The sequence below is a fragment of the Acinetobacter sp. YH12021 genome, from assembly GCF_013420145.1.
GTDB classification, from domain to species: domain Bacteria; phylum Pseudomonadota; class Gammaproteobacteria; order Pseudomonadales; family Moraxellaceae; genus Acinetobacter; species Acinetobacter towneri.
This window is the reverse complement of record NZ_VOYT01000001.1, coordinates 1-115,343: the sequence shown is the minus strand read 5'-3', so window position 1 is coordinate 115,343 and position 115,343 is coordinate 1. Positions and strand designations below refer to the sequence as shown.

Genomic DNA, 115,343 nt, shown 5'->3' with positions numbered 1-115,343 from the left:
GGTGTTCTGATTGATGTAGATGAGCGATCGGTCAGCATTTTATTCCCTAAAAGTGATGAAACCCGTGTCTATGCACGCAATAACGCACCTTTATCGCGTATCATTTTTAATGTAAATGATGAAGTTCAAGACCAAGAAGGCAATGTGTGGACGGTTGAATCGGTCGAAGACCGTCATGGCGTATTGCGTTATAACGTAGTGCGTCGTTTGCAAGATGGCAGTGAAGAAAAGAAATCACTGAATGAAACCCGTATTGGTGCAAGTATCCAACTTTCAAAACCCTTAGACCGCTTGCTTGCTAGCCAAATTGACTATAAAGAATGGTACGACTTGCGTATTGAAGCCTTGTTGATGCAAGCCAATATGCAAAGTAGCCCACTGCGCGGCTTGGTGGGTTCGCGTGTAGGTTTGATTCCACATCAACTTTATATTGCACATGAAGTCGGTAAGCGTTTTGCGCCACGTGTCTTATTGGCAGATGAAGTTGGTTTAGGTAAAACCATTGAAGCAGGTTTGATCATCCATCAGCAACTCAAAACAGGACGTGCGGAACGTATCCTGATTTTGGTACCTGATTCGCTGCAATATCAGTGGATGATTGAAATGCGTCGCCGTTTCAATCTGCAATTCTCTTTGTTTGATTTAACCCGTACGGCATCTATTAAAGAACACGATCCTGACCTGAATCCATTCTTGACCGAACAATGCATCATTGCTTCAGTCGATTTAATGATTGACCACGATGACTTACGCGAACAAGCCCTAGAAGCAGGTTTTGATTTGCTGGTGGTCGATGAAGCGCATCACTTAATGTGGAGCGAAGAAGAAGGTGGTAATGACCGTTATGATCTGGTCGAAGAATTAGCCGAACAAACCGCAGGGGTGTTATTGCTTACAGCAACGCCTGAGCAACTGGGTGTAGAAAGCCATTTTGCGCGTTTACGTTTACTCGATCCGCAGCGTTTTAGTTCACTAGACCGTTTCTTGGATGAAGAAGCGCAATATCAACATACGGCAAAAATTGCCGAAGTCTTAATGTCAGATGCCGCATTGGAAGAAAGCCATTTGGTTGCACTGGAAGGCTTGTTGGGACATCGCATTGAAGATAACCCAGAGCAGCGTTTCCGTGCCATCCACGAATTATTAGACCGTCATGGTACAGGGCGTATTTTGTTCCGTAATACCCGTGAAGCAATTCAAGGTTTCCCAGGTCGTGATTGTCAGCCTGCGCCGTTACCTGCGCCAGAAAACTGGTCTAAAGATGGTAAATTACGTGAACAAATGTGGCCAGAAGAAGCACAGCTCGATGGCAGTTGGATGGAAACTGACCCGCGTGTAATGTGGTTAATGGAGCGTTTGCGTAGCGACTTAAAACATAAAAAAGTGCTTTTAATTGCGCGTAGCGGCCCTGTGGTAGAAGCCCTTGAAAATGCGCTGCGCCTACATGCAGGTATTCGTACTGCAATGTTCCATGAAGGCATGAGCTTGTTAGAACGTGACCAAGCGGCAGCATATTTCGCAGAAGATTCTTATGGTGCACAAATTTTATTGTGTTCCGAAATTGGTTCAGAAGGGCGTAACTTCCAGTTTGCATCAGACCTGATTTTGTTTGACTTACCTGCCAATCCCGACGTGTTAGAACAACGTATCGGTCGTTTAGACCGTATTGGTCAAGAAAACCGTATTCAAATTCATGTGCCGTATTTGGTGGGGACTGCGCAAGAGCGTATGTTCCGTTGGTATAACGAAGCACTCAATATTTTCAGCAATATTTCACCCACTGCACAAACCTTGCAGGAAAACTTTATTGTCGATTTAAAACACTGCTTACTTGCAGATTTAGGACAACAGTTTGAAGATTTACTGGAAGCAGTCAGTGTGCAGCGTGAAGCTTTGGAAGCAGAACTTCAAGCGGGTCGAGATCGTTTGTTGGAATACAACTCTTGCCGTCCTGTGGTGGCGCAGGAAATTGTACAAGCTTTAGAAGATTACGACGACAATACCACGTTGCCTATGTTTATGAAGCGCTTTATGGCATCGACCAATATTGACTTCGATGAACAAAGCAATGGCACGGTGATTATTAAACCAACTGATCAAATGCAAGTGCAAGGTTTGACCTTAGACGAAGAAGGCATGACCGCGACGTTCTATCGGGATCAGGCGCAAATTCGTGAAGATGCACAGTATTTGACCCTAGAGCATCCATTCACAGAAAGCGTGATGGAAATGATCAATACACAAGGTTTTGGTAGCACCAACGTTGCGGTATTAAAATCTGCCGCTTTGCCACAAGGTTCTGTGTTGCTCGAAGTCTGGTTCAAAGTGGATGTCATTGCACCTAAAGCCCTGAATTTGCCATCAAGCTTGCCACAGCAACTCATTCGTGTCTTATTGAGCGAAAAAGGGCAGGATTTATCGCAAAAAATTGCCCCTGAAATTTTAAAACCTTATTTACATCATTTAGATGGCAACAGTTGTCGTCAAGTGGTGAAAGCACGCCGTGACGCGATTGAAGCGCGTTATACACAGGCTTTGGAGTTGGCTAAAGCTGCATTGCCTGAATTTAAGCAACAAGCTAAAGATGTATATAGCAAAAAATGGCAATATGAAATTGACCGTTTAAGCTATTTGAAGCAATTTAACCCAAGTATTCGTGAAGATGAAATTACACGTTTACAGAAATTGCAAAAAGAAGGTGTTGCATTATTAGATGGTTTGTCGGTCACGCCTGAAGCAATTCAGGTGATGGTGGTGGTAAAGCCATAAAGAGTGCATTCAATACAGGTGTCTAGACGGTGTATTTGTATTGAGTCGGTTTTAATCAATCACTTTTTTAAATATTTGGCATCTTCTAAATTGCACGTTTTAAGTTGGGCATTGCGCCTCATTTTTACGGAGCAGTTTAGCGGGTGCTTTTTTAATATCGCAATAAAAATTTTGTGCGAGATTTTTCACATCACAGACTTAAACAAAGTAGCAACCAGTGCTTATGTGTCATTAAAATGACTCATAATTCATCTTTTTCAGCATTCCGGTCATTTGCAAAACCCAGTGGTATGCGTAGTTTAAAGGCTGTTGATCTTTTATCTATGATTGATGTGCCAAGTGTTGAATCTGTAAGCGCGTACGCATAGATCAAGTCACAGACCCGATATTCTTCTTTTAAGCGTATTTTAAATGACTAAAGCTGCAATTCATTTTACCCATGCCAATGGTATTCCTTCTGCCAGTTATCAAAAGTTTTTTCAATGTTTTGAAGCAGATTATCATTTAAAGGCAATTCCACTGATTGGTATGCAAGCAGAATTTCCTGTGACCTATAAGTGGACCTATTTGATTCATCAAGTGATTCAGGACATTGAGCAGCAGTTTCCAAAGCAATGAAACGTACCGGGTTTGTCGGAGACTTTTTTATTTAAGTTAGGCCACCTGACCTAACGGGTTAATCTTATCATAGTACATTGCTTCAAACTCAAAAGGCGATACATAACCCAGTGCACTGTGTACACGCTTTTTATTGAACCAATCTACCCAGTTTAGTGTCGCAAGTTGTACATCTGCTAAACCTTGCCAATCTGCTTTTAAATATTCAATCACCTCTGTTTTGTATAAGCCATTCACCGTTTCAGCCAAAGCATTATCGTATGAATCACCAGTCGTACCGACTGATGCTCGTAAATTTGCAGCTTCTAAACGATTGGTATAGCGAATAGAAAGATATTGAACACCTCTATCGGAATGATGAATCACATTCTTTGGCATGCCTCGATCGTGCAATGCTTGCTCAAGTGCATCGAGCACCATATCTGTATTCATCCGTGTAGATACTTTCCATCCAACAATTGCTCGTGAGAACACATCAATAATAAAGGCGGTATAGACCCAGCCTGAATGAGTTTGAATATACGTAAAGTCACTCACCCACAGTTGGTCAGGGTGATCAGCATTAAAATTACGTTTCACTAAATCATCTGCTCTTTTTTGATCATCTCGGCTACGGGTGGTTTGTTTATTCTTACCACGCCAAACACCTTGTATAGCTAGCTTCTGCATCAATCGAGCAACTGTACAACGTGCGATAACATAACCTTCACGTTTCAATTGTTGCCAGACCTTACGCACACCATATCGACCTGAACTTTCTTTCCAAATTCGTTTAATTTGTTCAGCATGATGCTCATCATGTAGATCTCGTTTCGCTCGATGTTCTGGATTGTCAGCGAGATCTAAAGTTCGGTAATAGGTCGAAGCTGCAATCGGTAAAATTCTACAAATCGCTTCAACACCATATCGATCTTTATTGTTCTGGATAAAATCCACCATTATGTGTGGGCGGTCGAGCTCCGCCTGGGCGAAAAAAGCGGCTGCTTTACGTAGAATTTCATTGGCACGTTTTAATTCTTTAATTTCACGTTCCATTTGCTTCATTTTTTCTTGGTCAGATATCTGTTGTACTTTGGCAGGATTTAGTTGATCCATATGCTTTAAATACCAAACACGCAATGTTTCAGGAGTACAACCCTTGCGCAGCATGCTGCTCAGGTGCAATAGCTGTGATTGCAGCCCAAGTAGAAGGATAATCTTTTTCAGATTCAATCAATAATTGAACCGCTCTTTCTCTGATTTCAGGGGTATATTTTGGTTTTGTCATTGGAACATTCTCTCAAGAAAGTTGGTCTCCGACAAACCGGGTACGGTTCACAACAAGTGATTGGTTTAGGGCATTCTTTTGGTTCATTATTAACCCTGATGTGTGCCTATCAGCGTCCAGATTTATTTTCTCAATTGATTATTATGGATCCACCTTTTGTGATTGGATCGAAGTCGGCATTATTTGAAATTTTACAAAAATTTAAACTGAAATATGTAGATCAACTCACACCTGCCGCCGTGACCATGAAGCGTCGAGATCATTGGGCTAGCCATGCAGAAGCCTATCAAGCTTTGCGGCATAACCGTTTATTTAAAAAATTTGATGCACAATGTTTTGAAGATTATTTTGCCAGCGGCATACAAGTCGATGCACAAAGAGGTGGTGTGACTTTAACAATTCCAAAACGGGTAGAAGCTGAAATTTTTAGAACCGTACCTGCATGGTGGTGGCGCACACCACGCAAAGCCCCAGATGTACCTGTGCATTTAATTACAGCAAGGCATAGCCCATTTTATTTGCAAGGTTTACCGCAAGGCATGCAAAAAACTTATGGAATTGAGTTTAGTGTGGTCGAGGGAGGACACATGTTTCCTTTGGAAAATCCTGAAACCACGGCAACACATGTGCAGCAATTAATTCAAAAACAACACGCTTAACAGCGAAGTCTAGCAATTAAATGCTCAAACGGGCGTGACCTGATTCAGGAAAATCGCCCGATTTATCCTGTGTTATGTTAACGAATTTTGGCATCATCCAAATGTCGTGCACCTTCTAAAATCATGCGAATCATGGTCATGGTTTGTTCAGCGGTTTCTTTACGTTCAGTCGCAGGCATATCAATGACTTTAGCGCCCATATTAAACACCAACTGGGTAATGGCTTTTGCGACAATATCGGGATGCGCTAACTTGCTGTTATTTAAACGTTCTAAACGAATTAAATCATCCTGCAATTCTTGCTGGAAATAATTCAATTGGCGCTCAACAGCTAGCTTATAAGAGGTTGAACCCGTATAACCTTCACGTAATAGCAGACTTAAATTGCCTTCATCGGTATCTAATTGTTCAATAAATACTTCAACTGAGCTGCGAATAATACTGTTTTGTTTAGATGCTTTTAAACGTGCTTCATGCAGAATTTGACGCAACACCACACCTGCACGATCAATCAGTTCAATCGCGAGTTCATCAATATCTTTAAAATGACGATAAAAACTGTTTGGTGCGATGCCTGCTTCACGTGCAACTTCACGTAAACTTAAAGATGCGATACTTTTTTGTGGGCCAATTAAATTTAATGCTGCCTGAAATAATTCTTGTTTGGTAATGGTAGCTTTACGCCCAACCGTACGCACGACAAGAGGCTCATGAACCGTTTCAGATTCTGGAAAAGTCACATCATGGTTTGTTTTCATGGCAGGCTGAGTCATATTTTCAATAATTTATAAGCTTAGAGGCATTATAGCGGTTGCGCCAGTACTTGTGAAATGATTAGAAACAATACAGGTGTATATACAAATATATATACATGTGTATAATAATTAAAATTTCATCGGGTGGTGCTGAATCATGCAGCTAACTGAAAAAAGAAAATCTCCCTTAACCAGTATTGCAACTGCAGTACTAGATCCTTATGCAGCAAATTTCTGGTTGCAAAAAATTAATCCATTATGGTCGGTGAATCAGTCACTCGGCAAAATTGTGAAAAAAGATATTGCCGCACAAGGTGTGGTGAGTTTCACTTTGCAATTCAATAAAAAACTCCAAGTTGGTGCAGCAGGGCAGCATCATCCTGTTTATGTGACAATTCAGGGCGTACGCTATGAGCGAACCTATAGTTTGACTCAGCTTGATGCACAACACGTTTTGTTGACAGTGAAAAAAGTTGATCAGGGCAAAGTCAGCACATGGCTGGTTGAGCAAGCCAAAGTTGGCGATACTTTAGAGTTTGGTGCGCCTTATGGTGATATGCAATTGCCTGCACAAGCCCAGCCTTTAATTCTATTGGCAGCAGGTAGCGGTATCACACCGATGTATAGTCTGGTACAAGACATGGCAAAATCTGGTCGTCTTAGTAGCACTACAGTGACTTTAATGTATTGGGTAAAAACCTTTGCAGATGCAGCATTTAAAGCGCAATTTGAAGCTTGGGCACAGCAATATCCAAACTTTAAATTTCAAGTGCTTTATACCCAAGAGCCGAGTTTGGCGCACAGCCGTTTAAATGCAGAACATTTACAAGACTTAGTACAAATTGAGCAAAGTGCAGTGTTTGCATGTGGCCCATCGGGTTTTACCACGCAAGTTGAACAATTATTTGCACAGGCTGCCTTGCTGAAAACAGAAGCTTTTAGCATGACGCCTGTATTAAGTGACGATGTTGGTTTGGTACAAGTTACACTGACCCAATCGAAAAAGATTGTCACTATTCCAAAAGGCAAGTCCATTTTAGAAAGTCTGGAACAGCAAAATATTAAACCTAAATACGGCTGTCGTATGGGAATTTGCCATAAATGCGTATGCAACAAGGCTGAAGGTTCAACTAAAAACTTGGTCGATGGTGTTCAAAATAGCGAACCGAATAACCAATTGAAAATCTGCGTCAATTCAGCACAAACCGATTTAATTATTGATTTATAAGCGAGTTCCGATTATGAATATGCCAGTAAAAATAGAATATTTCCGCAATCCTAAAAACCGTGAACTCACTCAATTTGAATTAGATGAGCTTGCACGTGAATTAGACGCCATTAAACAAGAAGTTTTGGATGATATTGGCGAAAAAGATGCTAAATACATCCACCGTGTTTATTCAACCATTCGTTATAGCTCAATGGCAGGTCGTGCCTTATTGTTCGCAGGATGGTTCCCGCCAGCATGGGTTTTGGGTACAGGCTTGTTAGGCTTTGCCAAAATTATGGAAAACATGGAATTAGGTCATAATGTCATGCATGGTCAGTATGACTGGATGAATGATCCTAAATTCAATGGTGCAAGTTATGAATGGGATACGGTAGGTACTTCAGACAACTGGCGTCAAACCCATAACTTTAAACACCATACTTATACCAATATTAAAGGTATGGATGATGATATTGGCTATGGTTTGGTGCGTTTGTTCCCAGAACAGCGCTGGAGATCAGGCTATTTATTGCAACCTTTATACAGTATTCCTTTCTGCTTACTGTTCCAATGGGGTGTTGCCATTCAGAATTTAGAAATTGGTAAAATTTTGAATGGCCGTAAAAGCAAAGCCCAAGCCAAAAAAGAATGGCAACCTATGCAGAAGAAAATTGGAAAACAATTGTTTAAAGATTATGTGTTCTTTCCATTGATTGCAGGCCCTTCGGCTTTACCAGTGTTTACAGGGAACTTGGTTGCGAATGGTCTTCGTAATATTTGGACATTCAGCATTATTTTCTGCGGTCACTTTACGAAGGATGTAGAAGTATTTCCAAAGTCTGTGATGCAAAACGAAAGCCGTGGTCACTGGTATATGCGTCAAATTCGTGGTTCATCGAATCTTACAGGTTCTGAAGCATTCCACATTTTGACAGGACATTTAAGCCATCAAATTGAACACCATTTATATCCAGATATTCCTGCACGTCGCTATCGTAAAATGGCGCCAAAAGTACAAGCTGTGTGTGAAAAGTATGGCTTGAACTACAACAATGCGAGCTTAGTTAAACAGTACGGCAGTGTGCTTAAACGTATTGTGAAATATGCTTTTCCATTTAAGAAATAAGTGACTTACAAATGAGTTGTTTAGTACGAATAGATTAAGTGATTGATCTTGGTTTAAAACTATACTTCTATTTTGAATTAGAGGTGATGCTGTAAAGTGTCACCTTTTTTATTGCTTTAGGTGTTGTAGTCGTTATTTTTATGCTGAATCATCAGCTATTTTATTAAGAGAAAACTCTATTTTTATTTTCTATTCTGGGTATAAAAAGTAATCACCATAGGCGGCATCCGCTACATGTAACTTAAAAAACCCACAATTCAAATTGTGGTTTTATTATATCATTCATCAAAATCAAGCCAGTTTTTTATAAGTTACAATTTCTGGCAATGAATGATCACTACCCACCATATAAGAATAAGTCGCTAAACTCAGCATGGCATCATCTTCATCACTATTACCATACGCATAAATAACTGCATAATTTTCTAAATCATATTGTTCTAAAATCCGTATTTTCTTTTGTTCCCGACTACAATCAGGTGTTGAATATTGCCCTGTGAATTGTAGATTTTTAATTTCTGTTTCAGTACAAAGCAAATCGACATTTAACTGCTGACAAATATATTGCAAATAAATATCCACACTGGCAGAAACAATCACCACATCATCACCATTGAATTGATGCTGTTTTAATTGTTGTAACAGTTGTGGGTTAAGGTCATGCATTAAATCTGCTGCATAGCGTTGTGCAAGTGCTAATATTTCAGTTGTACTTGCATCTTTAAACATGGCACTAAACAATTTAGGGCGCATGGCATGCGCAGGATAGACTTTTAAATAATAGGCCTGAATCCACGGTAAGGTTTTTAAACCTTGTTTGATAATGTGTCGTTTAGACAAGGCATAGAAAATGAACCCTGTAAAACTGTCTTTGCTACACAGAGTCCCATCAAAATCAAATAAGGCTAGATTTTTATATTTTTGGCTTTTTGCATGCATGTTTTATAACGTCCATTGACTCGTGTTGCGAACCAATTGGTGTTGTAATCTCGACTGAGTTTAGGCCCTGAAATCACCACTTGTGGCATCATGGCATAAAATGGCTCTTTGCCCGTTTGAGCTTTATACAGTTTAGTTACAGCCAGATAGGTCGCGGTATCTTCAAATTTCTTTTCTTTTTCTTTTTTTAAGTCTGCACGAATTTGTCGTGGTGTAACCAAAATATTATGTTTGGCAAAAACAGCAATTAATTCGCGTTCTGATTCACTCTTTGCATTACGCACACCACCATCTTTAGCATAAAGAAGTAAATCACCATCTAAATCGAGTTCAGCTTCGGTTAAATCATTCAGCATACTTTGGAATGCTGCATTACGGCTCGAATACATGCCAGAGTTATAATCAGCAAAGCGGTATAGCGGTTGATCGTAATCGGCAGGGTACATCATTAAACGATGAATCCCGTAATATAATCCGCCATATTGAGTGTATAGATCGCTGCGTAACTCTGCGATGTTGCCGCTTTGACGTTTATGCTCTTTGGCATAGCTAATATGCACTTGCATCGAGCCTAAAGTGGTAATTGGATTAAGTTTTTCGCCAATATTTTGTCCAAACAGTTTGGCAGCACCTGTTAGTGCAGATACGTGATAATGTTTGGCCATATAGTCAAAAATTTCACGATACAATTCATCTAATTCACGTTCGGTTTTCACACGACGCATTTGGCTTAAATAGTTATCTTCAGGGCTAGGATGGTTTTTCAGCACATCCTGAAAATAGCCTGCAACCGTACCGCCGATCGCTTCGCCCAGTTTATCTTTAAATTTCTCATCCAAACGGTCTTGCACTTCTTTAACTGCTTTTTCACCCAGACCATAGACTTGAGGGTCGGCTACAAAGTTGGATTCCTGATCAACCACAGCAATAATGGTGCACATATTTTCTTTAGTTTGTGGAATGCCCAATTGCTCTGAAATATCGTAAATATCTTTTGCCCAAGCACTACGCTCGCTGACCCGATTTGGAATGAGTTTGCGGATTTGTTCTGCTTCAAGGGTAGGCTCATTGTCCTTAGACCACCATGCGCTATCTCCACAGGCAGCCAAGCTTAATGATAAAGCAAGCACGCTGAAGGGTTTCATCAAAGAAGTGAATACAGTGTCTTTCATAGATAGGGAAAACTCGTTCCAAATGGATGAGCCCAAAGGGCAGATGCAGTATACTATGCCAATCGTTAAAGTTAAGAATATATATGTATATTGGTCCCTATCAACTGTCAAATAATTTGATCGTTGCCCCGATGGCAGGCGTCACAGATAGACCCTTTCGCTCACTGTGCAAGTACTTTGGTGCAGGGCATGCGGTCAGTGAAATGATGACCTCTGACAAAACTTTGCGCATGAGTAAAAAGAGTTTGTATCGTGCCAACTTTGATGGGGAACTTGCACCAATTTCTGCACAAATTGCAGGTTCAGACCCGCATGATTTGGCCGAAGCCGCACGTTATCAAGTCGCCAATGGTGCACAAATTGTTGATATCAATATGGGATGTCCTGCCAAAAAAGTCTGCAATAAGTTGGCGGGTTCGGCTTTATTGCAAGATGAAGATTTGGTGGCACGCATTTTAGATACTGTGGTTGCCGCGGTGAATGTGCCTGTGACACTGAAAACTCGCTTAGGTTTTTTGAATGGGCAGGAAAATATTTTACGGGTTGCCAAACGCGCAGAACAAGCAGGCATTGCTGCATTGGCATTGCATGGGCGTACCCGTGAAGATATGTATTTAAACCGTGCACGCTATTCACTGATTAAAGAAGTGAAAAGCATGCTCAATATTCCTGTGATTGCCAATGGTGATATTGATAGTCCTGAAAAAGCCAAATATGTCTTGGACTATACAGGCGCAGATGCGATTATGATTGGACGTGCTGCGCAAGGACGTCCGTGGATTTTTCGGGAAATCGCACATTATTTAGCAACAGGTGAGCTGTTAGCAGCACCGAGCATTGCAGAAGTTCAAAAAGTATTACTTGGACATTTAGCTGAGCTGTATGAGTTCTATGGTGAATATTCAGGTTGTCGCATTTCACGTAAACATATTGCTTGGTACACCAAAGGTTTACGTTCAAGTAATGAATTTCGTCAAAGTATGTATCAAGTAGAAAGTACGGCAGAGCAATATAAAGTAGTGGAAGATTACTTTAATCAGCTACTTGCGCATGGTGAAATCATGAGTGATGTGCAGGTTGAAACCGTGAACTTGTTAGACACAAAGTAATCGCATGCAAATATATGCTTTAGCTTTTTTGGAACTAAATAAAAACTCAACTGTGATACACAGTTGAGTTTTCTGTACGTAAACTTAGCGTGCGTGAATCATTTCCAAAACCAACTGATTAATTAAATCTGCGGCTTCTAATTCACGTATCTGACTCACATTACTACCAGCCCAAAACGGAGCATAACCTTGCTCGCCTTGTATAACGGCTGCTGCATGCAACTGTTTTGCAAGATCATAGCTATACGGATAGGTGGGTACTGTTAAACGATCTGGCGTATCTACTTGTGTATGCCAATGATTAATTAAACCACGGGCAGGGCGTCCAGAAATGCTGTCGGTCATTTGAGTAATGTTTTGTTGAAATAAAGCTTGTCGATAAGCTGGATTGGCATTGGAACTTTTACATTGCACAAAAGCTGTACCCAGCTGTACCGCAGAAGCGCCCAATTTCAGCATTAACTGTGCTTGCTGACCATTCATAATGCCACCTGCGGCAACCACTGGCAGGGTACAATGTTCACGAATCAGTTGTACTAAATCGCTGGTTTTAATTGCACTATCAAAAGTTTGGTTAAAGATACCCCGATGTCCACCTGCCTCAATGCCTTGGGCGATAATGACATCAATTCCCGCTGCTTCAATGGCTTGAGCTTCGGCTAAGTTGGTTGCTGAAACCATAGTAATGATTCCTGCATCTTTTAAAGCCTGAATTTGATGCGCATGCGGAATCCCGAAGTGAAAACTGACGGCTTGTGGTTTAGTTTCTAGTACAAGATCTAAATATCCATCATGGTCTTTAAAACTTGGATAAATACAATTTAGTTGACTCGGTGCAGTTGCGCCATAGCGTTCAAAGATTGGCTGAAAATGTGCAATCCACGCTTGTGCAGCGACTTCATCTAGTGGACTTGATTCATGGCAAAAGAAATTGACCTGAAATGGAAAATCAGTCAGTTCTTGAGTGCGTAAAATTTGCTCACGTGCAGCATCTACCGTGTTTGCACCTAAACCGAGTGAGCCAAAACCACCTTGATTAGAAACCTCGGCTGCAAGTTCGGGAGTAGAAACGCCAGCCATTGGAGCAAGAAAAATAGGATGCTTTATATTCAGTTGTTCTAATAAGGTCATATTATTTACTCCATGTTTTTATCTACTTTGCCCAACTCTAGGTAGATTGGCAAATCATATCCGTCATTTCTTTATGAAATATTAAGATGAGCGATATCATTAAATTTGCAGATGCTTTCAGGCATAATAAGCCTGATGTATGAATTGATGAGTAAATTAATGAAGCCTTTCGTTTATGGTGGTTTGCTTGTGGTGTGTGGATTAAGTGCGTGTAGCAATCCACAGCAAACTCAAGTAAAAATTGATCCAAAGCAATATCAGGTTCAGGATGCGACTGCATTACAACAGCGTATAGATGCTTTAAATGTCAAATTGGCGCAAGACTTCAAACAATTTAAACAAGTCGAAAATATCGCATTTGCGCATCAATTCCCTTTAGATGTAAATAACTTACAAACTTTGAATCAGCATTTGGTCGCCAGTACTGCTTTAAAGCCGACTAAAATTGCTTATTGCGATATGATGAATGGTTATTTTGCTGAGTTATATCGCTTAGGACATAACAATCTAGATTTTCTTAAAGATGTAAAATTACCGCGTGCAGAGCAGGAAAATTTGGCTGAAAATTTTGCCAATGCAGAATCTTATTATGATTTTATTTTGAATCGTTACACCAGTTACCGCCAAGTACAACAGACCATGGGCTATGGTTGTAATTTAAAAGCGGCGTTATAGTTGCGGCAGGATTTAGGTTTACTAGGGTCTGTTGATATTTCATAAATGGCTTGCGCTGTAGGCTAAAACTGAGCAGATTAGGCATGAAACGCAGGGAATAACGGGTTTATTTTCAAGTTTTATAACGCAATCTGTGAAAGTTTTAGCCACATGAGCAAAAACAAAGCACTGCTTTGTTTGCTGCGCAAGGGAACAAGCATATTTTTTGCTGCTATTACGTTATGTGCCAGTCATTTAGAATGAGTAAATTTCCTGTCCCATGCCTTATATCAACTAAAAAACCTTGCGAGATATATCTCTCATGTCGCAAACATAGACGAATTGTCAACAGACCCTAATTAAATCGTGCTGAATAAAAAACTCCTGAGAACTTGCTCAGGAGTTTTTGTTTTATACAATCAAATTATTGTTGTGCTTTTTCTTTCACATTTGCAGCACCTTGTTCAACCGCACCTGCAGTCGCAGCAGTTGCATCTTTAGCAGCTTGTACAGTCGCATCAGCTGCGTTTTCTGTTGCTGTTGCAACATTGTGTGCAGCATTTTCAGTTGCTTGCGCTGCGTTATCTACCGCAGTTGCTGTAGCAGTAGCAGCTTCATGTGTTGCATCTTTGGCATCATGTGCAGCTTGAGCCGCAGCGTTTTCTAAGTGTTCACCCGTAGTTGCCCCTGTTTCTGGTGCTTTTTCTTTTGCACAACCTACAAGTGCTACAGTGGCAGCAAGACCTAAAGCAATAAGAAGTTTATTCATTATCATGTTTCCTTTTTTTACATCCACTTAAGATGGGATAATGCGAATATAACCAAAAAACAATCAATTTGAAGCTTAAAATTGTTCAAATAATGTAATGGGTTTAGATATTTTTTTGTTGTGTAGATTAGAACGATAAATTAGAGAAAAATATGCCGATGCGATTCATTTTTTCTGATAAGGTGAAATCTTAAGAATGGTTACAGTTTTTATTGTACAGTAATGCCATTCTGTAAGATTGGGATTGTAAAATGCTTAAAAAAGGGATTTATCAACATTATAAAGGGCAATTGTATCAAGTGCTGCATGTGGCTACACACAGTGAAACCCAAGAGAAATTGGTGGTTTATCAATGCTTATATGGCGATTATTCTATTTGGGCCAGACCGCTTGATATGTTCACGGAGAGTATTACTTTGGATGATGACCGTGAACAGGAACGCTTTAAATTGATTCAAGAAGTGTATTAATATTTGAAGTTATTTACCTATTTAAAACGATCCAATCTATTTTTAGATTGGATCGTTATGTGGATGCTCAAAGTTTAATAAAATCAATTATTGAATGGAAATACGGTTAAAGCTTAAATCGTATGCTAAATATTTACTCACAAAAGCTGCTTTATCACTGCGTCTTAATAAGTTGTCATAAATAAATTGTGGTACAGGATGGAATAAATCCCCAGAGCCATTTTCGTAAAATATTTTTAAATAACGTGAAGATGCACTGTATGTCCAGGATGTCACGGCAAGTGTTTTACCCATAAGCAACTCCTTTATTTTTTATATTATTTTTCACAGAATAAATCTGCTTATTTTGAACATAAGTGAAGTGCTTGCTAAAAAGTATTACAGAATTGTAACTTTTGAATATAAGTTTTTTGCGCAACCTAAACGTGCCAAAAACGACAAAACTATTATGAAGCGAAATAAAACACCACATTTAGGATGTGGTGTTTATGCTTTGCACATGAATAGTCATTCATTTAAATAAAATGATTGAAAGACTAGATTTTATAGATGACGACATTGATCTTCTTTGTCACCAGAAACACGGTTTGTGCCGCCAGTCGGTTTTACGCGGTTATCTTCACATTCTAAATTGCCATTCACGCGGTTATTTTTTACAACGATTGAGCCTGAATTATCTTTAAGTTGAATATTGCCATTTACACGGTTTGACGTGAGTTGGATGTTACGCCCATCTTCGAGTTGGATATTGCCATCAATGCGGTTGGCATGTGCATTAACCTGACTAAAGTTTCCTTTAGATTCTAAATTGCCATCAATCGTACTATTTTTAATTGCCGTATGTGAGTTGGAATGCAACATTAGGTTGCCCTTAATAGTCACATGATCAAGAACACATTGTTTATGCACTTTGACATTATCATCAATAGTTCGATTTTTAATGCTGCCATTACAGTTGAAATCAGCTAAAGCTGGCACTGAAAATGCTATTAATGTTGAAAGTAAAAATAATTTTTTCATAGAACAGCCCTCAAAAATAAATCTCACAACTGTTACCGGTACAGATTCGATTGTAGTGTTGTAATGTTTTTACATTTTCTATTCTAGAGATGAAATATGAATAAATAAGGTAGAAAAGGGTGATGTTCTGATTAAAAAAAACCACGCAAAATATGCGTGGTTTTTTTGAGTGGTTTAATCTAAAACTTAGATTTTACCTACTAGGTCGATAGATGGGGCTAAAGTTGCATCACCTTCTTTCCATTTAGCTGGGCATACTTCACCTGGGTGAGCGTGAACGTATTGAGCTGCTTTAACTTTACGAAGAAGTTCTTGAGCATCACGGCCGATACCACCAGCATTAATTTCGATGATTTGGATTTTACCTTCTGGATCAATAACGAAAGTACCACGGTCAGCAAGACCATCAGCTTCAATTAATACTTCAAAGTTTTTAGAAAGCGTCCAAGTTGGGTCGCCAACCATTACATATTGGATTTTTTTGATTTCTTCTGAAGAATCGTGCCAAGCTTTGTGCGTGAAGTGAGTGTCAGTAGAAACTGCATAGATTTCAACGCCTAATTTTTGGAATTCTGCGTAGTTGTCTGCAAGGTCACCAAGCTCAGTTGGGCAAACGAAAGTGAAGTCAGCAGGGTAGAAGAATACTACAGACCATTTGCCTTTAAGATCAGCTTCAGTTACTTCAATGAATTGACCGTTGTGGTATGCATTTGCTTTAAATGGTTTAACTTCAGTATTAATTAAGCTCATCATTGTCTCCATGATTAAGGTTTGTATTTCGTTGGCAATAGAGTATCTAATTTTGTTTTATTGCTGAAATGGTATTTTTACATTACTAGCATCGGAAAAACAAATGAGTATGTAAAAAGCGTACACTTTCATCACAGCATTATTGAGTCTTTATTAGGCCTCAAAATGATGATGATTGCATGACAACCTATTTTTCAGGTTCAAATACAACCCATTTCAAGCAATTGGTGAACATACATCTATATGGGGATGCTATTTTGAAATTCAAGGGGGGATTTAAAACTTTTTAAATACGCATTCTAAATCACTGTTCTTTCGCTTAAAGGCATTACAGCGTAAAATACGCGTTTGTGTTTTGGTTAGGAAGCGTATTCTGTGCAGAGTCATTTAAATGTAGACCACCTCGTTTTGGCGCGTGATCGTCATCGTTTAAATCGACTACGAAAAGGCAAAGATGCCAATCCAAAGCAATATCAGGAATTATTTGAAAAATCTAATTTAAAAGTGTTGGAGCGTGCACAGCGCATTCCCAACATTAAGTTGAATCAAGATTTACCTGTGACTCAATCTGCCGAACAGTTGATTACTGCAATTCAGCAACATCAGGTCATTATTGTGGCGGGTGAAACAGGTTCAGGGAAAACTACACAGTTACCACAAATTGCAATGTTGGCAGGTCGTGGTTTAACGGGGTTAATTGGTCATACTCAGCCACGACGTCTTGCTGCGCGTAGTGTATCGCAGCGTATTGCCGAAGAAGTTGGCGAAAAGTTAGGTGAGTCCATCAGCTTTAAAGTTCGTTTTAATGAACAGGGTTCGCAAGATTCAATTGTCCGTTTAATGACCGATGGTATTTTGTTAGCAGAGCTTGCCAATGATCGTTATTTAAATAAATACGACACCATTATTATAGATGAAGCGCATGAGCGTTCTTTAAATATTGACTTCATTATGGGCTATTTAAAGCAACTTTTGCCACGTCGCCCTGATTTAAAAGTCATCATCACTTCTGCAACTTTAGATGTGCAGCGTTTTAGTAACTATTTTAACGGCGCACCTATTTTTGAGGTCGAAGGTCGAAGCTATCCTGTCGAAGTACGTTATCGTCCAATTTCTGAATTAAGCATTGGTGGTAGTGATGATGATGAGTTTGATGACTTTGAAGAAAACTTGCCACGCGCAGTGGTGCAAGCGGTAGAAGAATGCTTTGCCGATGCACAGGAAAAAGGTCATCCTGAACATGCCGATATTCTAATTTTTGCCAGTACTGAACAGGAAATTCGGGAGCTGCAAGAAACCTTGCATAAGCATGGACCGCGTCATACTGAAATTTTACCGTTGTATGCGCGTTTGGCTTTGGCGGAACAACAAAAAATCTTTAATCCTTCAGGTGGTGGTCGTCGCATTATTATTGCCACCAACGTCGCTGAAACCGCACTCACTGTACCCAATATCCGCTATGTGATTGATAGCGGTTTTGCACGTATTTCACGTTATAACTATCGCTCACGGGTGCAGCGTTTACCGATTGAAGCAGTATCTCAGGCAGCAGCGAATCAGCGTAAAGGACGTTGTGGTCGTATTGCACCAGGCGTTTGTATTCGCCTGTATTCAGAAGAAGATTTTTTAAGTCGCCCAGAGTTTACTGAACCTGAAATTAAACGCACCAACTTGGCATCGGTCATTTTACAAATGCAAAGTTTGGGCTTGGGTACGCTCGAAGATTTTGATTTTATTGAGCCGCCAGATCATCGTTTAGTCAATGATGGTCGTAAGCTGTTGATTGAACTGGGTGCGATGATTGAGAAGGGTAAAGCCCCTCTTTTAGACGGAATGAGTAGCTCTGCGACGCAAAAGGGAGACAATCATCCGAATAATTCCACTAAATCCACCGCTAATAAAGGCGAGCTTCAAGGCAGCAGCTTAACCAAAATTGGTCAGCAAATGGCAAAAATGCCGATTGATCCAAGACTGGCACGTATGATTTTAGGCGGTGCGCATTTTGGGGTGTTAAATGAAGTCCTGATTATTGTAGCGGCATTGGCGGTACAAGACCCGCGTGAACGTCCTGCAGACAAACAAATGCAAGCCGATCAAAAACATGCACTGTTCCGTGAAGCAGATTCTGACTTTTTATTCTATTTAAAACTGTGGGAAACTTTGCACGAAAACCGTGATGGCATGAGTGAAAACAAACGTCGTACTTTTGCCCGTCAGCATTTTTTAAGTTGGTTGCGTTTACGTGAATGGAAGAAAACTCATGAACAATTGGTGGATTTGGCGCGTGGCTTAAAACTGTCGTTTAATGAGAAAAAAGCCAGTTATGAAAATCTGCATCGGGCGTTATTAACAGGGTTGCTTTCTTTTATTGCCAATAAAACCGATGAGCGCAATGTATTTATGGCGGTACGCCAACAAAAAGCACGAATTTTCCCTGCATCGACTTTGCATAAAATCAATACACCGTGGGTCATGGCATTTGAGATGGTGGAAACTTCGCAAGTGTATCTACGTACTTTGGCAAAAATTGAACCCGAATGGATTTTATTGGCCGCACGTGATTTGCTGAAGCATCACTATTTTGAACCACATTGGTCTAAAAAAGCAGGCGTGGTGAATGCCTATGATCAGATTTCGCTGTTTGGTCTAATTATCGAGCCGAAACGTCCTGTCAATTACGAAAAGGTCGATCAGGAAGCCGCCCATGAAATATTCTTACGTGATGCTTTAACCACAGGCAACTTGGGCATTACCCCACCATTTTTAAAACACAACCTGCTTAAACTGGAAGAAGTGGAACGGGTTGAAGATAAATTACGTCGTCGTGATTTAGTGGTTGATGAAGAAACTATTTATCAATTTTATGCCGCCAAAGTACCTGCAGAAGTTGCAAGCCGTCGTTCCTTTGAAGATTGGCGTGCCACAGTAGAGCCGCAAAATCCACGTTATTTATTTGTGGAAGATGATGCACTTTGGCTGAATGATCGTCCGACCACGCAGCAATTTCCTGACTATTTGCGTAATGGTGAGCTGCGCTTGGCGGCCAGTTACCGTTTTGACCCCAGCCATGATGAAGATGGCGCAACCGTTAAAATTCCGGTGCAAGCGTTGGCACAGGTCGATGAAAATATCTGGTCGTGGGGTGTTCTGGGTTGGCGTGAAAATTTAATTGAAGCCTTGCTCAAGACTTTGCCTAAAGATAAGCGTCGTCATTTGGTGCCTATTCCAGACACAGCTCGAAAGTTGCTACAACGTGTTGATGCGGTAAATTTACGCGAGCACATTTTTAGCTTTTTGGCATTCCAGTTACGCGCAGAGCACATCACCGAAAAAGACTTTAGCTTTGAGCGAGTAGATGCGTATTTATTGCCGTTCATTAAAGTGTTAGATGAAAAAGGGCGGGTGATTGAGCAAGGGCGTGATTTATCTGAATTAAAAGCGCGTTGCCGTACCGAAACTCACAGTCCAGTAAAACAGTTACACGGCGAATTCCAAACCTTCCCTGAACGATTTGTATTTGAAGCCTCGCAAAAAGTCACGGGCGTAGTGGTTAAGCAATATCAGGCGTTGGTACCAAGTAAAGCTTTTGCAGAACTTTCACAAAAAGATGAATCGGGTGTGGTGATTCAAACCTTTAATGATCAGCGCGAGGCGATTCATCAGCATCGTGAAGGGGTGATTCGTTTGCTGCATGTGCAATTAGGCGATTTATCACGGCAATTGAAAAAGCAAATTGCCAAACCATTGGCCTTGGCGTACTCACCTTTGGGTGATAAAGCACAACTTGAGCAAATGTTGATCTATGCGACCTTGCAAAGCATTATTTGTGACGTGCCAGTCAACTTGGAAGAGTTTCAAAACTTGCAGCTTGAGGTAAAAAAGACTTTTCTCAGTCATGGTCAAACCACGCTGCGTATCTTTAATGAAATTTATATTGCTTGGCAAGACATCCGCCGTCAGCTCCTTATGCTAGATGAAGCCGTGTTTGCCAAAAATATGGATGATATAGAAGATCAGCTGGACTTAATGCATCTGGCAGACTTTGTGTATAGCAAGCCTGTAGAGGTGTGGAGCGAATATCCGCGTTATTTGAAAGCGTTGTTATTACGTTTAGACCGCTTACCCAACAACTTGCAAAGAGACAATGCTGCTATCGCCCAAATTGACCCTTGGATGGACAAATTGTTTAAACACAAACAAGATGCCCTACTCAAGGAATTGTACTTTATGGTGGAAGAATTACGCATTTCGCTGTTCTCTCAACCCATGAAAACCAAAATGCCAATTTCTGCAACTCGGCTGCAAAAAGTATGGGAAAAGCTCGGAATCAGTTAAGATATAAGTAATTTCTAGAAGGAGTTTTACATGGGCATTCGCATTACAGGTACTGGTCTTTATCACCCAGAAGATGTTATTACCAATGAAGAGTTGGTCGAAAGTTTAAATGCTTATGTGGAACAGTATAATCAGCTCAATGCTGACAAAATTGCAGCAGGTGAGCTTGAAGAACGTCGTGGCTCAAGTGCTGACTTTATCGAAAAAGCCTCTGGGGTAAAACGTCGTTACGTGTCAGAAAAAACAGGTATTCTGGACATTAACCGTTTACGTCCAAATTTACGTGAACGTGGCGATGATGAAATTTCGTTACAAGCGGAATGGGGCGTAATTGCTGCAAAACAAGCCATGCAAAATGCAGGTGTGTCTGCAGAAGATATTGATGTGGTGATATTGTCTTGCTCAAACTTGCAACGTGCTTATCCTGCAGTGGCGATTGAAATTCAAACTGCGCTTGGTATTCAAGGTTATGCCTATGACATGAACGTGGCGTGTTCTGCTGCGACTTTCGGCATTAAGCAAGCGCATGATGCGATTAAAGCAGGTGCGCGCCGCGTACTGTTGGTGAATGTCGAAATTACCTCAGGTCATAACGATTTCCGTTCACGTGACTGCCATTTTATTTTTGGTGATGTAGCAACTGCTTCAATTTTGGAAGACACTGAAGCCAAAGCAGGTTTTGAAATTTTGGACATGAACTTGTTCACTCAGTTTTCGAATAATATCCGCAATAACTTCGGTTTTTTAAACCTGAGTGAAAATGCAGATATTGACGACAAACGCTTCCATCAAGATGGTCGTAAAGTCTTTAAAGAGGTTTGCCCGTTAGTCGCTAAAATGATCACTGCGCAACTGGAAAAGAATCAAATTGCGCCAACCGAGGTGAAGCGTTTCTGGTTGCACCAAGCGAATGCCAGTATGAACGAACTGATTTTGAAATTGGTGGTCGGCAAGGAAGCAGCACAACCTGGTTTGGTGCCTATTATTTTAGATGAGTTCGCCAATACCTCATCGGCAGGGGTAATTATTGCCTTACATCGTACTGCACATGAAGTCGAAAACGGTGAATATGGTGTCTTGTGTTCATTTGGCGCAGGCTATTCAGTTGGCGCGATTTTGGTACAAAAACGTGATGCTGCATAAGCTTTGCCAAACCGTATAAGATCAGCAAACGCCTAAGTACAGGTATTAAAAAGTTCCTTCTCCTTCGGGAGAAGGCTTGGATCATCCGCGATATTCTCTTCACACAGACACATACAGAATAAAAACATCGAAAAACTTTATGAAAAATAATGCTTAGGTTAAGATGGAGCATCTTTTAATAGACCTATTTTGAAAACCTATGCAACCATTTGTTCTATATAACTCAGAGCAACGAAAAAAAGTTGAATTTGTTCCGCGTAAAGAAGGACATATCGACATGTATGTCTGTGGCATGACGGTTTATGATTACTGTCATATCGGGCATGCGCGGGTTATGGTTGCATTTGACTACATCATTCGCTTTTTGCGCAGTCAAGGTTGGAATGTGAAATATGTCCGCAACATTACCGACATTGACGACAAAATTATTAAACGTGCCAATGAAAATGGCGAGAGCATTCAAGCTTTAACAGATCGTTTTATTCAAGCCATGAATGAAGATGCGGCAAACTTAGGCTGTGTTGAACCTGATGCTGCACCACGTGCCACTGAATATATTGATCAAATGCAAAATATGATTGGTAATTTGGTCAATAAAGGCACAGCTTATCCTGCAAGTAATGGCGATGTTTATTTTCAGGTTGAAAAATTTGACAAATATGGCCGTCTTTCAGGTCGCAAGCTAGAAGACATGCAGGCGGGCGCGTCTGAGCGTGTTGATGTTGAAGTCGACAAAAAGCATCCATTTGACTTTGTTTTGTGGAAACATGCCAAAGAAAATGAACCATCTTGGGCTTCGCCGTGGGGCAATGGACGTCCGGGTTGGCACATTGAATGTTCTGCGATGTCGACTTGCTGCTTAGGTAATCATTTTGATATTCATGGTGGTGGTTCAGACTTAATGTTCCCACACCATGAAAATGAAATTGCCCAGTCTGAAGCATCAACAGGTGAGCAGTATGTAAATTACTGGATGCACGTTGGCTTTATTAATGTCGATGGCGAAAAAATGTCGAAGTCATTGGGTAACTTCTTCACCATTCGTGATGTGATGGAAAAATTCCATCCTGAAGTGATCCGCTACTTTATTGTGTCATCGCATTATCGTAGCCCTGTAAACTTCTCCGATGTAGCACTCAAAGAAGCCAAAACCGCATTATCACGTTTCTATCACTCATTTAAAGCTTATCAACAAGCGTACGGTACGCAAACAGTTGAGCAGTTAGATGAGACTTTGGTGGAGCGCTTTAATGCTGCAATGCGTGACGACTTCAATACAGCCGAAGCAATTGCAGTGCTGTTTGAAGTGAATAAAGAGCTGAACCGTGCGGTAAAAGAGCAGCAGGCAGATCAGGCGGCGGTGTACTATTCGACTTTGCGTCATTTGACCAATATTTTAGGTTTGGTGCAGCATGATGTTGACGAATTCCTGAAGTCTGATATTGGTCAGGACGCTTTAGGTTTATCTGAACAAGCCATTGCAGACTTCATTCAGCAACGTCAGGATGCCAAAAAAGCCAAAGATTTCGCCCGTGCTGATGAAATTCGTCAGTCTTTGCTCGATCAAGGTGTGGTCTTGGAAGATACCCGTCAAGGTACAGTATGGCGTCGTGCTGATTAATTGAGCACTTAGGAGCATAGAGAGTTGACAGTTGTATGAAATTCTCTATAATTCACTTCCATATTGCGGGAATAGCTCAGTTGGTAGAGCACAACCTTGCCAAGGTTGGGGTCGCGAGTTCGAGTCTCGTTTCCCGCTCCAAAATTTTAAAAAACGCTTATCGAAAGATAAGCGTTTTTTTATGGCTGTTTGTTACAGCTTGCTTGCAGTCAGCTTTATAGATGGGTTTGATCCATAATTTTTAGAGCATTTTCGTTGAAATATGCTTCTGAGCTAGTTCTATCTTTAGCTTTATCTGCAACTTTGAATCAATAAAATAAATAGCCTAAGCTCAAATATGATTGTTTTTCATTTGAAACTCGAGTCAAAAAGCGAGTTAATTAAAACAGCATACAAAAATGCGTTAAAACAAAAAACACACGCAGAATCAAAGTGTAGAATTGCATAGATATGCTAAAATTGCGAAAATTAAATGTGCTTCAATAAATCACTTTTATTGAGGTGTAGAAAATACTCAATTTAAGTTGAACGTTGAATGCCAAACATGTCAAATACCATTGATTTCCAATCTGTAGCCTTAGACACTTTAAGAATAGAAGAACAAGCATTACAAGTCTTGGCGACGCAAATTGATCAGCGTTTTAGCCGTGCCTGCGAAATCATGTTGCATTGCAAAGGGCGTGTTGTGGTCACAGGTATGGGAAAATCAGGTCATATTGGTCGTAAAATGGCTGCGACGTTTGCCTCTACAGGCACGCCGTCTTTCTTTATGCACCCGGGTGAAGCAGGGCATGGTGATTTGGGAATGTTGGTACGGGGTGATGTTTTAATTGCCATTTCCAACTCCGGCAAAAGTGATGAAATTATGATGTTGATGCCACTCATCAAACATCTGGAAGTTCCTCTAATCACAATTAGCGGTGATGATCGCGGGCCGATGCCACAAAATGCTGATGTCGCTTTAACATTAGGCAATATTCAGGAAGCTTGTCCACTTGGTTTAGCACCAACCTCAAGTACGACTGCAACCTTGGCATTAGGTGATGCATTGGCTGTAGCGTTACTTGATGCACGTGGTTTTACTGCCGATGATTTTGCTCGTTCACATCCTGCAGGCGCTTTGGGTAAGCGCCTGTTATTGCATGTGAAACATTTGATGCATACCGGTACAGAATTACCTAAAGTTGCACCAGATACACCAATGAACAAAGTGTTATACGAAATTTCAAACAAACGTCTAGGTTTAACCACAATTGTCGATGAAAATGACGTCTTGTTAGGCATTTTCACCGATGGTGATTTACGACGTTTAATTGATAAACAACAGGGCTTTGATGTGAATTTACAAGTTGGGCAAGTGATGACTCAACATCCTGCAACGATTTCACAAGAAGCACGTGCAGTTGAAGCTTTAGAACAATTACGTGACCGTAAAATCAATCAGTTTGTGGTGGTGGATGATGCCAATAAAGTCATTGGTGTGATCAGTATGCATGACTTGATTCAAGCAGGGGTAAACTAAACAATGGCATCTTATATTTTATTAGAGCAAGCGCGTCATATTGAAGCTTTGGTTTTAGATGTCGATGGAATTCTAAGTGATGGTTTTGTCACCTTAACCAACAGCGGTGATGAAATTAAATCATTCGATATTCGTGATGGTTTAGGTATGAAACTGGTGCAACAAGCAGGTGTTAAAGTCATTATCATCACGGGTCGTAAAAGTAATATTGTCGAAAAACGCATGTCCGATTTAGGTGTAGATTTGGTCTACCAAGGACGTGAAGATAAAGGCACTGCATTGCAGGAAGCCTGTGCCAAGTTAGGTTTATCACCTGCAGATTGTCTCTATATGGGCGATGACTGGCCTGATCTTTCAGCGTTTTCGATTGCAGGGATGAAAGTCACAGTGCCAAATGGACATATTGAAGTGCGTCGTCGTGCCGATTTAGTCACACAGGCCATGGGTGGGCGCGGTGCGGTACGTGAAATCTGCGATATGATTTTAACCGCCAAAGGTGTGTACCAAAGCTTACTTGAAAAATATCTCAGCATCCCTCATTAATTAAGTCATACATTCAAAGGTTTGAGTTACAGCCCCACTTATGGATACTAAAGTTTTATACGTTACTGCGATTGCAATTGCAGCTGTAAGTGGTGGTTATTACTATTACAGCGGTAAAGGCAAAAAACTGGAAACTGACGCTGCTCGCTCTATGACTTATAGTGCAGAGCAAATTCATCTGACCCAAACAGATGAGCAGGGCAATTTATATGTGCGTGCGCAAATTGACCGTTTAGAGCAAGACATGCAGCAAAAAACCTCTAAGCTGGAAAATTTGAATGCCTCTATGTATAAAGCGGGCGCGGTGGATGCCACTTTTTTTGCTAAACAGGCACAAGGTTTTAATGACAATGAAAAGGTTGTGTTGTCAGATCAAGTGCTAGCAACCAAGTTACTCACTCAAGGCAAACTGACGCTTGAAACAGTCGAGTTGAATGTGTTTCCTAAAACACGTGAAATCAGTACCGAAAAACAAGTGACTGTACAATCTCCACAGGCTGATTTTATCAGTCAGGGCTTAAAAGCCAATTTAAATGACGGGCAATACGAATTTTTTAATATTCGAGGAAAGTATGAACCATAAATCTAAGCTTACAGCTCCTAAAGCGTTGATAAAACAAGCAGCACTTGTGGGCTTGGCGGTGCTTTCATCGGCAGGTGCATGGGCAATTCCGTCAGACCGCAGTCAGCCTATTACTTTATTGGCAGACCGTGCGACCTTTAGTGAACGTACTGGCGTCACCACTTATACAGGCAATGTGGTGATTGAACAGGGCACCATGAAACTGCAGGCAGATTCGATTGTTGCTAATCTGAACAGCAAAAAAGAAATTAGTGTCATTACGGCAACGGGCAGACCTGCGCAATTCCAGCAAAAGACTGATCCAGCCAAAGGGCTTGCCAAAGGTCAGGCGCAAAAGATTGTTTACAATGCTGAAACAGGCATTATCACCTTAACGGGTGGCGCACTTTTAGAGCAAGATGGAGCCAGTATTCGTGGTAATACCTTGCGTTATAGTATGAACAAAGGCGATGTTGAAGCGATTGGTACACCGAACAAAACTGGTTCTGAAGCGGGTCGTGTAAAAATTGTGATTCCACCATCAAGTTCAAAATCATTCCCGGGAGCGCGTGATTAATGGATCAAACGAGCGCAGCACAGGACAGCGTCCAGCACGGTCAGCAGACTTTGTGTATTAAGCATTTAGCCAAAAACTATAATAAGCGCTGGGTGGTTAAAGACGTTTCATTTGAAATGAAAAGTGGTGAAATTGTCGGGTTACTTGGGCCGAACGGTGCGGGTAAAACCACCAGTTTCTACATGGTTGTGGGTTTGGTGCGTATGGATAAAGGCGAAATCCATTTAGATCAACTGGATTTATCTGACCTTGCCATGCATGAACGTGCGCGTAAGGGGATTGGTTATTTACCGCAAGAAGCCTCTATTTTCAGAAAGCTGACCATCGCTGAAAATATTATGGCTATTTTAGAAACCCGCAAAGATTTAAATAAACAGCAACGTCAGCAGCGTTTATCAGAATTGCTGGCAGATTTTAAAATCACGCATATTAAAGATTCATTAGGGATGAGTGTGTCGGGTGGCGAACGCCGTCGTGCAGAAATTGCCCGTGCTTTGGCAGCAGACCCTAAATTTATGTTGTTAGATGAGCCTTTTGCAGGGGTCGATCCTATTTCTGTCGGTGATATTAAAGATATCATTCGTACCTTAAAAGATCGTGACATTGGCGTATTAATTACCGACCATAACGTCCGTGATACTTTAGCCATTTGTGAACGTGCTTATATTGTTAGCGAAGGTTCAGTCATTGCAGAGGGTACACCGCAAGAAATTCTGGAAAATGAAATTGTGCGTGAAGTTTATTTGGGTGAAGACTTTTTTGTTTAAAGCTTGAATGTTCTAACCGTTATTGGTTTTCGTATGCTTACTGCATAAGTTGTAGAACAGAAAGTCGTGTAAACATTATTTAACCTTCTATACCTTTGAGGATAGAAGGTTTTTTCATGGTGGTTATCAGTCCAAATAAGCTATAACTCTAAATACGTTAGAGCGCTAAACACGTTATAATTATCAAGTTTTTATTTAACTGGTTGATTGATCTGGAGTGTTATGCCATTTACCATTGCTGCGCCCATCACTTTTGAAGAAGAAATTAAAAAAAGTCGATTTCAGGCAATTGCTGTGCCTGTAGATAATGAGCAAGCGGTAAAAACTTTTTTGGAACAGCAGCGTGATTCATCTACCACACATCAATGTTGGGCATGGAAAATCGGGCATCAATTACGTTTTAATGATGATGGCGAACCTTCAGGTACGGCAGGACGTCCTATTTTAGCCACGATTGAAGGCAATGAGTTGACTAATGTTTTGGTGTTGGTGAATCGTTGGTACGGCGGCATTAAATTGGGCACAGGCGGCTTGGTACGTGCCTATGGGGGATGTGCAGGGCAATGTTTGGCTCTAGCAGAAAAAATAGAACTGATTGAAAAAAAGACCGTGCAATTTTCCTGTCATTTTAATGAGTGGGCAATTTTACAATACGAGCTAAATAGTCAGCAGATTGAGTACAGCGAAGACTACACCGCCGAAGGCGTGTTGGTAAAGGCATTCATGCAAGTCGATCAAATAGACCCTTTAAAACTAAAATTACAAGATATTAGCCGTGGGCGTGAACAACTCAAAATCCTTGAGGATGATCAAGATGACTGAAGCAAATTCACCTGATCCATTATCGAAGTACCGTGAGCAGCATAAACACCGTTTAAACTACATGCCGTGGTTATATTGGTCATTAAAACCTAAACATCGTGTATGGGCAGAAGCTTGGCAGCAGGAATATCAAGCTTATTTAATGGCAATGGAAACGGTGGAGATTGGCAAAAACTGTTTTATTTCCCCTTTGGCACATATTTTTGCAGAGCCGGGGCGTAAAATCAGTATTGGCGATAATACCTTTATTGCAGCCGATTGTACTTTGCATGGCCCTTTAGAAATTGGCAATGAAGTCGCGATTAATCACCACTGTATTTTAGATGGTGGCAGAGTTGGAATTAAGCTTCATGATCAGGTGCGTATCGCAGCATATTGTCATTTATATGCATTTGATCATGGCATGGCTTTGGATCAGCCCATTTATCAGCAAGCGGTGCGTTCACAGGGCATTGAAGTTGGTAAGGATGTTTGGTTAGGTGCGCATGTTGGTGTTAAAGATGGGGTGAAGATTGCGGCACATGCAGTCGTTGGTATGAATAGCATGGTCACCAAAGATGTTCAGGAGCGGGAAATTGTGGTAGGAAACCCTGCCAAATTGATTCGTTATCGTGAGTAAATACGATGCAGCAAGGCTAAATCTTTAAACTTCATTACATTTTTTCATGTCCCTGCAACACGAGTTGTGTTAAGTTAAAAATAACAACTAAAAAATAGCCTGCAAAAGGTAGTAAGAGAGGCAATAATGAAACGTGTAATTGCTTGTATTGATTCTTCGCCTTGTATTAATGCGCTTGCTGAAGCTGCTGCGTGGATTGCAACACAAACTCAACGTGAATTGGTGTTATTACAAGTTTTGGATTATTACCCCGCCAGTTATCATTTGGGGGAAATTAGTGGCGTGATTGGTTTTGAAAGTAATGCCATGTTACTCAAAGAATTAGCCGAATTAGAACAAAAACAAAGTGAATTAGCACTCGATTATAGCAACAATTTATTGCAGCACATTTCCAGTATGATTCAGGAAAAGTTCGGCATTGTACCTACCCACATTCAAGAAAAAGGCGACTTTTTAGAACAAAGTTTTAGTGTGCTGAACGAAGAAGATATTGTGGTGATTGGACGCGTGGGCGAAAAATCTGCTGAACGCAATAAGGCTTTAGGGAGTAATGTCGAAAACTTTATTCGTGGTGCAAATTGTACCGTGATGACTGTGGGAGAGCATTTTAAAGCACCAACCCGCTTTATTTTTGCTTATGAATATTCCCCAACTTGCATCAAAATGATGAAGCGAATTGCACAAAGTGATTTGCTTAAATTATTGCAATGTCATTTGCTCTATGTCGGTGATCACCCAGAAGTTTTAAATGAACCTGCAGATTTTTTAACTTCAGCGGGTTTAGATGTGGTGGTGGAATATCGTTATGGCGATGTGGCTGAAAATATCTTAGATTATCAACGTGAACATGGTATTCAGTTGATTGTACTGGGGGCATTTAGTCACAGTAAAATTCACCAATTTTTCTTGGGAAGCATTACCACCAATATTTTCCGTAACTCAACTGTTCCTTTGTTGGTGGCAAAGTAAAAATCGTAAATGATTCAAAAAAGATCATTTCAAAAGATTGTTTAGTTGAACTGATGTAAATGCTTGCTGACTGTCCATGGTTATCCGCATAATTTGTGGATAACTGTATGGACAGTATATGTAACATTATAATATATAATGTAAAATTGCTTTAGGTTGTTTTTTAACCTTATGTGGACTTTACTTTACAATCGCTAAAGCAAAGCCATCATGTCCTTTGCTGCCTACAGTTTGTAATGCTGTGCACGATAAAATTCGCGAATGATTTTGCATGGCTTTGAACATGTCACGAATCCCTTCAATGCTTGGTTTGTGATTGTCAGGATTTAAAATTTCCCCTGCACGAATTACATTGTCTAAAAAGATAATTGTACCTGAGCGTGAAAGTTTAAGACTCAGTTCCAAATATTCAGGATAGCTTTGTTTGTCGGCATCAATAAAAATAAAATCAAAAGCTTCAGTATCTTCTGGCAGAGCTTTTAGAATTTCTGCAGCACGACCAACTTTTAATTCAACCTTTTGTTTTAATTGAGCGCGGTCAATATTTTCCTGTCCCAAAGCTGCATGGGTATCACGTCCTTCAATCGTGAGTATATAACCATCTTCAGGCAGCGCACGTGCTAGCCACATTGTGCTATAAGCTGCGAATGTGCCCAATTCCAACACACGTTTGCATTGATTCATTTGAATGAGCATTTGTAGCAACATGCCCTGATTTGCCGCAACTGCAAGGTGATCTGGAAAACCTTTGGCATCGGTATTTTCTAAAGTTTGCGTCAAAATTGGGTCTTCGGGAATTAAATGTGATTCGATATAGTGATCGATATCCGTCCACATTTGTTGCATAGCGTGCTCACCTTTGTTGCGATGTGTGCATTGTAAACTTTTCTGCTCAGAGTGCAATTTATTCGCGGAATGGAGCAGGTGATAATCTATTTCGCAATAAAAAAAGAGGTCAATTTGACCTCTTTAGGATTTAATTCTAAACAACACTGAATTAGAAATTACACATAGATGAATGGCGGCTTAAATCTGGCCCCCAAGTTCGATAACCTTGTGTATCAATATGAATTTGTCCTGAAGCGTATAAGCCTAAGCCCATGTTTAAACTTTGACCATATTGCTGCCAGAACTGACACAGTCTGTATTTGGTACTTTCAATATAGGCATAGTCTTCGGCATTCGGGAATTGTGGCCCAATTCTAAAATCAATGGCTGAGTTAAATAAGTGACGCGATGAGTTCGCACCACCTGCACATTGATTCAGTGGTAAATCTCGATAGACAGAAGTGACTTCAAAATCAGTTAAGACTTTAGAGGCGACCAAATATTTAAATACACGCAAGGTAGGCACCTGATTTTGCCACAATTCACGACTTGGAATCATAAATTGCGAACGTCCACAGCGTTGCCAGTCACGTGCGGTACGCATTAATTCAAAACTTGGAATAATATTGCCAACACCGTTGTGTTCCAAGAAGCGTTCATATTCACGAACTTGGCGTAAATTGTCACTCACTGCCACCCATGCATTATACGAATAAGGCACAATTTTAGGTGCTACCTGACGCTCATAGGTGATTTTTTCTTGAGGAATGAAAATTCGTTTTCCATCGGGCGTGGTGATCGTTGTTGTTCTGTTTGGGGTTGAACTACAGGCAACCAAGATAACGGGAACAATGCTGAACGAAAACAGCGCCTTGAAAAATTTCTTCATTAGGCAAATCAGATATTTATTTAAAGTGTCCGTATTCTAATCGAAAATGCTGGTTAAAATTTGAAAATATTGCAATCAAATGTGTGTTTTAGGTATAAAAAAAGATCAGCACAGGACTGATCTTTTTCACAACAAGACGAACTTACTTTTCTAAGTATTGTAATTTGTCTGGTTTTCCATTCCATTCTTCACGATCAGCAGGTTGATCGCCAATTTGTGTAATGTTTGGCCAAGTCTGTGAAAGTTCAGCATTTAGCTCGATAAACACTTCCTGACCTTCTGGTAATTCATCTTCAGAGAAAATAGCGTTGGCAGGACACTCTGGTTCACATAATGCACAGTCGATACATTCGTCTGGATTAATGACAAGGAAGTTCGGACCCTCGTAGAAGCAGTCTACAGGACAAACTTCAACGCAGTCTTGATATTTACATTTAATACAGTTTTCAGTGACAACAAATGTCATGGCGACAGCTACCTAAAAATATGGTTCTAATTCAGAATAGTCTATTTTAGGCAAAAATCACTACAACTAACAATCGCTTTTACTGATATTTGATATAGACAGTGCTGCTAAATTTGATAAAAGGGGGATAAAATCATCAAAAAAACTTATAAATGACAAAGACTCTCAATTGAGAGTCTTTGTTTAGCTCAAATATTTTAGAAATAACAGCGGCTAAGCGTTCAATTGTTCCTTTAAAGCATACAATTGTTCCAGCGCTTGTCGTGGCGTTAAATTATCGACATCTATACTGCGTAATAAATCTAAAGCAGGTGATGGTTTTTCTACCTCTATTACACGTTCAATCACTTCTGGTTCAGCTGTGTTTGTTGCTGGTGCAAATAGGTCATCTTGAACGGCTAAATTGACATTTTTGTGCTGCTGTTTTTCTAAAATTCTTAAACGGTTTTGCGCTTCTTTAATCACATTGGCTGGAATGCCTGCCAATTTTGCCACTTGCAAACCGTGACTTTGGCTTGCAGGACCTTGTTGAACTTTGTGCAAGAGAATCAGGTTGCCATTCATTTCTTTGGCGGTTACGTGGTAGTTATCCACCCCAGATTCTTTGCTTAATTCGGTCAATTCAAAATAATGCGTTGCAAATAAACATAAACATTTGATGCGCTTGCTTAAATCTAAAACACATGCCCATGCCAAAGATAAACCATCGTAAGTACTGGTGCCCCGACCAACTTCATCCATCAGCACCAAAGATTGCGAGGTGGCATGATGTAAAATTTGTGATGTTTCAGTCATTTCTACCATAAAGGTCGATTTACCTGTCGATAAATCATCGGCAGAACCAATACGGGTAAACACGCGATCAATAGGACCTAATACGGCTGTTTGGGCAGGCACATAACTACCACAATAGCCAAGTAGGGCAATGAGTGCGGTTTGACGCATATACGTTGATTTACCGCCCATATTCGGGCCAGTAATAATTGCCAAACGATGATTGTAGTCGAGTAAAGTATCATTCGGTGTAAAGGCGGTTTTACTCAAGGCCTCAACAACAGGATGACGTCCTGCAGTAATTTTAATTCCAATTTCAGGGCTATATTCAGGGCGTGCCCAATTGCGTAAACGTGCTTGATGGGCAAAGTTTGCCAATAGATCAATTTGTGCAATCGCGCTGCTCATCATTTGTAATTGAGCAATGTCTTGGCGTAATTCATCCAATAGCATTTCAAATAGCATCTTTTCACGGGCTAAAGCACGGGACTCGCTAGACAGGACTTTATCTTCAAAACTTTTTAGCTCTGGGGTGATGTAGCGTTCTGCATTTTTTAAAGTTTGACGACGGATATAGTGTTCAGGTGCTTGCTCGGCTTGGGCGCGAGTGAGTTCAATGTAGTAACCACTGACACGGTTGTAGCCAATTTTTAACGTTGGGATACCGCTTTCTTGGCGCTCTTTGACTTCTAAATCAATCAGGAATTGCCCCGCATGATCACGGATTTTGCGTAGTTCATCGAGTTCACTGTCAAAACCCTCTGCAATGACATTGCCATCACGCAATAGTACAGGTGGGTTTTCTACAATTGCCTGCATCAGCCGTTGATGCAGTCCATGAAAATCGCCCAGTTCTTCATTCAGGTTTTGAATGAGTGCGGATTGTTGTGCAGAAACAATGGGCTGTAAGGCATGACGCAAATAGGGAATTTGCGCACAGGCCTGACGTAGTTGTACCAAATCACGTGGGCGTGCGCTACCGAGTGCGACACGACTCAGCACACGTTCAATATCACTAATTTCTTTCAGTACCAAACGCACAGGCGACTCATGGTAACCTTGTATTAAGGCTTGAATTGCATCCAGTCTTGCATCTAACAATGCCGTGTCACGCAAAGGTTGCATCAAGGTACGACTCAGTAAACGGCTACCCATGGCAGTTTGGCAATCGTTAATCAGTTGGAATAAAGAAGTGCCGTGTTCAAATAATGGTTCAACCAATTCCAAATTACGTCGGGTCACAGGATCAAGCGCAATAAAATCGCTGCTTTGTTCTAATTGAATACTGCGAATATGTGGTAAAGCCGTTTTTTGGGTTTCTTTGGCGTAGTGTATTAACGCTGCTGCTGCTGCTTTGGCTAAGGGCAAATGATCAATACCAAAACCTGAAAGTGACGATACAGCAAATTGATCACAAAGCGTTTTTTGTGCATTGTTCAGGTTGAAATCGACATTTGGGCGTTTGGTCACAGGGCAGTCAAGCTGCTTTTTAACCTGTTCAATAATATTCGGATCGACAATATCTTCATCGACCACAATTTCGCTTGGCATTAAACGAGAAAGTTCAATCGCGAGTTGTTCAGGCAAATAATCCATTTGCTGAACTTTAAAAATCCCTGCACTTAAATCCAGCAATGCGATACCAATTTGGTTTTGCTGTAAGCATAAAGAGACCAAGTTGGAAGATTGATGACTGTTGAGCAAGGCATCATCGGTGAGCGTGCCTGGGGTGATAATCCGTACTACTCCACGCTCTACAGGACCTTTGCCTGTCACTTCGCCAATTTGCTCACAAATTACCACGGTTTCGCCTTTTTTGACCAAGCGAGCGAGATAACCTTCAGCAGCATGATATGGCACGCCCGCCATTGGAATAGGTTTGCCACTAGTTTTACCACGGTGGGTGAGGGTAATGCCTAAAAGTTTGGCAGCTTTGTGTGCATCATCAAAAAATAATTCGTAGAAATCGCCCATGCGATAGAACATTAAAGAATGTGGATGTTCCATCTTCACCCGTAAGTATTGCTGCATCATTGGAGTGTGTGAAGATAGATCAGCCATGATTTCTGTCATGTTCATGCAGTTGAAGTCCTTTAATTTGAAGCGTAATTTAAGTGTAAGTATGTGACTAGCTTATTTTACGCCATCTTAGTCAAATTAGTGAACCTGCATGTCATTGTTGCTCGCTCTCTAACGAGTCGAACATCGAGCGGTTTAAGCTTTTAAATGGATAATATTCAATTGATCGGGTGTGTTAGTGAGCACACAGCCATAAAAAATATCGCCCATAAAATCTAAACCCACAGTTTCAAAAATGATATCGCATAGCTCAAAGAGCTTAGCTGTTGAAAATGTATGATTTGCGAAGTTAAAAGTGAAAATTATTGTGTCATTTGGCTGAATTTTACTGAGTTTTTCGTGTAATTCATCGTTATAAAAAGCATCGAAATTTGATTGTTTTCTATGGATTCATTTAGAAAGTAGTGCATGTTGTAACATTATGCTTTGCATGGTCTTATTTCTAGCTAAAAGCCGTACTTTGGAAAAACTTCATCACAATCAAAGTAAAAAAAGCCATCATCTTTTCAGATCATGGCAAGCTATTATTCAAACTCAAGCTATGTAGAATTTAAAAATTCAAACTATATGACACGCCCAAAATATTTTGGCTCATGCTTAAATTGGCTTCGCCACCACCAAAATCAGCGGGGATAGAGTTGTTACCTTGCACTGTTTCTTTGAGTGCGTGTGTATAAGCCACACTTACATTTTGTTGATCATCGAGTTGCCAAGTTGCACCAACACTTAAATGCTCTTGTACCACACCTGGTGCCAAAATATTTAGGAAGGTTTGATCATTTTTAACAGGCTGATCGTTATAGCTATAACCCGCACGTAAAGTCAGTTTTTCTGAGGCTTGATAAGTCGCTGAAATTTTATAGACATTGATGTCATCCCATCCAAAACCAGGACCTTGTGTTGTGCCAAATTTATTGTTTGCGAATAATTGATCCAGTTTATTGCCAACAGAATCTACATCTGAATAATTAATGCGTAAGTAATCTGTCGCGACTGATAAAGCAGGGGTAAGTTGATAATTTAAACCTACACCATAGCTTTCAGGTACGTCAAAATCACCTTGTTTGGCAAATAAACCTTCATATTTCTTAAAGCGGCTGGCATTAATTTTAGATGAATAGCTTGCACCAAGGGTCAGTTTATCATTTGGTTTTGCCGACCAGCCAATACGTGCACCTACGCCGTATGAATCGTCATTGCCACGATCGCTAATTGCCGCACCGTTTGACGAAGCACCACCAAAGACATCACCAGCAAAACCTTGTGCACTAAAACGTTGATATAAAATATTTGCAGCCAAGGCTATAGATTGATTTTCTGCATATTTCCAAGATAAAGCAGGTGAAATAAAGGCTTGGGTTAATGAAATACCTGCGCTTCCTGTATTATCATAAACTGCATAAGGATTATTTTTATAATTGGTATTCATGCCACCATTGCCATAAACCGCAATACCCGCAGTGACTTGTTCGTTCACTGGGTGAACATAACCTACATCTGGAATTACAAAGTATTTACGGCTATTGCCATCATACTGACCATTTGCTCCATAACCATTTCCTGTAATTTCAGACTCACGATCTGGAGAGAAAATAGTTAAACCTGCATCAACACGCTTACCTAACCAGCTCAAACCCGCTGGGTTGCTTGCAATAGTCAAACTGTCCTGAAAATTAGCAATGGCTGTGCCTGCATTTCCTTGAGATTTTACACTATATGCATGCATGAAATATCCTGTTGTTGCAAAAGCAGATGTTGAAAACAAAGGTGCGATAACAGCAATTGAGATAAAAGAAGATAGATATTTCATGAGAATATAGATCGAGTAAAAACAATATATGCGTCAGTATATTGAAAAGTTGTATTCTTGTATTTGAATATAAATTCATATCTTTATTCTATTTTTGAATATAGAGCTATGAAACAGCAAGGGTATTCATTCTATATGTATATCAAAATGATGCTTCAACTCTTTTGACCAAAGAAGCTCCCTTGGGAGCTTCTTTATTGTTTTTCATTGCTTTAATTCATCATCATAAAGTGCTTTATGCCAAGTTTTCTAACACAAATTGTGGCGATTTAATAAATAATCGAATCAATGCTTGAGCAGAACTCGACGGTTGACGGACACCACGTTCCCAACTTTCTAAAGTTCGGGCAGAGATACACAATTTTGCCGCAAGTTCAGTTTGTGAAATATTCATTTTTTGCCGAACTTTAATGATCTGTTGTGCTAAATCCAAACAAGCCGTTTGCTCTACAGTATGATTCACATGATTATGACTGTGTTGAAGCAGATGCATAGTTATCTCCTCCTTAGGGTCGAATAAACAAGTCAATGAGTTATTAAAATAAGTATTGTCCTACAGCTGCATAAATTTGATACTGCAAAATTTACACTTTAGAGTGAAGCAAAGATGGCAACACTGTAAGAAATGATAAGAAAATTCAAGAGTCAAAGTGGGGCGGGGCACGACCTTGTGGCAGAACAAAAAGCGGCTCAGTTTGAAATAGTGTTGGTGTAAACGATGTTTTAAAAGACAAAACCCGAATTTGCGTTCGGACTAAAATTGGTCTGATTTTGTTTTCAAATAATGGTAGTGCAAAACTATAAACTAGACAGTATTCACATTCATGATCTGTATGCGCCGCATCTTCAGATGATGCATGTTCGTGTGAACTTTCAAGTCCGAATGCAACATGAGTCGCAGTTTCATGGTGTGTAGATGAATACGAAGAATGGGGTGCGGTGCGTTCTAAAAATAATGCTTGGGCAATAGTTTCACAGACAGAGGAAAAATGTTGTTTCTCTGGTAATAAAGGCTGTAGGAACACAGCGACTTGTAACAAGATTGCAAATAATCCTAGCAATCTGCCCCACATCATAAACACTGTATCAATCTTTTATTCAATTTATTCATGTAATACTATAACAAAAATGACAATGATAAATATTGAAGTATTACACGAAGTTTTAATTAATATTTAACCTAATATTGAGCATTATTTGAGCATTCAACAGACCCTAGTATCATCTTGTAAAAGAAACTGTCGGAAAACCTGCTTCCAGCCAAGCTTGCATACCACCTTGCATTGAATAGACTTTCTCGAAACCCATTCTTTGTAAGGCTTGAGTGGCAAGTGCAGAACGCGCACCAGTACCACAAAGTAAGTAAATATCTCGTTCAGCCAGATTGGTAAGAGCACGTTCAACATCGCAATAGTGGTTTACTACAGGGTGTTGTGCAATTTTCATTTCTAACATGCCGCGTGGAAAATTCACTGCACGGTCTATTGCACAAGCCTGATGTTCTTCAGGTTCTCGTACATCAATCAAAATAATATCGGGATGTTGCAAATATTTTTCATGCAATTCTTGCACGCTAATTTCTGTAATTTCACTTTTGGCTTCAGTGATTAGTTGATCTGGTGTTTTCATTCATCCACACTCATTTATTATGAGTTTATATAATATAATATTATATATTTAATAAGATTTTATTATTGTTAGGAAATGTGTCTGATCGAATATCGTTGTGATTTTCTATAAAAACATTTTAAATCAGGTGTTTAAATCCTAATAAAATTTAAGTCATCAATTGATCAAAAAGTCATATCTTATTCAACTATAAGGTATATACTAGATCTAACACTTTTGTTCGATTGTTCAGGGGACGTCAAATGCCTGCAAGATTTTTTGGAATTTTTCTGGGTTTAATTGCAGCGGTATTAATCATTGGTGGATTATTCATCAATATGATCAGTGGTGAAGCTACCGTCGTGGAATACTGGATTTTATTGTTGCTTCCATGTTTTGGTATTCCAATTTTGTCTGCAGTGTGCCTAAAAGAAATAGACTAAGCACAAAAGTATAAGTTTTCTTTACATTAAAATTGATAGATGATTCATCGCATTTAATTTTAATGATCCAAAAGCCCATGCGATCATGGGTTTTTGTGTTTACAGCAAAACAGTTGGTTTTGAGTTTTATTTGAATATTTGCAAAGCAGCGTTGCAGAATTGGGCTGTTCAGCAGCCTAGTCATAGTTAAATGCTATTAAAATCTAAAGACAATATTTAAGTTTAATAACATGTAAGCATTCCATTATCAGGTATTGCCAATCAATGTTCATTTTGGCGTAGGTCATCTGCAAAAAATTCAAGAGATTTTACGATCTTATACCTATAGGCGTATTTTAACTATTGCCACTGCAGGGCAAAAAGCCGCAGGCGAGCGTTTATTGGCACTAATCCAAGACATGGCTGTAGCGGTCTATCCTCATGCGGTGATGCATGTGCCAAAAGAAGTTGCCGATCAAGCCATTCAAGATGTGCAGCGTTTAAAGGTCGATTGCTGTTTGGCACTCGGCGGTGCTCTGCGATTGGTTTAGCCAAAGCAATTGCTTTAGAAACCCATTTACCGATTATTGCAATTCCGACCACTTATGCAGGTAGTGAAATGACTGCGGTGTATGGCATCACCGAAAACCAGCTGAAAACCACAGGCAAAGCAGCTCAAGTTTTGCCTAAAGTTGTGATTTATGATCCTGAATTGACACTCAACTTACCCACTGAAATTTCGGTATGTTCGGGTATGAATGCGATGGCACATGCAGTTGCGGCATTATATGCACAGGATAAAAATCCCATTGTAAGTTTAATGGCGCTAGAGGCGATTACTCAACTGGCACAGGCTTTACCTGAAATTGTGCAAGCGCCTCATAATATGCAGGCACGTGAACATGCTTTATATGGCGCATGGTTGGCAGGTGTGTGTTTGGGTTCGGTGGGTATGGCAATTCATCATAAAATTTGCCATAGCTTGGGCGGACGCTATCAGTTACCACATGCGCAAACCCACGCCATTGTGTTGGCGTATTCAGTGCATTACAACCGACATGCAGATATTGCTGCAATGAATCAACTGGCAGCGGCTTTAAATGTGTCAGATCGGGAACAGTTAGGCTTGGCGATTTATCAGCTTAACCAAAAATTGAATATTCCAATGGCACTTAAAGATTTAGGATTACCCGAAACAGCACCTGCCCAAGTGGCACGTATTATCTGTGATAGTCCATATTATAATCCACGTGAATATGACTATGCCGAATTAGAGGCTTTATTGACCAAAGCCTATTGGGGACAAGCACCGCTATAATGCTGCTAAAAAATAGCATGATAGATAAAAAACCGAAGCCACTTAGACTTCGGTTTTTTATTTGCCGTGACGGATTACGGTTTATACAAGCCTAAATCTTGCAAATGTAATCTAAGAATACGTCGCAGTTCCAATACAGCTTCTGGCGTTTCCTGAATGGAATGTCCGCCTTTAATAATTTTTTCTGAAACAGCGCCATCTAAGTGGGCACTGTTGTAATGCACCACATCGTCATTCATTAACAGATGCTCAGTGCTGTCGGTATTATTGCCAATAATACTGTGATATTTAAATCCTTTGACAGGCAAAATATCTTCAGTTAATTCCGTAAATTTGGAATTTTTACTTAAATCACTCGGTCCATTTTGAATGACGCCATGCCCAATTTCTTTGGTTAGATTTTTTAAATCGACTTCATGTTGCTGCAAGGTATCCGCAAACGCGCTTAAAAATGCAGTCGGTAAGCGAATGACTTTACGTGCTGCAAGGGTGAACCAGCGGTCTGCAAACTCTGTACCTTTATGCGGTGCAGCCAAGAATATTGCACGGTTAAAATTGGTGATGGGTTTAAGGCGCAAACGTGCTTGCAACAAAGGATCAGATTTAAAGCGTTCCAGACGTCGGTTTTTAAGCATTTGCATGGCAGGTTGAGTTAAATCAGTATCGCTGACCAACAAACGTGCCAAAATACCACCCATGCTGTGTCCAATTACTACAGCATCTTTTTTGGCTGCAGCAGAAGGACTGACCTGTTTAAAGCCTTGTTGAAGCAAGGCATAAATTTGGAAACGGCTTTCTAAAATTGGCATATTGGTCGAGTAAAACACTTGCCAGACTTGAAAGTTTTCCCGCAATACAGGATCGCCCATAATATCGTTGGTTAAGCGAATCCACGCTTCGGGGCTACTGGCCAAACCATGAATGAGGACAATGACTTTTTTATTCGGATTATACGGCTCAAGTAAGTACAAATGCGGCATACTGAGTCGTTCTTCACGATCAATTAAGGATAAATAAGCCGATTTACCTAAATTATTTTGCGCTAACCACAAGCCATAAGGTGCAGAAAAGTTAGCTGCAAGCGGGTAGTTCTTTTGTGCAATTTGGGCAGATTCATATTTATACGGATCATAAGCCTTGAGCTTAAAATGCGGCCGATTCAAAATATCTTCAATGGAATTGGCGCTATGTGGTTCTGCAGTGATTGTCGCGGCTAAATAGCGAGCTTGGTGAATATTTGGATTTTTTCCTGCAGGATAATCATATTTTAGCGGATCAATAATATATTTGATTTTGCTCAGATCATCGTTTGGATTTTCAGGCAATACCACCAGAAATTCAGACCCAAAACCATCACGGCGCGTGACCGAGCGCAAACCCGAAAAGTTCAGGTTATAGGTTGACATCAACTGCTGAATTTTTTGTTGTTTCAGCTGCGGGTAGTACTCAAAATCAATGTCATAAATGCTGTTGCCAACACGAATTTGTTGTTGCAATTCATCGTGTTTATAGCGCAGCGCATAGCTGCTGACCAATTTGGCAATCGCCTGATTATAAAAATCCCGAATTTGGACTTGTCTGTTATCAAAAAGACGGTCTTGCGGCGCACGTTTGGTTTTAAACATGTAGGCGTAACTATAACGAATACTTTGATCGAGCATGTGCAATTGCTGATCTAAACATTGTTCATAATTGGCCTGATGAATTTTTTGTTGTTCTTCCGATCTTTTACTGTTCAGAATACTGATTTTACAGGACGATGAATTTTCCAGTTCAATCGCTTTCGCTAAATATAATTCACTGGCGGTTGAGAGCAGTTGTTCATCCTGAATTTGTGGGATTTGCTTGAGTGCACTCACACATTCTTCAGGTTTTTCGGCACAAATATTGGCTTCACGTCCTGTCATCGACAAGACATTTAAACTGGCTTCACTCAGTTTTTTGCGCGATAAAATACTATCACGTTCATTGGCAATACTAACTTTTAACGCCTGATTTTTAACACTGACCACCTGACAACCAGACAGCAGTGTTGTACTGAGCAATGCAGCAATCACAATTTTATTCATGGAAAGTCTGGCTTAATTTTTAAGATTTTTTTCCATCATACGTTTTTTTAAAGCTTTTTCAATTGCGTAGAAAGCAAAATAGACCGTCGAAACGGTCTATTTTTAGGTATTTTTGTATCGATTTTTTATTAAGTGCGTGGTGCGATCACTTGCCACACATTCCAGCGACCTTGCTTTTCAATTTCAGCAATCAAACGGTCAGCCACTTCGGCTTCTTGCGGGTATTTGATTTTATAGTTTTTCAAAGTTTGTACTGCATTTTTCTTTTGTTCCATGGCAATATAATTGTTTGCCGCAGACAAATAAGCTTCCTGCACACCTGCTTTCATGGCTTTGTCTAAATAAGGAATGGCTTCACGATGACCGCCACCTTCAGACAGACCGAAACCAAACCAAAAATTCGCTTCGGCATCTTCCTGATTAATTTTTAAGATACGCTGCGCATAGTTAAGTGAGCGTGTGGTGTAAACAGAGCCTAAGTCTAGATTACGTGCCATAACACTGGCTTTAAATGCACGCATCAAAATATCAAAAGAGGCATTTTCATTGGCTGCCAAAGTGTCTAATTGTTGAGTCAATTCTTTGAGCTTTGCCTCGAAACCACGACGTTCCTGACGTTCGCTAAAACGTGGTGGATAGTGACGTGCTTTGCCTTCGACCAATTGTAAGAAGTCATCAATTTCGGTGATGTCAATTTCGTTTTCACCTGCCAAAACTGCAAACTTCAAGCTACGGGCATTGTTATTGACCGTAGGTACAATCAATTTGTTTTGATCTAAGGTAATGCTTTTGCTTGGATCATTTGGGTTAGTAACCACCATTTTAGTCACAGGCTGTGCTGCTGCTTTTTGTAGGTTAATTTCAAATGGTGGTGGGGCATCATAATTAAATGGATTTAAGGCATAGAATGGTGCACTTAATTCAGGTTCGGTAAATACGATAGGTGGTTTTACTTCTTGTTTTGGTGGTGCAACACAGGCGCTAACGAGCGTTGCGGCTAGAATACTGAGTGCCAAAGGCTTAAGAGTCATGGTGTTCTTCCGTTCAATTTATTTTAAAAGTGAGAGGTGATTGTGTCGGATTAAAATATTGCATGTCGGTCAGTCTAAGAAATCTGTTCCGAACATGCAATACAATTGAGGGGGCTTAGTTACACAGTGATACGAAGTTTTTTTAAGTATGTAGGATTGATCAAATAAACAGCCCTATTTACTTTGTGCTTCACACTCACGTCTAACATCTTCAATTATTTTTAATTCTTCTGCACTATAAGGTTGTTCATTTTGCTGTGGGTTTTTAAAGCTTGGGTCAAGTAAAGAGAGACGCTGACATAATAAATTCATACGTTTTTCATTTTGTTCCAAGCGATCTAGTAATACTCGCATGCCGTCCAATACTGGGTCAGATTGGTCCTGCGTTGCTGCATAAGGTTGGAAACCAATACTGGCAGCATAATCACGACGACGTGCTTCCTGATCATCGGCAGGTTTATTTTTCATAATAAAGCGCGCAGGGTTACCCACAGCAGTTGCGCCTTCAGGTACTTCTTTGGTCACAACCGCATTAGAGCCAACTTTGGCATTTTTATGTACGGTGAATGGGCCTAGAATTTTCGCGCCTGCACCGACTACTACGCCATCTTCCAAAGTTGGATGACGTTTGCCTTTATTCCACGTTGTGCCGCCTAAAGTCACGCCATGATATAAGGTGACATCATCACCAATTTCAGCAGTTTCACCAATCACCACGCCCATGCCATGGTCAATAAAAAAGCGACGACCAATTTTTGCACCGGGATGAATTTCAATTCCTGTAGCAAAACGGCTAAATGACGAGAGTAGACGTGCCGACTCCTTGCAGTCTTTGTTCCATAATTCATGCGCCACACGATGCATAATTAAAGCGTGAATTCCTGGATAAGTGGTTAAGACTTCAAGTGTATTTCGAGCAGCAGGATCGCGCGCGAAGACAGCTTGAATGTCTTCTTTGAGCTGTTTAAGCATTAGTTTGATCCTCGTCCTGTGTTGATGTAGATTTTTTCCATGAACCGTTATTCATTGCTTGTACGCGGCTAAAAATACCGCGAAGTAAATGGTATTCCATACGATCTAATTGTATACGTCCGAAAAGCCGACGCAAGCGCAAAGGCAATAATCGTGGATTTTTTGGATCCATAAATTCAATTTCTGCCAGCATTTTTTCTAAATGTGGATAGAACTGTTGCATTTGTTCATGGTTGACCAAAGGTTCATCCCATTGCATCGCTTCAGAATCTGTCACTTGCATCGTCGCTGCAGGATCGGCAATTTTTCCGACAATATCGATGGCAGCCATACGCATTTCATAGCAAATCACTTGAATGGCTTGAGCAACATTGAGCACACCATATTCTTCATTGACAGGAATCGTCACGTGATAATTCGCCAAAGCCAGCTCTTCATTGGTTAAACCACGATCTTCACGTCCAAAAATAATGGCAACATTTTGCCCATGCTGTGCCACAGCATTTAACGACTTTTCTGCCGCAGGGCGTGCATCTAAGAGTGGCCAAGGAATAGTACGACTACGTGCACTGCTGCCAAAGACCAAATGGCAGTCGGCAATTGCATCTTCGAGCTGTTCAACCACTTCAATCTGTTCAATTAAATCGGTTGCACCTGCCGCCAAAGCATCAATATCTGGATGCGGATAGGTTTTTGGATCAACCAAAACCAATTTACATAGCCCCATGGTTTTCATGGCGCGTAAGGCGCTACCGATGTTGGCAGGCAGGGTGGTATTCACCATGACAATACGCACGTGGGAGAGGTGTGCGGCAACAGCTGCATTGTCGGTTTGACTCATAACAAATCCAGATGGGTTAAATTTTTAATTAAGAATATTGATCAACTTCGGTATGGTATAAATCCATAGCATCATCCATGCTCATATCAGCAGGTGGTGGAGCAATCGATGCAGGTTTCGCCACATCGACAGCTTTCGCGGCTTTGGATTTCACTTGATATTCGATATGCAGGCTTTCTTTACCAAAATAGTCACGCAATTTGACCAAGGCTTCATCTAAGGGTGCGATTTTCCACTGAATGCCCAAATGTAATTCTGCAGTGGCATAAGCATAGTCAAGGTGCAATAAAACAGGAATATGCGTGCATAAATCCACATTACAATAAGGCAGCAACATATTTTGTAAGTCTTGACTCAAGGTCTTGCTTAAATGTTCTGCATGCAAGTGAATTTGAATACTATTGGCGCGTTTTTGACGAATTTCATTCAAGCTAAACGCTTTGGTTAAGCGTCCCATTGGGCGGTCAAAACCTTCACGTTCGTAAATTTCGCCTTCAATCACCACCACTTTTTCAGTTTGTACAATATCTTTAAAGCGTTGGAAGCGCTCATGGTTGGCAGATACTTCAATACGTGCCGTACCATCATCTAAAGTGACCACCATCCGATTTGGGAAGTTGGCGACATCCACCACCAAGCCTGCAAAGACGGTGGTCACGCCACGACGGGTTGGCGTCAGTTCATTAATTTTACTTGGAATAAAGGCTTTTAATTCATTGCGATAGACATCAATCGGGTGACCAGTGAGGTAAAGTCCAAGTGTGTCTTTTTCACCTTTAAGTCGGACTTCATCTGACCATGGTTTTACAGGTTTGGCAGGCTTACGTTGTACTTCTTCAACTTCACCAAATAAATCCATGATGCCTGTTTCACGGTTGGAACGTGCTTGTTCCGCCGCTTGTACCGCTTCTGGCAATTGTGCCATTAAACTTGAGCGTTCGATGCCTAAACAGTCTAATGCACCCGCACGAATTAAGGCTTCAAGGGTTCGTTTGTTAATTTTTTTCAAATCAATACGATGACAGAAGTCAAATAAATCGCGGTATGGACCTTCTTTTTGGCGAGAATCAATCACCGATTGCATGGCTTGTTCGCCCACGCCTTTAATTGCGCCAAGTCCGTAGACAATGGTGCGTTCATCGCTGGCGTGGAAATGATACAAAGACATATTTACCGAAGGTGGTAAAACTTCCAGACCATTGTGGCGACAGTCATCAATCAGGAACACCACGTTATCGGTGTTTTGCATTTCCGACGACATTACCGCAGCCAAGAATTCGGCAGGGTAATGTGCTTTCAGCCATGCCGTCTGATAGGCAACGAGGGCATAAGCAGCCGCGTGGGATTTGTTAAAACCGTAGCCTGCGAACTTTTCCATATAGTCGAAAATATGGTTGGCTGTGGCGGCATCAATGTCTTTTTTCGCAGCACCTTCAATAAAGATTTGGCGCTGTTTCACCATTTCTTCAGGTTTTTTCTTACCCATAGCACGACGTAGTAAGTCCGCACCACCGAGGGTATAGCCTGCACAATACTGTGCCGCCTGCATTACCTGTTCCTGATAAACCATAATGCCGTAGGTTGGTTCAAGCACACCTTCTAGCAAAGGATGCAGATACTCAAACTCGCCACCGTGCATACGGTGAATAAAGTCTGGAATGAGATCCATCGGGCCAGGACGATACAAGGACACGAAGGCAATAATTTCCTCAAATTTGCTTGGGCGTGCTTCTTTCAGCATCTTTTTCATGCCCACGGATTCAAACTGGAATACCGCTGTGGTGTTGGCATTGGCAAAGACTAAATAGGCGTCTTTATCGTCCAATGGAATATGGGCAATATCTAGCGGTGTATCGGCTTGGATGCGTTTATTGATATTTTGTACTGCATCTTCAATAACCGTCAGGTTACGTAAACCCAAGAAGTCAAATTTGACCAAACCTGCCGATTCAACATCGTCTTTATCGTATTGTGCAACACGGGCGGTTCCATCAGCATCGCACATAACCGCAGAAAAGTCGGTGATTTTGGTGGGTGCAATGACCACACCACCTGCGTGTTTGCCTGTGTTGCGGGTAATGCCTTCAAGTTTTAAAGCCATTTCCCAAATTTCTGAAGCATCGTCATAGTCTGGGTTAGATGGATTGGTCACCACATCTTTCAGCTGTGGTTCGGCTTCAATTGATTCTTCCAAACTAAGCCCTAAAGGTTTAGTTGGAATCAGTTTAGAAATACGGTCTGCCAAACCATAAGACTTGCCCAAAACCCGTGCGACATCTCGAATCGCACCTTTGGCGGCCATAGTACCGAAAGTGGCAATTTGTGATACCGCATCACGTCCATAGGTGCGTGCCACATAATCAATGACTTTATCGCGTCCTGCAATACAGAAATCGACGTCAAAGTCGGGCATGGATACACGTTCTGGGTTTAAGAAACGTTCAAAGAGTAGTTCATAACGCAATGGGTCTAAGTCGGTAATTTTTAAGCTATAAGCGACCAATGAGCCTGCGCCTGAACCACGACCCGGCCCAACAGGTACGCCATTATTTTTAGACCATTGAATAAAGTCCATGACGATGAGGAAGTAACCTGGGAAGCCCATCGAGTTAATAATATTAATTTCGTATTCAATTCGTTCATCATAAGGTTTGCGAATTTCTGCCCAGTCTTCATCGCGCTGTGTGACAGGATAGAGCACATTTAGACGTTCTTCTAAACCTTGTTTGGATAGGTGCGCGAAGTAGGTATCAATGGTGTGTCCGTCTGGAATTGGATAATCTGGAAGGAAATATTTACCCAATTGCAGCGTGACGTTACAGCGTTTGGCAATATGATAGCTGTTTTCAATAGCACTTGGAATGTCGGAAAATAATTCCGTCATTTCTGCAGTAGTTTTAAAATATTGCTCAGGACTATACGTTTTAGGACGACGGTTATCCCCTAAAACATAACCATCGGCAATACAAACTCGCGCTTCGTGCGCTTCATAATCTTCACGGCGGACAAAGTGCACATCATTATGTGCCACCACACCAATATTATATTTTTTAGCTAATTTAACTGCTTCGGCAATAAAAGCATCTTCATCGGGACGATCTGTACGGGTCAGTGCCAAATAAACCCGATTACCAAATTTTTCGATCCATTCTTCCAGCAACGGTTCGGCTTTTTGTGGATTGGACGTGATCAGCATTTTGCCGACATCACTTTGAATGCCGAGTAACAGAATCAGATCATCGGCTTGTTCTAAAATCCATGCTTTATTGACGCAAGGGATATTGAGTTGCTGACCTTCAATATAGCCACGCGACACCAGTTCGGTCAGATTGCGCCAGCCGTGATTGTTCATCGACAATAGCGTCACACGATGATCGGCATCATTTAAACGCAGCACTGAACCTAAAATCGGTTTGATGCCTTGCCCCAAACATTTGCCATAAAACTTTACGGCAGCGTGCAGGTTAGAGAGATCGGTCAATGCCAAAGCAGGCATTTCTTCATTGACTGCAGCTTTAATCAAGTCAGGTACGCGTACAATCGACTCGGTAATCGAAAATTCTGTATGTATACCTAAATGAACAAAGCGCATGAATCAGTCCCTTAAAAAATCACGGGTTAGTTTAGCATGCTCTGCTCAAGACAAAACATGCTTCAAAGTTTTTCCTACGGTTTTCGATGATCTTGACCGTATATCAAAATTTCAGTTTTTTGGATGTTGATATGGCGTGAATCACGTATGCATGGAGAAGGAGTGTGGTTTTAACCCCTTACACACTCATACGAGTAGCAAGGAGTTAAATGGTGAATCTATTTCTGATGTGTAGATGAAAGATTTATCTGAGTTTAGATAACCAATCGCCTAAACTTTGCACCAATTGCACTAAAATTAATAAGACCACCACGGTTAGCATCACGACACTACTATCAAAGCGTTGATAACCATAAGAAATAGCAAGGTCACCAATGCCGCCTGCACCGACTGCGCCTGCCATAGCAGTTGCGCCAATTAAGCTAATGGTGGCTGTGGTTAGGTTCAAAATGAGTGAGCTACGTGCTTCAGGTAAAATAAATTTGAAGATAATCTGTAAGGGTGTAGCACCCATTGCCTGTGCAGATTCGACAATCCCTTCATTGACTTCAAGCAGTGAAGTTTCTACCAAACGACCAATATACGGGCCGACATAAATGGTCAGTGGAACAATGGCTGCCCAAGTTCCGATGGATGTACCCACTAACAATTTAGTCAGCGGAATCACCGCAATCAATAAAATAATAAAGGGTAGGGAGCGCAGTGCGTTTACAATCGGGTTAAGCCCGTGATAAATCACACGGTTTGGCAAAATACCTGTCGGACGAGTCACTACAAGGGTAATGCCCTGAATAAAGCCCCAGATACAACCAAACAACATGGCAAAGAACACCATGTGAAAGGTTTCTTGTAAGGCTGTAACAAACTGGTCAATAGATAAAGAGCTTTTCCAGAAAGGCGCAGTTACTGAGGTCAGCCACTGTACAATTAAATCTCTCATGCTTGTACTCCTGACTGTTCAACTTCAACACCATTGGCTTGCAGAAATTCAAGTGCTTGTTGAATGACGCTTGCATCACCGAGCAATTGTATAAACATTTGCCCAATCACAGCGCCATCAATTTCGGTCATATTGGCAAATAAAATATTCAGGCTGATATCAAACTGTTTAATGACGGCTTGAATTACGGTTTCCTGAGCTGATTTACCTAAAAACTTCAGACAATAAATGCTGTGCTGATTTTGATTTTCCAGATTATTCAAAATATTGATAGGCAATTGCTGCTGCAACACGGTTTGAATAAAGCTTTTGGTGGTCGGATGTTGCGGTTGACTAAATATTTCTAGGGTTGAACCTGTTTCAATGACTTTGCCTTGTTCCATCACCGCCACATAATCACAAACCGATTCAATCACATCCATTTCATGTGTGACCATTACAATGGTAATGCCTTGTTCGCGGTTAATTTTTTTCAGTAATTCCAGCACAGATTTGGTGGTTTGTGGATCAAGTGCTGAAGTTGCTTCATCGCAGAGTAAAATTTTAGGATGATTGGCTAGCGCACGCGCAATACCGACACGTTGTTTTTGTCCGCCTGAAAGTTCATCAGGGTAGGCGTCTTTTTTATGTTTTAAATCAATAAACTCAAGTAATTCATTTAAACGCTTTTCGCGTTCGGCTTTGTTCCAGCCTAACAGTTTCATCGGCATTTCAATATTGGCAGCCACAGTTTTGGTCTGCAATAAATTGAAGTGCTGAAAAATCATTCCAATATGGGCACGTTCTTGACGTAATTCGCGGGCATTGAGTGCAGTAAAATCTTTTTGATGAATGATGACTTGCCCAGCATTTGGACGCTCCAACAAATTGATCAAGCGGATTAACGTACTTTTACCTGCACCACTATAGCCAATAATGCCAAAAATACTGCCTGTTGGAATTTGTAGGTTAATTTGATCCAACGCACGCAGTGTTTGACCTTTGAGCTGATAGTGCTTTGAAATGTTTTTAAATTCAATCATATCGTCAAGAAATGTCCATAAATGAAAAAACAGGCAAAGTTCGCTTTGCCTGTTTTGTTTAACGCATTATATTACTATTTTGCTGCTTCAGTGAAATAGCTGACAGGTTTATTTACCACAACTTTTGTTCCGCCAAAGTGCTGATCAATATATTGCTTCACCGCTTCGGTATGATACAACGCAGCTACTTTTTGCAAGATTGGGTCATTTTGACGATCTGCAGCAGTCGCGAGAATGTTGACATTCATTTTTGTGCTCTGGTCAATTGGCTCGTAATAAATTGAATCTTTAAGTACGTTCAAACCACCTTCCATTGCAAGAGTGTTGCCCAAAACAATTGCATCGACTTCATCTTTTACACGTACAGCCGTTGCCATTTGAATCGGTTTGATTTGAATTTGCTTGGCATTTTCTACGATGTCTGCAGGCGTACCTTGAACATTGTCAAAACCATCTTTCAGTTTAACCAAACCAGCCGATTGAAGTAATAACAGTGCACGTGATTCATTGGCACCATCATTTGGAATAGCAATGGTTGCACCTGTTTTGAACTCATCCAACTTTTTCACTTTGCTTGAGTAAATACCCATTGGCTCTAAGTAAGTTGTCGCTACTGGTGCAATTTGATCTTTATTGTTGGCATTAAATGCCACCATATAGGCATAAGATTGGAATGCGTTAAGATCAATTTCTTTATTTGCTACCGCCGTGTTCATTGACACGTAATCGGTGAAGTTTTTCACTTCAAGTTGAATACCTGCTGCTTTGGTTTCAGGTAAGTCGGCAATAAAACGCCAAATATCTGCATCTGAACCAGTCGATGCCATAGTGACAGTGTGTAGAGCAGAAGAATCTTTTTGTGCCGCGTCAGTCGCAGGCGCTTCTTGTTTGCCACAGCCAGCCAAGCCAACTGAAAGACCAAGTACAAGACCAAGGAGCTTTTTCATGAATATATCCCGAGCAAGTTTAAGCCGTGCCTAAAGTTGCCAATGATTGAGAAGAATCAAATCAGCACGATGGATGGAATCGCATGATGATGATTTTGTATGTTTCTCAAATATGTTGTAGGTATTGTTTGAGTACTGAAAAAGTCAGCCCACAGCTCAATCAATAATTTTGAGATGGATGGGCAATTCACTTTTTCAAAAGATGCACCATCATAACAATAAAAAATAATTCTATATAGTGCTGTGTATGTTATGCATATCACTGTTTTTACAACAGAAAGCGAATAAGTCAAAATAAGTTCTTATAAATAAATATATTCTGTAAAGATTAAGGATTTGAACAAGTGTTTAAATATTTAGGTGCTTTAAAATTTATTCTGAAATATAAATATGAAAAATAGCAATCATGTGTTATTTAGGCTCATTCATCTATTGATGTCATAAAAAAGCTCGTACAGTGACGAGCTTTTTTATGGACTTAAATTTTTAGGCTAAACTAAAAATTTTAAGCATTTTCACGAGCAATGGCACGATAGCCAATATCTTTACGATATTGCACACCATCAAAGGTAACTTTTTCGCACAGTTCAAGGGCTTTAGCTTGCGCTTCGCCAATGGTATTACCGAGCGCAGTTACACACAGTACACGACCACCATTGGTCACAATCTCACCATCGGCATTGCTTGCTGTACCTGCGTGGAATACTTTCGCATCTGCCATTTGTGTTTCTAAACCAGAAATCACATCACCTTTGCCTGAAGTTTCAGGGTAACCCGCAGTCGCCAATACAATCCCGACAGTTTTGCGTTCATCCCAGTTTGCTTCGGCAGGTAAGTTGCCAGCAATACCTGCTTCAACCAAATCTACCAAAGATGACTTTAAGCGCATCATAATTGGTTGTGTTTCTGGGTCACCAAAACGGCAGTTAAACTCGATCACTTTTGGTTGACCTTTGTCGTCAATCATTAAGCCTGCGTATAAGAAACCTGTATAAACATGACCGTCTTTTTTCATACCTTCAACAGTAGGACGCATCACTTCATTCATGGTTTTTTCAAATACGTCTGCAGTCACGACAGGGGCAGGAGAGTATGCACCCATACCACCAGTATTTGGACCTTGGTCGCCTTCAAAAATACGCTTGTGGTCTTGTGAAGTTGCCATAGGAAGGATGTTGTCGCCATCAATCATACAAATGAAAGAAGCTTCTTCACCTGCAAGGAATTCTTCAATGACTACACGTGAACCTGCATCACCAAATTTGTTGCCTGCTAGCATGTCATCAATTGCATCAAATGCTTCTTGATTGGTCATCGCCACGATCACGCCTTTACCTGCAGCAAGACCGTCCGCCTTGATCACGATTGGAGCACCATTTTTTTCAACAAATGCTTTTGCCGCATCAACTTCGGTGAATACGTCATAGAATGCAGTTGGAATGTTGTGACGTTTTAAAAAGTGCTTGGCAAAGGCTTTAGAACCTTCAAGCTGTGCAGCAAACTGGGTTGGGCCCCAAATTTTTAAACCCGCTTCACGGCAGGCATCTACTACACCATTGACCAGTGGTGCTTCAGGGCCAACAATGATTAAATCAACAGCATTATTTTTGGCAAAGTCGATGATTGCAGGGTTATTTTGAATATCTAACGCTACATTCTCGCATTTGTTTTCTGTTGCCGTACCTGCATTACCCGGTGCAACGAAGACTTTAGCGACTTTGTCATCTTGTGCGATTTTCCATGCCAAAGCATGTTCACGACCGCCGCTACCTAAAACTAAAATATTCATCTAAAAATCCCTCAAAGAATAAAATCCCCCTAGCGAAGCTATGCTTTTCACCCTTGAAAAGGAAGGAGATTGTGCATAAAAACACAGTTCCCTTACGTGAAAAGTCCCCCTTTTATAAAAAAGGGGGATTTCGGAGGATTATTAAATACGACTTCTAATTAATGAGTTTAATTAGTGACGGAAATGACGCATGCCAGTGAAGACCATTGCAATACCAGCTTCATCTGCTGCTGCAATCGTTTCTTCATCACGCATAGAACCACCCGGTTGAATAATGCATTTGATACCAGCTTTAGCTGCGTTATCAATACCATCACGGAATGGGAAGAATGCGTCAGATGCCATTACTGCACCTTCAACCACTAAACCTGCATGTTCTGCTTTAATGGCAGCAATACGAGCAGAGTTTACACGGCTCATTTGACCTGCGCCAACACCAATGGTCTGACGGTTTTTCGCATAAACAATTGCGTTCGATTTTACGTATTTCGCAACTTTCCAAGCAAAGATCATATCGTCAATTTCTTGTTCAGTTGGTGCACGTTTGGTCACAACTTTTAAGTCATCTTTCGTGATCATGCCCAAGTCTTGGTCTTGAACCAATAAACCGCCGTTGACACGTTTGTAATCCATTTGTGGAGCGCGTGCATCAATCGCAGGAAGCTCACCACATACCAATACACGTACGTTTTTCTTCGCGCCAGTCACTTCAAGTACGCCATCTGCAATGCTAGGCGCAATGATTACTTCAACGAATTGACGGTCTACAATCGCTTGTGCAGTGGCAACGTCTAACTCACGGTTAAACGCAATGATGCCACCAAATGCAGATTCAGGGTCAGTTGCATAAGCAAGGTCATAAGCCGCTTGAATACCGTCTAAAGATACAGCAACACCACATGGGTTCGCGTGTTTTACGATCACACAAGCAGGTTTTGCAAATGATTTCACACATTCAAGTGCGGCATCAGTATCTGCAATGTTGTTATAAGATAATTCTTTACCTTGAAGCTGTTTCGCTGTAGAAACAGAAGCTTCAGTTGCAGCAGGGTCTACATAGAACGCTGCAGATTGATGCGGGTTTTCGCCGTAACGTAAATCTTGCGCTTTGTTCAATTGTGTATTGAATGTACGTGCAAATTGGTCAGCAGTACCTTCTTCTTTACCTACACGTGCACCTAAGTAAGAGGCGATCATGCCGTCATATTGTGCAGTGTGTTCAAATGCTTTCACTGCCAAATCAAAACGAGTTTCGTAAGACAATGCACCGTTGCTTTTCATTTCTGCAATAACAGTCGCATAGTCAGAAGCATTTACTACAATACCTACAGAAGCATGGTTTTTCGCTGCAGCGCGAACCATAGTAGGGCCACCAATGTCGATGTTCTCAATCGCATCTGCAAGTGAACAATTTGGTTTTGCAACAGTCGCAGCAAATGGATAAAGGTTAACAACAACCAAGTCGATGGCATCAATATTGTGTTCTGCCATGACTGCTTCGTCTAGACCACGACGAGCCAAGATACCGCCATGAATTTTTGGGTGTAACGTTTTTACACGACCATCCATCATTTCAGGGAAACCAGTATGCTCTGATACTTCTACGACAGCAATATTGTTGTCTTTAAGCAACTTATAAGTACCGCCAGTAGATAAAATTTCTACCCCAAGAGCAGCAAGGTCTTGTGCAAATTCAACAATACCTGTTTTGTCAGAAACAGAGATTAAAGCGCGTTTAATAGTCATGATCTTCGTCACAGTTTTCAATTACAGATTAAAACAAACTAGCAAAATGCAGGTAAAAAAAATGCCTGCGGAGGTCGCAAGCATTTTATCACTTATTCACTCATTAAACCGTGAGCTTTTAACTTTTTACGTAAAGTACCACGGTTTAGTCCAAGAATTTCAGCAGCGCGTGTTTGGTTACCGCGAGTGTATTCAAGAACAACAGATAAAAGAGGTTTCTCCATTTCTGCTAACACCATGTCATACACTTGTGAAGGTTGTTCACCTTGTAGTTGTGCAAAATAATGGCGAACTGCGCGATCTACGTGAATACGTAAAGCAACATCAGATTGTGCAGTAAAAATAGGAGATTTGCTATTCATGCGAATTAATCCGAAAATCAGATATCACTGGGATAAAGTGATATATCAATGTGGTCTATAAATTAAATGAACTCCGTTTTAGATCCTAAAACGGGAAGTTCTAAAACTGGAACATTTAGCTTGCCACAACTCTAGGCATTGGTCGAAATTTAAGCGTAACAATACATTAATAATTGTTACAGACCAAAATCAAAACAAAAAATCTACTCTGTACGCGATATATAAAAATAAAGCGCATTAGACAGATCTATATTTGTTGTGAATCTTGCGAGGAGTTTGCAGCACAAAGCTTTCGTGGCGCGTATGATACCATTGTATGAGAAAAAGTGAGCAAGAAAACTGCAATTTTTTTAATTTTTTTCGCTATTTTTTCACTATTTTTTTGTGAATTAAGGCTTGATAATTTCTAAAGTATAGGCATCGAAGTCGTTTCGTGATATTGGAACTAAAATGTCAAACTTAAATGGACTGTTTTTAGGAATACGTTGAATGCTCGAAAGACTTTCGACCAAATACTCCTGTGGAGAATAAATATAAGTCGATAAAGTTCTCTGGTTTTCTTTTAGGGTGACTTTAATATTGGGCAATGCCAAGCTTTTATCGTGATAATTAATCAGCTCGCCTGTAAATAGCGTATTCAGACGGTCAATACGTTTTACACGAACACGATTGATAGAAATTAAACTATAGCGCTCTTCTAGACTCTGACATTTGAATACCTGACATACCTGAGTGAATACAGAGTTCAGCGCAGGACTACTGTTCAGGAATTTTGGGTTAAACCATAAAATCTGAAAGATCAGCAAACCAATCAGTAAGGTATTGATAATGCCCCACAGTAAATAGTAGCCATTACTGTGCTTTTTTTCCTGTTCAATGTCTTGAATAGACAAATTCATGGCAGGAATAGTGCCAATTGGTTCAGTACTGAAATAATTGAGGTTATTCAGATAGGTTTTCAGATCAATATTGGAATGTTCAACTTTACGCTGAAAAATATCTAAAATATGTTGCGGTTGCGCAAGTTCAGCAGTTGCCTGCATAAAACTGCGGTTTTGAATGTGATGTAATTGTGATGTGACTGAGTTTTTATTTTGAGGAAAGGCAAATACCAAATGCGAAAGAGCATTAAAGGTATTGTCGCATTTAGGACAACAAACCATCCCTTGCGCAACGGTCAGCTGCGCAACGGATACTTTATAAACAGTTTGGCATTCAGGGCACTTGGTTTGCTTGTCACTCATAACTCAAAAATTACAGTTAGTGGGGATGGCGTTTCCCAGAAATTCGACACCAGTTTTCTTCACGTTTTTCGACTTGTACTATATCAAAAAATTCAGAATAAACACTAGAAACTTCAGCAACTTGCTCTTCAATTACACCTGCAAGTGCGAACTCGCCCTCAGATTTAATTAAAGTTGCAAACTCTGGCGCAAGCATCATCAATGGGCCTGCCAAAATATTGGCAACTAAAATGTCTGCTTTTTCATTACCGATGGTTTCATTGAACTCTTCTGGAAGTCCCACATATAAGTTTTTAAGTACACCGTTGAGTTCTGCATTTTGTTTGGTCGCTAAAACTGCTTGCGGGTCAATATCAGTCGCATAGACTTTTTTTGCACCGAGCAACAAAGCCGCTACTCCTAAAATACCTGAACCACAACCGTAGTCGATCACGACTTTATCTTTTACATTGGTTTTACCTAACCATTGCAGGCACAGGAACGTACTGGCATGGTTACCTGTACCAAAAGCCAAACCTGGGTCAAGTTTAATATTGACTGCATCTGCCTCAGGTGGTTCTAACCATTCAGGTACAATCCAGAATTTCTCTGCAATCTGGATTGGCTCGTAGTAATCCATCCATGAGCGTTCCCAAACCTGATCTTCCAAAAATTCACTGCGTAAAGGGGCATCTGGCATTTGCGCACGAATAAAGGTTTCTAAGGCTGCAACATCAATTTCTTCACCTTCGTCTTGTGCATAAATACCTGTCACAATGACTTTGTTCCAAAGTGGTGTTTCACCTGGCAGTGGCTCAAGTAAGTCCTGATTTTCCGCATCATCTAAGGTTACGCTGACTGCACCCAATGAACTGAGCAGGGTTTCAGTAAAATCGACTTGCGCTTGATCAACAGTAATATGTATTTGTAACCACTTCACGGAGATAACCTAAAATTTAATGCGAAAGCGCTATTGTAACTGAACTGCTGCAGACGCTGTTATTTTTTATTCGGATTGCGAAAGGGAAAACTCTATACGATTGGAAGTTTCAAATTCGCTTTATGCTTATAGTCGAATAATGTGACAAAAATATAACTCTAAAAAATATAAGTTAAGAATTTGTTTGAACCATCATCGCTCAATCATCCCCAAAACAGTCAAATTGCTGGATTGGGGATGATTGAGAGACTTGTTTTAGGATGCAGATTGCTCCGATGCAGGAGTCGGCACAAATTTATTTAGTAATGTGCCTAAAATTGCGGCAAAAATATACATGAAAATAGAATAAACCGCAGCAGGCATGGCAATGGTTGAGCTTGCCATAACGGTTAGGGCGATGGTCATTGCAAGGGTACTGTTGTGAATGCCAATTTCAAAGGCGCAGGCACGGGCTTGTTGGCTGTTCACACCAAAGAAACGCGGGACAAAATAACCAATCAATAAACTGCAGGCACAGAACAGGGCAGTGGCAAGTCCTACATCTGCCAAATAAAGCATGATGTTATTTCGCTCTTTGGCAATCGCGCCAATAATAATCACTATCAGAAAAACCACAGCAAAAATACGCACAGGTTTGTTTAAACGGTCTGCCGTTTGCGGGCTAAAATGGCGTACCAACATCCCTAAAGTCACAGGGATAATAATAATTAAAAATACCTGCAATACTTTGGCAAATTGTAAGCCAACTTGTTGCCCATCCTGCATAAAATGTTGAATGGCAAAGTTGACAATCAGGGGCAAGGTAAATGCTGCAATCACGGAATTCACGGCAGTGAGGGTGATGTTTAGGGCAATATCACCTTTATATAAGTAGCTAAATAAGTTGGCTGTTGGCCCACCTGGAGATGCTGCTAGTAGCATGAGTCCGACTGCAAGCAGTGGTGGTAAATTCAGCAGTTTACAAATAAAGAATGCAATTGCTGTCAGGACGACCAATTGACAAAATAAAGCAATAAACACTGCTTTGGGGTGTTTGCTCACCCGTTTAAAGTCGTTAGGAGTGAGTTCTAAGCCAAGTCCAGCCATGACCACGGCCAAAGCCAGCGGCAAAAATATTGTGATTAATCCTGAATCCATAAACACTCCTTTGTTTTTACATCTACAATAATTTATTTGATATTTAACTGTTTGTTTAATATGTAGTTAATTTTGCTCACGTTTTAAATTGTATTTTTATTGTGGTTTAAACTCTGCTCCTGTTTGTGTTGATGGGCAAGTTTGGCCGATTGTCTAGCTAACATACTCCCTAAAATAAAGCTGAACATATACATAAAAATGGTGTAAATCGCAGAAGGAATGGCAATTTCAGTGCTTTGCAAAACCGATAGCGCAACGGTTAAAGAAACAGCAGTGTTATGAATGCCAATTTCAAAACAACAAGAGCGTGCTTGTTGATCAGGCACACCCGCCAAATACGGCACAAGATAACCAATAAGTAAACTTAAAAAGCAAAAAAGCGCTGTGGCGATACCAATCGCACTGAAATAGTCAAAGACATTGGCGCGTTCGCGGAAAAGCGCATAAACGAATAAAGCGAAAATGAAATAAATGGACATCAAACGCATAGGTTTGCCCAACTGTAATGCAATTTGTGGCATCACATTACGCACCGCCATTCCTACACATACAGGCACAATAATCAGTAAAAAAACCTGTGCCATTTTTTCAATAGGCATGCCAATTTGTTGTTGATCGGTCATAAAATACAGAAAAGACAAATTAACAATAAAAGGCAGCGTAAAGGTCGCCATCACAGAGTTCATTGCGGTTAGGGTAATATTTAGGGCAACGTCACCTTTATAGACATAGCTAAATAAGTTCGCAGTAGGCCCCCCTGGTGAGGCAGCAAGCAGCATTAAGCCAATTGCCAATAGCGGTGGCAATTCTAAAAATAAACAAATTGAAAATGCTAAAACAGGCAAAATGACCAATTGTGAAAAAAGCGTTAAAAAAATGACTTTAGGAAATTGATTGACCCGAATAAAGTCTTTAGGCGTGAGTTGTAAGCCTAAGCCCATCATCATCACAGCCAAGGTCAGTGGTAGAAAAAAGGTAAAAAAGCCTGAATCCATAGCACATCCTTTATTTTTTTCTTATGGGTATAATTTTCCCTCTCTTTGCAGTGTAATTGTTTTTTGAGCTTGTGCAATAAACAAAGCAGTCACTTCTTATAAATGACTGCTTTGGTGTTATTTTCATGCTTTCAGTTTGAATGAATACAAGCCGATCTGTTCATGAAAATATAGATTAACTGATTGATCACATGGCAGCAGGGCGTGGTGGCGTAAAGCCTAAGGCACATTTGCCTTTTAACTCAGCACCATTGACTGTAATGACGGTGCTTTGCGCATCTGCCATACAAGAACGGTATAATTCAGGCTCATTGCCTTGTAATTGCACTGCTTTAGATGAACTAAAGAATTGTGGTTCACAGGTACCATTCCAGATAATCCCACGATAAGCAAAGCTTACAGGTGCGCCCTGAGTTTTACCTTTACAGACTTGCTGGAATTTTTGCGCGTTATAGACGGTTTCTACTTTATCATTTGCCTGCACTGCAAATGGACTGAAAAATAAGCCACAAAGCATAGAGGACAGCAAAATTTTCTTATTCATGATGTTTCCCTTTGTTTCTCATATCTGTGCTATTAGGATAAAAAATAGACAAATTAAAACAACGGTGATCTGGTTAATTTTTAGGTCTAAATGTTTTTATGTACAGTAAAAATGCAAATTTGGATTACAAAATATTAATTTTGTAGCGCGGTTAAGCCAATAAAATCGACTGAATCTGTCAACTTATGCCACAAGTTTTGCTATATTATATTCCGTCTTTATTTTTTATCTCTCATTGACCATTATGCACTATCCTAAAGTTTACGATGTCATTGTTATTGGTGGCGGTCACGCAGGCACCGAAGCGGCGCTTGCAGCAGCACGTATGGGTCGTCAAACCTTACTCTTAACTCATAACATTGAGACTTTAGGGCAGATGAGCTGTAACCCTGCAATTGGCGGGATTGGTAAGTCGCATTTGGTACGTGAGATTGATGCCTTAGGCGGCGCAATGGCATTGGCTGCCGATAAAAGCGGGATTCAATTCCGTATTTTAAACTCGCGTAAAGGTGCTGCTGTTCGTGCAACACGTGCGCAGGCAGACCGAGTTCGCTTTAAAGCTGCGATTCGCGCCACTTTAGAAAACCAAGCCAATTTAGATATTTTCCAACAAGCAGCCGATGACCTGATTGTAGAAGGCGATACTGTAAAAGGTGTAGTCACTCAAATGGGGATTCGTTTTGATGCGAAAACCGTGGTATTGACCACAGGTACATTCTTGGGTGGTGTGATTCACATCGGTTTAGAAAAATCGAGCGGTGGTCGTGCAGGCGATCCTCCATCAATTGCTTTGGCGGCACGTTTACGTGAATTAAATTTGCCTGTTGGGCGTTTAAAAACAGGTACGCCACCACGTATTGATGCACGCTCAGTCGATTTTTCGGTCATGATTCCGCAGCCAGGTGATTTCCCATCACCAACCATGTCATTCATGGGTGATGTGTCGATGCACCCTGAACAAGTGAACTGCTATATCACCCATACCAATGAACGTACTCACGAAATTATTCGTGGTGGTTTAGATCGTTCACCGATGTATACAGGTGTGATTGAAGGTGTTGGCCCACGTTACTGCCCATCGATTGAAGATAAAATTCACCGTTTTTCTGATAAAGACTCGCATCAGGTATTTTTGGAGCCTGAAGGTTTAGATACACATGAATTGTATCCAAACGGGATTTCAACCTCTTTACCGTTTGATGTGCAGTTCGAGTTAGTTCGTTCAATTCGTGGTATGGAAAATGCGCATATTTTGCGTCCAGGTTATGCGATTGAATATGATTACTTCAATCCACAAGCCTTGAAATTCACTTTGGAAACCAAAGCCATTAATAACTTGTATTTTGCAGGTCAAATTAATGGTACGACTGGCTATGAAGAAGCGGGTGCGCAAGGTGTGTTAGCTGGTTTGAATGCGGCACGTCGCGCTTGGGATCAGGAACAATGGACACCAAAACGTGACGAAGCTTATATTGGTGTATTGGTTGATGATTTGATCACGCTAGGTACCAAAGAACCGTACCGCATGTTTACCTCACGTGCGGAATACCGTTTGATGTTGCGTGAAGATAATGCCGATCAGCGTTTGACGCCAATTGGTCGTGAGCTTGGTTTGGTGGATGACACTCGTTGGGCAGCTTACTGTGAAAAAATGGAAGCAGTAGAACGTGAAACAGGGCGTTTACAACATTTGTGGGCTGCACCAAACAACCCAATGGGTAAAAAATTTGTTGAAATGACAGGTGCAGATTTATCCAAAGAATGTTCTGCGATTGATCTGTTAAAACGTCCAAATATCAGTTTTGCGCAAATCGCAGAATTAACGGGTTCAGACGTTTCTGCACAAGTGGGCGATCAAATTGAAATTGCAGTGAAATATGCAGGTTATATCAACCGTCAGCATGAAGATGTCGCACAATTAAAACGCTTGGAAGAAACCAAAATCCCTGCCGATTTTGATTATGATGCAGTGTCAGGTTTATCGCGTGAAATCACGCTAAAATTGAAGCATGTTTTGCCTGAAACTTTGGCACAAGCCAGTCGTATTCCAGGTGTGACACCTGCCGCAGTTCAATTGGTGATGATCACCATTCGTAAAAATGCACAGTCACGTAAATCTGCTTAAGGTTTGATGGATTGATGAAGAAGCCCACAATTTAAATTGCGGGCTTTTTTATGCGCCAAAGTAAATCAGATGCTAAGCAAAGAAGAAGTTGCGTATAAGAATAAATCTGATTTCGACTGCATATCTTATGATTTCACAGCTAGATCAGGAGCATTTAAAGTGACACTTATCAACATAGATAGGAGCAAAATATGACTTTAAAAAGCATTCGTTATAGTACAGCTGAACTGGCATGCCCACGCTGAACGATGCCGAGTCAATTTTAATTTTAACTTCAATCAGCAATCACAATAATTTGATTTAAAAGAGAACGATAATGCTATCGCCCCAATATATTTGGGGCTTTTTTATTCCTGAGTTTGATGCACCGCATTGGCAACTTCTACAGGTTCAATCTGAATTAGCTTTTTACCAAAACTACGCAACCACCAAACCAATTGTGAGGTAAACGGCACAGTGGCAGTCACCAACACATTACCATTTTCCAGTGTTTCCATAGTTTGATCTTTGCTTAATTGGCTTTCATCGAAGTATATGGCATCAGCTTTTTGCATGGTAAGTTTGAGCTGAATATTTTCAGTAGCTTTACTGAAATCGACTCTAAAACCTAATTCGCCAGATTCAATATAGGCATCAATATCAAAATTAACAGGATGCAAGGCGCGTGAATCTAAAACTTTGGCTGCTTTAAAACGATGCAGGGCAAAGGTTTGAATGTCGGTTTTGTCAAATCGAGTACAGATTAAATAAATCACCGCACCTTTTTGCACCAAAGCCAAAGGATTCAGCACATAAGTTTTTTCTTCGCCTGAATTGCTGCGTGATTGATAAATACATTCTAGTTGTTTGTCTTGGAGCAAGCCTTCATATATCGCCTGTTGTGCATTGCGGTCTACGACTGGTGGAATTAAAGGTTGTGTTGCAGGCACAATTCGCACACGATTAATCCATTGGCGGACATTGTTTTGGGTCGATAGACTGCGTCGTGCCAAATCAAACCATGGGTTCATTTCTTCAATCAAACTTGGCGGCAGCAGATGTTTTAAATGTTCCTCGACCATCATAAACGTTACCGCTTGAGAGCTGGTCATGTGCGGTAAACTTTGAATCGGTGCATCTGAACGCCAGCGCCAACCTTGTGGTACGGTACCATTACTTTCAATTGGAAAGCGCTGAGAAATTTGATTTAAGTCACGTTGAATCGTACGCAAACTAATGTCGATACCTTCACGTTGCAGGACATCGTGTAATTCACGTGTGCCCATCCATTTACCTGTAGAAAGGCGCGATAAAATTTGCCATTGGCGATATAAACTATTCGATGTTTCTTTTTCTTGTATAGACATATTCAATATTTACTAGGTCAATTCATACGGATGAAAACTTGTTCTTCCACACAATAAGAAAACTCGGAATGATTAGCAAGTTTTTTACTGAAAAAGGGCAAAATATAACCGCAGATTTTGCAGTAAATATCACAAAATTTGGACGGGCAAAGTTAATCAAATAATAGAAGTGAATCAGAAACTATGACCTCAAGCCATACTTGGATCAATTAGAAAAGCAAGATTGAATAGTTGTGTTTAAGTGAAAACCTGTCATTGTTTTGTATGGTAGATACAGGTTTATGTAAATCAAAGCGGTCTGAGTGGATGAGTGCTGTAGGTTAATTGGGCAAGGCGATTGAGGTGCTTTATCGCGATGAATTATCAACAGACCTTAGAGTTAGGAGGATGAAACAACCGTGAATTTATCTAGCAGCGATGCGCGAGAAATTTTTTGGTTAGCCCGATATTTAACCCGTATTCAATATGTATGTCAGCAATTTCCATTTAAACAAAATGATGCTGCTTTGACTTATGCACATGCCTTTTGTTTGCCTGCATTTGATGCAGCTTCTTTAAATGAATTGATTTTAAACGAAGAACAGCCTGCTTCATTTGCGATGCAGTTTGAGCAAACACGGACAAAAATTCAAAACTTGGCACAGGTGTTTTCTAAAGCTACTTATGTTGAATTACAGCAATGTATTCAAAATGCGTGCGATAACGCGAGTTATATTTGTGATGTGGTACAAGACTGCGAAGCACTATTAGATGCAGAACCACAGCAGATATATTTATTTTTCCAATTGGGGCAAAAAATTGAACAATTAGACCGACAAATTCGGTTAAAACAATCGACTGAAAAGACTTTGTCGCAATTGGAAATGATTGTGCAATGCCTAAAAGATTTAGGTTGGACGTCGTTTGTAGACGCATGGCAACAGCTGAAACAGCAACCCGATACCATGCATTTTTATCACTTTAGTGATCATATTCAGCACTTACTTTCGGTGGATTAAGCAGAACTTGTCATGTCAAATTAATCGACAACAATATTATTTTAAGCTCTGTGTAGTTAAAAAATAGTGGAAGCCGAAGCTCCCATTATGTCTTAACTTATTACTGGCTTTGAACAGCTATCAAATTCAATAGCTTTGACTCGTGCAGTACTTTCGGCTCGGTTACTTAGTCGCGTTCAACCGCAAGTGCAACACCCATACCACCGCCGACGCAAAGCGTTGCGATGCCTTTTTTTGCATCACGGCGTTGCATTTCGTGTAGTAACGTCACAAGGATACGGCAACCAGAAGCACCAATCGGGTGACCGAGGGCAATTGCACCGCCATTCACGTTTACTTTATCTAAGTCTAAGCCTAGTTCTTTGGCAACGCCTAAAGCCTGAGCGGCAAAGGCTTCGTTAGCTTCAATCAAATCAACTTGATCTAAGCTCCAGCCTGCTTTATTCAGGGTTTTCTTTACCGCTTCAACAGGGCCAAGACCCATAATTTCAGGCTCAATACCCGACATTGCATAGGCTTTAATACGTGCTAAAGGTTGTAGACCTAAGGCTGCAGCTTTGTCTGCACTCATCATCAACACTGCTGCTGCACCATCGTTAATACCAGAAGCATTGCCTGCGGTTACGCTGCCATCTTTTTTGAACGCAGGGCGTAATTTATTCAGGCTTTCAAGGGTAGTATTGGCTTTGATGTATTCATCTTCAGCAAATACAATTGGGTCGCCTTTACGCTGTGGAATGCTTACAGCCGCAATTTCATCTTTAAATTTACCAGCCGCTTGTGCTGCAGCCGCGCGTTGTTGTGAAGTCAGTGCCAATTGGTCTTGTTCTTCACGGTTTAAACCAAGTTTTTCTACAATATTTTCTGCAGTAATACCCATGTGATATTGGTTATAGGCATCGGTTAAACCATCAGCCACCATGCTGTCGATCAACTGGGCATTCCCCATTTTTTGACAGTTTCGCAATTGCATATAGTGTGCGCTTTGTGACATTGATTCTTGACCACCAGCAACCACAATTTCTGCTTCATCACACTGAATCGCTTGTGCAGCCAAATGTACGGCACGTAAACCTGAACCACACACCACGTTAAGCGTTGATGCAGGTACTTGCACAGGAATACCTGCAGCAATTGCGGCTTGGCGTGCAGGGTTTTGTCCTACACCTGTAGTGAGTACGTTGCCCATAATCACCTGATCGACTTGTTCAGGCTGTACTTTGGCACTGTCTAATACCGCACGAATTGCTGTTTGCCCCAATTGTGGTGCAGATAAAGAAGCGAGACTACCTAAAAAGCTACCAATTGCAGTACGTTTTGCAGCAACAATGACAACATCTTTCATTTTATATCCTTAAATTTTATGTTTACGTTTCTGTGGATGCACATGATATATAGCATGTGCATTGCTGTTGTTATATGACTGATTAAAATAAATTTACCAAAACATAGCGACCTGGTGCTGCTTCTATCATTGGATATTGCGCATTACCTAAGGCGCGGGCAGGGAATTGTTGGCCTGCATACGGTGTAACCCAAGCCTGCCAGCGTAGCCACCAAGACTCAGGATGATACTCTGCACCATCTAGCCATTGCTTGGTATTTTCAAACTTGGCAGAGTTGGTATAGCAGCCGTATTTATTACGACTTGGCGGATTCACAATGCCTGCCACGTGTCCAGATTCACCAAGTACCAGTGTAGATTCACCGCCTAAGTAATCTGCACCACGGAAGCTTGTATCCCAAAGCGCGATATGATCTTCCTGCGTTGCAATAAAGAAGCTTGGTGTTTTGACACGAGAAAGGTTGAGTCCAACACCGTTTACTTTCACTGCGTTTGGTGAAATCAATTCATTATTCAAATACAAATTACGCAATAAGAAATTATGAATTTTGGCAGGAATATTGGTGCCGTCGCTGTTCCAATACAAAATATCGAAATCTGAAGGCTCTTTGCCTTTTAAATAGTTCTCGATGTAGTAGTTCCAGTACAGGGTATTTTCACGTAACAAACTGAACGTAACTGCCAATTGGCGACCATCAAAATAACCGAATTGATTATTTAAGGTTTCTAAACCATTAATCACAGGTTCATTAATAAATACGCCTAAGCTGCCTGGGTTTTCAAAGTCGATAATGGTTGCCATATACGTGGCAGATTTCACATGACTTTTCAGGCGTTTTGCCACGTAATAAGCCTGCGTTGCAGCAAGTAAAGTACCACCAATACAATAGCCGATACAGTTGGCTTCTTTTTCTCCTGTAATTTCTTCAATAACACGCAAAGCTTCAACCGCACCTGCGGTGATCAGATCAGCGAAAGTGAGTTCTTTTTGTTCAGCATTTGGGTTACGCCAAGACATTAAAAAGACCGTATGACCTTGCTGACGTAACCAGTTCACCAATGAGTTTTGTTCGCGTAAATCCAGCACATAATATTTATTAATAAATGGCGGCACGATTAGAATCGGGGTTTGATATACATTTTCTGTCGTTGCTTCATATTGCAACAACTGGAAAATTTCATTTTCAAAGACCACTGCGCCTGGTGTATAGGCTAAATCTTTACCCAAGCTAAAAGAGTCACTATTGACTATGCGAATAGATAAATATTTTCCGCTATTGACCACATCATCATGGAAAATTTGCATACCACGGACAAGGTTTTCGCCTTGTTCGGTAATGGTTTGCTGAATCACTTCAGGGTTAGTCCAAAGAAAATTGCTTGGTGATAAAGCATTAATCATTTGACGGGTAAAAAAGTGAATGCGGTAACGCACTTTGTCTGGAATGCCTTCTACGACATCCACCATATTTTGTACCAGTTGGCTAAACAGCAAATAAGACTGCGATAACAGGTCAAAATTGGGTTGTTCTTGCCATAATGGGCTGTTAAAACGACGATCACCACTTTCAGGTTGAATGAATGGTTCGATGTCTTTTGCCACACTGCGCATCATCACATTTTGGTAGATTTGCATTTGACCTTGCCACCAGCTCCATTGCATTTCCATCAAGCGTGCTGGATTTTTAGACAAAGCTTCAAAGAACATCGACATATCTTCTTTGTTGAGCTGTGTTAAGGCGTCATTAATAGGGCTTTGCCCATAATAAAATTCTTGTAGTTTTTTCCAGATATCATCGTGGCTAGAGAAAAATTGTAATATATTTTCTTTGAATTGAAATGAGTTCTGTTTCATTTCATCGCTCCATAGCACATGGCTTTTAGCAATCAAATTGAGTGCAAGGCTGAAACTAAAACGGGGAAATTTTCACACTTCCCCGTAACATTCGTCCTGATAACGCATGGTTTTCAGAGCAGTGCTTATTTATTATTTGGCATTGAATCGCTGACTAACTTTTCAAATTCTGCTTTGACTTCTGAAGTCAGTGTTGCTAATTTTTTGCCATCTTCAATCATTTGCTGACTGAGTTTGTTCATAGTTTCTAATTGCTTGGTGGTGCAGTTCACCATGCTTTGCATGTCTTTCACTTCGCTATTGGCAAACATTTGTGCTAAACCAATGTTGGCATAGTTGCGTGCTGCTTCTAATTGTAGGTTGGTTAAGTTAGCAAAATTTTTTGCAACTATACTGTTGAATTTGGTGTACGGTTCAAACACGTTTTTGTATTGAGCATTCATGTTTGAAAATAAGTCGCCGTATAGCATGGGTGTCACTCCAGTAAATAAACTTGTAGATTAAAATGAGGTGTTACACGCTTAGTGCATGTATAAGCCGCCGTTGATTGATAAGGTTTCGCCTGTTACGTATGCAGCATGATCACTCACTAAATACATAACTGCTGCCGCAATTTCGGTAGGGGCGGCAAGACGTTGCAGAGGAATTTGTGCTTCAATGCTTTTAATTACTTCTTCGCGCATGGCTGTGACCATCGGGGTTGCGGTATAACCTGGTGCAACGACGTTCACGCAGATATTTGAACGTGCGCCTTCTTGCGCCAAAGCTTTGCTAAAGCCGATGATGCCTGCCTTAGTTGCAGAGTAGTTGGCTTGACCAAATTGACCTTTTAAACCGTTCACCGAACTAATGTTCACAATGCGACCAGACTTTTGTTCTAACATTTTGTTAAATACAGGCTGAGTCACGGTAAAAAGTGTTTTTAAGTTGGTTTCAATCACTTCAGACCACTGCGTATAGCTCATTTTTTTGAAAGTTGCATCGCGGGTAATACCAGCATTGTTGACCAACACATCTACACGACCTTCAGCATCAATTGCTTCTTGAATGGCTGCTGTAGCCGCTTCATGCTCATTTAAGTTGGTTAAAACAAAGCGCACATCACTTTCTGTAAAGCCTTCGTCTTTAAGCCATTGCTTTTCGCGATCTTCTTCTCTTGGTATAACCGTTGCAATAATTTTATAGCCTGCTGTAACCAGTTGACGGCAAATCTCACTGCCAATACCACCTAATGCACCCGTCACTAAAGCTACTTTTTGTTCAGACATATTCTTTTCCTAAGCAGAATAAGATTATAAAAATTAAGGAGTTTTTCCTCTTTATTCTTGTTTAGAAATTAAGCGTTTTATATTTCAAAGAGGCTGCAGTTTGATGATGCTTTGAAGTCAAAAGTAAACAAATATTGGTAATAGATTATTTTCTTATCATGTGGATGCTTTTATAAATGGCTTAAATAGTCGTGAAGTCATTGATTCATCGTAGCGCGCAGCACAAACTTCTGAGAACTGGTGAAATGTGATTAATCCATGAATTTGAAGCGATGTGGCAGTTTAAAGACAGTGCGCGAGCATATTGTTTTTTCTTGAGATTTTGAGTGTGATTTTCAGCTAAATATTTGGATGACTGTAAAGCGCTAAATGCAAATGTGGGTGACCACAAATTTTTATCAATATGAATGGAAATAAAGTGAATTTAAGAAAATAAAAAGCGAAAAGAAAAATATAAGAAAGAAAAAGAGAATGGCTTAGACGATTGCATGCAGCAAAACTGCTACATGCAACAGATCGAAAAAAGAAAGTTAAATGCTGGTTGCCTTGCGCTGTGGGCGAGGGCTTAAACGACACAACAACTCATAGCCAATCGTACCATTGGCTGTGGCAACATCATCCACCAAACGGTGTTTGCCCCATAGTTCAACTTGTGTGCCTAATTCAACGTCTAAACCTGTGACATCAATGGCAATCATATCCATAGACACACGACCAAGCACAGGCGTTAATTTTGCACCAATCGCAACAAAATTTGGCTGAACAAATGTACGTGGATAACCATCGCCATAGCCAATTGAAACAATCGCAATTTGCATGGCTTGTTCTGCAGTAAAGGTTGAACCGTAGCCGACGTGTTCGCCTGCATCAATTTCATTTAGTGCGATCACTTCTGCGCTTAAAGTCATCACAGGCTTTAAGTCGAGTGTATGCACATTATGTGCGGCAAAAGGCGTTGCACCGTAAAGCATAATGCCTGGGCGTACATAATCAAAATGCAATTCGGGATAACGATAGATTGCAGCAGAGTTGCAGCAAGAAGCAAGAATAGGGCTGCAATTGTCTTTGACATGCAAAAATTGTGCGACTTGTTGATCATTCAAAGCATGGTCGCCATCGGCATTGGCAAAATGCATGGTCAACACACAGGTAAAACCTTCAGCTTTGAGCATGTGAATCACATCAATAATTTCAGGAATTTTAAAACCTAAACGATTCATGCCGCTGTTGAGTTTGACCCAGACTTTTAAGCCTTGTGTGATGTAATCAGCTTTATGTTGTAGCAGCCAGTCGAGCTGTGCTTGATGATGCACCACACATTCTAATTTGTGTGCTAACACACTTTGCATTTCATCGGCAGAAAAAACACCTTCAATCAGGGTGATGGGCTGCGTATATCCCAATTCACGAATTTCTAAGGCTTCTTCAACGCAAGCGACACCAAAGGCATCGCTGTCTTTTAAGGCTGCTAAGCAGTCTTTTACACCATGTCCGTAAGCATTGGCCTTGACCATGCTAACAATTTTCGCTGTTGGGGCAAGTTGTTTGACACGGTTTAAATTATATTGCAGTGCCTGACTGTCAATATAAACTGTTGCTTGGCGCACCCTCGTTACTCCTTGGGAATGACAATTGGTAATTTGTGTTAGATACACTGTGGAGTGATAAATAAATACTAAAAATAGTTCTATTTAAAAATATTCACTATTGTAGACCTATCAACCTCAAATAGACATGAACATTTAAGTTTTTGATCATAAATTAACTTAAGATCGAAAAATCTATTAGGTTATTGATTGCAAATAATTTGTAAAAGTTTCAGGCTTTATTTTTCATATAAAACTATACGTTCTAAAAGCTATTATGGCGTTAGATGCTCTCACTTAGGAAAATTCTGAACTGTACGAGTTATGGCAAGACTCAGAAGATTGTGGAGAGTGGGTTCGTAATTTAAATGAACTCAAAGAGAGATTAAACAATGCATTTTAAACTTGGATATGTTGAATAAATGATGAAAATATTTTGTTATCTGGGATGGAGTACTTTATTTTTTTGTCAATCAGTTATGGCTTGTATGCCACATTCACCCAATGACGTTTTTATTGCCCGTTACCAAGGTTCACTGGCAGTACAGGAGAGTTCAGACTTCATTTTTGAACTCAGTTCAGGTCAATTTATTTTTCGCTCAATACTAGATGAGGTTAAATATAAAAAGCCTACTCAATGGTACAGTGGATTTTCAGGTAAAAGTACAGCTAAAAACCAATTAATTATTGGTTTAGCTTATGCACCAGATGGTGCTAAACCCCAGCAATATCAAGTAGTTTCATTTGCAACATTAAACTGTAAGAATGACCAGCTTGTTTTATCTAAACCGATTGTCCCATTTTTAGCTTGGAATAAGCAGACCTCAAATTGTTCTACAGTCGATAGATCAGAGGTTGGGATTTTAGATGGTTTTATAGACTATGATCAGACACATTATTTGGCGCAACTGCAACAAAAGTATCCGACATGCAAGCAATTAAATAAAGCATTTCCATCACTTGAAATGGAAGAAAATAGTCAAGATTATAATTTACTCTCAAGTTGGAAACTATGGTGGGCAAAGTTAATAAGTCAGATTAAAACATGGTTTTAATAAAAAAGAGCAATGCAAGCATTACTCTTCATCATCATACTGAGCATAATACTCAGGAGATAAGTTACTAAAACGCGTATATTGCCCTTCAAAAGCAAGACGTACCGTACCAATTGGGCCGTTACGCTGTTTACCAATAATAATTTCGGCAGTACCTGCTTCTTTAGATTCTTTATTGTAAACTTCGTCGCGGTAAATAAACATGATTAAATCCGCATCCTGCTCAATTGCACCAGATTCACGCAAGTCAGACATCACAGGGCGTTTATTAGGTCGGTTCTCTAATGAGCGGTTGAGCTGTGACAAAGCAATCACAGGGCAGTTCATCTCTTTGGCCAAGGCTTTTAAGCTACGTGAAATTTCTGAGATTTCGCCGACACGGTTATCGCCCATGCCTGGAACTTTCATTAACTGCAAGTAATCGACCATGATGCAGCCAATTTTACCGCCATGTTGTTTGGCAATGCGTCGTGCACGTGCACGTACTTCCGTAGGTGGTAGGGCAGATGAGTCATCAATATACAAATGCTTTTCTTGCAGTTGTAAAATCGTGCCTGTGACTTTTGACCATTCATCGCCACTGAGTTTACCTGAACGTAAGTTCCCTTGATGCACTTTGCCGTATGCAGAAATCAAACGCATTGCAATTGAGTCTGCAGGCATTTCCATAGAGTAGACAAGGGCAGGTAAGTCATTGTTAAACAAAACACTTTCAACCAAATTCATGGCAAAGGTGGTTTTACCCATAGATGGACGCGCAGCGACAATAATCAAATCACCCGCTTGCATGCCCGAAGTTTTATTATCTAACTCCACAAAGCCTGTGGTTAAACCTGTAATATTGCCTTCCATTTTAGAAAGTTCATCAAGTTTATCGAATACATCGGCAACCACACTCGAAATGGCTTTTGGGCCTTGCGCTTTGGCATTGTTATTGTGTTGTTCGGCAATTTGGAAAATATTAGTTTCAGCCAAATCTAAAATCTCACTTACACTACGCCCTTTGGTGTCATAGGCATTTTGTAAAATTTCAGAACTGACTTTAATCATGTTTCTGAGGGTTGAGAATTCTTTAATTTTCGTGGCATAGGTTTCTAGGTTATAAAAACTAGAAGGTGAGTCTGCCATGAGCTGCATTAAATATTCTTCACCGCCCGCAGCTTCGAGTAAATTTTGTTTAATCAGCCAGTCATTCACCAAAACAGCATCATAAGGTGAGTTTTCTTTAGATAAAGAATCAATAGCGCGGAAAATATATTTGTGGCGTGTCGCGTAAAAATCAGATTCTTGTAATACATCACCCACTTGTTCAAAAGATTCGGCTACAGTCATCAACGCAGCCAAAACAGCTTGTTCGATGGCTAAGTTATGCGGTGGGGTACGAAACTCTTTAAGCGGGCTGTTCTCATTTGGTTTTAGATCAGACTTTGCAGTATGTTGCTTTGCGCTAGCAGTCGCCTGTGACATATAAATCCCTGATTTTTAAAACAGTAAATGCTGAATAATGCACGGGGGATAGAACTTGAAACTCATATTCTTTCCACTTCCCGATGATACGCCCTCTAGAAAAAAAAGCGAGTAGATTTTGGTGAAGGATAAGTCAAAGCGTATAGATCGATTTAGGAAAATTGTACTAACTGTATATTCTAAAGACAAAAAAAGAGCATGCGATTAGGCATGCTCTTTTCTTTTGCAGAAAATTACTCAGATACGATAGTAACGAGAACTTCAGCAACAACATCATGGTGCAATTGGATTGCGATGTTGAATTCACCAGTGTGACGAAGCGCACCGTTTGGTAAACGAACTTCTGCACGGTCAACTTCAAGACCAGCATTCGTTAACGCGTCAGCGATGTCACGAGTACCGATAGAACCGAAAAGTTTACCTTCATCACCAGCTTTAGCAGTGATTACGATGTTAACTTCGTTCAATTGGTCAGCACGTGCTTGAGCAGCAGCTAAAATTTCAGCTTCTTGCTTCTCAAGTTCAGCACGACGAGCTTCAAATGCTGCAGTGTTTGCTTCAGTTGCAGCAACTGCTTTACCTTGAGGGATCAAGTAGTTACGGCCGTAACCAGCTTTAACTGAAACTTTATCGCCTAATTTACCAAGGTTCTTAATGCGTTGTAATAAGATAATATCCACAGCTCAACCTCACTTATGATTGTCAGTGTAAGGGATCAACGCTAAGTAGCGAGCTTGTTTAATAGCAAGCGCTAATTGACGTTGGTAACGAGCTTTAGTACCTGTAATACGGCTAGGAACAATCTTGCCATTTTCAGTGATGTACTGTTTTAGTGTATCGATATCTTTGTAGTCGATGTACGTAACGTTCTCAGCTGTAAAGCGGCAGAACTTGCGACGACGGTAAAAACGTGCCATTGATGTTCTCCTTAAGCTTCAGCAGAGTCTTGGTTAGCGTGTTGTGCTTCTTCACGTTGAGCTTTACGCGCACGTTTTTCTTCAGCACTCTTAGCCAATAATGACTCTTCAGTGATAGCGTTTTCACGACGGATGATCAAGCTACGAAGGATCGCGTCGTTATAACGGAACAATTCTTCTAACTCGTCAAGCGTAGTTTGACCACATTCAACGTTCATAAGAATGTAGTGCGCTTTGTGAATTTTGTTAATTGGGTAAGCCAATTGACGACGGCCCCAATCTTCTAAACGGTGAATTTGACCTTCAGCTTCTTTGATGTGAGTTAGGTAACGTTCTACCATACCCACAACTTGATCGCTTTGGTCTGGGTGTACCAAAAGTACGATTTCGTAGTGACGCATTGTCAGCTCCTTACGGTTTATGCAGCCCCTGACTAAATTGAGCCAGAAGCAAGGAGTCACAACCGAAGTTGTGTCGCAAAATTGCGAAGCGTGAATTTTAGAGCTTTTACCAAGTAAATTCAAGGCTTGGTCTAAGAAAAGATCGGCTTGGGTAAAAAGGGAATGTAATATTTTGCATCTATGATTGGAATTTAAATTTTATGCTTTGTATTTGTATGTCACTAACTTTTAGAGTGTTTAATGCAAAAATTATTAAGGACGAATAATTCAAAGACAGATAAATTGTTATTATTTAAATATTGAAGTGTGGAGAGGGTAGGCACTCCATTAAAAGATAGAGCTAAACTCTATCTTTTAAAAAAGTATGATTTGCGTGCTTGGTGCGGTTGCTGTAAAGCTAAAACATAAACTCACAACAGTAATTAAAATAACCGAAAATAGGAAAAAGCGTTTTGCCCATAATTGATCATTTTCTGCTTTGAAGCCAATGACGCCAATATAGAACCAATAAATACAAAGTGCATTCAAAATAACCAGATATAGCCAGTTTGCATAACCAAATACAAACAGTCCATTCATGGCAACGGTAAATAACACCACATAAATTAGTGATTCAATTTTCGTTCGTAAAATTGAACGAGCTACTGGCAAAATTGGAATCCCCGCATTTTTGTAATCATCAAAACGGTAAATTGCAATCGCCCAAGAGTGGGGCATTTGCCAAAGTGCATAACCTAAAAAGATAAGTAGTGCAGCTAAGTCAAATTGATTTGCAACAGCGGTATAACCAATGACAGGTGGGCTTGCGCCTGAAATACTGCCAATAATGGTTTGATGAATTGTTGTGCGTTTGGTCCATAGACTGTAAAAGCCGACATAAACCACGAAACCAATCAGTGCAAAAAGAAAAGCGTATGCGTTAACTCCAAACCATAAAATGCTAAAACCAATTATGCCCAATACCACTGAATAAATCAGCGCAATAGGAACAGAAACAGTTTTTTTCACTAAAGCACGGTTTTGTGTGCGTTGCATTTTTTGGTCGATGTCTTGGTCAATAATATTGTTGACCACACATCCTGAGGCGACAACAAGCGTTGTACCAAGCAGAGTAAGCAGTAGGAGAAGGAAATCTACAGAACCTTGGGCAGCTACAAAGTAGCCACCCAAAGTGGTAATAAAATTACCAAAGAGAATTCCTGGCTTTGTCAGGAATAAATACTTTTTCAGCATGACAACCAGTTTAGATCATCATGTTGTAGTGTAGGTAGTTCATGATCCATACAGAACCAACCAAAAGGATGGCAATGGTCAGAATGGTATACACGAATGCAATCACGTTCCAACGTTGCTCTGAAGAAGAATTCATATGCAAGAAATAAATTAATTGAATAAGAATCTGAGCAACTGCTGTAATCGAAATAACAGTAATCAAAATACCACGGCCAAAACCACCTGCCATAACCATACCAAAAGGAATAATGGTAAGGATAACAGAAAGGATAAAGCCAATCGTATATTGCTTAGTGTTACCGTGTGATGCACCAGCAGAGTTGTGATCGTGACTCATTAGAGAACTCCCATCAAGTAAACTACGCTGAATACACAGATCCAAACGATGTCAAGGAAGTGCCAGAACAAGCTTAGGCAAGCTAAACGACGCATGTTCGGAATAGTCAAACCATATTTCTTGATTTGAACCATTAACACGATCATCCAAACTAAACCTGAAGTTACGTGAATACCGTGCGTACCAACCAAAGTAAAGAACGCAGATAAGAACGCACTCGCACTTGGACCATGTCCAGCGTGAACTAAATGGTTGAACTCATAAAGTTCCATACCAATAAAGATCGCACCGAAAACCCAAGTCACGCCTAACCAAGTTAGAACTTTAGCAACATCTTTCTTGTAAGCAGCTAAAACGGCAAAACCGAAAGTTACAGAAGAAATCAACAGGGCAAAAGTTTCTGTTAAAACGAAGCCTAATGACTCGCCAAACAAATCTTTAGCTGTTGGAGTGCCTACTGGAACGTGGCTACTTAATACAGCGAACGCGATGAAAAGTGTACCAAAAATTACAAGGTCACTCATCAAGTAGGTCCAGAAACCAAAGACGGTGATGTCTGTATCATCGTGGTGATGATCATCATGTCCGTGGTTGTCGTGATGAAGTACTTCAGCCATGTCTTAGTCCTTCTTCAAGTGTTTTTCAAGGAGCGCATAGCGTTCGTTTTCAATACGCTCAACTTCAGCAGCAGGAACATAGTAGTCCACTTTCTTCGTGAAAGAGCTCACGATGAAGCTGATGATTGCAGCGATAAAAGTAACGAATACTAACCACCAAATATGCCAGATTAACGCGAAGCCCATAGTTGTAATAAACATTGCAATTATGAAGCCAGCTGCACGGTTAGTTGGCATATGGACATCTTCATACTTAGTTGGACGAGCGTATGCTACACCATTTTCTTTGTCAGTCCAGAAAGTATCAATACCATTGATCTTTGGAAGGTGAGCAAAGTTATAGAACGGTGCTGGAGAAGAAGTAGCCCACTCAAGCGTACGGCCATCCCATGGATCTCCAGTAAGGTCTAAGCGTTGGTTGCGTTGTAGGAAGCCAACCACAATCTGCATAACGAAGCAGAATAGACCAATAGCAATTAACACAGAACCGAAGAACGCAATTGCCAAGTATGGATCCCATTCTGGGTTGTCATATGTATTCAAACGACGAGTCATACCCATGAAACCAAGGATATAAAGTGGCATGAATGCAAAGTAGAAACCGAAGAACCAGAACCAGAATGCTGCTTTACCCCAAGTTTCATTGAGTCTCCAACCAAACATTTTTGGCCAGTAGTAAATGATACCTGCGAACATCCCGAATACAACACCACCAATAATTACGTTATGGAAGTGAGCAATCAAGAATAAAGAGTTGTGTACAAGGAAGTCCGCTGGTGGAACTGCCATTAATACACCTGTTAAACCACCGATACCAAAAGTCACAAGGAAGCCAAGTGTCCATAGCATTGGGGTAGTGTAGGTAATACGACCCTTGTACATAGTGAATAACCAAGAGAAGATTTTCACACCAGTAGGAATCGCAATAATCATGGTCATGATACCGAAGAACGCGTTAACGTTGGCACCTGCACCCATGGTAAAGAAGTGGTGAACCCATACAACAAGTGATAACACACCAATTGCAACGGTTGCGTACACCATTGATTTGTAACCGAACAAAGTTTTGCGCGCAAAAGTCGCAGTTACTTCAGAGAAAATACCAAATGCTGGTAATATTAAGATATATACTTCTGGGTGACCCCATGTCCAAATCAAGTTTACATACAACATTGGGCTACCACCCATGTCGTTGGTAAAGAAGTGGAAACCGAAGTAACGGTCAAGCGTTAACATCGCAATTGTCGCAGTTAAAACTGGGAAAGTTGCAATGATAAGTACCGCAGTAACTAATGATGTCCAAGTGAAAACAGGCATGTCCATAAGTTTCATGCCAGGCGCACGCATTTTGATGATGGTAACGAAGAAGTTAACACCAGTAAGAAGCGTACCTAGACCAGAAACCTGAAGTGCCCAAATATAGTAGTCAACACCAACACCTGGAGAATATTCGATACCAGATAGAGGAGGATAAGCCATCCAACCTGTAGCAGCGAATTCACCTAATGCAAGTGAAACCATCATTAAACCTGCAGCACCAGCGAATAACCAGAAGCTTAAAGAGTTTAATAACGGGAAGGCTACGTCACGAGCACCAATCTGTAATGGTACAGAGATGTTCATTAAGCCAACAACAAGACCCATTGCCACGAAGAAGATCATGATCACACCGTGTGCGGTGAAAATCTGGTCATAGTGTTCTGGGTGTAAATAACCTTCACCACCACCTTTTGCAAGGAACTGCTGAAGACGCATCATGATCGCATCTGCGAAGCCACGAAGTAACATGACTACAGATACAAAGATATACATGATACCAATTTTTTTATGGTCTACAGATGTGAACCATTCGTTCCACAAGTAGCCCCATTTTTTGAAGTAGGTAATACCAGCAACAACTGCAAGGCCACCTAAGATCATCGCTGCAACAGTAACCAATACGATTGGATCGTAAGGAATTGCATCTGGACCTAACTTACCTAATAAGCTCATGTCTTATTCCCCTTGAGAAGCAGTCGCATGTTCAACTGCTACATGAGTTTCAGAAGCAGGCGCTTCACCAGCCACTACAGGAGCTGAATGGTCAGCACCATGGTAGTTACTCATATAGTTATTGATCACTGATTCAAACAAGCCTTGCTCAACAGAAGAGTAATAAGTCACAGGATGTGGCTGAGTCTTATATGGACCTTCTTTTAAAGCCGTTGCAGCAAGTTTTTTCTCTAATTCAGTTTTGGCGTTACGAACCATTGCATCAATTTGTTTCTGTGAACGGTTACCGTCACGTAAAGAAGCAAATTCAGCTTGATCTAAAACTGTTTTTTGAACAGCTTGAGGATTGATAGTCGTACCTTGACCTGCTTTAACAGCTGTTACCCATTGCTCAAAATCAGCTTGAGTTACAGAGTGAGCTTTAAAGCGCATTTGCGAGAAACCATAACCTGAGTAGTTAGATGAGAAACCACGGAATTCGCCCGTGTTGTCTGCTAAAACGTTCAAGTGAGTTTGCATACCCGCCATTGCATAAATCTGACCAGATAATGCAGGGATAAAGAACGAGTTCATTGTGAAGTTAGATGTTAAACGTAAGCTTACAGGCGTTTGCTCTGGGAAGCGTAATTCGTTAACAGTAGCAATGTTCTGTTCTGGGTAGATGAAGATCCATTTAAATTGTTCAGCAATAACTTGAACAGTTAAAGGAGCTTTTTCGGATTCTAGCGGACGGTAAGGGTCGTACTTGTGGGAACCCCACCAAGTTAACCAAGCTAAAATACAAATAATAATAACAGGTATACCCCATACTACAATTTCAATTGCAGTAGAGTGTGACCATGTTGGTTGATAGTCTGCGTCTTTATTCGATGCGCGATATTTCCAACCGAACCACAATGCCATAATTGCAGATGGAATAACCACCAATAGCATTAGGTAAATCGCAGTCATCATCAGGTTACTTTGACCTGCTGCAACTGGACCTTTTGAGTTCAGAAGTACTAAATCACCGCCACACCCAGTTAAGAGTGCAGCCATCGTAGATAAAGACAATACAGCTAAAATCGTTTGTCTCATTTTACAACCTCGGTGAAGAGTCCCATTCCCTAATTTAATATGGGATAGCGATTAAAGTGTCGCATGATTAAAAAGACATCAAAAAAGATGAAAAAGTCTTCTTAATCATCGGACACCGCTACGTTGTAGGGCATTATGCCTGATATCGACAAACTAAGCTACACATAAAGCGGCTTTAAGTGGAGGGAATAAAAACCAATTTTTATACTCGGAATTATTTGTGTTAATTTTAATTTATTTATATTTATCAATATTATAAGAAAAAAGGGATGATCAATCATCCCTGAATAAATAAAATCAAATTATTGCTTTACGACTTTGGTTTTGGCGAGTTTATCGTGCAAAGCCTGTCGTTTTGCACCAAATGCAAAGCCATAATCTAAAATTGTGATGAAGGGCATAAACATCATATTCAAAATAATGAAAATGATAGAGCGAATAGTAAACACACGCATTAGGCTGACTTTTTCTTCGGTTTCAGCATCGACAATCTTAATTTTAGTCAGACGTTTGCCAATACTTTGTCCAGTTTTAGCCAGCAGCAAGGCTTGTATGCCCAGCATAATCAATAAATAAATTGCCACCGCTTGCCAAGCTTGCATTGGAATGAGCTGAAAGAGTTCAGTTTGCAATTGCATGGCTTGATCAGACGTTGTCGCTGCCTGCATTTTTTGTTGTAAACCAGACAATTGTTCAAACTGGTCCGCATTTAAGAAAAAAGAGGGAAGTGCTGCTGCAGGCAACCATAACAACATGTCTATAATTTTGGCTAAAGCACGTTGGTTAATGCTCGCCAATTCATTTTTTGTTGCCTGTGTTCTGGAGTTTGACGATGCTGAGCTTGGTCGTGATGTGTTTGTAGCCGTGTAATCTGTATTTTGAAAAGGTGAATGTTCAGGGGCAGGTGGTGTGCTGACGTAGCCTTGTGGTTCATATACAAGTTTACCTTGGGTGAGTTCACCTAAAGCTTTCCATTCGCTCATGCCTTGGTGCCAAGCCAAATCTGTCAGCAACACTTGTTGGCTGGCGAGCATTTGGTTGAGCTGCTCTAAGGTGTATGGCCCAGCTTGTTGATTATTTCGTGCCAAGTAAATTTGCATAAATATAAAATCTCAAAAAATGAATTTGAAAAAAAACCCACGCAGGTGCATGGGTTTTCTTTTAACACGTTTTACTATGCTTGTTGAGCTTTTTCTTCAGAAAGGAAGAACCAAGTGTCTAAAACTGAGTCTGGGTTTAAAGATACAGATTCAATACCTTGTTCCATTAACCAACGTGCAAGGTCAGGGTGATCTGAAGGGCCTTGACCACAGATACCGACATATTTACCTGCTTTACGGCATGCGTGAATTGCCATAGAAAGTAATGCTTTCACTGCAGGGTCACGTTCATCGAACAGGTGAGAAACAATGCCTGAGTCACGGTCTAAACCAAGTGTTAACTGAGTTAAGTCATTTGAGCCGATAGAGAAACCATCGAAATGCTCAAGGAATTGTTCAGCCAACAATGCGTTGGTTGGTAATTCACACATCATGATCACTTTCAGACCATTTTCACCACGTTTTAAACCATTCAGCGCAAGCAATTCGATCACACGTTTTGCTTCAGCAACGGTACGTACAAATGGAATCATAATTTGTACGTTGGTTAAGCCCATTTCGTCACGTACTTTTTTCAAGGCACGACATTCAAGCTCGAAGCAGTCACGGAAATTGTCAGACACATAACGACTTGCACCACGGAAGCCCAACATTGGGTTTTCTTCTTCTGGCTCATATAACTTACCACCAATTAAGTTTGCGTATTCGTTTGATTTGAAGTCAGACATACGCACAATCACTGGTTTGTCAGCGAATGCAGCAGCAAGGGTAGAAATACCTTCAACCAATTTTTCTACATAGAATTCGATTGGCGATGAATAGCCCGCAGTACGCGCCATAACTGCTGCACGTGTTTCACGTGGTAAGCTGTCAATATTAAGCAATGCTTTAGGATGCACACCAATCATACGGTTGATGATGAATTCTAAACGTGCAAGACCAATCCCTTCGTTTGGAATTTGAGCAAAGTCAAATGCGCGGTCTGGGTTACCAACGTTCATCATGATTTTGAACGGAAGTTTAGGCATAGATTCGATTGAGTTCTTTTGAACTTCAAAATCTAAAGCACCTTCATAAATGAAACCTGTGTCGCCTTCGGCGCAAGAAACTGTAACTTCCTGACCATCAGTCAAAACTTCAGTTGCATTACCACAACCTACAATTGCAGGTACGCCTAATTCACGGGCAATAATTGCAGCGTGACAAGTACGACCACCGCGGTTAGTGACAATTGCAGCAGCACGTTTCATCACTGGTTCCCAGTCTGGATCAGTCATGTCTGAAACAAGAACGTCACCTTCCTGAACTTTGTCCATTTCTTTAATAGACGTTACAACGCGGACTCTACCAGAACCGATACGCTGACCAATTGAACGACCTTCACAAATGACCGTACCTTTTTGTTTCAATAGGTAGCGTTCCATAGTACCGACGTTTTCACGGCTTTTTACAGTTTCAGGACGTGCTTGAACGATGTAGATTTGACCGTCATCACCATCTTTTGCCCATTCAATATCCATAGGCGCTTGATAATGTTCTTCAATAATTAACGCTTGTTTCGCTAATTCTTGTAGTTCGTGATCATTTAAAGAGAACTGTTGGCGATCTTGTTTTTCAACATCGACCACAACTACAGATTTACCAGCCGCGCCTTCTTCACCATAAATCATTTTTTGGTGTTTAGAGCCAAGGTTACGACGTAAAACTGAGTGTTTGCCTGCTTTTAATAAAGGCTTAGAAATATAGAATTCATCTGGGTTAACTGCACCCTGAACCACCATTTCACCCAAACCATAAGAAGCAGTAATGAATACAGCATCACGGAAACCAGATTCTGTATCTAGGGTAAACATTACACCAGCAGCGCCAGTTTCTGAACGTACCATACGTTGTACGCCTGCAGACAAAGCAACGACATCGTGGTCAAAGTTTTGGTGTACACGGTAAGAAATCGCGCGGTCGTTGTACAAAGATGCAAAAACTTCTTTAATGGCAATTAATACGTTGTCAATGCCACGGATGTTTAGGAATGTTTCTTGCTGACCTGCGAAAGATGCGTCTGGTAGATCTTCTGCAGTTGCAGATGAACGAACGGCAACCGCGATGTTTGGGTTGCCGTTAGAGAGTGCTTCAAAAGCAACTCGGATTTCTTGTTCTAGTGATGCAGTAAGCGGAGTGTCGACAATCCATTGACGAATTTTTGCACCAGTTTCAGCAAGCGCATTCACGTCATCTACATTGAGTGTTTTTAGCTCTGCTTGAATTTTAGCGTTTAGGCCACTTTGCTCGAGAAATTCACGATAAGCAGCAGCTGTTGTTGCAAAGCCACCTGGTACCGATACACCAGCATTAGATAAGTGGCTGATCATTTCGCCCAAAGATGAGTTTTTCCCACCCACGAGCTCAACATCGTGTTTCCCTAATTTTTCCAGACCAATTACGCGCGCTTCCAAAGTTGTTACTCCACTTTTGCAGTATTAATCACTATCTTGTCATGAAATTATAATAAATCTACTTAGCAATTTGGTTTTACTAAGCGACAGTCATGTAAGATCGGTTTACTATAAAGATTATATAGCACTAAGACAAATGTTTAAGGAGAATTTTAATGTCAGATGGTAAACAAATTAAGCGGAGTGTTTTTTTTATTTCCGATGGAACTGCAATTACGGCTGAAACCCTTGGACATTCACTCTTAGCGCAATTTCCAAATGTGGACTTTGATATTCATATTCATCCTTATATTACGTCTGAAGAAGCGGCTATGAATGTGGTGGCAGAGATTAATGCCCGAGCACAAATTGATGGTCAATTACCTTTGGTGTTTGATACCTTGGTTGACCAATATGTGCGTGACATTATCAACACTGCCAAAGCAATTAATTTAGATGTATTTGAAGGCTTAATTAGTAAGCTTTCTGAAGAGTTAGGAACACCACCAACCACTTTGGTCGGGCAGACGCATGCCGTAACAGATTCTGAATCTTACAAGGCACGTATTGATGCGGTGCATTTTGCCTTAGATAACGATGATGGCGCACGTACACGCCATTACGACAAGGCCGATCTGATTCTGATTGGGGTGTCGCGTTCGGGTAAAACGCCAACTTCCATCTACCTTTCTTTACAGTTCGGGATTCGTGTGGCGAACTATCCATTGACTGAAGAAGACCTCGATGACAACCGTTTGCCAGCCGTATTAAAGCCGCATAAACATAAGTTATTTGGCTTGATGATTGATGCTGAACGCCTTGTGGCAATTCGTACTGAACGTAAAGCTAATAGCCGTTATGCAAGTTTTAATCAATGCCAAATGGAATTGCGTGCGATTGAAGGTATTTATATTTCAGAAGGGATTAAATATTTAAATGTTTCAGAAATGTCGATTGAAGAAATTTCAACACGTGTTTTACAAATGACAGGTTTAAAACGTCGTATTGGTTAATGAAACTATATGTATTAAAAGAGCCAAAATTTTATTTTGGCTCTTTTTTATTGGATTTAAATAGAATAAAAATCAAGCTACTATTTATTTAAATGATAATGCTTTTAGTGTGACTTAAAATGTAGTGATAATGGTATCAATTGGATGTTCTTGTCCATCAATACTATGCACGCTATGTGCACAGACTTTGACAATTGGCCAAGTAATCAAATGGCAATTTTCGCGTTGTAAAGCTGAATAATAATGATCAGATTTAAAATAGCGTTGATGTGTATCTGCAATGTTTGGTGTGAGTTGACGTTTAAGCCACGTGTCTTTGACTTGAGCATCTATAAAGCGTAAAGCCAAAATATTTTTGACGCGGTTATTAAACAAACGTCGATTTTTAAACACCAAAGGATGGCTAATTAGGCGATGGATGCCACGTTCTGTACTTGGCAGGACAAAATGCGGTGCAATTTGAAAGACTTGAACAGATGTTGCTTGCTGACAAATTCTATCGAGTTGTGCCACGCTGTCCTGATTTGCACCAATAACTGCAACGCGTAAACCTGTGAAGTCATGCTGTTTGATTTCAGTTGCAGGAATGCATTCGCCTTGGAATTCTTGAAAATCTGCCAAGCAGTTTTGAAAAGCGTGTCTATGTACGTCGTGTTTAGGACTGACCATGCTGAATCTCTTGATATATTCATTTTATAAATTAGAACATTTACTCTATTTTGTTGGGGCAGTACTGTTTGGTAAAGTCTTTTGTGCAGGCGAGCCAGTCATTCCTAAAGATTGAAAATTAATTCAACTGAGATTACTGAGATTTAAGCGAAAGAGAACAAGAAAACGGATTTAAGTTATTTATTTTAAATGTTTTTAATTGATGAAACCTTGTAGCTCAATAGAACTACAAGGTCGGAGCTAATTAAGTATCTAACTTCATTTGCATGAGCAAATCAAAGTTATGTAAGCGTTTTTCTGTGTCATAGATGTCACAGGTAAAAATAAACTCATCGACATCATACTTCGCCAATAAGTTTTCCAATCCTGCTTTGACAGTCGCCTTTGAGCCAATTTGCGCCATGGCATAAAAACTATCAACTGACATTTTTTCTGCAGGTGACCATAAGCCATCCATACTTTCGACTGGAGCTTTGAGTTTTAGGCTTTGTCCACGCATTAAACCTAAAACACGCTGATAGGCACTAGTCGCCAAAAATTCTGCTTCTTGGTCGGTATCTGCAACCACTGTTGGCACACCCATAGACACATAAGGCCGCTCTAAATATTCTGAAGGCTCAAAATTGTCACGATATAACTGAATGGCTTGAGCAAGCATACGCGGGGCGAAGTGTGAGGCAAATGAGTAGGGTAGTCCTAATTTTGCAGCAAGTTGTGCGCTAAATAAACTTGAACCAAGCAACCATACAGGAACGTGTGTCCCTTGTCCTGGCGTAGCAACAATACGTTGTTGTGGTTCAGCATCTTTAAAGTAATGCAAAATTTCTAAAACATCTTGCGGAAATTGATCTTCAGTTTCCTGTCGCCCACGACGCAGCGCACGCATGGTCACTTGATCTGTGCCTGGTGCGCGACCTAAACCGAGTTCAATACGGTTAGGATATAAAGTCGCTAAAGTTCCAAACTGTTCAGCGACCACTAACGGTGCGTGGTTGGGGAGCATAATACCGCCAGAACCGAGTTTAATTTTTTGCGTATTTGCTAATAAATAACCCAAAAGAACTGCGGTTGCTGAGCTGGCAATGCCATCCATATTATGATGTTCCGCCAACCACAAACGGTCATAGCCGAGTTGTTCTGCGTGTCGTGCTAATTCAAGTGCATGATGCAGTGAAAACTGTACTGATTGATCATCACGTACAGGTGCGAGTTCAAGAATGGCAAATTTTGTGTCTTGCAGGGAACGCATCATTTATTCCAGCTTGATTAAAGAGAGTTTTATCATACGATGCTGCACTGATTTTGTATATCGAAAATTTTCGATATATGGGCGAGTCATGAGATATTGCCATTTAACAACGCGCGACATTCATCCAAAAAGCACGCTTTATAAAAAAACATTTATCCAAGCAAGTAGTCAGCAAACAAAAAGCACCCGAAGGTGCTGATTGTTAGAAGTATCGTGAGAAATTAACGACGTTTACCATTTTTATAGTGACCTAAATGTAAGCCATTGTCTTTGCGGTAACGGTCATTATAACGGTAGTCATTGTAGCGATAGCCACGGCTATCATAGCGGCGGTCATAACGATCATCACGACGGTCTTCACTAACTTTTTGACCTAATACTGCACCACCTGCAGAGCCGAGTCCTGCACCGACATAGCCACCATTGTTGCCTGCCATATTGCGACCAACGCTATATCCACCTGCACCGCCCAAGGCAGCACCAATCATGGCACCGTTACGGTCACGTTTATTGGCAGAAGCTGCAGCACCGCCCGCACCACCAATGGCTGAACCAATCATCGCGCCTGTTTGTCCACCCATTTGTTGACCAATTGCTGCTCCGACAGCACCACCCAAGGCAGAACTTACGGCAACACGTGTATCGTTTGCATGTGCAGTACTCATAAGCAAGGCAGAACTTGCGATAACGCTACCCAATAAAATACGATTAAGTTTCATGCGGATGCTCCAAATATTGATTAATATGTTTTGTAATGAAGATATAGAAACAGATGGCAAAGATCGTGAAGGGCAATGAGGTAAATCTGCAAAGTTTGGTAAAGACTTTGTAATTGCACTGCTAAATTTCTTCATATTGATTATGGTCGTTTTTTTGAACTGATATATGAAGAAAAATTAATCCTATAAAAAAGCATCAAACCTGTGTTGATGCTTTTTTGCTGCTCTATGCCTATCGTTCAAGATTAACGACGGTTGCGTTTTTTCTTCCATTTACGTTCTTGATAGCGGTCATATTCTTTATCTTTCGAGATTTTATTGCCGAGTGCTGCACCACCTGCTGCACCTAAAGCTGAACCAATATAACCCCCATTGGTACCGCCCATATTTTTACCTACGGTATAACCCGCACCACCACCCAAAGCACCACCAATTGCAGATTCAGTACGATGACGCTTATCACTCGCCACGGCTGCACCACCAGCACCGCCTAAGGCAGCGCCTAGTGTTGCACCCGTAGTACCACCCATATTTTTACCAATAGCTGTACCTGCAACACTGCCTAAAGCACTGGCTGCGGCAACGCGCGTAGTATTGTCTGCATAAACGTTGGCACTGAGCATTGAAGCTGTGGCTAAAGCTGCTGTCATTAACATTGCATTAAGTTTCATGTTGAACTCCATGTCCATTTACAGGACTTATTTATGATCAATTTTGATGGGCTCAATTTAACAAAGCGCCGCTTTTAAAATGTGGAGAGTGCAGACGAGATTGGTGTTCTTTGGTGTGGGCTTTGTATGAGTTTGATTAAAATTGCTAAAAAAATGTCCAAATGCGGATGCTAATTGCGGTACTTGGTGAGTTGTACATTCACCGCAATGCACAGCATTATCAAGCAAAAATACTGCTAGAACATCTGCAGATAGGCATTTCAAACATCGTACAGACTTAATAATGATGTTATTTGGGTGGTAGAATCGGTAAACTATGCGCAATTTTTTATTTCGCTGTGCTGCGTGTTGCATGTAACAGCCTTTGCATTGAGATTTTTTAAACAATGAAAGAATCGTTACGTTTACGATTAGATCAGCTTTCTGACCGCCATGAAGAATTGACTGCTTTGTTGGCAGATGTTGAAGTGATTTCAGATAACAAGCGTTTTCGTCAATTATCACGTGAACACAGTGATTTAGACGAAATTACGGCAGTGTGGTCACAATACACACAAGCCGAAGCCGATATTGAAACAGCCGAAGCAATGTTGTCTGATCCTGACTTTAAGGAAATGGCGCAAGAAGAAATTAAAGACAATAAAGCGCTGATTCAGCAACTTGAAGCTGACTTAAATATTTTAATGATTCCAAAAGACCCGAATGATGCCAACTCGGCTTATTTGGAGATTCGCGCAGGGACAGGTGGCGATGAAGCCGCGATTTTCTCGGGTGACTTATTCCGCATGTATAGCAAATATGCCGAAAGTCAGGGCTGGAGAATCGAAATTTTATCTGAAAATGAAGGTGAACACGGCGGATATAAAGAAGTCATTTGCTTGGTGAATGGCGAAGGCGTGTATGGCCGTTTGAAGTTTGAAAGTGGTGCGCATCGTGTGCAACGTGTTCCTGCGACTGAATCGCAAGGTCGTGTGCATACATCAGCGTGTACTGTGGCAATTTTACCTGAAGTAGATGTAGACACCACGGTAGATATTAACCCTGCCGATTTGCGTATCGATACCTATCGTGCTTCGGGTGCGGGTGGTCAGCACGTTAACAAAACCGACTCTGCAGTGCGTATAACCCACATTCCGACGGGTACTGTGGTGGAATGTCAGGAAGAGCGTTCACAGCATAAAAACAAAGCGAAAGCGATGGCGTTGTTGGCATCACGTTTGGAAAATGCCAAACGTGCTGCAGCAGATGCAGCAACTTCAGAAATGCGTCGTGATTTGGTGGGTTCGGGTGACCGTTCTGAGCGTATTCGTACCTATAACTATCCGCAAGGACGTATGACAGATCATCGTATTAACCTGACTTTATATAAGTTGGATGCGGTGATGGAAGGTGATTTAACTGAACTACTAGATAGTCTGCATCGTGAATATCAGGCAGATCAGTTGGCGATGCTTGCTCAGCAAAACGGTGGTTAATGAATATTGCACAAGCCTTGGCGCTACGTGGTGAAGTCGATAGCTATGAGCGTCAAGAAAATATTTGGTTGTTAGAGCATTTTTTAGGACTCAGTGCGCTTGAATTAAAATATCGTGCTGATCAGGAATTGAGTGCCGCGCAAGAGCAGATGTATGTGCAGGCTTTGGCACGTATAGCAGCAGGCGAGCCTTTGGCGTATATCACAGGTTCACAGCCATTTTGGACACTGGATTTAAAAGTCACGCACGATACTTTGGTGCCACGTCCTGATACCGAGGTTTTGGTCGAAACTGTGTTGGCTTTGTCATTACAACGTGATGCTGTAATTGTCGATTTAGGCACAGGTACAGGGGCGATTGCTTTGGCTTTAGCATCTGAACGTCCAGATTGGCAGGTAACCGCAACCGATATTTACCTGCCAACACTTGCAGTTGCTCAAGAAAATGCAAGCAAGCATGCTTTAAATCAGGTGCAATTTGCCTGTGGTGCATGGTTTGAGGCATTGGGTTCAGCAGCCGAGCCACGTTTTGATTTAATTGTATCTAATCCGCCGTATATAGATGCTAATGATGCACACATGTCTGCTTTGGCAGCAGAGCCTGAACGTGCATTGGTGGCAGCAGATCAGGGTTTGGCAGATATTCTGCAGATTATTTCGCAGGGTAAGCACTGGCTGAAAGCAAATGGATGGATTGCACTAGAGCATGGCTATGACCAAGCTTTAGCAGTGCAAGCGATTTTTGCAGAACACGGTTTTTCTGACATTCGTACAGTCAAAGATTATGCAGGCAATGATCGGGTGACTTTAGCACAATGGCTTGCTGGCTGATGTGTTATATCAGTTAAAAATCTTGTGAGATCTATTTATCAGCTTGCAAACATAGACGAATGATTAGCAAAGTTTAAGTGCAAGACCAATTTATGAGCCTCAACTCAACTGATGTCAGCTTAGGTTGCCTTTCACTGCCAAAATTGCAGGTGGCAGTTCTTCGCCAAGTGAACTCAGCATTTCCCGTTCAATTAATCGCACCATGGAGTTGAGCGGTAAATCATTGTCTTGCAGGCCAAAAGGTTCTTCAAGTTGTTCGCTGAGAGCATCTAAACCTAAGAATAAATAGGCAATTAAACCCACCAAAATTGGTGTCCAGATTCCTAAACTTGCTTCTAAACTAAAAGGCAGAATAAAGCAGAAGCAATACACAGTGCGGTGCAACAAGACTGAATAAGAAAAAGGCAAGGGTGTGCTGAGAATTCGATCGCAACCTGCTTGCACATTACCCAATTCAACAATATGTTGATTCAAGCCTTGATAAATAATATCGGAAATTTCACCTGTTTTCAGTGCGCTGACTAACTCTTTTTGAATGCTTTCTAAAATAAACTGTGCGGCATTAATATGCGGAAATAATGCTTCATAATCTGCAGATGTGAGGTTGACTTTGTTTTGATAAAAATCGATAGGTTGGTTTTGATTGCGTAAACGGTTACGCAATAAATTACTAAACAACATGACCCGATACATCAAGACCCGACGCTGTTGATCTGGCAGTACGTATGAGTCACGTGAAATATGCCGTGATGTTGCAATTAACGTCCCCCACAATTTTCGACCTTCCCACCAACGTTCATAACTGGCGTTATTTCTAAAACTGAGGAAAATAGACAAAATAATACCGAAAATGGTAAAGCCAATGGCTGGTACGCTCGGCACTTGAAAAAAGTGGTGAGAAGACAAATACACTAAGACCGTAGAAAGGAAGACCACAATTGCAAGTGCAGGTAAGACCGTGGGTAAAATTGTCCCATACCATGCAAACAGTAGGGTAAAACTGTTGTTTTTATTGCGAATAATCATCTTGATGCATCCTTGAAGCTGTCCTTAGTGTTTCATAGACAAACAACGCTTGGCAAGATGATAGCTAGCTTTTGATTCAAAAAGCAGCAAGCGGCTTAAAGTCAATTTTTCTTATTTATTATTGCAACAGCCAATAAAAAAGTGATGCCATGAAGACATCACTTTTTAAATACTTTCAGCAAATGAATACCCGAAGTTTTAGTTTAGATCGGGTAATCTTGCAAACAGTCAGGAATTTCAACTTGTGCCAAACTGTCTGTTTCTAAAGCCAAACATAGCGCAACAATTTTAGCGGTATCGCACAGGTGTTCATCTTTGAGAGCCAAACCCGCTTGCAAAGATTGTAAATCTTCTTGGCAAATATCTAGGGCTTGCGCTGCTTCAAGTGCATCTTCACGTTTGAAAAACGCAGACATGACATTACGTAACTGCTCTTCTGAGGTATTTAGAATACTTTGATTGAGTAATTCATCTAATTGTTCAGAAGCTTGGTTGAGGGAGTGAGAGAAATTTTGAACTAGATTGTGTTCAAGTACATCCATCATCTTAAGCATGGGGAAACCTCCAAAGATGCTCGTACATTTAATATTACAGGGGGAGTATGACAGCCGAATTGCATAAAATTTATGCTTTAAATTGATTGAAAAGTAAACTAAATTTAATACTTTGACAATGCTGTGCCGATGAACGTCCAGTTCACTGCTAAACCTTGAAATCACAGCTTTGAGTTTTCTTTTATAATTAAGTTGTTTGTAAAATATACAAGATAGTGGCTGAGTAGTAGGTGATAAGTCACGCAATTATGAGCGTTCAGTTATGTGTTTTCAGTATATTGTCGATATGCCCCAGGATTGACCCCTGTCCATTTTTTAAAGGCACGATGAAAAGCACTAGGATCATGGAAATTTAATTGATCGCTAATCTCTTGAAGTGATTGTTGGGTTTTGCTCAACAATTCGATTGCCGTATCTCGACGGATTTCATTTTTTAATTGCTGATAGCTAGTGCCTTCCTGCTTTAAACGCCGTTGGAACGTCGCTTCAGACATATTGAAATGTTGGGTTAATTCGTTCAGCTCTAACCATTCACTCGGCGGCAATCGCATTAATTGTTTACGAATTTTATGACTCAGCGCATGTGGGTTTTTATAACGCACTAAAAGATTAAAAGGCGTTTGTTTTAAAAAGCGTTTCCAGCTTTTTTTATCCTGCTTGATTTTTAAATCAAGATGTTTTGCCTCAAAATAAATCTTATGCGTTGTACACGCATATTCAATTTGGTCACAGAAACGGACACGATAATCAGCATCATCCTGCGGAGCAGCACATTTGAGTTGCATGTTTAAGATAGCAATACGTTGTCCTGTCAGCCAGCACATCAAGCCATGAATCAGCATTAAATATGTGGCATAACTAAACATCGGTTTCACTTGATATTTATCGTGAATGGTTAAGATTGCATATTCACCATCTACGTTTAATTCACCTGAAAAATCATCCAGTATTAAATTAAAGAAATTTAAAATGTCCTGTAATGCGGCCTTTAAATGCTCTGCTTGGTACACCCATTTAGACAAGAGTTGATAACTGCCACGACGCATAGCATGGCTGTCCATGCCAAAAAATTCATCATTCATGGTATCTGCCAGTGCAATCCACAATTGACCATATTGCAGAATTGACACCCTCGCTTTGTTGGAATGTAAAAGCTCTGCAGGAATACCCGCCGTCTGCAAAATCGCATGAGTATCCATACCGCGTTGCTGTGCAGTATGCAAAGCTTCATGGACTAAAGCAATTGAAATTGTACCTTTGCTGTAAGTGAGCTGAGTTGCATTCATGGGATGGCGTGGTATTCCATTTACAAGTTGAGTGTTCAAATACATCATAGTCGATGCAGGGTTTGGAAATTGTACTCTAGCTTGAGTGTGATTAATCTGTTTCTTAAGTTGTATCAACCTGAAAATTTATAAGGAAAATAAAATGAAAATTCAAGGAAAAGTCTGTGTGGTCACGGGTGGTGCATCGGGTTTAGGTGCTGCGACTGCACAACATTTAGTTGCGCAAGGTGCAAAAGTTATTTTGGTTGATATGAATCAAGAACTTGGGCAGCAGCTTCAACAGCAATTGGGCGAAAATGCAGAGTTCGTAGCTGTAGACGTGACCGATGAAAACCAAGTACAGCAGCTTTTTAACCATATTGAGCAAAAATACGGACAGTTAAATGGTTTGGTGAATTGTGCAGGCATTGCACCGTCTGCCAAAGTCTTGGGACGTGATGGTTTGCATGATTTGGCGATGTTCCAAAAAGTGCTGAATATTAATGTCACGGGCAGTTTTAATATGATCCGTTTTGCGGCACAACTGATGGCGAAATATGACTTAGCCGCCGATGAAGAAGAGCGTGGTGTGATTGTGAATACTGCTTCGGTTGCAGCATTTGATGGGCAGATTGGACAAAGTGCGTATTCTGCATCGAAAGGTGCAATTGTGGGGATGACGCTGCCTTTGGCACGTGAATTGGCACGTGAAGCCATTCGGGTGATGACGATTGCCCCCGGTATTATGGAAACCCCGATGCTGAAAGCATTTCCACAGCATGTGCAAGATGCTTTAGGGCAAATGGTGCCATTTCCACCACGTTTGGCAAAGCCTGAAGAATTTGCGCAATTGGTGGGTCATATTTTTGAAAATGGTTATTTAAACGGTGAAGTGATTCGTTTGGATGGCGCAATTCGTATGCAACCGAAATAAGTTATGACGATGCTATCTCCATAAAATAGCCTAAGCAAAAATTCAAGTATTGAAAAACTGGATACTAAAAAACCGTTGCAATACAGCACAAGGATGTTGCGCGCATTCCTGACAAAAACAACATCTACCATATACACAGAGGGTCACCATGATTTTAAGCCATGAACAAAAAATGATTCAGGATATGCTGCGCAGTTATGCACAGGAAAAGCTTAAACCAACTGCAGCAGCACGTGATAAAACTGCTGAATTCCCTGCAAAGGAGTTAAAGGAACTAGGTGAGCTAGGTGCTTTGGGCATGACCGTTGCAGAAGAATGGGGCGGTGCAGGTTTAGATTATGTATCTCTCGTTTTAGCCTTAGAAGAAATTGCTGCGGGTGATGGTGCAATTTCAACGATTGTGAGTGTGCAAAACTCATTGCCATGCGGAATTACACAACGCTACGGCACAGAGGCGCAAAAACAAAAATATTTAACTAAACTGGCAACAGGCGAATGGTTAGGCTGCTTTTGTTTAACTGAACCACAAGTCGGCTCTGATGCCAGCGCGATTGAATGTAAAGCTGAAAAAGATGGCGAGGATTGGGTTTTAAATGGTACCAAGCAGTTTATCACCACAGGCAAATATGCAGATGTTGCTTTAGTTTTTGCTGTAACGGACAAAACTGCGGGTAAAAAAGGCATTTCCTGCTTTTTAGTCCCGACGAACACACCAGGTTATATCGTGGCACGTTTAGAAGACAAAATGGGACAGCACTGTTCCGATACCGCCACCATCGTGTTGGAAAACTGCCGTATTCCTGCACAAAACCTATTGGGGCAAGAAGGTGAAGGCTACAAAATTGCACTCTCTAATTTAGAGTCGGGGCGTATTGGTATTGCCGCGCAATCGGTGGGTATGGCACGAGCAGCTTTAGATGCAGCCGTGGACTATGCCAATGAGCGTAAAGCTTTTGGAGTTGAAATTGTGCAACATCAGGCAGTCGCGTTTCGCTTGGCAGATATGGCAACACAGATTGAAGCTGCACGACAGCTTATTCTACATGCCGCAAGCCTCAAAGATGCAGGCTTACCGTGTTTAAAAGAAGCATCTATGGCCAAGCTTTTTGCTTCAACCATGGCAGAGCGTGTGTGTTCAGATGCGATTCAAATACATGGGGGCTATGGCTATGTATCTGATTTCCCTGTTGAACGTATTTACCGCGATGTGCGCGTTAGCCAAATTTATGAAGGTGCATCCGATATTCAGCGTTTGGTGATTGCACGTGAAGTGACTAAGCGTTAAAGCTGAGTATCTAAAACTTTAGTCGGTGTCCAAAGCTTGCAAGGTTATTGCAGGATGTGGAAATTGAGAAAATGTTCAAATCATGTTTAGCTAACTTGATTGAAAAATACGCGAAGATCATGTCGTGATTGCGTTGCATGATCGACTTCAACACAGCAAACCTAATTTAAATTTTAAAGAGCGATTCAATCCTAACTTGTAAAAACGGTTAAAACAATAACGCATATTGCTGCAAATGAATTGCAGTGTCATCAGTTTAAGACGGAGCTTAAAAGAATGAAAACTTTGCAAGAGGCATATCAACAGTTTGATATTGAGCAACTGATTCAAACCCAATTGGCAGGAACGCCAACGGCACTTAATGCCTATGAAGAATGTTGCGGACGCTATACGGGTACTCAACAAACTGCCTTAATTTGGGAAGGCAAACACGGTCAAACTGCATCGTGGACATTTGATCAACTGGCAGAAGCATCTGGAAAATTGGCAAATTATTTTACTCAACTGGGCTTAAAAGCAGGTGATTGTATTGCAGGATTATTGCCGCGTACGCCTGAATTGTTAATTACGGTTTTTGCCACATGGCGCATTGGGGCAGTGTATCAGCCTTTATTTACAGCTTTTGAATCTAAAGCGATTGAGCACCGTATTCAAACTGCAAAGACGCAGCTCATTGTGACCAATACTGAGCAGCGTCCAAAACTAAATGCCTTGTCTAATGTGAAAATTTTAACTGTGGACGCAGCAAATCAAGCTCAAAACCATGATACAGATTTTTGGCAAGTTCTAAGCACTCAAGACACTTACTTTGAAACCGTGTATCGCAGTTTTGAAGATGATTTTCTGATGATGTTTACATCAGGCACTACGGGTTTAGCTAAATCTGTACCTGTGCCTTTAAAAGCCATTGTGGCATTTAAAGGTTATATGCAGCATGCAGTCGATTTAAGAGCAGAAGATTCATTTTGGAATTTAGCCGACCCTGGTTGGGCTTATGGCTTGTATTACGGTATTACAGGGCCACTGAGTTTGGGGCATAGCATTATTATGGATGAACGTCCATTTAGTGTTGATCATGCACTGGAAATTATCCGTAAATATCAGGTGAGTAATTTAACAGGTTCACCAACCGCATTTAGAATGTTCTTTGGTTTTAAAGAAAAGTTTGATGGTGATATTCAACGACATCTGCGTGTGGTTAGCAGTGCAGGCGAGCCGCTCACACCAGAAGTGATTCATTGGTTTAAGCATGATTTACAAGTCAATATTTATGATCAATATGGACAAACCGAATTGGGGATGGTGATTGCCAATCATCATGCACTGGAACATCAGAAAAAAGTAGGTTCTGCGGGTTATGCTATTCCCGGACATCGTTTCGCGGTTTTAAATGCACAGCATCAGGAAGTCGCTCACGGCGAAATTGGCACACTTGCACTGGATGAATCACAATCGCCTTTAATGTGGTTCAAAGGTTACGATGGGGATGACCGTAAATCATTTGTGGGACAGTATTATTTAACGGGTGATACGGTACGTTTAAATGAATTTGGTGGGATTGATTTTATTGGTCGTGCAGACGATGTCATTACAACTTCGGGTTATCGTGTCGGGCCTTTTGATGTAGAAAGTACTTTGCTTGAATGTGAGGAAGTGCTTGAATCCGCAGTAATTGGTAAGCCAGACCCAGAGCGTACAGAAGTGGTAAAAGCCTTTGTGGTGTTAAAAAATCAATATCAACCAAGCACTGCATTGCAGGAAAAGCTGCAACAGTATGTGCGTTCACGCTTATCGAAACATGCCTATCCTAAAGAAATTGAATTTGTCAGCAGTTTGCCTAAAACATCCAGTGGAAAAATTCAGCGTAATTTATTGAAGCAACAAGAAATTGCAAAACAAAATGCTTTTAAAAAAGTGAGCTAAATTCAGCCAATAGGCCCTGTTAATTATTGCGCCATAAGAAAAACGCCATTCATACAGATTGGCGTTTTTTTAAATCTGTATTCTTTATTTAAACCACCCGATTATGCAAGCACGAACTCAATCGATAGAAAATGTGTGCATCATATTGGTGATGTGATATTTTCAACTTTATGCTGACACAATGAACAAGGCTGCATGTACTTCGATTACGATAAAAGCATGTAGGCAGCGCAATACATATTGGGGGAGAACATCATGGTAACAGCTCATTTAAATTTCACGCAGCCGTCAAAGCGGATATTTACGAAGTCGATATGGATGGGCGCAGCTTTACTGTTGTGTGCCTCTGGCAGTTATGCACAAAACTGGAACCCAGCGCCAACTGCTGAAAGTACAGCCTATTCCAGCTATCCAGCAGCAAAAACGCCACAAAAAAATTATGCAGTCTTTGCCGAATACGCCAATTTTGAAGCAGATTTTGACAGTGGCGATGCAGTAGAACTAGATGGTTTTGCTTTGGGTGTTTCCACCACGCCACATCGCTCAGGTTTTTATGGCAGATTGGAATTCTTAAAAAACAATGAATACGATTTGGATTATTATGAATTCAATATGGGCGGGAATTTAAACCTGATCAGCTATCATGGTTTTTATTTCAATACATACGCAGGTCTAGGTTATAGCGGCGCAAGTTCAAAGCTGCTTGCCAATGATGTCAATTTTGTCACTTTACCTGTGGGCGTAGAAGTCGGTTTGAACTTTGTTCCTGATTTCTCGATTTACGCCACTGCCGGTTATAAATGGTTATATGACAGCACCTCGAATACCACCTGTAAAGATGGGACAACCTCAGACAAAGTCGGGAATACGGCATGTTACTGGAATGGTGGAATTGCCTATTATAATGAATATATAGGCGATGCCGATGGCGTTACTTATAACGTAGGCATGCGGATGCACTTTTAAGCAAGTCGTTGCACATCTCCATCTGTTCAAATACGCAACAATTCAACCGCCGTCATGGCGGTTTGCTTTGAATACCCGTTATACTTGGCGTTTTGGTTTTGCAGAATAGGGCATTTTCTTGGAAAGCATATTCGATACTCAGTTGGAATTGAGCGATGCAGAAATGCATCTATATAGCCGACAAATTTTATTGGATGGCTGGGATATTGAAGCCCAAGAAAAATTAAAACTGGCCAACGTACTTGTTGTGGGGTGTGGCGGGATTGGCTGTTTAAGCGCAGAATTACTTGCACGTGCAGGCGTGGGAAAAATCACTCTGATTGATGCTGATGTGATTGAAACCAGTAATTTGCAACGACAAATCGCCTATACCCCCGCAGATTTAGGCTTTTATAAGGCCGAAATTCTCGCAAAAAGATTAATGCAAATTAATCCTTATATCGAGATTGTTTGTTTAACCACGCTGTTAGATGCGCAAAATGCAGGCACTTTAGTTGCCCAACAAGACCTAGTTTTAGATGGTTGTGATAATTTCAGTACCCGATATTTGGTCAATCAATATTGCCGACAATTGAATGTACCTTTACTCAGTGCCTCTGCCATTGGTTTTCAAGGGCAAATGTTCATGGTCGAAGGTGATTCTGCTTGCTATGAATGTCTGTTCCCGAAAGAACAACATGCCAATGAAAGTTTGCGCTGCGCTGACAGTGGCGTATTGGCAACCACTCCCAACGTCATGGCCAGTTTACAAGCGCATCATGCCTTATTGTACTTGGGTTTAGGCAACACCGCGCTGAAACAAAAGCTATTACTTTGGGATGGTTTAAGCATGAAACAACGCTTATTGTCGTTTGATCAAGACCACAACTGTCCAGTTTGTCAGGCAAGATAGCCTTTTTACTTGGCAATTTTTTGTTAAACTCTCACTACTTTAATATGACTCAGACATGATGAAAAATAATATCTGGTTAGATGGTTTACGTTCAGTTGCTCGCATGGGTGAAACTGCCGTAGTGGCAGCCAAAGCAGGCATTAAATATGCCACTGAAAAGCCAAGTAATGCCAAACTCATGCGCGAAACATTTGAATCTTTAGGTTCAACCTACATTAAACTTGGGCAGTTTATTGCCAGTACACCGTCATTGTTCCCACGTGAATATGTCGAAGAATTTCAAGGTTGTTTAGACCAAACTCCAACTTTACCGTTTAGCTATGTACAGCAAGTATTGGCATCTGAATTTGCAGGGCGCAATTTAGATGAAATATTTGCCTCAATAGATGAAAAGCCTTTAGCTTCAGCATCTATCGCACAAGTACATGCTGCAAAATTGGTGAGTGGCGAAGATGTAGTGATTAAAGTGCAAAAACCGGGTGTAGAAACTATTCTCTATACCGATTTAAACGTCTTGCACTGGGCGACCAAATTACTCGAAAAAGCTGTACCTAAAGTCAAATTTGCGTCATTGGCCGATATTGTCGAAGAAATCAAAACCCGTATGGTGCGTGAAGTCGACTTTATTGAAGAAGCACGTAACCTAGATGATTTTATTAATTATCTGAATTTGACCCAAAATACAAAAGCCACTGCACCTAAGGTCTATCATCAATATTCCACCCGTCGCGTATTGACCATGCAGCGTTTGTATGGCGTACCTTTGACCGATTTTGACGTGGTGAAACAAGTATCTAACGACCCATCGCAAGTATTGATTACTGCCATGAATACATGGTTCGGTAGTTTGATGATGTGTAACAGTTTCCATGCCGATTTACACGCAGGCAACCTGATGTTGCTTGAAGATGGGCGTGTCGGCTTTATTGATTTTGGTATTGTCGGACAGCTAAATCCTGAAGTGTGGACTGCTTGTATGGCCTTTATGGATGCCTTGCAAAATACCAACTACACGCTTATGGCGGAAAATATGCTCAAAATGGGCATGACTGACACGCAAATTGATACTCAGGTTTTGGCAGCAGATTTAGAGCGTTTATTTAGTGGCGTATTGCTGGCTGATCCTCAAGAATTGCTGACTTCTAACCCTGCAGATTTAAATGACATCATGCTTGATATGGTTGCTGTGGGTGAGCGTCATGGGATTCGTTTCCCACGTGACTTTGCTTTACTGTTCAAGCAAATGTTGTACTTTGACCGTTTCATGCGCGTTTTAGCACCTTATACCGATATTTATGCCGATCAACGACTGCAGATGGTACAAAGTATTGATCCGAATTTGTTGTTAAAGCATTAATTATCCATATTGGGCGAATCAAGCCTTCTGGTTGCATATTTTAAAGCCACCGATCTTTTGTTTTATGAGTTCAGTGTGGCTTTAAAATACGGCAAATATCCCTTTCAATAGACAGAGATAGAAGGATTTAAAATGAAATATAGAGTGTGGTCATGGATGCAATTATCATTGAAGGCTTAAAGGTAGAAACAGTCGTCGGCTGTTTTGCATGGGAGCGTCAGATTCAACAACCGCTTATGTTGGATTTGATTATTGCCACCAATTTAAGCCAAGCTGCAGCTTCAGATGAGTTGCAAGACACGCTCAATTATGCAGAAATTTGCAGCATTTCAGCGCAAGTGATTCAGCAGGCTGCGCCCAAATTGATTGAGCATGCCGCACAATTGGTATTGGATGCACTTTTTACGACTTTTGCCGCCATTGAATCCATTACCATCACCATTCGCAAACCTGCCATTATTCCAGAAGCCAATTCTGTAGGAATTCGTCTTGAACGCCACCGAAACGATTTTTGCCCTCGCTCTGGCGAGTAACTGCGAAGCACCGCGTCCGTTTAAAAATGCCTATCAGCAAATTGCTGCATTGGGTGAAGTGCATTTTTCGCACATTTATCTGATTCCATGCCGTGATGGAATTGGTGCAGACTATTGGAATTCTGCTTGTTTGCTAAAAAGCCGTTTAAGCTTTGAGCATCTAAACGTCATCCTTAAGGAATTGGAAGTTGCAGCAGGGCGTGTGCGCCCATCGCATGATATTCCGCTGGATATTGATATTATTGCGTGGGGTGAAAATTTAGCTCAAATGCAATTCAATCCGAAAAAACTGCCACTGGCTTTAGATGTTAAAATTCCAATGTGGGATATTTGGCAAGATGAGGCTTTTGTGCATTCTGCGCATGACTATCCCATTGTGAGTTGTGAAGAGTAAATCAGCCAGTAAAATTGGCAGATCAGTGATGCATTTTTAAATTTTGGCTGTGATACGTGATCTGATTTCGGCTTACATCATTGTGTCATATCTTGCTGATATGTTTGTATGAAAAACCATCAAAAATAATATTTTTCTGTATTTATACGGCTTTGCACTTAAAAACTATCCACAAAATCTGCGGATAAATCTTGGGATAACTCAAGATCGGCTCTTTCTCTGTTATTTTTTGATCGTTTTAATCGAGATGTTTTCTATTCCAATGACATAAAAAAACGCCCACAATTGTGAGCGTTTAAGTGTTATCAATTCATTAAATATAATAACTGGTCTTGGTCATGAGCTTGGAAATCGCAGTCATGGTCAAACGTACAGGTACAGGCAAATCTACACCACCTGCTTTGAGCGCCGTATCGCGATGATGCAATTCATCTTCATTCATTTGGACTAGAATTTTACGTGAACGATCATCTTGTTCAGGCAATTGGCTAATATGATGTTCTAAATGCAAGCTGACTTGACGTTCAGTTTCTGCCACAAAACCCAAACTGTATTTATCGCCCGCAATACCTGCAATTGCACCCATCCCAAAAGACAAGCCATACCATACAGGATTAAGCAAACTGGTGTGACTGTCTAACTCTTTTAAGCGGTCTTCGCACCACGCCAAATGGTCTTGTTCTTCAATTGCAGCCTGTTCCATTTCACGACGTACATTGGGCAATTTCGCAGTTAAAGCCTGACCGTGATATAAGGCTTGTGCACAGACTTCACCACTATGGTTTACTCGCATTAAGCCTGCAACATGACGTGCTTCACTCACAGCCAATTTGGTTTCAACCGTATTGCCCGGGTTTTCACGTTGAGCCGAAGTTGTGCCAGGTACTAAACTACGTAAGGCTTGGTCAAATGAATGAATAAACTTGTCGATGCCTGTGTAATGACGCATGAAATTAATCCTCCAAAGAGTCCTGTGCAGTATCTAACATTGGCTTGAGCTTTAACAAGAGCCAAAAGGTGAAAACAGCACTTAAAACAGCCGTAATACTAAATAAAATTTTTAAATCAATTTTTAAAATGCTTAAAATTAAAATCGAAAAAATGGCAGATGACACCATAAATACCGCATTTAAAATATTGTTGGCTGCGACCACACGTGCGCGGTGCGAGCGAGGGGAATAGGCTTGCATCATGGCATATAAGGGTACAATGTAAAAACCGCCACTAATGCCGAGTAAAGTGACTGCGCACATGACATGATAATAACTCCAGTCTTGCTGAAAGACTTCGGCTAAGCCCAATAGCGCACCTGTTTTTTCTGGTACAAAAGCCAATGCGCCTGCCAAATAAAAAGCAAAGACGGTTAAACCGACTGCGCCAATAGGCACCATTTTAATATTAACGTCTGTACCGCCTATTTTACGGCAGAGCAAAGAACCCACACCGATACCGACAGAAAAGAGCGTCAGTAATAAACTCACCACGTTTTCAGAAGCATGCAAGTTTTGTTGAGTGAGTTGTGGAATTTGGGTTAAATACGTTGTCCCATAAAACCAATACCAAGAGTTTCCAAGTAAGATCAAAAAAATCATCGGCAGGCTTTTGGCATATTTTAAAGTCTGGAAACTGGTGCGGAAAAAATTCCAGTCAATTTGAATGTCGGGTGCCGTGACGCGCTGCGTCAGCACAAAACGACTTGAGGCATAACCAATTAGTGCAATAATCACCACAGTTAAGCTAATCCAGACTAAATTGCCTGCAGATACCGAAATCACTGCACCGCCTAAAATCATCCCCAATAAAATTGCAATGGATGTACCTGACTGGAAAATTGCATTGCCCGACATCAGTTCATGCGGTTTGAGTACTTCAGGCAAAATGGCATATTTGATTGGGCCAAAAAAGGTCGATTGTGCGCCCATTAAAAATAAGGCAATCAGCAATAGCCACAAATTTCCTAAAATAAAACCAACGGTACCAATCAGCATGATGACAATTTCAAGCAGTTTGATGGCACGCACCAATTGGGCACGTTCATACTTGTCTGCTAATTGTCCTGCGGTGGCAGAAAAAATAAAATACGGCAAAATAAACAACAAGGCTGCTAAATTATTCAAGGTGCTGACATTTGCAGATTGCTGGCTAATCAGACCATAGGTAAAGACTAAAAGCAGCGCTTGTTTATACACATTATCATTGAGTGCGCCAAAAAATTGAGTGAGAAACGTCGGCAAAAAGCGACGACTCCTCAACAAATGTTCATTTTTTTCCATGCGTGATTAACTTCGTTTAGTTTTATTAAGAAATGTGACCGCTTGATATAATAGTACAGAAAATCATGTATGATGTTTCAAGTCTTTTCACTGATGAAAAAATCAAATAAATTGGTGTTTGTACGCGGGTTCATTGGGGTTTTTCCATAAAAATTAAATCAGTTTAGAGTTTTTTATGCTTGTAAATACAAACTTTAAAAAATCAGTACTGTGTTCCAGTATGCATGCAATTTTATGCTGGAATATGCCGAAAAAGCTGGGACTAAGTCTGTTTTTAGGTTTAGTTGCATCTTCAAGTTTTGCAGAAAGTCTTACTGTACCCAATTCAAACGCTCAGCTTGCTGAAAATCCTGTACCGCTACAGACTCCAACTGCAGAAGAAGCACAAAATTTAGCTGCAGAAATTAAACAACTGGCAGCAGCACAAGGTAAAGACAGTGCCCAAGATCTACAAAAAATAGAAGAAGCTTTAGAGCAAGCGCAAACACCTGAATTTAATAGTCTAGAAATGCTGCAACAGCAACAACAGGCAGGGGCATCTTTTGCTGAATTTCAGCCTATCGAATTTGAAGACTTAGAAGATTTACCCATTGCACCTGTAGATCAGGGGCTTGCCAATGAAATTTTTCAGGTGGCAGAACAAGCCAAACAAGAAGCGATGCTAGACCGCAATGGTCAAGTGCCAGAAACGTTGGTTAAAGACGCAACACAGCAGGAGCTACTGCAAATTGATCAAGCGCCTGTAAATGTCGATCGGCTCATAACCAATATTCAGGCAGACAGTAATTTTGTAGTGGAAGCCAATCCTAACGATACCTTAATGGCTGAATTGGGCTGGATGACGCAGGTGGAAAATGCCGATAAACCCAGTTTTTTCAGACGTTTACTGTATAAAGTCCGTCCACCGCGTGAGCTAAATACAGCCAAAGTGCCGCGTATTAGTGCAGATGTGGTCATTACTGCAAATGGTGTCAATGGTACACAAAACTCAATTGGAGAGGTATCGCCCGATGCTTATCGTACAGCGGTAGATCAGTTAAGTGCCAATATTAAGGCCAAACTGTCCAGTTTTACCCAGGAGTCTTTTGCAGATTTTCCATCGGCATTGCCGCAACTGCGTACGTTGTCAAATCAGGCTGCGCAGGCGGTGGGTTTTTATAATGCCGAGTTTAAGTTTGAAAAACTCAGTGATAGCCGCGTGCGTGTGCAGGTTGTGCCAAATCCACCTGTGGCGATTAAACAGCAAAATATTGAATTTACAGGTGAAGGACAATACGAGGCACAATTTCAGGTTATTGGTGTCTTGCCTGATCAAGAAGTAGATGATGTGTTTAATCATGGTTTGTATGAGCAAACCAAAAAACGAATTACCGATGCCGCTTCAGATAACGGTTATTTTGACAGTTACTGGCGTTTGCATGACGTTAAAGTCGCTCAACCTCAAAATACAGCCGATATCAATTTACGTTATGAAACAGGCGAGCGTTATAAACTCGGAAATGTTGAATTTCGTATGAGCGATCCAAATCAAGAATTCCCTTTGGATATGGATATTCTGCAAAGTATGGTCACTTGGCAGGACAATGCTGACTATACTTTTTGGCGTGTAAATGGTTTGGCCAATAACCTCACCAACTCGCGTTATTTCAACTACACCTTAGTTGATACGATCCGTCCTGATCCTGTCGAGTATCCTTTGGAATTGCCACCTGATATTCAGGCTTTGGTCGATCAACAAAAAATCTCAGTTTACGATGCCACAGTCGTCGATCAAAAACGGGTGGCGTCATCTCAGGAAGTGACGCAATCTGTGGTGAACGAAGCTGAATTTGCTGGCACAGAAGAAGGTGCGAGCAACGATAAGCTGCGCATGCTACAAGCACAGCAAGAAGACAAACAATCAGAAGAAGAACGCTTAAAACAGCAAGCACGCATAGACAAAAAAATTCCTGTGATTGTGACTTTAAATGCAGACCGCTTAAATAGTGCCGAAGTCGGTGCAGGTTACGGAACTGACACAGGCGTGCGTTTGCGTGGGCAATATCGCCGTGCCATTGTCAATAAACGTGGTCACTCTTTCGATGCCAACTTAGAGCTTTCGCAAATTCGTCAAGCCATTGATGGACGTTATAATATTCCTTATAACCATCCCTTGAATGATTATGTCGCGTTGGTTGGCGGTTATGAGCGTGAAGAACGTGACGATGTTGCACAAGGTGGCGGCTTGATGATTGAATCTGCGGTTGCAGGTGTAGACCGTGTGATTAAAAACCCAATGGGCAGTTGGCAACATACTTTTGGCTTGCGTTATCGACTGGATCGCTTAACTGAAGATGGCACTGTATTTTTGGAAAAAGTGCCTGATGCGTTTATTGCCAATGGTGATGTCGAGCAACAATCGTTATTGCTTGGCTATGAAGTTTCACGTACCGACAGTAACCGTCGTGTTAACCCAAGCAAAGGTTTCCGCCAAATTTATAAAATAGAACTGGGGAGTGAATCACTGCTCAGCGATGCAGATTTAGCCATTCTAAATGCAGGTTGGCGTTTTATTTATTCATTGGGTGAAAATGACGATCATCAGTTTGTCGGACGCAGTGACTTAGGTTATATCTACACCGAAGATTTTAATAAAGTGCCTTATAATTTGCGTTATTTTACTGGTGGTGACCAGTCTTTACGTGGCTTTGACTACAAGTCTTTAACACCACAAATTGAAGGCTTTAAAATTGGAGGTCAGGCTTTGGCGGTTGGTTCATTAGAATATAACTATCAATTTAAAGAGGGGTGGCGCGCAGCAGTATTTAGTGATTTTGGTAATGCTTACGATAAAGACTTTAGCAACGACACCGAATATAGCGTAGGTTTGGGGGTACGTTGGGCATCACCAATTGGCCCAATTCGGATTGATGTGGCTTCTGGTATTTCAGATGATAACCATCCAATCCGTTTACATTTCTTTATTGGCTCTCAACTATAAATTTAAGACTTAGAGAACATTATGGCTGAAGTTGAACAGCAACCAGAAACTCCAGTAACGCCACCTAAAAAGCGTCGAATACTCAGGAGTGTTTTACTGTCACTGCTGTTGATGCTGGTTTTATTGGTGTCCGCTTTGGTGGTGATGTTCTCAACAGACCGTGGCTCAAAGTTCTTATTAGACAGCGTATTGCAGCGCCAAGAAATAATTCATTATGAATATGAAGGCGGTAATTTATGGCGTGGGATTATTCTGCGCAATATCATCGTCAGTTTAAAGCCTGTTGATGTCAAAGTTGACCGTGCCGATGTCATTCTTGGTTGGCGTGCGATTTTAGATAAAGAAATCCATCTCAACAGTGCCGATGTGCGTAATCTGCGGATTTATCCGAAAGGCCCACCAAGTGATGATCCATTCAAATTCAATGAAATTCGCTTACCTTTTGTTTTGCGTTTAGATACTGCCGATGTCGATCATTTATTGATTCAAACCGCCTCTGGTACGCAGGTGGATTTTTACGATATTCATTTAAATAATGCCTTGTGGTCGGGTACAGAACTGAAATTTGAAGATTCCAATATGGATATGGGATATTTGAATGTACGCAATGCCACAGGCGATATGAAATTTGAAGGTAAATATCCGCTTAATGTGGTGGGTGATTTAAATATTCCCTCTTTACATGACAGCTTAAATATTCACGATATTAAAGTAGTAGGCAAAGGCACACTCGACACGATTCAGGCGGGTGTTGCAACAAATACGCCTGATTTGCTCACGGGATGGGTAGTGTTGCATCCAATGCGTAAGCAAGTGCCAATGTTTGGTGAGTTACAATTTAAAGACTACCGTTGGCCTATTTTGACCGAGCAGGAGCTTTTTACCCAAGCAGGTGCAGCCAAATTTAAAGGTGATATCAAGCGTTTAGATATTGATGTCAATACAGATTTGAGCGGTAAACACATTCCTAAAGGTCAATATACAGGTCTGATGTATACCGATTTAGTTCATCAACTGAATATCAGTAATTTAAATGCACAACTTATGCAAGGTGCTGCCAATGTAGCGGGCATTGTCAGTTGGGATAAAAAAGTCAATTGGGATTTAACAGGACGTCTGGATAAAATTAATCCTAAAGATCCACTAATTCCTCAAGTGGTCAAAGACTTTTTACCGCCAAGTTTAGATGCCAATTTAGCATCTAAAGGTCATTTGGAAAAAGGCACACACTTAACTGCACAAGTCGATTTTGACCAATATGAAACTTGGAATTTAAAACTCGATCAAAAACCTGCGCAGGGCAAAGCGGCAAATCCGATGTTGCTTGATGTGCGCTGGAACAACATAGACCGTGCTGTGCCGTATGTGGGTTGGTTGAAAAGTGAATCGGGTGATGTGCAATTGGCCTTGGTAGAAGGTCAGCAAGATATTTTTGTGGCGAGTAAAGTCAGCACACATGAAAAAACCATGTTACCTGCGGGCATGTACCAAGCCAAATTGAATTTAAAGAATAATCGTTTAAATATTCCTAATTTTAAATTTGATACTGCAGATAGTCATTTGGCAGGCAGCGCCGTCATTGATTTACCAACTGATAAACGTCAGTTGAAATGGAATGCGGTATTGGCTGCGAAAAACTTTAATCCGCAAAGTATCAGCACCGCAGCACCTGTTAATGTGTTAAATGGGCAGTTTAAAGCCAATGGTTTTGCATTGCCGAATCAGCAAATTATTCATTTGAAAGATATTAATTTGACAGGGCGTTTGGTCAATCAAAATGAAAACGTACATTTAACTGGGCAAAGCACCATCGCTTTATTGTTCCATGATGTGAAAGCTGGTGGTGGCTTTAAAAGTTTTGCCGTGAATTATGATGGTGGGTTAAATGCCAGTGCCATTCAAGGCAGTGAAGGACATTTAAAACTAAAATTATCGGGTACGCCGGAACTAATTAAAATTAGCGACTTACGCCATAATGGTGTTGCAGGGCAAATTGTGGCGGATGGTTTGCTGCATTTGAATCAGGGGGTGAGCTGGAATTTAAACGCTTCTTTAATTCGCTTTAAGCCGCACTATTTTGTGTCCAGTGTACGTGGTGAATTATCGGGCAATATTCGCACTCAAGGTATTTGGTCAGACACTCAAAAACGGATCAACATTGAACGTCTGAATTTGGCAGGCATGCTCAATAATAAACCTGTACGTGGTACGGGGAATTTAGCCATGTTGATTGATGCTAATCAAAAAGGCTTTTTACCACAACAGTTTGAAGCCAATAATCTATTTTTGTCTTATGCCAAAAATCAGTTACAAGCAACGGGGAATGCACAAAATCTGCGTATTAAAGTCAATGCGCCTGCTTTATACGAAATCTATTCAGGTTTACGTGGACGTGCGTATGGCTATATCAATGTGCAGTCGCAGCCACGCTTACAAGCCACTGCCAATTTCGCTGTTGATCAGTTCAGTGTAAATAATATTTTCAGCGTGCGTAAATTGCGCCTACAAGGTGAATTGCCAACTTCTGAAAATACGCCAACGCTGATGACGGCATCCATGGAAAATTTACGCAGTGGTAACCGTGGCATTGAGCAAGGGCAGATTTCTTTAGCAGGTACACGTCAGGCGCATATTTTAAAACTGGAAGCTGAAAATAAGTTGAGTAAGTTTTATGTGCAATTGGCGGGTGGTTTAAATGCACAAAATGATTGGATGGGACAAATTCAGAAAGGAGATTTTGACTCCTTAAGAACCCACTTGGCACAGCGCCAAAACGCAGCCGTGATTTATCAACATAGAACCAGTGAGTTGTATGTTGGTGCGCATTGTTGGATGAGTCAGCAAAGCCAATTGTGTTTTGATCAACCTATTCGTGTGAGTAAAACCAAAGCCAATGCATCATTTGTGACTCAAAACTTAGACTTAAATGACTTTTCTGCATTTATGCCTGAAGGTTTGGCGATTACAGGCAAGGTTAATGGGTATGCCAAAGCGGCGTGGGCAAAAGGACAGAAGCCAAAAATTGATGCACATTTGGTCACGCGTGATGGCGTCATTGGACTTGCTGCGGACGATCCACAAGATATAGGCTCAACCTTGCGCTATGAACAAGTGGCTGTGGTCGCAAAAAGCATTGCCGAAGGCTTGAAATTACGCATAGATGTGAAAACACCTGAAATTGGTACAGGTTATGCCAATGTGCTGATTGATCCTTACACTAAAAACATGCCAATGCGCGGTGAAATTGCCTTTGATCAGGTACAACTTAAAGTTTTTAAACCGTTTATTGCCGATGTGCGCTCAATGGCAGGCATTTTGTCCTTTGCTGGCAAGGTCAATGGGACTTTAACTTCACCATTGCTGACGGGTGAAATGCGCCTGAAAGATGGTGCGATCAGCATGATTTCTTTACCTGTAAATCTGACCAATGTGCAGGTCTACTCCTCTATCCGCCAAGATCAGGCCAGTATTAATGGCGCATTTAACAGCGGTGGTGGTGTAGGGCGTTTAACAGGCAGTGTAGATTGGAAAAATGATCCGCGTATTCAGTTAAATTTAAACGGTAAAGATTTATTGATTCGTCAAGCACCGCTGATTACTGCAATGATTACGCCAGATGTATCCTTAGATGTTTTACCTTTCCAGAAAAAACTGAGTTTAAAAGGACGTGTAGATGTACCACGGGCTTTAATTTCTATGCCTGAAGTATCGGCACCTGTGGTTAACGTTTCTTCGGATGTGCGTGTGGTGCATGAAGGACAAGATCAACTGGCATTGTTACGTTCAGCTCGTCCGTGGGATATTCGTGCCGATCTTGAACTGAATTTGGGTGATCGAGTTATTTTCCAAGGTTTTAATAGCCGTATTCCACTGATTGGACGTTTGTATTTATCTCAACGTGGTTTAGAAACTGCGATGCGTGCCAATGGTGCGATTGGGGTCAGCCAGCGTGTGAAAATTGAAGCCTATGGACAAAGTCTGGATTTGAACCGTGCCATTGCGCGTTTTAATGGCCCAATTTCTAACCCAACTTTAGATATGGATGCCAATAAAAATGTACAGGGCAGCATGGTCGGCTTTAGAGTTACAGGCACAGCCAGCAGTCCGAACATTCAGGTCTATAACGATGCAGGCTTATCTGAACAAGAAGCATTAAATGCTTTGATCACAGGTCGTATCAATGAAGGTACCAGTGGTTTGAGTCAGACCGAAAGCTTTAAGTCAGACGTCAACAATACTATTGCAGCGGCAGGTATTAGTATGGGATTGGGTGGTACACGTGCCTTGACCAATCAAATTGGACGTACATTCGGTTTAAGTGGTTTGGCACTTGATGCCCAAGGTACAGGCGATGATACCCAAGTCAGTTTGACGGGTTATATCACCCCAGACTTGTTTATTCGTTATGGCGTGGGGGTTTTCACACCTGTCAATAAGTTGACTTTGCGTTATCAAATGAATAAACGACTGTATTTGGAAGCTAGTCAAGCTTTAGAACGCGCCGTGGATATTTTCTATAACTGGCGCTTCTAACGGCAACTTCACTTAAAAATGCGTTCTATCAGAGCGCATTTTTTAAGCTTGTGCATGGATAGTTTCGTATTTATGTCAACTTTTGATTATCATAAGCACAACAGGAGAGCTTCAATGAAAAAGATTTTGGTGGTGACTGCAGTGCTTGCATTAATGGGTTGTGCAGAAAAGAAACCCTTAACCCCTGAAGAACAATGGCAAGGCTATTGCCGAAGTGTTGGCAATGCTGCGCGTACCATCATGCTAGATCGTCAAAATGCGATTGAAAAAGAACGTGCCATTGAGCATGCCAATAAAATTGAAGATGACATTACCCGTAATTTTATCTCAGAGATTATTGAGCAAGTCTATGCATTGCCACTTGAAGAAATTAATGGTGATGTTGATGCGGCACGTGAAAAAGTCCGTACGCAATTTACTGAAAAATGTATCGCGACACCGCATGATAAAATGCCTGATTACAAGCCGTTCTAAAAGAACGGTTTTTTTATGAATTAAAATTGAAATATGTTTTGTACCTCTATATCTTTTATCAAAAATAGCCTAAGTAAATAAAACGTCTAAAACTAAAATAAATAACAAATAAATTGTGACAAGTTCTAAATCTTAAAACTGGCAAAGCTTATCTTTTTCATGAATAATTAAAAAGATAACAAAAACAGTAGGAGCGCATAATGGAAGTGGTTGCTTACCTGCATAATGCAGATTTGCTCTTAGAAGATGAACAAGGTGTCGCAGTGATTGGCGGCAGTCATTATGTTTTAAGTTTAGGTGATCGGGTGTATTTACGTCAGCAAATTGATGCACCTGCAAAGATATATCAAGTTCAAATTTCGTTTACCAGTGCAGAACATTGCATGCTGCATGAAGATGAAATTCAACTCAAGTTTGAAGGTAGTCGTGAACAATTACAGCACTATCTTCAAGCTACGACAGTACACTAAGGTGGAATATCATTCATTCATTAGAACAGGCAACATGAGCGTTGCCTTTTTTACGAGTTAAACTTTAGGCGAAAAGTTAGTGTACATACAGACAAAGTTAAAATTAAGTCGTGTTTTGCCTGTAAATTGAACAATATGCGCATCATTTAGTTATAAAATAATGGGCATCACAAAGAAACACTCTAGTTGCATTAACTTTTAACCTGAAGTTTAGTAAAATTTTGCAGTCCATATTGTTTGTGATGCTTTAAAAGCAGGAATTCACAAATAATTTTTTAAAAAAGAGGAATAACACCGTGCTAGAAGCTTACCGCCAACACGTTGAAGAACGTGCCGCACTCGGAGTCCCACCGAAGCCACTTGATGATGTGCAAACAGCTGCATTAGTTGAATTATTAAAAAATCCACCAGCAGGCGAAGAAGCTTATTTGGTTGATTTGATTGAAAACCGTGTACCTGCAGGTGTTGACCAAGCGGCATACGTTAAAGCTGCTTTCTTAGCTGCTGTAGCAAAAGGTGAAGCAACCTCTCCACTCGTTTCTAAAGAGCGCGCAGTTTACTTACTAGGTACAATGCTTGGTGGTTATAACGTAGCACCTTTAGTAGAGCTTTTAGACAATGCTGAATTGGCTGGCTTAGCAGCTGAAGCATTGAAAAACACTTTGCTTGTATTTGATGCGTTCCATGACGTAGCAGACAAAGCAAAAGCAGGTAACGAAAACGCGAAAGCAGTTTTACAATCTTGGGCTGATGCTGAATGGTTCACTAGCCGTAAAGATGTACCTGAAGAAATCAAACTTACAGTGTTTAAAGTTACTGGCGAAACCAACACTGACGACTTGTCACCTGCACAAGACGCATGGAGTCGTCCAGACATTCCATTGCACGCAAATGCAATGTTGAAAAACGTACGTGATGGCATCAACCCAGAAGTTCCTGGTGAAGTTGGTCCATTAAACCAAATCAAAGACCTTATCGCGAAAGGCAACCAAGTTGCTTACGTGGGTGACGTTGTTGGTACAGGTTCTTCTCGTAAGTCTGCAACTAACTCTGTACTTTGGTTCTTCGGTGATGAAATCGCGCACATTCCAAACAAAAAAGATGGCGGCTACTGCTTAGGTGGTAAAATTGCGCCAATCTTCTTTAACACAATGGAAGATGCGGGTGCTTTACCAGTAGAAATCGACGTTTCTAATATGAACATGGGTGATGAAATCACTCTTAAAATCGACCATGCTGCTGCTAAAGTAACAGCGTTCAAAGACGGCGCACAAATCGCTGAATCTGAACTTAAAACTCCAGTGCTTCTAGACGAAGTACGTGCAGGCGGTCGTATTAACTTGATCGTTGGTCGTGGTTTGACAGCTAAAGCGCGTGAAGCTTTAGGTCTTGCACCATCTACTTTGTTCCGTACTCCAGTACAACCTGAAAACACAGGCAAAGGCTTCACTCAAGCTCAAAAAATGGTAGGTCGCGCTTGTGGTCTTCCAGAAGGTCAAGGTGTTCGTCCAGGTACTTACTGCGAACCTAAGATGACTACTGTTGGTTCTCAAGATACAACAGGTCCAATGACACGTGACGAATTAAAAGATTTAGCTTGCTTAGGTTTCTCTGCAGACTTAGTAATGCAATCTTTCTGTCACACAGCTGCGTATCCAAAACCAGTTGACGTTCAAATGCAACACACGCTTCCTGACTTCATCATGAACCGTGGTGGTGTTTCTTTACGTCCAGGTGACGGTATTATCCACTCTTGGTTAAACCGTATGCTTCTTCCAGATACAGTAGGTACTGGTGGTGACTCGCATACTCGTTTCCCAATTGGTATTTCTTTCCCAGCGGGTTCTGGTCTTGTAGCGTTCGCTGCAGCAACTGGTGTTATGCCACTTGACATGCCTGAGTCTGTACTTGTGAAGTTCAAAGGTAAAATGCAGCCTGGTATCACTTTACGTGACCTTGTACATGCGATTCCTTACTACGCAATTAAAGAAGGTGACTTAACAGTAGAGAAGAAAGGTAAGAAAAACATCTTCTCTGGTCGTATCTTAGAAATCGACTTAACAGAAATGGAAACTGACTTAACAGTTGAACAAGCATTTGAATTGTCTGATGCTTCTGCTGAGCGTTCAGCTGCAGGTTGTTCTATCACACTTTCTGAAGAGAAAGTTGCTGAATACCTTCGTTCAAACATCACCATGCTTAAGTGGATGATTTCTGAAGGTTATGGCGATGCGCGTACTATGGCTCGTCGTGTTGAGAACATGGAAAAATGGTTAGCGAACCCATCACTTCTTAAAGCTGATGCTGACGCTGAATACACGAAAGTGTATGAAATTGACCTTGCAGACATCAAAGAACCTATCCTTTGCTGCCCGAACGATCCAGATGATGCAAAACTTCTTTCTGACGTTCAAGGCGACAAAATTGATGAAGTATTCATCGGTTCTTGTATGACAAACATCGGTCACTTCCGTGCTGCTGGTAAGTTATTAGACAAAGTTCCTGGTGGTTCTTTATCTACTCGTCTATGGTTAGCGCCTCCAACTCGTATGGACGAGCGTCAACTTATGGAAGAAGGCTTCTATAACACTTACGGTAAAGCTGGTGCACGTACAGAAATGCCAGGTTGTTCATTATGTATGGGTAACCAAGCACGTGTAGCACCGAACACAACTGTAGTATCTACTTCTACACGTAACTTCCCGAACCGTTTAGGTCAAGGTGCAAACGTTTACTTAGCTTCTGCTGAGCTTGCATCTGTTGCAGCGGTACTTGGTAAGTTACCAACACCAGAAGAATACCAACAGTACGCTTCTCAAATCGACAGCATGTCTGCTGACATCTACAAGTACTTGAACTTTGACCAGATGGAAAGCTACACAGACGCTGCTGCGAATGTAGACACCAAGAAAATTGCTGCTGCTCAGTTGACCTAAGTTAGGAAAAGCAAACGCAAGAGCAAATCTATGATTTGTTCGAGTGTTGAGCGATAAGCAAGATCAAATAAGGGCTGATTATTCAGCCCTTATTTTTATGCGTAAAATTTCAATCTAATAATGAATGACATTTAAAACAGCATAGATTGTGATATTTCAGCTTGCCTAACTGATTTAAAAATAGGGGCGCAAGCTATGAAATAAATTAGAATTTAACTTATTAAAACAATATAAATTTGCCTATCAATACCGTTTGTCATAAAATAATGTAAACTGCGTCACAAAATATGGTGGATTAATGCTGGTATTCAATTTTAATTATAATTTTTGGTAAAAACTTTATTGAAATGAACTACTTAGTTTTAATTTTAATGAAATTGGATATTTTTTAATAACTTACTATAACCCGAATTACGGATAAGAAAAGCCCTTGAAAAAAAGGTAGTTAGAGCCATTTAGAAAGTTACGACACAACCCAAAGGCTCTAACTACCATGTACGATTTTACAGAAATTTTTTGTATTGTTGAT

99 protein-coding genes, 1 tRNA gene, 2 pseudogenes and 1 other annotated feature (1 of these 103 running past the window's edge) are annotated in these 115,343 nt (G+C 40.8%); of the genes and pseudogenes, 43 read left to right on the top strand and 59 right to left on the bottom strand.

What is annotated here, in order from left to right:
* Both rapA and FTT91_RS00495 read left to right on the top strand, forming a co-directional pair.
* Window positions 1-2,769 carry the 3' portion of an RNA polymerase-associated protein RapA gene (rapA, locus tag FTT91_RS00500; RefSeq protein ID WP_131260833.1) on the top strand. It extends 69 nt beyond the left edge of the window, so 2,769 of the gene's 2,838 nt are visible here — the last part of the coding sequence; its start codon lies off the left edge, out of view; the stop codon is at window positions 2,767-2,769.
* 411 nt (window positions 2,770-3,180) lie between these two features.
* A pseudogene (locus FTT91_RS00495) lies at window positions 3,181-3,384 on the top strand (alpha/beta hydrolase); the annotation flags it as partial.
* 39 nt (window positions 3,385-3,423) lie between these two features.
* Here FTT91_RS00495 and FTT91_RS00490 read toward each other — a convergent pair.
* Window positions 3,424-4,654 (bottom strand): annotated as a pseudogene (locus FTT91_RS00490) (IS3 family transposase).
* Window positions 4,252-4,366 (bottom strand) — a sequence feature (AL1L pseudoknot). Its footprint overlaps the pseudogene before it by 115 nt.
* Between FTT91_RS00490 and FTT91_RS00485 the strand changes: the two are divergent.
* Window positions 4,654-5,313, top strand: coding sequence for an alpha/beta fold hydrolase (locus FTT91_RS00485; RefSeq protein WP_257229553.1), 660 nt, complete (start codon window positions 4,654-4,656; stop codon window positions 5,311-5,313). The pseudogene FTT91_RS00490 and the gene FTT91_RS00485 overlap by 1 nt on opposite strands.
* A 77-nt stretch (window positions 5,314-5,390) precedes the next feature.
* On the opposite strand, the gene fabR is transcribed toward FTT91_RS00485, so the two are convergent.
* Window positions 5,391-6,071 carry an HTH-type transcriptional repressor FabR gene (gene fabR / locus FTT91_RS00480; protein WP_026438369.1) on the bottom strand — a complete coding sequence of 227 codons (681 nt, stop codon included), beginning with the start codon at window positions 6,069-6,071 and terminating at the stop codon, window positions 5,391-5,393.
* Between the two features lie 154 nt (window positions 6,072-6,225).
* Here fabR and FTT91_RS00475 point away from each other — a divergent pair, with 154 nt between their 5' ends.
* Together FTT91_RS00475 and FTT91_RS00470 are read left to right on the top strand one after the other, a co-directional pair.
* Window positions 6,226-7,296 carry a ferredoxin reductase gene (locus FTT91_RS00475; RefSeq protein WP_180168760.1) on the top strand — a complete coding sequence of 357 codons (1,071 nt, stop codon included), beginning with the start codon at window positions 6,226-6,228 and terminating at the stop codon, window positions 7,294-7,296.
* Between the two features lie 13 nt (window positions 7,297-7,309).
* Window positions 7,310-8,404 carry an acyl-CoA desaturase gene (locus FTT91_RS00470; protein ID WP_180168759.1) on the top strand — a complete coding sequence of 365 codons (1,095 nt, stop codon included), beginning with the start codon at window positions 7,310-7,312 and terminating at the stop codon, window positions 8,402-8,404.
* A gap of 291 nt (window positions 8,405-8,695) precedes the next feature.
* On the opposite strand, the gene FTT91_RS00465 is transcribed toward FTT91_RS00470, so the two are convergent.
* Window positions 8,696-9,343 carry an HAD-IB family phosphatase gene (locus tag FTT91_RS00465; RefSeq protein ID WP_180168758.1) on the bottom strand — a complete coding sequence of 216 codons (648 nt, stop codon included), beginning with the start codon at window positions 9,341-9,343 and terminating at the stop codon, window positions 8,696-8,698.
* Window positions 9,310-10,515: a DUF1615 family protein gene (locus FTT91_RS00460; protein WP_179995146.1), complete on the bottom strand. Its 1,206-nt coding sequence runs from the start codon at window positions 10,513-10,515 to the stop codon at window positions 9,310-9,312. Before FTT91_RS00460 ends, FTT91_RS00465 begins: the two co-directional genes overlap by 34 nt.
* Before the next feature lie 83 nt (window positions 10,516-10,598).
* On the opposite strand from FTT91_RS00460, the gene dusB reads away from it, so the two are divergent.
* The gene (gene dusB / locus FTT91_RS00455; protein ID WP_167846087.1) at window positions 10,599-11,624 is read left to right on the top strand and encodes a tRNA dihydrouridine synthase DusB; all 1,026 of its coding nucleotides are present in this window, start codon (window positions 10,599-10,601) and stop codon (window positions 11,622-11,624) included.
* A gap of 84 nt (window positions 11,625-11,708) precedes the next feature.
* Here dusB and FTT91_RS00450 read toward each other — a convergent pair whose 3' ends face one another.
* Window positions 11,709-12,755, bottom strand: coding sequence for a nitronate monooxygenase family protein (locus tag FTT91_RS00450; RefSeq protein ID WP_154320665.1), 1,047 nt, complete (start codon window positions 12,753-12,755; stop codon window positions 11,709-11,711).
* Window positions 12,756-12,914: 159 nt separating this feature from the next.
* Here FTT91_RS00450 and FTT91_RS00445 point away from each other — a divergent pair, with 159 nt between their 5' ends.
* Window positions 12,915-13,430, top strand: a complete 516-nt coding sequence (locus FTT91_RS00445) for a hypothetical protein (protein ID WP_131260826.1) — start codon at window positions 12,915-12,917, stop codon at window positions 13,428-13,430.
* 403 nt (window positions 13,431-13,833) lie between these two features.
* Here FTT91_RS00445 and FTT91_RS00440 read toward each other — a convergent pair whose 3' ends face one another.
* Window positions 13,834-14,178 (bottom strand): hypothetical protein, encoded by a 345-nt coding sequence (locus FTT91_RS00440; RefSeq protein WP_004973048.1) that lies wholly within the window; start codon window positions 14,176-14,178, stop codon window positions 13,834-13,836.
* 251 nt (window positions 14,179-14,429) lie between these two features.
* Here FTT91_RS00440 and FTT91_RS00435 point away from each other — a divergent pair, with 251 nt between their 5' ends.
* Window positions 14,430-14,648: a DUF1653 domain-containing protein gene (locus FTT91_RS00435; protein WP_004973051.1), complete on the top strand. Its 219-nt coding sequence runs from the start codon at window positions 14,430-14,432 to the stop codon at window positions 14,646-14,648.
* 87 nt (window positions 14,649-14,735) lie between these two features.
* Here the strand turns inward: FTT91_RS00435 and FTT91_RS00430 are convergent, their stop codons facing one another.
* Both FTT91_RS00430 and FTT91_RS00425 read right to left on the bottom strand, forming a co-directional pair.
* A complete protein-coding gene (locus tag FTT91_RS00430) occupies window positions 14,736-14,942 on the bottom strand; it encodes a hypothetical protein (protein ID WP_004973053.1) in 207 nt (68 codons plus the stop codon).
* A gap of 249 nt (window positions 14,943-15,191) precedes the next feature.
* Window positions 15,192-15,509 carry a hypothetical protein gene (locus FTT91_RS00425; protein WP_225530638.1) on the bottom strand — a complete coding sequence of 106 codons (318 nt, stop codon included), beginning with the start codon at window positions 15,507-15,509 and terminating at the stop codon, window positions 15,192-15,194.
* 79 nt (window positions 15,510-15,588) lie between these two features.
* On the opposite strand from FTT91_RS00425, the gene FTT91_RS14705 reads away from it, so the two are divergent.
* A complete protein-coding gene (locus FTT91_RS14705; RefSeq protein ID WP_225545326.1) occupies window positions 15,589-15,732 on the top strand; it encodes a hypothetical protein in 144 nt (47 codons plus the stop codon).
* A 122-nt stretch (window positions 15,733-15,854) separates the two neighbouring features.
* Here FTT91_RS14705 and ahpC read toward each other — a convergent pair whose 3' ends face one another.
* Window positions 15,855-16,418 carry an alkyl hydroperoxide reductase subunit C gene (gene ahpC, locus FTT91_RS00420; protein WP_019838019.1) on the bottom strand — a complete coding sequence of 188 codons (564 nt, stop codon included), beginning with the start codon at window positions 16,416-16,418 and terminating at the stop codon, window positions 15,855-15,857.
* Between the two features lie 375 nt (window positions 16,419-16,793).
* Here ahpC and FTT91_RS00415 point away from each other — a divergent pair, with 375 nt between their 5' ends.
* The 12 genes from FTT91_RS00415 (at window position 16,794) to FTT91_RS00360 (ending at window position 29,898) form a co-directional block, all read left to right on the top strand.
* On the top strand, window positions 16,794-20,753 hold the full coding sequence (locus FTT91_RS00415) for a DUF3418 domain-containing protein (RefSeq protein WP_180168757.1): 3,960 nt from the start codon (window positions 16,794-16,796) through the stop codon (window positions 20,751-20,753).
* Window positions 20,754-20,783: 30 nt separating this feature from the next.
* The gene (locus tag FTT91_RS00410; RefSeq protein ID WP_180168756.1) at window positions 20,784-21,896 is read left to right on the top strand and encodes a beta-ketoacyl-ACP synthase III; all 1,113 of its coding nucleotides are present in this window, start codon (window positions 20,784-20,786) and stop codon (window positions 21,894-21,896) included.
* Window positions 21,897-22,095: 199 nt separating this feature from the next.
* Complete coding sequence (gene cysS / locus FTT91_RS00405) at window positions 22,096-23,517, top strand: cysteine--tRNA ligase (protein ID WP_004973064.1); 1,422 nt, start codon at window positions 22,096-22,098, stop codon at window positions 23,515-23,517.
* 65 nt (window positions 23,518-23,582) lie between these two features.
* Window positions 23,583-23,658: transfer RNA gene (locus FTT91_RS00400), tRNA-Gly, on the top strand.
* A gap of 403 nt (window positions 23,659-24,061) precedes the next feature.
* On the top strand, window positions 24,062-25,039 hold the full coding sequence (locus FTT91_RS00395) for a KpsF/GutQ family sugar-phosphate isomerase (protein ID WP_004973067.1): 978 nt from the start codon (window positions 24,062-24,064) through the stop codon (window positions 25,037-25,039).
* Between the two features lie 3 nt (window positions 25,040-25,042).
* Window positions 25,043-25,582 carry an HAD family hydrolase gene (locus FTT91_RS00390; protein WP_004973069.1) on the top strand — a complete coding sequence of 180 codons (540 nt, stop codon included), beginning with the start codon at window positions 25,043-25,045 and terminating at the stop codon, window positions 25,580-25,582.
* A 40-nt stretch (window positions 25,583-25,622) separates the two neighbouring features.
* Window positions 25,623-26,165: an LPS export ABC transporter periplasmic protein LptC gene (gene lptC / locus FTT91_RS00385; RefSeq protein ID WP_180168755.1), complete on the top strand. Its 543-nt coding sequence runs from the start codon at window positions 25,623-25,625 to the stop codon at window positions 26,163-26,165.
* Window positions 26,155-26,721 (top strand): lipopolysaccharide transport periplasmic protein LptA, encoded by a 567-nt coding sequence (lptA, locus tag FTT91_RS00380; RefSeq protein WP_004973072.1) that lies wholly within the window; start codon window positions 26,155-26,157, stop codon window positions 26,719-26,721. Before lptC ends, lptA begins: the two co-directional genes overlap by 11 nt.
* Window positions 26,721-27,488 (top strand): LPS export ABC transporter ATP-binding protein, encoded by a 768-nt coding sequence (gene lptB, locus FTT91_RS00375; protein WP_004973074.1) that lies wholly within the window; start codon window positions 26,721-26,723, stop codon window positions 27,486-27,488. The genes lptA and lptB overlap by 1 nt, the downstream gene beginning before the upstream one ends.
* Window positions 27,489-27,710: 222 nt before the next feature.
* Window positions 27,711-28,310, top strand: coding sequence for a YigZ family protein (locus FTT91_RS00370; protein WP_096900925.1), 600 nt, complete (start codon window positions 27,711-27,713; stop codon window positions 28,308-28,310).
* On the top strand, window positions 28,303-28,929 hold the full coding sequence (locus tag FTT91_RS00365; RefSeq protein WP_096900924.1) for a DapH/DapD/GlmU-related protein: 627 nt from the start codon (window positions 28,303-28,305) through the stop codon (window positions 28,927-28,929). The genes FTT91_RS00370 and FTT91_RS00365 overlap by 8 nt, the downstream gene beginning before the upstream one ends.
* Before the next feature lie 126 nt (window positions 28,930-29,055).
* Window positions 29,056-29,898 (top strand): universal stress protein, encoded by an 843-nt coding sequence (locus FTT91_RS00360; RefSeq protein WP_180168754.1) that lies wholly within the window; start codon window positions 29,056-29,058, stop codon window positions 29,896-29,898.
* Window positions 29,899-30,078: 180 nt separating this feature from the next.
* Here FTT91_RS00360 and FTT91_RS00355 read toward each other — a convergent pair whose 3' ends face one another.
* From FTT91_RS00355 to FTT91_RS00320, 8 genes are all read right to left on the bottom strand, one after another.
* The gene (locus tag FTT91_RS00355) at window positions 30,079-30,744 is read right to left on the bottom strand and encodes an O-methyltransferase (RefSeq protein ID WP_004973089.1); all 666 of its coding nucleotides are present in this window, start codon (window positions 30,742-30,744) and stop codon (window positions 30,079-30,081) included.
* A gap of 151 nt (window positions 30,745-30,895) precedes the next feature.
* The gene (locus FTT91_RS00350) at window positions 30,896-31,615 is read right to left on the bottom strand and encodes a D-Ala-D-Ala carboxypeptidase family metallohydrolase (RefSeq protein WP_004973092.1); all 720 of its coding nucleotides are present in this window, start codon (window positions 31,613-31,615) and stop codon (window positions 30,896-30,898) included.
* Between the two features lie 142 nt (window positions 31,616-31,757).
* Window positions 31,758-32,081 carry a ferredoxin FdxA gene (gene fdxA / locus FTT91_RS00345; RefSeq protein WP_004973093.1) on the bottom strand — a complete coding sequence of 108 codons (324 nt, stop codon included), beginning with the start codon at window positions 32,079-32,081 and terminating at the stop codon, window positions 31,758-31,760.
* 213 nt (window positions 32,082-32,294) lie between these two features.
* On the bottom strand, window positions 32,295-34,934 hold the full coding sequence (gene mutS, locus FTT91_RS00340) for a DNA mismatch repair protein MutS (protein WP_180168753.1): 2,640 nt from the start codon (window positions 34,932-34,934) through the stop codon (window positions 32,295-32,297).
* A 550-nt stretch (window positions 34,935-35,484) separates the two neighbouring features.
* Window positions 35,485-36,744, bottom strand: coding sequence for an OmpP1/FadL family transporter (locus FTT91_RS00335; RefSeq protein WP_180168752.1), 1,260 nt, complete (start codon window positions 36,742-36,744; stop codon window positions 35,485-35,487).
* Between the two features lie 235 nt (window positions 36,745-36,979).
* Window positions 36,980-37,237: a DNA-binding transcriptional regulator gene (locus tag FTT91_RS00330; RefSeq protein ID WP_004973099.1), complete on the bottom strand. Its 258-nt coding sequence runs from the start codon at window positions 37,235-37,237 to the stop codon at window positions 36,980-36,982.
* A 145-nt stretch (window positions 37,238-37,382) separates the two neighbouring features.
* Entirely contained in the window at window positions 37,383-37,817 is a 435-nt protein-coding gene (locus FTT91_RS00325; protein WP_154321263.1) for a DUF2946 family protein, read from the bottom strand.
* Between the two features lie 148 nt (window positions 37,818-37,965).
* Window positions 37,966-38,373, bottom strand: a complete 408-nt coding sequence (locus tag FTT91_RS00320) for a rhodanese-like domain-containing protein (protein ID WP_096900921.1) — start codon at window positions 38,371-38,373, stop codon at window positions 37,966-37,968.
* A gap of 242 nt (window positions 38,374-38,615) precedes the next feature.
* Here FTT91_RS00320 and FTT91_RS00315 point away from each other — a divergent pair, with 242 nt between their 5' ends.
* The 3 genes from FTT91_RS00315 to FTT91_RS00310 all read left to right on the top strand — a co-directional run bounded on the left by FTT91_RS00315 (window position 38,616) and on the right by FTT91_RS00310 (window position 40,092).
* Window positions 38,616-38,795 (top strand): hypothetical protein, encoded by a 180-nt coding sequence (locus FTT91_RS00315; protein ID WP_004973110.1) that lies wholly within the window; start codon window positions 38,616-38,618, stop codon window positions 38,793-38,795.
* 254 nt (window positions 38,796-39,049) lie between these two features.
* Window positions 39,050-39,325 carry an iron-containing alcohol dehydrogenase gene (locus FTT91_RS14700; RefSeq protein WP_253103581.1) on the top strand — a complete coding sequence of 92 codons (276 nt, stop codon included), beginning with the start codon at window positions 39,050-39,052 and terminating at the stop codon, window positions 39,323-39,325.
* The gene (locus FTT91_RS00310; RefSeq protein ID WP_253103578.1) at window positions 39,286-40,092 is read left to right on the top strand and encodes a maleylacetate reductase; all 807 of its coding nucleotides are present in this window, start codon (window positions 39,286-39,288) and stop codon (window positions 40,090-40,092) included. Before FTT91_RS14700 ends, FTT91_RS00310 begins: the two co-directional genes overlap by 40 nt.
* A gap of 74 nt (window positions 40,093-40,166) precedes the next feature.
* Here the strand turns inward: FTT91_RS00310 and FTT91_RS00305 are convergent, their stop codons facing one another.
* The 16 genes from FTT91_RS00305 to FTT91_RS00230 all read right to left on the bottom strand — a co-directional run bounded on the left by FTT91_RS00305 (window position 40,167) and on the right by FTT91_RS00230 (window position 60,242).
* A complete protein-coding gene (locus FTT91_RS00305) occupies window positions 40,167-42,161 on the bottom strand; it encodes a triacylglycerol lipase (protein ID WP_180168751.1) in 1,995 nt (664 codons plus the stop codon).
* A gap of 128 nt (window positions 42,162-42,289) precedes the next feature.
* The gene (locus FTT91_RS00300) at window positions 42,290-43,192 is read right to left on the bottom strand and encodes an ABUW_2363 family tetratricopeptide repeat lipoprotein (protein WP_154320674.1); all 903 of its coding nucleotides are present in this window, start codon (window positions 43,190-43,192) and stop codon (window positions 42,290-42,292) included.
* Window positions 43,193-43,366: 174 nt separating this feature from the next.
* Window positions 43,367-44,164 (bottom strand): serine O-acetyltransferase, encoded by a 798-nt coding sequence (cysE, locus tag FTT91_RS00295; RefSeq protein ID WP_180168750.1) that lies wholly within the window; start codon window positions 44,162-44,164, stop codon window positions 43,367-43,369.
* Complete coding sequence (locus tag FTT91_RS00290; RefSeq protein WP_180168749.1) at window positions 44,157-45,005, bottom strand: RNA methyltransferase; 849 nt, start codon at window positions 45,003-45,005, stop codon at window positions 44,157-44,159. Before FTT91_RS00290 ends, cysE begins: the two co-directional genes overlap by 8 nt.
* A 28-nt stretch (window positions 45,006-45,033) precedes the next feature.
* Window positions 45,034-48,597, bottom strand: coding sequence for a DNA polymerase III subunit alpha (gene dnaE / locus FTT91_RS00285; protein ID WP_004973121.1), 3,564 nt, complete (start codon window positions 48,595-48,597; stop codon window positions 45,034-45,036).
* A 244-nt stretch (window positions 48,598-48,841) separates the two neighbouring features.
* The gene (locus tag FTT91_RS00280) at window positions 48,842-49,537 is read right to left on the bottom strand and encodes a methionine ABC transporter permease (RefSeq protein ID WP_004973122.1); all 696 of its coding nucleotides are present in this window, start codon (window positions 49,535-49,537) and stop codon (window positions 48,842-48,844) included.
* Window positions 49,534-50,559 (bottom strand): methionine ABC transporter ATP-binding protein, encoded by a 1,026-nt coding sequence (locus tag FTT91_RS00275; RefSeq protein ID WP_004973123.1) that lies wholly within the window; start codon window positions 50,557-50,559, stop codon window positions 49,534-49,536. The genes FTT91_RS00280 and FTT91_RS00275 overlap by 4 nt, the downstream gene beginning before the upstream one ends.
* 74 nt (window positions 50,560-50,633) lie before the next feature.
* Complete coding sequence (locus tag FTT91_RS00270) at window positions 50,634-51,506, bottom strand: MetQ/NlpA family ABC transporter substrate-binding protein (RefSeq protein ID WP_180168748.1); 873 nt, start codon at window positions 51,504-51,506, stop codon at window positions 50,634-50,636.
* Window positions 51,507-52,011: 505 nt separating this feature from the next.
* The gene (gene purD, locus FTT91_RS00265; RefSeq protein WP_180168747.1) at window positions 52,012-53,295 is read right to left on the bottom strand and encodes a phosphoribosylamine--glycine ligase; all 1,284 of its coding nucleotides are present in this window, start codon (window positions 53,293-53,295) and stop codon (window positions 52,012-52,014) included.
* Between the two features lie 171 nt (window positions 53,296-53,466).
* Window positions 53,467-55,041 (bottom strand): bifunctional phosphoribosylaminoimidazolecarboxamide formyltransferase/IMP cyclohydrolase, encoded by a 1,575-nt coding sequence (purH, locus tag FTT91_RS00260; RefSeq protein WP_004973127.1) that lies wholly within the window; start codon window positions 55,039-55,041, stop codon window positions 53,467-53,469.
* A gap of 92 nt (window positions 55,042-55,133) precedes the next feature.
* Window positions 55,134-55,403 (bottom strand): DNA-binding transcriptional regulator Fis, encoded by a 270-nt coding sequence (gene fis, locus FTT91_RS00255; RefSeq protein WP_001086304.1) that lies wholly within the window; start codon window positions 55,401-55,403, stop codon window positions 55,134-55,136.
* Window positions 55,404-55,792: 389 nt separating this feature from the next.
* Entirely contained in the window at window positions 55,793-56,647 is an 855-nt protein-coding gene (locus tag FTT91_RS00250) for a DUF3426 domain-containing protein (protein ID WP_180168746.1), read from the bottom strand.
* A gap of 16 nt (window positions 56,648-56,663) precedes the next feature.
* Window positions 56,664-57,566, bottom strand: coding sequence for a 50S ribosomal protein L11 methyltransferase (gene prmA / locus FTT91_RS00245; RefSeq protein WP_004973131.1), 903 nt, complete (start codon window positions 57,564-57,566; stop codon window positions 56,664-56,666).
* Window positions 57,567-57,821: 255 nt separating this feature from the next.
* Entirely contained in the window at window positions 57,822-58,703 is an 882-nt protein-coding gene (locus tag FTT91_RS00240) for a bile acid:sodium symporter family protein (protein WP_096900912.1), read from the bottom strand.
* 83 nt (window positions 58,704-58,786) lie between these two features.
* Window positions 58,787-59,698, bottom strand: a complete 912-nt coding sequence (locus FTT91_RS00235) for a bile acid:sodium symporter family protein (RefSeq protein WP_180168745.1) — start codon at window positions 59,696-59,698, stop codon at window positions 58,787-58,789.
* Window positions 59,699-59,885: 187 nt separating this feature from the next.
* Window positions 59,886-60,242, bottom strand: coding sequence for a hypothetical protein (locus FTT91_RS00230; RefSeq protein WP_180168744.1), 357 nt, complete (start codon window positions 60,240-60,242; stop codon window positions 59,886-59,888).
* 244 nt (window positions 60,243-60,486) lie between these two features.
* Between FTT91_RS00230 and mnmG the strand changes: the two genes are divergently transcribed.
* Window positions 60,487-62,367, top strand: a complete 1,881-nt coding sequence (gene mnmG, locus FTT91_RS00225; RefSeq protein WP_096900911.1) for a tRNA uridine-5-carboxymethylaminomethyl(34) synthesis enzyme MnmG — start codon at window positions 60,487-60,489, stop codon at window positions 62,365-62,367.
* Window positions 62,368-62,714: 347 nt separating this feature from the next.
* Here the strand turns inward: mnmG and FTT91_RS14660 are convergent, their stop codons facing one another.
* Window positions 62,715-63,713, bottom strand: coding sequence for a YafY family protein (locus FTT91_RS14660; protein WP_004973137.1), 999 nt, complete (start codon window positions 63,711-63,713; stop codon window positions 62,715-62,717).
* A gap of 398 nt (window positions 63,714-64,111) precedes the next feature.
* On the opposite strand from FTT91_RS14660, the gene FTT91_RS00215 reads away from it, so the two are divergent.
* Window positions 64,112-64,711, top strand: a complete 600-nt coding sequence (locus tag FTT91_RS00215) for a hypothetical protein (protein WP_004973138.1) — start codon at window positions 64,112-64,114, stop codon at window positions 64,709-64,711.
* Between the two features lie 166 nt (window positions 64,712-64,877).
* On the opposite strand, the gene FTT91_RS00210 is transcribed toward FTT91_RS00215, so the two are convergent.
* From FTT91_RS00210 to alr, 5 genes are all read right to left on the bottom strand, one after another.
* The gene (locus FTT91_RS00210) at window positions 64,878-66,056 is read right to left on the bottom strand and encodes an acetyl-CoA C-acetyltransferase (RefSeq protein ID WP_004973139.1); all 1,179 of its coding nucleotides are present in this window, start codon (window positions 66,054-66,056) and stop codon (window positions 64,878-64,880) included.
* An 82-nt stretch (window positions 66,057-66,138) separates the two neighbouring features.
* A complete protein-coding gene (locus FTT91_RS00205; RefSeq protein ID WP_180168743.1) occupies window positions 66,139-67,911 on the bottom strand; it encodes a class I poly(R)-hydroxyalkanoic acid synthase in 1,773 nt (590 codons plus the stop codon).
* 125 nt (window positions 67,912-68,036) lie between these two features.
* Window positions 68,037-68,381, bottom strand: coding sequence for a phasin family protein (locus tag FTT91_RS00200; protein ID WP_004973142.1), 345 nt, complete (start codon window positions 68,379-68,381; stop codon window positions 68,037-68,039).
* Window positions 68,382-68,432: 51 nt separating this feature from the next.
* Window positions 68,433-69,179 (bottom strand): beta-ketoacyl-ACP reductase, encoded by a 747-nt coding sequence (locus FTT91_RS00195; RefSeq protein ID WP_180168742.1) that lies wholly within the window; start codon window positions 69,177-69,179, stop codon window positions 68,433-68,435.
* Between the two features lie 530 nt (window positions 69,180-69,709).
* Window positions 69,710-70,786, bottom strand: a complete 1,077-nt coding sequence (alr, locus tag FTT91_RS00190) for an alanine racemase (protein WP_096900907.1) — start codon at window positions 70,784-70,786, stop codon at window positions 69,710-69,712.
* Between the two features lie 467 nt (window positions 70,787-71,253).
* Here alr and FTT91_RS00185 point away from each other — a divergent pair, with 467 nt between their 5' ends.
* On the top strand, window positions 71,254-71,820 hold the full coding sequence (locus FTT91_RS00185; RefSeq protein WP_026438364.1) for a hypothetical protein: 567 nt from the start codon (window positions 71,254-71,256) through the stop codon (window positions 71,818-71,820).
* A gap of 21 nt (window positions 71,821-71,841) precedes the next feature.
* On the opposite strand, the gene dnaB is transcribed toward FTT91_RS00185, so the two are convergent.
* From dnaB to ppsA, 11 genes are all read right to left on the bottom strand, one after another.
* Window positions 71,842-73,287: a replicative DNA helicase gene (gene dnaB / locus FTT91_RS00180; protein WP_004973149.1), complete on the bottom strand. Its 1,446-nt coding sequence runs from the start codon at window positions 73,285-73,287 to the stop codon at window positions 71,842-71,844.
* A gap of 233 nt (window positions 73,288-73,520) precedes the next feature.
* Window positions 73,521-73,967, bottom strand: coding sequence for a 50S ribosomal protein L9 (gene rplI / locus FTT91_RS00175; protein WP_004973150.1), 447 nt, complete (start codon window positions 73,965-73,967; stop codon window positions 73,521-73,523).
* A 9-nt stretch (window positions 73,968-73,976) separates the two neighbouring features.
* Entirely contained in the window at window positions 73,977-74,204 is a 228-nt protein-coding gene (gene rpsR / locus FTT91_RS00170) for a 30S ribosomal protein S18 (RefSeq protein WP_004719336.1), read from the bottom strand.
* Window positions 74,205-74,215: 11 nt separating this feature from the next.
* A complete protein-coding gene (gene rpsF, locus FTT91_RS00165) occupies window positions 74,216-74,605 on the bottom strand; it encodes a 30S ribosomal protein S6 (RefSeq protein ID WP_004973153.1) in 390 nt (129 codons plus the stop codon).
* 354 nt (window positions 74,606-74,959) lie between these two features.
* A complete protein-coding gene (cyoE, locus tag FTT91_RS00160; RefSeq protein WP_004973155.1) occupies window positions 74,960-75,838 on the bottom strand; it encodes a heme o synthase in 879 nt (292 codons plus the stop codon).
* A 10-nt stretch (window positions 75,839-75,848) separates the two neighbouring features.
* Window positions 75,849-76,175 (bottom strand): cytochrome o ubiquinol oxidase subunit IV, encoded by a 327-nt coding sequence (locus FTT91_RS00155; RefSeq protein WP_004973158.1) that lies wholly within the window; start codon window positions 76,173-76,175, stop codon window positions 75,849-75,851.
* Window positions 76,175-76,792 (bottom strand): cytochrome o ubiquinol oxidase subunit III, encoded by a 618-nt coding sequence (cyoC, locus tag FTT91_RS00150; RefSeq protein ID WP_004973159.1) that lies wholly within the window; start codon window positions 76,790-76,792, stop codon window positions 76,175-76,177. The genes FTT91_RS00155 and cyoC overlap by 1 nt, the downstream gene beginning before the upstream one ends.
* Before the next feature lie 3 nt (window positions 76,793-76,795).
* The gene (gene cyoB, locus FTT91_RS00145) at window positions 76,796-78,784 is read right to left on the bottom strand and encodes a cytochrome o ubiquinol oxidase subunit I (RefSeq protein ID WP_180168741.1); all 1,989 of its coding nucleotides are present in this window, start codon (window positions 78,782-78,784) and stop codon (window positions 76,796-76,798) included.
* 3 nt (window positions 78,785-78,787) lie between these two features.
* Entirely contained in the window at window positions 78,788-79,861 is a 1,074-nt protein-coding gene (gene cyoA / locus FTT91_RS00140; RefSeq protein ID WP_004973169.1) for a ubiquinol oxidase subunit II, read from the bottom strand.
* A 302-nt stretch (window positions 79,862-80,163) separates the two neighbouring features.
* The gene (locus FTT91_RS00135; RefSeq protein WP_180168740.1) at window positions 80,164-80,961 is read right to left on the bottom strand and encodes an RDD family protein; all 798 of its coding nucleotides are present in this window, start codon (window positions 80,959-80,961) and stop codon (window positions 80,164-80,166) included.
* Window positions 80,962-81,035: 74 nt separating this feature from the next.
* Window positions 81,036-83,414, bottom strand: a complete 2,379-nt coding sequence (ppsA, locus tag FTT91_RS00130) for a phosphoenolpyruvate synthase (RefSeq protein WP_004973175.1) — start codon at window positions 83,412-83,414, stop codon at window positions 81,036-81,038.
* 155 nt (window positions 83,415-83,569) lie between these two features.
* On the opposite strand from ppsA, the gene FTT91_RS00125 reads away from it, so the two are divergent.
* Window positions 83,570-84,406 (top strand): pyruvate, water dikinase regulatory protein, encoded by an 837-nt coding sequence (locus FTT91_RS00125; RefSeq protein WP_004973178.1) that lies wholly within the window; start codon window positions 83,570-83,572, stop codon window positions 84,404-84,406.
* A 114-nt stretch (window positions 84,407-84,520) separates the two neighbouring features.
* Here the strand turns inward: FTT91_RS00125 and FTT91_RS00120 are convergent, their stop codons facing one another.
* From FTT91_RS00120 to FTT91_RS00105, 4 genes are all read right to left on the bottom strand, one after another.
* A complete protein-coding gene (locus FTT91_RS00120) occupies window positions 84,521-85,075 on the bottom strand; it encodes a flavoprotein (protein WP_180168739.1) in 555 nt (184 codons plus the stop codon).
* Between the two features lie 244 nt (window positions 85,076-85,319).
* Window positions 85,320-86,324: an LLM class flavin-dependent oxidoreductase gene (locus FTT91_RS00115; RefSeq protein ID WP_004973182.1), complete on the bottom strand. Its 1,005-nt coding sequence runs from the start codon at window positions 86,322-86,324 to the stop codon at window positions 85,320-85,322.
* A gap of 221 nt (window positions 86,325-86,545) precedes the next feature.
* The gene (locus FTT91_RS00110) at window positions 86,546-87,043 is read right to left on the bottom strand and encodes a hypothetical protein (RefSeq protein WP_004973185.1); all 498 of its coding nucleotides are present in this window, start codon (window positions 87,041-87,043) and stop codon (window positions 86,546-86,548) included.
* A 245-nt stretch (window positions 87,044-87,288) separates the two neighbouring features.
* Window positions 87,289-87,714: a glycine zipper 2TM domain-containing protein gene (locus FTT91_RS00105; RefSeq protein WP_004973189.1), complete on the bottom strand. Its 426-nt coding sequence runs from the start codon at window positions 87,712-87,714 to the stop codon at window positions 87,289-87,291.
* A gap of 386 nt (window positions 87,715-88,100) precedes the next feature.
* Between FTT91_RS00105 and prfA the strand changes: the two genes are divergently transcribed.
* Together prfA and prmC are read left to right on the top strand one after the other, a co-directional pair.
* Complete coding sequence (gene prfA, locus FTT91_RS00100) at window positions 88,101-89,189, top strand: peptide chain release factor 1 (RefSeq protein WP_004973192.1); 1,089 nt, start codon at window positions 88,101-88,103, stop codon at window positions 89,187-89,189.
* Complete coding sequence (gene prmC / locus FTT91_RS00095; protein WP_131260809.1) at window positions 89,189-90,019, top strand: peptide chain release factor N(5)-glutamine methyltransferase; 831 nt, start codon at window positions 89,189-89,191, stop codon at window positions 90,017-90,019. Before prfA ends, prmC begins: the two co-directional genes overlap by 1 nt.
* A 114-nt stretch (window positions 90,020-90,133) precedes the next feature.
* Here prmC and FTT91_RS00090 read toward each other — a convergent pair whose 3' ends face one another.
* The 3 genes from FTT91_RS00090 to FTT91_RS00080 all read right to left on the bottom strand — a co-directional run bounded on the left by FTT91_RS00090 (window position 90,134) and on the right by FTT91_RS00080 (window position 92,885).
* Window positions 90,134-91,045, bottom strand: a complete 912-nt coding sequence (locus FTT91_RS00090; protein ID WP_004973196.1) for a bestrophin family protein — start codon at window positions 91,043-91,045, stop codon at window positions 90,134-90,136.
* A gap of 203 nt (window positions 91,046-91,248) precedes the next feature.
* On the bottom strand, window positions 91,249-91,599 hold the full coding sequence (locus tag FTT91_RS00085; RefSeq protein WP_179997420.1) for a hypothetical protein: 351 nt from the start codon (window positions 91,597-91,599) through the stop codon (window positions 91,249-91,251).
* 260 nt (window positions 91,600-91,859) lie between these two features.
* A complete protein-coding gene (locus FTT91_RS00080; RefSeq protein WP_180168738.1) occupies window positions 91,860-92,885 on the bottom strand; it encodes an AraC family transcriptional regulator in 1,026 nt (341 codons plus the stop codon).
* A gap of 142 nt (window positions 92,886-93,027) precedes the next feature.
* On the opposite strand from FTT91_RS00080, the gene FTT91_RS00075 reads away from it, so the two are divergent.
* The 8 genes from FTT91_RS00075 (at window position 93,028) to FTT91_RS00040 (ending at window position 101,148) form a co-directional block, all read left to right on the top strand.
* On the top strand, window positions 93,028-93,798 hold the full coding sequence (locus FTT91_RS00075) for a 3-hydroxyacyl-CoA dehydrogenase (protein ID WP_180168737.1): 771 nt from the start codon (window positions 93,028-93,030) through the stop codon (window positions 93,796-93,798).
* A 148-nt stretch (window positions 93,799-93,946) separates the two neighbouring features.
* Window positions 93,947-95,083: an acyl-CoA dehydrogenase family protein gene (locus FTT91_RS00070; protein WP_180168736.1), complete on the top strand. Its 1,137-nt coding sequence runs from the start codon at window positions 93,947-93,949 to the stop codon at window positions 95,081-95,083.
* Between the two features lie 276 nt (window positions 95,084-95,359).
* Window positions 95,360-97,006, top strand: a complete 1,647-nt coding sequence (locus FTT91_RS00065) for an AMP-binding protein (RefSeq protein WP_131260808.1) — start codon at window positions 95,360-95,362, stop codon at window positions 97,004-97,006.
* 255 nt (window positions 97,007-97,261) lie between these two features.
* Window positions 97,262-97,972 carry a hypothetical protein gene (locus FTT91_RS00060; RefSeq protein WP_180168735.1) on the top strand — a complete coding sequence of 237 codons (711 nt, stop codon included), beginning with the start codon at window positions 97,262-97,264 and terminating at the stop codon, window positions 97,970-97,972.
* Between the two features lie 163 nt (window positions 97,973-98,135).
* Window positions 98,136-98,864 (top strand): HesA/MoeB/ThiF family protein, encoded by a 729-nt coding sequence (locus FTT91_RS00055; protein ID WP_096900943.1) that lies wholly within the window; start codon window positions 98,136-98,138, stop codon window positions 98,862-98,864.
* Window positions 98,865-98,922: 58 nt separating this feature from the next.
* A complete protein-coding gene (locus tag FTT91_RS00050; protein WP_178865885.1) occupies window positions 98,923-100,221 on the top strand; it encodes an AarF/ABC1/UbiB kinase family protein in 1,299 nt (432 codons plus the stop codon).
* 152 nt (window positions 100,222-100,373) lie between these two features.
* Complete coding sequence (gene folB, locus FTT91_RS00045; protein ID WP_004973210.1) at window positions 100,374-100,754, top strand: dihydroneopterin aldolase; 381 nt, start codon at window positions 100,374-100,376, stop codon at window positions 100,752-100,754.
* Window positions 100,711-101,148, top strand: a complete 438-nt coding sequence (locus FTT91_RS00040; protein WP_180168734.1) for a 2-amino-4-hydroxy-6-hydroxymethyldihydropteridine diphosphokinase — start codon at window positions 100,711-100,713, stop codon at window positions 101,146-101,148. The genes folB and FTT91_RS00040 overlap by 44 nt, the downstream gene beginning before the upstream one ends.
* Window positions 101,149-101,461: 313 nt before the next feature.
* Here the strand turns inward: FTT91_RS00040 and coq7 are convergent, their stop codons facing one another.
* Both coq7 and FTT91_RS00030 read right to left on the bottom strand, forming a co-directional pair.
* Entirely contained in the window at window positions 101,462-102,097 is a 636-nt protein-coding gene (gene coq7 / locus FTT91_RS00035) for a 2-polyprenyl-3-methyl-6-methoxy-1,4-benzoquinone monooxygenase (RefSeq protein ID WP_004973212.1), read from the bottom strand.
* A gap of 4 nt (window positions 102,098-102,101) precedes the next feature.
* Entirely contained in the window at window positions 102,102-103,421 is a 1,320-nt protein-coding gene (locus tag FTT91_RS00030) for an MFS transporter (RefSeq protein WP_180168733.1), read from the bottom strand.
* A 175-nt stretch (window positions 103,422-103,596) separates the two neighbouring features.
* Here FTT91_RS00030 and FTT91_RS00025 point away from each other — a divergent pair, with 175 nt between their 5' ends.
* The 5 genes from FTT91_RS00025 (at window position 103,597) to FTT91_RS00005 (ending at window position 114,814) form a co-directional block, all read left to right on the top strand.
* The gene (locus FTT91_RS00025) at window positions 103,597-106,401 is read left to right on the top strand and encodes an autotransporter assembly complex family protein (protein WP_180168732.1); all 2,805 of its coding nucleotides are present in this window, start codon (window positions 103,597-103,599) and stop codon (window positions 106,399-106,401) included.
* Between the two features lie 21 nt (window positions 106,402-106,422).
* Window positions 106,423-110,934: a translocation/assembly module TamB domain-containing protein gene (locus FTT91_RS00020; protein ID WP_180168731.1), complete on the top strand. Its 4,512-nt coding sequence runs from the start codon at window positions 106,423-106,425 to the stop codon at window positions 110,932-110,934.
* Window positions 110,935-111,048: 114 nt separating this feature from the next.
* A complete protein-coding gene (locus FTT91_RS00015) occupies window positions 111,049-111,408 on the top strand; it encodes a hypothetical protein (RefSeq protein WP_104852111.1) in 360 nt (119 codons plus the stop codon).
* A 200-nt stretch (window positions 111,409-111,608) separates the two neighbouring features.
* On the top strand, window positions 111,609-111,878 hold the full coding sequence (locus tag FTT91_RS00010; RefSeq protein ID WP_004973220.1) for a hypothetical protein: 270 nt from the start codon (window positions 111,609-111,611) through the stop codon (window positions 111,876-111,878).
* Window positions 111,879-112,174: 296 nt separating this feature from the next.
* The gene (locus tag FTT91_RS00005) at window positions 112,175-114,814 is read left to right on the top strand and encodes a bifunctional aconitate hydratase 2/2-methylisocitrate dehydratase (protein ID WP_096900892.1); all 2,640 of its coding nucleotides are present in this window, start codon (window positions 112,175-112,177) and stop codon (window positions 114,812-114,814) included.
* Window positions 114,815-115,343 lie beyond the last annotated feature (529 nt).

Excerpts from the sequence above, each read along its gene's own strand:
- fabR (WP_026438369.1), bottom strand. The coding sequence starts at position 6,071 with ATGAAAACAAACCATGATGTGACTTTTCCAGAATCTGAAACGGTTCAT.
- FTT91_RS00475 (WP_180168760.1), top strand. The coding sequence starts at position 6,226 with ATGCAGCTAACTGAAAAAAGAAAATCTCCCTTAACCAGTATTGCAACT.
- FTT91_RS00470 (WP_180168759.1), top strand. The coding sequence starts at position 7,310 with ATGAATATGCCAGTAAAAATAGAATATTTCCGCAATCCTAAAAACCGT.
- FTT91_RS00465 (WP_180168758.1), bottom strand. The coding sequence starts at position 9,343 with ATGCATGCAAAAAGCCAAAAATATAAAAATCTAGCCTTATTTGATTTT.
- FTT91_RS00460 (WP_179995146.1), bottom strand. The coding sequence starts at position 10,515 with ATGAAAGACACTGTATTCACTTCTTTGATGAAACCCTTCAGCGTGCTT.
- dusB (WP_167846087.1), top strand. The coding sequence starts at position 10,599 with ATGTATATTGGTCCCTATCAACTGTCAAATAATTTGATCGTTGCCCCG.
- FTT91_RS00450 (WP_154320665.1), bottom strand. The coding sequence starts at position 12,755 with ATGACCTTATTAGAACAACTGAATATAAAGCATCCTATTTTTCTTGCT.
- FTT91_RS00445 (WP_131260826.1), top strand. The coding sequence starts at position 12,915 with ATGAAGCCTTTCGTTTATGGTGGTTTGCTTGTGGTGTGTGGATTAAGT.
- FTT91_RS00440 (WP_004973048.1), bottom strand. The coding sequence starts at position 14,178 with ATGAATAAACTTCTTATTGCTTTAGGTCTTGCTGCCACTGTAGCACTT.
- FTT91_RS00435 (WP_004973051.1), top strand. The coding sequence starts at position 14,430 with ATGCTTAAAAAAGGGATTTATCAACATTATAAAGGGCAATTGTATCAA.
- FTT91_RS00430 (WP_004973053.1), bottom strand. The coding sequence starts at position 14,942 with ATGGGTAAAACACTTGCCGTGACATCCTGGACATACAGTGCATCTTCA.
- FTT91_RS00425 (WP_225530638.1), bottom strand. The coding sequence starts at position 15,509 with ATGTTGCATTCCAACTCACATACGGCAATTAAAAATAGTACGATTGAT.
- FTT91_RS14705 (WP_225545326.1), top strand. The coding sequence starts at position 15,589 with ATGCTGCCATTACAGTTGAAATCAGCTAAAGCTGGCACTGAAAATGCT.
- ahpC (WP_019838019.1), bottom strand. The coding sequence starts at position 16,418 with ATGAGCTTAATTAATACTGAAGTTAAACCATTTAAAGCAAATGCATAC.
- FTT91_RS00410 (WP_180168756.1), top strand. The coding sequence starts at position 20,784 with ATGGGCATTCGCATTACAGGTACTGGTCTTTATCACCCAGAAGATGTT.
- cysS (WP_004973064.1), top strand. The coding sequence starts at position 22,096 with ATGCAACCATTTGTTCTATATAACTCAGAGCAACGAAAAAAAGTTGAA.
- FTT91_RS00395 (WP_004973067.1), top strand. The coding sequence starts at position 24,062 with ATGTCAAATACCATTGATTTCCAATCTGTAGCCTTAGACACTTTAAGA.
- FTT91_RS00390 (WP_004973069.1), top strand. The coding sequence starts at position 25,043 with ATGGCATCTTATATTTTATTAGAGCAAGCGCGTCATATTGAAGCTTTG.
- lptC (WP_180168755.1), top strand. The coding sequence starts at position 25,623 with ATGGATACTAAAGTTTTATACGTTACTGCGATTGCAATTGCAGCTGTA.
- lptA (WP_004973072.1), top strand. The coding sequence starts at position 26,155 with ATGAACCATAAATCTAAGCTTACAGCTCCTAAAGCGTTGATAAAACAA.
- lptB (WP_004973074.1), top strand. The coding sequence starts at position 26,721 with ATGGATCAAACGAGCGCAGCACAGGACAGCGTCCAGCACGGTCAGCAG.
- FTT91_RS00370 (WP_096900925.1), top strand. The coding sequence starts at position 27,711 with ATGCCATTTACCATTGCTGCGCCCATCACTTTTGAAGAAGAAATTAAA.
- FTT91_RS00365 (WP_096900924.1), top strand. The coding sequence starts at position 28,303 with ATGACTGAAGCAAATTCACCTGATCCATTATCGAAGTACCGTGAGCAG.
- FTT91_RS00360 (WP_180168754.1), top strand. The coding sequence starts at position 29,056 with ATGAAACGTGTAATTGCTTGTATTGATTCTTCGCCTTGTATTAATGCG.
- FTT91_RS00355 (WP_004973089.1), bottom strand. The coding sequence starts at position 30,744 with ATGCAACAAATGTGGACGGATATCGATCACTATATCGAATCACATTTA.
- FTT91_RS00350 (WP_004973092.1), bottom strand. The coding sequence starts at position 31,615 with ATGAAGAAATTTTTCAAGGCGCTGTTTTCGTTCAGCATTGTTCCCGTT.
- fdxA (WP_004973093.1), bottom strand. The coding sequence starts at position 32,081 with ATGACATTTGTTGTCACTGAAAACTGTATTAAATGTAAATATCAAGAC.
- mutS (WP_180168753.1), bottom strand. The coding sequence starts at position 34,934 with ATGAACATGACAGAAATCATGGCTGATCTATCTTCACACACTCCAATG.
- FTT91_RS00335 (WP_180168752.1), bottom strand. The coding sequence starts at position 36,744 with ATGAAATATCTATCTTCTTTTATCTCAATTGCTGTTATCGCACCTTTG.
- FTT91_RS00330 (WP_004973099.1), bottom strand. The coding sequence starts at position 37,237 with ATGCATCTGCTTCAACACAGTCATAATCATGTGAATCATACTGTAGAG.
- FTT91_RS00325 (WP_154321263.1), bottom strand. The coding sequence starts at position 37,817 with ATGTGGGGCAGATTGCTAGGATTATTTGCAATCTTGTTACAAGTCGCT.
- FTT91_RS00320 (WP_096900921.1), bottom strand. The coding sequence starts at position 38,373 with ATGAAAACACCAGATCAACTAATCACTGAAGCCAAAAGTGAAATTACA.
- FTT91_RS00315 (WP_004973110.1), top strand. The coding sequence starts at position 38,616 with ATGCCTGCAAGATTTTTTGGAATTTTTCTGGGTTTAATTGCAGCGGTA.
- FTT91_RS00305 (WP_180168751.1), bottom strand. The coding sequence starts at position 42,161 with ATGAATAAAATTGTGATTGCTGCATTGCTCAGTACAACACTGCTGTCT.
- FTT91_RS00300 (WP_154320674.1), bottom strand. The coding sequence starts at position 43,192 with ATGACTCTTAAGCCTTTGGCACTCAGTATTCTAGCCGCAACGCTCGTT.
- cysE (WP_180168750.1), bottom strand. The coding sequence starts at position 44,164 with ATGCTTAAACAGCTCAAAGAAGACATTCAAGCTGTCTTCGCGCGCGAT.
- FTT91_RS00290 (WP_180168749.1), bottom strand. The coding sequence starts at position 45,005 with ATGAGTCAAACCGACAATGCAGCTGTTGCCGCACACCTCTCCCACGTG.
- dnaE (WP_004973121.1), bottom strand. The coding sequence starts at position 48,597 with ATGCGCTTTGTTCATTTAGGTATACATACAGAATTTTCGATTACCGAG.
- FTT91_RS00280 (WP_004973122.1), bottom strand. The coding sequence starts at position 49,537 with ATGAGAGATTTAATTGTACAGTGGCTGACCTCAGTAACTGCGCCTTTC.
- FTT91_RS00275 (WP_004973123.1), bottom strand. The coding sequence starts at position 50,559 with ATGATTGAATTTAAAAACATTTCAAAGCACTATCAGCTCAAAGGTCAA.
- FTT91_RS00270 (WP_180168748.1), bottom strand. The coding sequence starts at position 51,506 with ATGAAAAAGCTCCTTGGTCTTGTACTTGGTCTTTCAGTTGGCTTGGCT.
- purD (WP_180168747.1), bottom strand. The coding sequence starts at position 53,295 with ATGAATATTTTAGTTTTAGGTAGCGGCGGTCGTGAACATGCTTTGGCA.
- purH (WP_004973127.1), bottom strand. The coding sequence starts at position 55,041 with ATGACTATTAAACGCGCTTTAATCTCTGTTTCTGACAAAACAGGTATT.
- fis (WP_001086304.1), bottom strand. The coding sequence starts at position 55,403 with ATGAATAGCAAATCTCCTATTTTTACTGCACAATCTGATGTTGCTTTA.
- FTT91_RS00250 (WP_180168746.1), bottom strand. The coding sequence starts at position 56,647 with ATGAGTGACAAGCAAACCAAGTGCCCTGAATGCCAAACTGTTTATAAA.
- FTT91_RS00240 (WP_096900912.1), bottom strand. The coding sequence starts at position 58,703 with ATGGATTCAGGATTAATCACAATATTTTTGCCGCTGGCTTTGGCCGTG.
- FTT91_RS00235 (WP_180168745.1), bottom strand. The coding sequence starts at position 59,698 with ATGGATTCAGGCTTTTTTACCTTTTTTCTACCACTGACCTTGGCTGTG.
- FTT91_RS00230 (WP_180168744.1), bottom strand. The coding sequence starts at position 60,242 with ATGAATAAGAAAATTTTGCTGTCCTCTATGCTTTGTGGCTTATTTTTC.
- mnmG (WP_096900911.1), top strand. The coding sequence starts at position 60,487 with ATGCACTATCCTAAAGTTTACGATGTCATTGTTATTGGTGGCGGTCAC.
- FTT91_RS14660 (WP_004973137.1), bottom strand. The coding sequence starts at position 63,713 with ATGTCTATACAAGAAAAAGAAACATCGAATAGTTTATATCGCCAATGG.
- FTT91_RS00210 (WP_004973139.1), bottom strand. The coding sequence starts at position 66,056 with ATGAAAGATGTTGTCATTGTTGCTGCAAAACGTACTGCAATTGGTAGC.
- FTT91_RS00205 (WP_180168743.1), bottom strand. The coding sequence starts at position 67,911 with ATGAAACAGAACTCATTTCAATTCAAAGAAAATATATTACAATTTTTC.
- FTT91_RS00200 (WP_004973142.1), bottom strand. The coding sequence starts at position 68,381 with ATGCTATACGGCGACTTATTTTCAAACATGAATGCTCAATACAAAAAC.
- FTT91_RS00195 (WP_180168742.1), bottom strand. The coding sequence starts at position 69,179 with ATGTCTGAACAAAAAGTAGCTTTAGTGACGGGTGCATTAGGTGGTATT.
- FTT91_RS00185 (WP_026438364.1), top strand. The coding sequence starts at position 71,254 with ATGCCACATTCACCCAATGACGTTTTTATTGCCCGTTACCAAGGTTCA.
- dnaB (WP_004973149.1), bottom strand. The coding sequence starts at position 73,287 with ATGTCACAGGCGACTGCTAGCGCAAAGCAACATACTGCAAAGTCTGAT.
- rpsR (WP_004719336.1), bottom strand. The coding sequence starts at position 74,204 with ATGGCACGTTTTTACCGTCGTCGCAAGTTCTGCCGCTTTACAGCTGAG.
- rpsF (WP_004973153.1), bottom strand. The coding sequence starts at position 74,605 with ATGCGTCACTACGAAATCGTACTTTTGGTACACCCAGACCAAAGCGAT.
- cyoE (WP_004973155.1), bottom strand. The coding sequence starts at position 75,838 with ATGCTGAAAAAGTATTTATTCCTGACAAAGCCAGGAATTCTCTTTGGT.
- FTT91_RS00155 (WP_004973158.1), bottom strand. The coding sequence starts at position 76,175 with ATGAGTCACGATCACAACTCTGCTGGTGCATCACACGGTAACACTAAG.
- cyoC (WP_004973159.1), bottom strand. The coding sequence starts at position 76,792 with ATGGCTGAAGTACTTCATCACGACAACCACGGACATGATGATCATCAC.
- cyoB (WP_180168741.1), bottom strand. The coding sequence starts at position 78,784 with ATGAGCTTATTAGGTAAGTTAGGTCCAGATGCAATTCCTTACGATCCA.
- cyoA (WP_004973169.1), bottom strand. The coding sequence starts at position 79,861 with ATGAGACAAACGATTTTAGCTGTATTGTCTTTATCTACGATGGCTGCA.
- FTT91_RS00135 (WP_180168740.1), bottom strand. The coding sequence starts at position 80,961 with ATGCAAATTTACTTGGCACGAAATAATCAACAAGCTGGGCCATACACC.
- FTT91_RS00125 (WP_004973178.1), top strand. The coding sequence starts at position 83,570 with ATGTCAGATGGTAAACAAATTAAGCGGAGTGTTTTTTTTATTTCCGAT.
- FTT91_RS00120 (WP_180168739.1), bottom strand. The coding sequence starts at position 85,075 with ATGGTCAGTCCTAAACACGACGTACATAGACACGCTTTTCAAAACTGC.
- FTT91_RS00115 (WP_004973182.1), bottom strand. The coding sequence starts at position 86,324 with ATGCGTTCCCTGCAAGACACAAAATTTGCCATTCTTGAACTCGCACCT.
- FTT91_RS00110 (WP_004973185.1), bottom strand. The coding sequence starts at position 87,043 with ATGAAACTTAATCGTATTTTATTGGGTAGCGTTATCGCAAGTTCTGCC.
- FTT91_RS00105 (WP_004973189.1), bottom strand. The coding sequence starts at position 87,714 with ATGAAACTTAATGCAATGTTAATGACAGCAGCTTTAGCCACAGCTTCA.
- prfA (WP_004973192.1), top strand. The coding sequence starts at position 88,101 with ATGAAAGAATCGTTACGTTTACGATTAGATCAGCTTTCTGACCGCCAT.
- prmC (WP_131260809.1), top strand. The coding sequence starts at position 89,189 with ATGAATATTGCACAAGCCTTGGCGCTACGTGGTGAAGTCGATAGCTAT.
- FTT91_RS00090 (WP_004973196.1), bottom strand. The coding sequence starts at position 91,045 with ATGATTATTCGCAATAAAAACAACAGTTTTACCCTACTGTTTGCATGG.
- FTT91_RS00085 (WP_179997420.1), bottom strand. The coding sequence starts at position 91,599 with ATGCTTAAGATGATGGATGTACTTGAACACAATCTAGTTCAAAATTTC.
- FTT91_RS00080 (WP_180168738.1), bottom strand. The coding sequence starts at position 92,885 with ATGAATGCAACTCAGCTCACTTACAGCAAAGGTACAATTTCAATTGCT.
- FTT91_RS00075 (WP_180168737.1), top strand. The coding sequence starts at position 93,028 with ATGAAAATTCAAGGAAAAGTCTGTGTGGTCACGGGTGGTGCATCGGGT.
- FTT91_RS00070 (WP_180168736.1), top strand. The coding sequence starts at position 93,947 with ATGATTTTAAGCCATGAACAAAAAATGATTCAGGATATGCTGCGCAGT.
- FTT91_RS00065 (WP_131260808.1), top strand. The coding sequence starts at position 95,360 with ATGAAAACTTTGCAAGAGGCATATCAACAGTTTGATATTGAGCAACTG.
- FTT91_RS00060 (WP_180168735.1), top strand. The coding sequence starts at position 97,262 with ATGGTAACAGCTCATTTAAATTTCACGCAGCCGTCAAAGCGGATATTT.
- FTT91_RS00055 (WP_096900943.1), top strand. The coding sequence starts at position 98,136 with ATGCATCTATATAGCCGACAAATTTTATTGGATGGCTGGGATATTGAA.
- FTT91_RS00050 (WP_178865885.1), top strand. The coding sequence starts at position 98,923 with ATGAAAAATAATATCTGGTTAGATGGTTTACGTTCAGTTGCTCGCATG.
- folB (WP_004973210.1), top strand. The coding sequence starts at position 100,374 with ATGGATGCAATTATCATTGAAGGCTTAAAGGTAGAAACAGTCGTCGGC.
- coq7 (WP_004973212.1), bottom strand. The coding sequence starts at position 102,097 with ATGCGTCATTACACAGGCATCGACAAGTTTATTCATTCATTTGACCAA.
- FTT91_RS00030 (WP_180168733.1), bottom strand. The coding sequence starts at position 103,421 with ATGGAAAAAAATGAACATTTGTTGAGGAGTCGTCGCTTTTTGCCGACG.
- FTT91_RS00025 (WP_180168732.1), top strand. The coding sequence starts at position 103,597 with ATGCTTGTAAATACAAACTTTAAAAAATCAGTACTGTGTTCCAGTATG.
- FTT91_RS00020 (WP_180168731.1), top strand. The coding sequence starts at position 106,423 with ATGGCTGAAGTTGAACAGCAACCAGAAACTCCAGTAACGCCACCTAAA.
- FTT91_RS00015 (WP_104852111.1), top strand. The coding sequence starts at position 111,049 with ATGAAAAAGATTTTGGTGGTGACTGCAGTGCTTGCATTAATGGGTTGT.
- FTT91_RS00010 (WP_004973220.1), top strand. The coding sequence starts at position 111,609 with ATGGAAGTGGTTGCTTACCTGCATAATGCAGATTTGCTCTTAGAAGAT.